Genomic DNA, 115,343 nt, shown 5'->3' on the forward strand with positions numbered 1-115,343 from the left:
AATTGTTGCTAACCACCTATACTACATTGTTATAGTATATACTTTAATTTTACCACAGTAAAATACTATAATTGTAAATACAAGAAAAAAACCTCGTAGTATGCATACGAGGTTTTTACAAAAAGCAGGAGGTTCTTTACGGCTCTATATTTATTCACCCTTAAATTCAGGTTTTCGCTTTTGTGCAAACGCCATCATGCCTTCCATACAATCCTTGGTTGTAAACAATTTTGCAAGTTCTTCACGTTCCATCTTCAAATGCAATTCAGGTGACATTGATGGGCCTGCTGACATTACTTTTAAAATGGCTTTTACTGATAAAGGAGGCCTTGTTGCCAATTCTTCAGCAAATTTCATTACCTCGTCCATAAAATTCTGCTCATCAAAAACTTTATTCACCAGGCCTATTGCCAGAGCTTCCTCTGCTTCCACCTGTGTGCCAAAAAGCATTAGTTCTAAAGCTTTGGCTCTACCAACTAACCGTGGTAGGCGTAGTGTGCCACCATAGCCTGGCATAATTCCCAGATTTGTTTCAGTTAAGCCAATACGTGCACCCTTTTTCATAAGTCTGAAATGACATGCCATTGCCAATTCACACCCACCACCGAGCGCATGTCCATTTATTGCCGCTATTACGGGTTTTGGGTAATCTTCTATTTTATTCCATACATCCTGGCCGCGTTTCAAAAAATCAACTGCACTAAAATCTCCAAATCCCTGCGAAAGGTCTGCTCCAGCACAAAAGATTTTGTCTCCCGAACCGGTGATAACAATTACCCTAATATTTTTATCAATTTCTAACGAATCCAGATACTTCCTCATAGTTTCAAAGACATCATGGCTTAATTGATTTGCCTTAGGTTTGTTAATTGTCAAAACAGCAATAGCTCCTTTTTGTTCCATCAATACTGCATCTGACATGGGATACCTCCTATCTCCCTATTGTTTTGAATGAACCATCAATAATTTCAGGTTCGGGTTTTAAAATATCAAGTTTAAATCGCTGCGATAAATAATTCAAGCAATCCGTCAACTGCTGTGGTTGCACTCCTGATGCAAGGGCAAATGGACCTGCAAATGCATTCATCCCATATTTTACACCATCATCAATATCCTGAACATTCGCTGCTATGCCCTCTTTATACACTTTTACCGCCTCGTTTACCTGCACAGCCATAAGATGCAATGGTGTAATTTCTTCTGTATCTGGCATCTCAGGAATAATAGCTTTCCCATCCTTCCATTCGTATATTCCTTTTCCGCTCTTCATACCAAGATGTCCTTTTTCAAGGCAGCTAAGCAAAAACTTTCCTGGCTTGTATTGTGGCGATAGTGTCTGTGCATAGTATTCCAGTGTATGACAAAAAACATCCAGCCCTACAAAATCTGCTGTTTCAAATGGTGCCATTTTAACACCCATTTTTTTCATTTTTCCGTCTATTTGCGCAGGGTGGATTTTGCCTTCATCCAGGATAGCGCTAAGCAATGCTTGATTGGGAGCACTGATTCGGTTAACAATAAATCCTGGTCTATCTTTTAAAACCTTAACTGGGAATTTATCTATCTTTTTAGTTAAATCAAACAAAATGTTAATAGTGTTTTCTGATGTTTTTGCCCCATAAATTAACTCAACCAGTTTCATTCTTGTTACTGGATTAAAAAAATGCATGCCTGCAAATCGTTCTGGATTTGTAACAGCTGTGGCGATATCGGTTATGCTCATGGTTGATGTATTGGTTGCAATAATAGCATCTTTAGCACATGCTGATGAAGCTTTTCCAAATACATCTTTTTTAAGCTGCATATTTTCAGGGACAGCTTCAATGATAATCTGAGCATCAGATACTCCCTTTTGCAAATCAGTTGTCACGCTAATTTTCCCAAGGACATCATCAACACTGCCCTGTAATTTCCCTTTAGATGCCAAAAAATCAAGGCTTTCTTTTATTTTCTTTAATGCATTATCCAGAAATTCTTGTTTTATATCTATCATTGTAACCATAAAACCGCTCTGTGCACATACTTGTGCTATGCCATGGCCCATTGCTCCAGAACCAATAACTGCAATTTTTTTTACATCATTTATGCTTTGCATAATGACCTCCTTACATTTATTTTTTACTTATTTATTTAATTAATTCTACTTTAATTCTTTACTGGACATTTCCAATACATTGCGTGCAATTATAAGGTGTTGTATTTGTCCAGTGCCTTCAAAAATATCCATAATTTTGCTGTCTCTCATCCATTTTTCTGCCAGAAAATGCGTTGAATACCCCACAGGCCCCAAAAGCTCAGCACAGCGTTGTGTTATAAGAGTTGCATATCGCCCTGCTTTAGCTTTTGCCATGGAGGCTTCTACATTATTAAATTGCCCATTATCTGCCATCCATGCTGCCCTCCATGTTAAAAGGCGCATTGCCTCCACATTTGCTTCCATCATATACCATTCACGCTCAACTGCCGAAGCATTGGTTATATTCTTTTTATAATCAAAGGTATAGCCTTTTTTTTCAAATTGTTCTTTGGTAAATTCTATGGCTGCCCGTGCAATTCCCGTTGCCATTGACGCTACCAGTGGGCGTGTGTTATCAAATGTTTTCATTACTCCCTTGAATCCCTCTGTGGACATTTTTACTTCAGGATCACCTAATATATTGTTATACGGGATTCTGCAGTCGTTCAACACAAATGTCCCAGTGTCCGATGCCCGAATACCTAATTTATGCTCAAGATGTTCTAGAGTAAAACCTGGTGTACCTTTCTCAACCACAAATGATTTTATTCCTGCTTTGCCCGCCTTTTTATCAACAGTAGCCCATACCACTACCACTTCACTTCTGTCCGCACATGTAACAAAGATCTTCTCACCATTCAAAACCCAATAATCGCCATCACGCGTAGCAGTTGTGGTGATAGCTCCTGAATCAGACCCTGCGCCTGGTTCAGTAATTGCCATTGCAGCCCATTTATTACCAAACCTTTCTAACTGTTCATCATTGGCAACTGCAAGAATAGCAGCATTGCCCAAGCCTGCATTAGGGAATGACAGAAGGAGTGCAGCATCACCCCAGCACATTTCTTCAATAGTTACCACCATACCTAAATTGGCACCACGTTTTGGTTTTTTTTCTTCACCTGAGGCTGATGATTCACCATCTTTCTTCTTCTTTGGGCGAGCCATGACCTTAATTCCTCTGAACATATCCAGTTCTTTTGGATATTCATGCTCAGCTTCATCATACTTTCGGGATATTGGGCGCAGAACACCTTCTGCCAATTTATGCATATTATCCTGTAATGTTTTTATATAATCAGGTGTTACTAACTGTATCATTATCGTCCTCCTACACTATTAAATAATTGCCATGGCTTCACAAATTGCAATACTTCGGCCATTTCTGTAATATCTTTCCACCGGATGATCCCTTATATACCCATGCCCACCAAGGATCTGAACTCCATAGTCCGTTAGTTTCATAGTCATCTCTCCAGCATAAATTTTTGCAAGGAATGACTCTCTCTGAGCATTGATACCTAATTCAATAGTTGATGCTGCTTTCCAGGTTAACAAGCGCATAGCATCAACTTCATATGCCATTTCGGCTATCATAAATGCAATGGATTGCCTGCTGGCTATAGGTTCTCCAAATTGCTGTCGCTCTCGAGCATATTTTTTTGAATATTCATATGAAGCTCTTGAAATACCCGTCCCTATTGCAGCCATTGCAGTTCGCGTTCTTTCCAAAAGCCAATTAATCGCAGTGTGGTCTCCTAATTTGTTATTTTCAGGAATAGAGCAATTATCAAAACTGACCTCAAATGTTGGAAGTGCCCACCACCCACAATTTTTTTCCCTTTCTCCTATCACCAAACCTGGAGTATCTTTTTCTAGTATAAATAAATGAGGGCAGTTGTCATAATTTGCCACAACAATCATATATTTTGATTCATCAGCTAATGGCACAAAGCATTTCTTCCCATTAAGAACAAATGTACTCCCTTTTTTTTCTGCCTTTGTTGCACATTCCCAGATATCAAATCCTACTTCTAGTTCATTTGCTGCCAAAGTTGCTGCCACAAATGATTCTGAACAGAATTCTGGAAGGTATTTGCTCTTTTGTTCCTCTGTCCCAAGATGTACTATGGGTAGTACAAACAATGCCGGCAACATCGCATACACGGCAAATGTCATATCCCCATATGCCAGCTCTTCAAGTATAAGCGTGTGAAGTATTGGGGAACTGCCCATACCAAAACCACCATACTCCTCTGGGATCATTGACTGAATGATACCCAGTTCCCAAAATTTTTGTACTACCTGCGAATCCAGCTTTCTATTTTCATCCCATTGATGAATGTTATCGATAACATTAGCCTGAACAAGCTGTCGCACTGTATCCTGCATCATCTGCTGTTCTTCAGATAATGCAAAACTTATTTCTTCTACCATGTTAACCTCCTCACTATCTATATAAGTACTGACATGTCAGTACTTATATAGATATAAAAAATAGTCAACTATTTTTTATTAAAAATCCCTCTCCCAATAATTTTTGCAGCTTTATCAGATATTATATCAATATTGTGAAGCAAAGTATCATCATTTGGCTCTATGGTAAGATAATAATGTGCCACCCGGAAAACTCCACCTGCAACTAAGTTTGCAGTAAAACTAAGATCAGTATCTTTTGAAATATGACCAAATTCTACAGCAATTTTTAAATCCTCTATTATCAAATTAATGAGTTTATTTTCAAAATGTTGAATTTTCTGCTCAAAATGCTCTGGCAACCCTAACCCTACACGTAATATGATGTTTGCCCTATCTCTGTCAGTAAAAAAAAATTGAAATGCCTGATAAATCCTTTTTTTAAGATATACATGGTGCGAAATCACAGATAAATCTTCAAGAATCGATAGCTGTTTTAAATAATCTTCCCAATCCATTAAAAATCTTTCCAGAAGTGAAATAAAAAGGTGCTCTTTATTTGAAAAATACTGATACACCGTTCCTCTGCCAATTTTAGCTGATTCAATAATATCTGAAATCTGAGCCGAATAGTATCCTTTTTCAGAAAATAGCCGTTTTGCATGGTACAGAATTTTTTCCCGGGTATCGTCGGATCTTGTCATCATTCCTCCTTTTTCCTTTAATACATAGTTATCATACAGTGACACTGTAACGTCAACCATTTAATGACCGTGCACACTGCTAAAACTGTTTTTGGGACGTACAATCCATTCCTTAGCTTATTTATAAGTCCTTCATTGTAAAGCCATCTCTAAATAAAAAAAAATTTAAAAATTTTTAAAATAGTCTTGACAAATAATATAAATACTGACATGTCAGTATTGCAAGCAAAATTTTATTTTCCCAAATATTTTTTATACATTTCAAACTAAGGAGGATCCTTATGGTTATTGCACCAAATACTTCTATTGAGCAATTTCTAACTGAATTAATGCCAAAAGCAGCAGCTGAAATGCTCCAAAATTCAAACGCACCAAAAGAATTAGGTGGGACAGAAATCACAATGGTTGTTGAAGTTGATGGCAAGCATTATGGATTCAAAGTTAAAGATGGTAAAGATATCTCAACATGTGGTGATATCCCCAATGCAATGCTACGATTAAAAATTTCAGGGGCCGATTTACAAAAAATGATCGAAACAAATAATCTTGATATGCTTCTGGGAATGCAAAAAGACCTCACCCGCGCTCGCTACAACGCTTTGTCATCACTGAAGGGAAGTTTTATAGCAAAACTTAAAAATGATGATGGTTCAGAATTTACTATTGAAGCTATTTTAAATGGTGCGACAACTCCGCAATCAGTGTTCCGCATGTCAACAAAGGATTCAGCAGCTTTAATGAGAAAGGAAACAAATCCTGTTAATCTTTTTATGTCTGGAGCAATGAAAATTGAAGGCGATATGAGTTTTGCAATGGCAACCCAACCCCTATTCACTTGATAGATTCTTTTTTATCATCTCAACCACATTTTTGAAATGTGGTTGAGATGCCTTTTTAATAATTTTGTTGGAGGATAATGATGGCACCACTACCATGGTACAAAGAATACAAAATCTTAGGAATTCCAAAAACATTTAAACCGTACCCTGATACACCGGTATATGATATTCTTGAAACTGCTGCCAAAAAATATAAAAAAAATGGTCTTTTACAAAATAATTATTTCCTATCATATCCACAGGTCCTTGATTATGTGAATAAATTGGCATCTGCATTACAGTCATTTGGCCTTATTAAAAATGATATTGTTGCAACAATTTTACCCACATCTACTGAATTCATTATAACTGATTATGCAATATCAAAAGCAGGGCTCATACATTTACCATGTAGTTCCCTTGAACCTGCTGAAGCTTTAGAACATAAATTTAAAGAAGGAAAACCTAAGGTTATTGTGTGTACCGATAAAGATATTTCAATTGTTAACAGTTTAATTAAAAAGACACCTGTTAATCATATTATTGTTACCACCATACGTCAAAATCAAGAACCTTCAACAATAGATTTAAAAAAGATCAATATAAAAGGTTCCAGCAAGGTATACGATTTTTACAGTCTTATTAATACATCATCTGGTATAGTGAAAACGATCCCCATAAATGTTGAAACAGATATTGAAACTCTTATTTTCACAGGAGGCACAACAGGCATACCCAAAGGCTGCATGCTGACTCACCGCAATATTTATGCAAATTGCATTCAAAATCTCCATGCATTGGGAGCAGGGGGTTTAACATTCCGAGGAGCTATCTCCGTAATATTAGGACTCCCTTTCTTTCATACCTATGGGCATTGCCTGATGCATACAATGATGCTGTTTGGTTTTAATATCATAATTATCAATGATCCTCGTGATACTAAATCAATGGTAGAAAACATAAAAAAGCATTACCCAGTGATGCAGATTGGGGTCCCTGCACAATTTATGAAATTAGCAAAGGAAGATTTAAGCGGGATTGGGATCATAGGACTTTCTGGTTCAGCACCACTTTCTGAATCCACACAAGAAGAATTTGAAAAACGTTCTAGCAGCGGGATTATGGAAGGATATGGCTTATCAGAAATGTCACCTGTTACCCATCTTAATCCTTCTGTAATATACCGAATTCTTGGTGGGCGTTTTGGAGTAAGGCTTGTTTCACTACTGTCTTCAATACCCGGTAACAGTTATTTGACAAATTCATTTTTCAGATTGCTTGGCCCAAAGCTTTTTGGGAAAATTTTTACCACTATCATTGCATATAGAATGAAAAAAACCAGCCAAAAGCCCAATAAAAAATCTGTGGAAAAAAGAAGAACGATTGGAGTGCCTTTCCCTGATACCGAAGTGAGATTTCTTGATATTGAAACAGGCAGAATATTATCAATTGATGAGATGCTTGCGGGAAAGCGTGCAGAGATGCTATTAAACGGCCCTCAGCGTATGTTAGGATACTGGCCAAATCCTGGAAGCGGATGCGATAGCGATGGATTTATTCATACTGGTGATATAGTTCAGATTGATGAAAATGGCTATTTTTATATTGTTGACCGATCCAAAGATATGATTAATGTTTCAGGATTTAAAGTCTATTCAAAAGAAATTGATGACATCGTTAGCGAACATCCCCATGTTGAAGCTGCTGCAACTGTAGGCATCCCAAATCCTGAAAAAGAAGGAAGCGAATTAGTAGTCCTTTTTGTTCAACTTTATCCACAGTATAAACATAAAACACGTGAGCAGGATATTTTAAAATACCTTCAATCAAAAGTTGCAAAATACGCAGTGCCAAAATTCATTACAATAGTTGATGAACTCCCACGCACTGCTGTAGAAAAAGTGGACAAAAAAGTACTTAGAGAAATGGCTGTTAAACAATTTCTTCAATCAAAATCAAAAAAGAAAACAAAAGTAAAAATCTAATAATAATCTAACATTAAAGAGAGGTACCAATGAGAGAATGTGTATTTATTGATGGTGTTCGTACACCAAATGGAAGAGCTCATCGCGAAAAAGGATGGTTCAGGCATTTAAGGCCTGATGAGTTACTGACACCAGTGTATACTGCTTTATTTGAGCGAAACAGTAAAGTTACTCCAGATATGGTTGATGGGGTTTTTGTAGGCTGTGCAAATCCTTCTGGCATGCAAAATGACATAGGCCGACTTGCATGGCTTGCATCTGGTTTTCCTGATTCAGTTCCTACTAACACATTGACCAATCAATGCCCATCTGGCATGTCAGCAACCATGCATGCTGCCAGAGCAATTATGACTGGTGAAGCAGATATTATGATAGCCGCTGGCGTTGAAGACATGGAAAAAGTGCCAATGGGCTCAAATATGGATTTTCCTCCACGGCTGTTGAAATACTATAATGGTGCTGATCTTTTAATGGGAGCTACAGCTGAGAAAGTGGCAGAACTGTGGAAGATATCTCGCGAAGATATGGAAAACATGGCAGTATGGTCCAACAAAAAGGCATGGGAAGCTACTGTTTCTGGAAAATTTAAAAAGGAGATAGTTCCCATCATGGGATTGGATGACGATGGCAAAGAATTCTTGGTTGATAGGGATCAGTGGGTTCGTGAAAAAGTTGATGTTGAAAAAATGAAAACGATGATGTCACCTTTCAAACCAAACGGCGTGGTTACAGCAGCTACTTCATCTCCTTTAACACAGGGAGCATGTGCTTTACTTCTAATGAGCCGTGAAAAAGCAGATAAACTGGGTTTGCCATACAAGTATAAATATTCTTATGGGGTACTAGCGGGATGTGATCCCACGATTATGGGCATAGGCCCAATACCAGCAATTAAAAAATTAGTTGCTCGTACGGGTCTAAATCTTGATGAGGTAGGTGCAATTGAGCTTAATGAAGCATTTGCAAGCCAATCTTTGGCCTGTATCCGTGAACTTAAGCTGGATAATGATAATGCTCCTTTCAAGCGAGTAAATGTCTGGGGTGGTGCTATCGCATTGGGTCATCCATTAGGTCAATCAGGTGCACGCATCATTATCACACTTCTTAATATTTTGGCTACTGAATTCCCTGATGCAAAATATGGACTAGCATCATTATGTGGTGCATTTGGCAATGCAGGAGCACTGTTAGTTGAGAAAGTTAATTAATTTAATAATGAATATTTTTTATGGAGGTTCGCCATGAAACGTTATTCAATTATTTTAATTTTTGTTGGATTAGTTGCACTTTGTGTTGCAGTCTTTGCACAGAATAATCCATGGAAATTGATTTATGAAGGCGAAGAAGATAAGGCAACAGTAAAAATCTACACTCGTGATATACCAGGCTCACCATATAAAGAATTTAAAGGAGTAAGCTATTCTGATATCCCATTTGATGTAGCATTAAAAGTCATTCAGGATTACAACAACTACCACAAATGGTATGGTATGTGTGATGCGCTGTATGCTATTTCAGTGCGTAATCCTAAAGATATTGATATGTACTTTGTTCTGGATTTGCCAGTTGTAACAGACCGCGATGTTGTAGTAAAAGTTGAAAGCGGTTGGGACCAAGCTAAAGGAGTAGCGTGGGTAAATATGACTTCTGTAAATGATAGTGAGTATAAAAAAGATAGTGGACTTGTAAGAATGACTTCTCTAAAAGGGAGATGGGATATCATTAAAAAAGATGAAAACCATGTAGAAGTTATTTACCAAGTGCATGCAGAACTTGGTGGTTCACTACCAGCCTGGGTAGTCAACATTGCTGCAAAAGATCAGCCTTTAAAGACTTTAAAAGGAGTTTATAAATACTCAAAAAAAATAAGAGACCAAAAATAGCTTAGTAAGTTTAGTATTAAATAATTCAAAATAGAGGCATATTATATGCCTCTATTTTTATATGCTAATCATCTTGACAAAATGCATACAAAATAATTATTTATAAATTACTCTACTGTAAAAATACAATTAATTTTTTATTAGTTAATAAGAGCTATCTATGATTATGCTATTTATATTTGTACTTGGCATTTATTTGGTTATAATTGGTTTTCTTGAACTCATAATGCCCAAACACATGCTAAGGTTATGGATAAAAGTTTCATCAAGTAAAATATATTTTCTCTATGGAATTGTTTTAATATGTGCAGGCTTTCCATTAACTCAGGTACCATCATCAAATCCACTATCAACTCCTCTTTTTATCATTGGTCTTATAGTGGTATTTTCTGGACCATTTGTCTTAATTTACCCTGAAAAAATCAGAAATTTATTTTTCCAGGGCATTGATGAATTGGGCTATGCAGGCAGCCGTTTTGCAATACTTGTTGATGCAATAGCACGTATTACAGTAGCAACATTATGTATATTGGCTTATTTTCTTAGCTAAATTTATACTACTATATTAACTAATTTCCCTGGAACAACTATCACTTTTTTAATTGGTTTTCCTGCAATCATTACTTTTATTCTTTCATCATTAAGTGCTGCTTTTTCCATTTCTTCTTTAGTAATATCAGCTGGAACATTTTGTTTTGACCGTATCTTACCATTTATCTGGAACACAACTTCTATCTCATCTTTAACAGTTAGCTCTTCAATGAAAGATGGCCATGGTTCATCTATAATTAAATTTTTGTGTCCCAACAATTCCCACAATTCCTCAGCAACATGAGGCACAAAGGGACCAAGCATTGGCAGTAATTTATCAAAAAGTTCCGACACAACCATTTTTCCAGCATCTGTCCTAATAATATCCTCACTTACCTGATACAGAGCATTCACAAGTTCCATCATACGCGCAATGGCTGTGTTAAACTGCATCCTGTTTTCAATATCATGAGTCACAGATTTTACAGCCCTATGAATTTCACCTCTAAGATTTTTCAGTACAGGATCTAACTTTACATTATCAAAATTATAGGTTGTGTAACAATCACTATATTTTTGAACTATTCTCCACACACGATTAATAAATCGATAGCACCCTTCAACACCCTTATCCGACCAATCCAAATCCTTTTCAGGAGGTGCAGCAAAGAGCATAAACAGCCTTACAGTATCGGCTCCATATTTATCTACGATGTCATCAGGGTCTACAATATTCCCCTTTGATTTACTCATCTTTGCACCATCTTTAATAACCATACCCTGTGTCAGTAGTCGCGTAAACGGTTCACGATATTGTAGAATACCCAAATCATTCAAAACCATTGTAAAAAAGCGCGCATATAACAAATGCATGCAGGCATGCTCAATACCACCTATGTATTGGTCAACAGGCGTCCAATAATTTACCTCATCAAAATCAAAAATATCATTTGAATGTGGAGAGGTAAACTTAGCAAAATACCATGAGGAATCTACAAAAGTATCCATGGTATCTGTTTCACGTTTTGCTTCACCACCACATTGAGGGCATTCAGTGTTATAAAATTCAGGCATCATAGTCAGTGGAGAGCGAGAATCACCATGGAAATCAACATCAACAGGCAATACAACCGGTAATTTGTCATACGGCACTGGTTGTGCACCACATTTTTTACAATAAATAATTGGTATAGGACAGCCCCAGTACCGTTGTCGTGAAATAAGCCAATCTTTTAGCCTGTAATTTACTTTTCTAAAACCTATTCCTTCCTTTTCAGCATAATCAGATATTGCTTCTATAGCTTGTTTGTTGCTGATACCAGTGAAAGGTCCTGAATTGACGCATACACCATCATCCACATATGCATCACGCATAGTTGCAACATCGATAGGTGCAGAAGGATTATCAATTACCAATTTTATTGGAATTCCATATTTCTTTGCAAAAGCAAAGTCACGAGTATCATGTGCAGGAACTGCCATTATAGCACCGGTACCATATTCCATGAGGACAAAATTTCCAACGTACAGGGGAACAATATCACCATTAAACGGATTTTTAATTTTTATTCCAGTATCTATTCCCTCTTTTTCCTTTTCCTCAGAAAGCCTGTCTACAAGTGATTGCTCTTTAATTCTTTTAATAAAATCCTTAACCTTTTGATTTTTAACTCTATCTAAAAATGGGTGTTCCGGAGCTATCACCATAAATGTTACACCATAGATAGTATCGGGTCGTGTTGTAAATATAGGAAAGTCCTCGCCCGTATCTGCAACCTTAAAATTAACAACCAACCCTGTAGAGCGCCCTATCCAATTCCGCTGCATTACTATAACACGCTCAGGCCAACCTTCTTTTAAGATATCATGACCTGACAAAAGATCCTCAGCATAATCGGTTATTTTAAAAAACCATTGTTCCAGTTCACGCTGTGTTACCTGTGTTTCACATCGCCAGCATACCCCATTTTCAACCTGTTCATTTGCAAGAACTGTATTGCAAGTAGGACACCAGTTAACAGGTGCTTTACGTTTATAGGCTAAACCTTTTTCATACATCTTTATAAATACATATTGATTCCATTTATAATATTCTGGTACATGTGTTGCAATCTCCCTGTCCCAATCATATGAATACCCTAACATTTGGAACTGCTTTTTCATATATGCAATATTTTCATCAGTCCATTTTTTAGGGGGGATATTATGTTTGATAGCTGCATTTTCTGCTGGCAGCCCAAATGCATCCCATCCCATTGGATGAAAAACATTGAAACCCTGCATCCTTTTATAGCGGGCTACAACATCACCAATAGAATAATTCCTTACATGCCCCATATGTATTCTACCTGAAGGATAGGGGAACATCTCTAATATGTAATATTTTTTCTTATTAGGATCACGTTTTGATGAAAAAGCCCGGGCTTTATTCCAGCGTTCCTGCCACTTTTTCTCAATCTGTTTTGGATTGTATTCCACTTCCTGCATGGGTTAGCCTCCTGCATCATTGCCTAACATGGTATGTTGTAATTACATTATTAAAATATCATTTAATTCATAGAAATGCACAATATATACATTTACGTAAGCGTCAAGTATTTTGTTATACATAACTATCATGTAAAATTATACAACATTGCAATCATATAATATGGCACTACTAAATATTATAGAAGATAGGTAGGTTTGTTAGTAAAGTACATTCCTTCAATTAGTGTACTGTTTATACATTGTAGAAAAGCCAGTGAAATACCATTTGTCAAAATATATTTTTTAATATTAGAGCAACAATGCAAAATTTTTTATACTTCTCTTATATACAAAAAAGAAGTGGCATATAACTATTTTAAAATAATTATTTAGCATTACGAAGAATTGCAATAATATCTCTTGTGCTTTTGGCATGTATCATTTCATCCCGAATTGTATCATTTTTCAAAATTGACATTATTTTTGACAATAATTTTAAATATTCTTTATGCTGTCGCTCTCCTGCAGCAACCATTACCACAAGATGGACAGGTTTGCCATCAATAGAATTAAAATCTATCCCTTTTTTTGATATCCCTATAGCAAAAGCTAATTTATGTACTGATTCCAGTTTTGCATGGGGAACAGCTATACCAAACCCAATACCAGTGGTCATAATCTCCTCACGCTCTTTTAATGCATCAATAAAAGCTTTAATATCCGAGCATACTTCAGTTCCCCTGAATACATCAGCAAGCTCTTCAATAGCCTTGTACTTATCTGTTGATTTTAAAAACTTAATAAACTTGCTATTGGTAAATTCTAATAATGAACTCACGTGTTACTCCAGATTGTTTATAATCGATTACCGGCACACATATATGCCACTAATAGTTCTATTATTCCATAATTGATTATCGAATTCATAAATCATCATGATAACCAATTTTTAATTATATAAAGAATTTCATGCTATAATAATCGCTTCTTATAATGAGGATGATTTTATAAATAACAAATGTCAATGACTTAATTTTAAAATATTGTTTATTATCTTAATTTTTTGTATTATTTAAAATAATACAATAACTCAACAACTACTGTTATATCAATTGAATTTATTAATTATGACACATACTTTTTTTATTAAAGTTAAATCATCAAAGTATGTATGAGAGATACTACTCAGAGGTAGCTATCGTTAAAGAACTAGATATTATAATTTTTAAATATTCATGAAAATTTTATTGACTTAATTAATAAACTTTTTGTTAAAATCTAACTGAACAATCATTAATAAAGTATCATAAAATTTTATATATAAAAGGGGTAGTGATATGGGATATACACATTTATCACAGGTTTTTTGGGATCAGGTCAGCAAATATGGGGACCGCGTAGCATTACGATATAAACCAAAAAACGAGTGGGTTGAGTTTACCTGGACACAATTTGGTGATATGGTACACAAAACCAGTAAAGCACTCATTGAATGTGGAATTGGAGAACAGGAAACTGTTGGAATATTTTCACAAAATATGCCGCAATGGTCTGTCGCAGATATTGGATCATTATGTATACGGGCTATTCCCGTTCCCATCTATGCAACAAATACAGCTAAACAGGCGGAATACATCATCAATCATGCTGAAATAAAAGTAATATTTGTTGGCGATGTGGAACAATACTCTAAAATAATGCAGATTTTACCTGAAAACAAATTTTTACAGAAAGTTATAGTATTCAAAGAAACTGTACCCATACAAAAATCTGATAAAATTATGTATTTCAGTGATTTCTTAAAAATTGGGGAAGAGTCAAATAAAGACAACGAAGTGAAAGAACGAATGAATAGAGGAAAACCTGATGATCTTTTAACTTTAATTTACACCTCTGGGACAACCGGTGAACCTAAGGGTGTAATGCTTACCCATTCCAATGCACTGTTTCAGAAAGAGCAGCATGATTTACGTCTCATAGATCCAAATGATAAAGATGTATCGCTGGCATTTTTACCACTCAGCCATGTATTTGAACGAATCTGGACCTACTATGTCTTTGCAACTGGCATGACTAATAATTATCTGGAGGATCCTGCAAAGATTGTTGAATTCATCCAAGAAGTAAAACCAACTATCATGTGTGCTGTTCCACGATTTTATGAAAAGATTTATGCAACTGTATTTAACAGGCTGGAAAGTGCACCACCTGCAAAGCAGAAACTGTTTAAATGGGCTATCAAGGTTGGCGCACAACATAATAACAAAAAGAAAGACCAACTTTTTATTTCACCACTATTGCGTATTAAATATAAAATTGCAGATGCTCTTGTACTCAAAAAAATACGTGATGTTGTGGGTGGCAGAATAAAATTTTTCCCCTGTGCAGGTGCTCCTCTTTCACAAGAAATTGAAGAATTTTTCTACGCTTGCGGTATTTTTATCTGTTACGGCTATGGATTAACTGAAACAACAGCAACCGTAACATGTCATGAACCATATAAGTTTAAATTTGGCGCAGTAGGGAAGCCATTGCCAAATGTTGAGGTTAAAATAGACCCTGCAAACGGCGAAATTTTGGTGCGTGGCGGCAACGTCATGAAAGGTTATTACAAAAAACCTGATGCCACTGCCGAAGTTCTTACACCTGATGGCTGGTTCAGGACAGGTGATGCTGGCTTTTTTGAAGACAATGGTGAGCTTCGTATCACCGAGCGAATAAAAGATTTAATGAAAACATCCGGTGGAAAATATATTGCACCGCAAATGATTGAAAGTACTATTGGTGCTGACCATTTCATTGAGCAAATTGCCGTCATTGGCGACCAGCGTAAATACGTTACTGCTCTTGTTGTTCCATCATTTATTGCACTAGAAGAATATGCAAAAGCCCATTCTATTTCATATACAAGCAGAGAAGACCTTATCTCAAAACCAGAGATTATTGAATTCTACCGGCAGAGAATAGAAGAAGCTCAGAAGGAATTTGCCCGATTTGAAAAGATTAAAAAATTTACACTGCTTCCGCATGAGTTTACTGTTGAATCAGGTGAGATAACGCCAACACTCAAACTTAAACGAAAAGTTATAGCCGAAAAGTATAAAGATATAATTGAAGAAATGTATAAGGATGATAAAGGGGAATAATTAAAAAAAAGGCGCTTACCAGAGCGCCTTTTTTTATCTATTACACTTTTGCCACCTGCTGCAAGTTAGCTATCGCTAAAAATGCTTCATGAATAGCATCATTTATTTTTCCAATTTTTTTACAATCGCCAAGTATGCTGTATGCAATACCTAACTTTTTTAACTCATTTTCAAGTGGATTAACAGGTTTTGATCCAACTGCTATTACTACATTGTCAAATTCTTGATGTATAGTATCATTTTGTTTAGTGTATACAACTGCTTTATCTTTAATCTCAATTACCGTAGCAGAAGTAATAACATTTATGCCATATTTTTCCATTTCCAGATTCAATATCCACCGTGTTGATCTCCCTACATCCTTGCCTATTGTAGGGAGCATTTCAATAATAGTCACTGCACTGGTTCCACGTGTAATTAATTCTTTTAAATGGTCAACTGGCTCAGCATCAAAGAACATTAGAAAATGGAGCACTTCAGGTGATAATGTCCCTTTATTTGCAATAAACAATGCAGTTTCAATTCCAACAGCGCCTCCGCCTATTACCGCAACATTGCGACCTAATTTTGGGTTATTTCGCAATACATCCCAGGCTGAATACACATTCGGCAATTCTACACCTTTAATAGGAGGGGTGAGCGGCTCTGCACCAGTTGCAAGTATCACATGGTCAGGTTGTACCTCTTTTATCAGATCAATAGTCACAGTGGTACTGCAATATACTGGAATTGAATATTCCTCTATCATTGATTTATAATATCGTATAATTTCTAGCAATTCATGTTTATGTGGTGGTGCAGCAGCAATATGTAATTGCCCACCAATTTCTTGTTCTTTTTCATAAATTACAACATCATGGCCAGCCTCTTTTGCACGAACTGCAGCCTCTAGTCCACCAGGCCCTGCCCCCACAACCATAATCTTAAGAGGACTTCGGGTTTTTTCAATTGACCTCTCAAACTCATAGCCCGCACGTGCATTTAGGATACATCCAACAGGCATACCGCTGAACAGTGTATCAGTACATCCTTGATTACATCCCACACATGGTCTGATAAGCTTTGCCTTACCATTTTGTGCTTTAATAGGCCAGTAAGGATCTGCAATTAGTACTCTTCCTAAATTGACCATGTCTGCCATGCTATCTTTCAGTATTTTTTCCGCTTCATCTGGTGAGCTGATTCTATTTGAGGCCATAACCGGCACATTCACCACTCTCTTTATGTTTGCAGCTAAATATGCATATCCTGCTCTAGGCAATTCCATGGGCAGTTGCGGAACTTTTGCCTCATGCCAGCCACCTGTAACATTAATAATATCCACCCCTGCTTCTTCATATACCTTAGCAATTAATGGTGTCTCTCTGCTGGTGTTGCTTCCCGGTACAAAATCATTGCCTGCCATTCTAATGCTTACTGGAAAATCTTTGCCTACAGCCCTGCGCACTTTTTCAATAACTTCTCTTGGGAATCGTACTCTGTTTTCAAATGAGCCTCCATATTGATCTGTTCGTTTATTTGTTATGGGCGATAGAAACTGAGTAATGAGGTACCCTGCTGATGCAATAATCTCAACACCGTCAAACCCTGCTTCCTTTGCACGAAGCGCAGCATCAACATACGCTTTCTGGACAATTTCAATGTCCTCCAGAGTCATTTCTCGTGGAGTTTGTTTTGAGTATTTTGAATATACTGCAGAAGGTGCAATGGGCTGAACCCCATCGGTAAGCATTGAATACGAATACGCTCCTGCATGAAATAGTTGAACAAATGTTCGAGCACCTTCACCTTTTATTATTTTAGTTAATTTTGCAAAATCAGGAATTCTATCATCTGATGCCAACGAGAGAGCAATTCTCCCTGAGCCTGCAATATCTATTCCAACTGGCCCTACTGTCACAAGGCCTGCTCCACCTTTTGCTTTTTCTCTAAAATATTCATAATACCTATCATTTAAGGTTCCATCATACGAATACAGTAATCCTAATGCAGGATATGCAATTCTGTTTTTAATTTCTAAAGTATTAATTTTAATTGGTGTAAAAAGAAGTTGGTACATACTTCCTCCTTAACATAACACTGTTATGTTATGATTCTATCACACACTACAAGTATATTACAACTTTTTTTAACAAATTAATAGTAAAAAATTTTCTCTATCAACTACCAACATATTCAAAATAATGTGCTACTATATATTTTAAATAGATTTTAATAATCATATATGTAAATTTTAGTTTATATTTTTTCATTATATAACAACTAACAATGGAATACACTCAATGATTACACAAAAAACAAAAGGCATATCCCTTATAGTACTTTCAGCAGTAACGTTTTCACTATCAACCGTATTTGCAAAGTATATAACTTCCACATCTTCAATCCATGCAATAGAAATATCTTTTGTTAGATTCCTTATTGGATTTATAATTTCCTCAGGGTATATTTTTATCCATCATATGAGCATTAGGCCCAACAATGTACCACTGGTACTTACCAGGGCAATATCCAATACTGTTGCAGTGATACTCTTTTTTGTTGGTGTTCAGTACACGACTGTTACAAATGCCAACATGCTTAATATGACCTATCTGGTGTTTGTATTTGTACTAGCGCCTTTTTTCAACAAGGAACCTTTAATAAAAACAAATTTTTTTTATTTAATATTAACACTTGCTGGAACCTATTTAGTGATACAACCCCATTATAGTACTATTAATATTGGTGATGTGTACTCATTTCTTTCGGCAATTATATCTGCTATTGCAGTAGTTGCACTCCGCGAATCACGGAAATATGACACTACTCCCATCATATTATTTCACCTTATGAGCATTGGCTTAATTATAAATGGCATTGCTATGATTCCAGTATTTGCTATTCCTGATACCACCACAAGTATATATATGCTGCTTTCAGGATTCAGCGCATATTTAGGTCAGGCATTTTTCACAGCTGGCTTTAAATACATTGATGCAACAAGCGGTTCTATTCTTTCATCAAGCAGAATTTTTATTGCAGCATGGATGGGAATATACCTTTTCAATGATTCATTTGCTGCTAATATTGTGGTGGGAGGATTGTTAATCACTGTAGCCCTTATTGGTGTAAGCCTGCAGGGAACCGGTAGGGTACAGCATTAATCTTCTATAAAACCGCGCATCATCATATCAACACTGCTTGCCAGTGCCTCAAGGTCATATCCACCTTCAAGAAAGGCTATCATCCTGCCCCCACAGAATTCATTTGCCACCTGCTTTAATAAAACAGTAAATTTATAATATGACTCAGATGTAAGCCCTATATAAGATAATGGGTCAGCATTGTGAGCATCAAAACCTGCAGATATAAGAATAATATCCGGCTTAAATTTTGTTAATGCTGGGACTATATGGTTTTTGAAAACATCAAGATATTCCGGTTCACCTGTTCCAGCAGGCATTGGGAAGTTCAACGTATACCCTTCACCTTCGCCCTTACCCCTTTCACTGCGTGCACCTGTACCAGGATAATGGGGATATTGATGTGTGCTTATATACATTACGGTTTTATCACGTTCAAATGTATGTTGAGTACCATTGCCATGGTGAACATCCCAGTCCACTATTGCTATATTTTTTAATCCGTGCTCTACCTGCAAATATCTGGCTGCTATCGCTACATTATTGAATATGCAAAACCCTGCGGCATAATCATATTCAGCATGATGCCCAGGTGGTCGTATTGCACAAAATCCACGAATTGCCTCCCCCGACATGATTGTGTCACACATATTGAGGCAACCCCCAACTGCAAAAAGTGCTACCTCATAAGACCGTTTGCATACCGCTGTGTCCATTGAATCCAGATAGTGGATACCGGATTCTATTTCCTGCTTGACCCTTTCAATATATTCAGTCGAATGAACCAGTTCAATATACCGCTTTGCACCAATCTTTGGCTCAATTTTAATTAATGACTTATAATATGATTGCTGACGCAATCGTTGGTCTATAGCTGCTAGCCGTTCTGGCCTTTCCGGATGTCCCCATCCTGTATCATGGTCCATGTATATAGGATCAAACAGGTATGCAGTAGGTACCATATACACCCCGCATAATCAATAGTAATCTTACAAAACAAAATAAAATGTTCTATAAAAAGTCAAGAACTTTAAAATTATATCGGGAATTATAAAGGGTACCGTACACCTAATCGTATAACCAGGCCAGACATATCTAGCTCTAAATCACCACTTTTTAAAGGCAAACTTCTGTAGCCAGCTTCAGCATAAAAATCAACCTTTGAATCGCTCGCTGGTTTTAGTGATGCTCCAAATAACAATTCCCACGATAATCCTGTAAACAGCTTGGTTATGGATTTTTCATTATATGATTTTCCAGTGTTGGAATCAGTAAAATCAGGCTGCGAGTAATGTAATACCATGAATGAATAGCCAAGACCGATAGTTACAAATGGCGTTACATACAATTTATCTTTTAAATTTGGAAGGCGCACCTGCGCATTAAACATCATTGGAATTACATAAGCATTTGTATCGGCTTTGACATCAACATATACTGATCCTTCTTGTTTAACGCCAATTTTTCTATCCCACTTTATCCAGTAAAATCCAGATTCAAGTCCCGTTACAAAATATGGATCCAGTAGCCAGTTGTAATGCAATGATATATCTAATCCATATTTTGCAGGATCATCAGCATACGATGTTCCCAATGTCCCATTCAATTCTGTATTAGCAGCAAATATAGAAGAACTTGTTAATACCATAATTATTACATAAATACTTACATAACTTTTCTTTTGCATACTATCCTCTTATGTTAAAAATTTTATTTACTTTACTCACAAAATCATCCTCTGTCAACACCAATTTAGTGCTAATAGAAACACCAATCTATTAATTGCATCTTTTGATTACTTTTTATTATTTATTGTTGATTTTGTGGCTTTTCTAAATCTTTTAATTTTACCTAATAACGAGAATTATATACCATTTCTCATTTACGTTTAACTATAATGACATGATTTATCGTGTTGATATAATATAACTATTTATCTATAGACCTGGATAAAATTCTTGATTATTTATCATAATTATTTAACTATTGTTTTCCATAAATTATTTATATCATAATAGTACAACATATTACTAAAATTTAAAATTGAAAAAGGAATAATAGTATGAAAAAATTTATGGTAGCTTTTCTTTTTATTTTCACATTGTCGTGTACTTCCGTTGACAAGTCAGTATATATAAAAGACAAACAGGCATTGCAAAAGCCCATACGTATAGCTGTATTAACTTTTGTTGATGCACCAAAATATCCAGGTTCTGGTGTCCATATTGCTGATGCATTAACCAGTGAACTTGTGCAGATAGCAAACTGGGATTTGGTAGAACGCTCTCAAATAGAAAAAATTCTTAAAGAAAAATCCCTTGATATGACAGGATTAACTGATTCACAGCTTACAGATATAGGCAAATTAGCAAAAACAGATTATATTATTGTTGGCAGCGTTTCAGATTATTATTACGATAGACAATTTTACATTGTGCCAAAAACAAAAATTGCGTTCAATGCAAGAATTATAAACACACAAACAGGTAGCATTGTGGGCACTCTTAGATATAACCGTGAAACCAATAAGAATGCCTGGTGTGGGTGTTGTTTATTGGGATGGTATTATCTTCCAATATTATTACTTACTGACCAGAATATTAACACTGATGTAAGCAAAGCTGCTCGTGATGTGGTAAGAGCTATCGACAGGGATATAAGTGGTAAAAAAGGCTGCTGCATATAATACCTTTTTTACTGATAGCTGTCAATAATGGTTCCCAGTCCTTCTACACTGACACGTGAAGCTACAGTAGTTTTTACCAGTTTTTCGCTTAAGCCTGTTCTTACTGCCGCAAGCCCTTTAAGCAAATTATTGAGCTGCTCTATGCTCTGCTCTATTGCTGTAATATGCTGCGCCATCATGACACCCTCCTTTGTGTCAAACATTAATTTCTATTTGCAATATCGACTAATTCTGCTATAATCTTAATACTATATTTTTTTTAAAAATTTGCGTAACATTTATGAAATACTTCCACAGAATTAGATACTATCAGGACAAAATTTGATCAAAATTAAAAATAAAATCCATATTTCATTACTGCCCAAAGCAATAACACTGGGGAGGGTAAGGCTATATATAGAAAGTAACAATAAGGTTATCTATTACTATATATTGTAATTATTTTAATATATACTAAGTTTTAACAATTAAAGAGTCCCAAGAGGTATGGTTGTGTTATGAATACTCAACAGTTATTAAAGACAATGCTTTTGGTTATAATTATTTTCCCATTATACTATGTTTATGCTGATGTTCCAGTTGTCATATATCCAGATAGGGAAGTTGTACTAGTAAAGCCTCAATCAAAAGCCTGTGCCATCATACATGTACAGTTACCACAAAAAGGCTACATATACGCAAATCCAAAAGGTGAAGGAACTGGAAAAGCAACGATTGCAGTTGCACTTTCATCTCCACCAATTATTCCCAAAAATACGCGATATCTTCCAGGAATTTTTTACATCTCTCCCCTTGATAGAAAACCTGTGTATATCTACAAAAATCAAACTTCACTATGTATTCCTTTTGAAGTGCATACAATAAAGGAAGGTACTTATTTACTATCAATCACAGTTGAAGCATTATTCTGTGATGATGTATCCTGCACTCCGATACGCAAAACTATCGCCCAAACAATTAAAGTTGATACTTCAGCTCCCGAATTTGATACTTCAGTCTGTGAACGTTACATGGAACCACAGCATATCCCCATAAACAAGGATACAACGGCTTCATTGAGCAATTTCAAGGTTATAGAGACAGCAAGTTCATCTTTGAGCATACTGCAAGCTGTTGTTTTTGGTATAATAGCTGGTTTTTTGCTTAACTTCATGCCATGTGTCCTTCCTGTGATCAGCTTAAAAATTATGAGCTTCATATCGCATGGTAATAATAACCCACGCAGTATTCAAACAATGGGCGTGCTCTTTACTGCTGGTATACTTACCTCATTTGTGGTGCTGGCTTCACTTGCCGCTTTTGCCGGATACAACTGGGGTCAACTTTTCCAGCATCAAATGTTTGTTATTATTATGGCTGCAATAATCTTTGCCCTTGCCTTATCATTTTTTGGTGTTTTTACATTTAATATTCCCAACATTCCGCAACTACAAAGTACCAATGTATACCTTGATTCATACTTCAAAGGCATAATAGCTACGCTGCTTGCAACTCCCTGCAGCGGTCCGTTTCTAGGAGCAACGCTGGCATGGTCACTTACACAACACCCAGTAATCATATTTATGGTTTTTATCAACATTGGATTAGGGATGTCACTTCCATACATTGTGTTGTCATTTTATCCTTCACTGGTTAGATTTATTCCAAAGCCCGGCGACTGGATGATAGCGTTTGAACAATTCATGGGATTTTTGCTTGTTGGCACTACTATCTATCTTATTACCTTACTTGATTTCAGTTTACTTACAAAATCACTCTGGTTTATTCTGGTTTTGTCTGTTGCCTTGTGGCAGTGGGGTCGGTATGGTAATATAACTAAACCAGTTATACAAAGGATAATTTCGTTGGTTCTACTTGTTATACTTGTCATCATATCATCATATTTACTATTCTTTTATCAAAAAAAAGGCACTGCAAATGATATTATCTACAAATCATTTAATTGGGAAGCGATAGTATCCAGCAAGAACTCTCAAATATCAATGGTAGTATTCACTGCTGATTGGTGCCCCAACTGCAAATTTGTTGAGGCTACAGCATTAGCATCCTCTGATGTGATTAATTTTATTCACGCCAACAATATTAAGGTATACAAAGCTGATATCACTACAAAGAATGAGCAGGCAGAAAATATTTTGCAAAGTTTGGGATCACGTTCAATACCTTTTGTGGCAATATTCCCACAAGGGGAAAACTTTTTGCGTCCTGTTATTTTACGGGATATATATACAGCAAACGATCTATTGAAAGCTTTACAAAAGGCAGCTGAATTAAGCCAACAATCCACGGTGCCTCATATTATACCCATACCTTAAGGTTTTACAATGCAATCGCTCAGATATTACCAGGAACTTATACAAAAGATTGATGCATTTACTGCTTCGGTTGTTTCAACATATTCTACAATGTTGCACTGTAGAGAGGGTTGCAGCAGTTGCTGTATACTGGAAAGCATAATGCCAGTAGAAGTTGTGCCAATATTAAAATGGTACGTAGTACAACCTGTATCAGTACAAAACTCCATTATGCAGAATAATTCCAACTCTTGTATATTTTTACTTCATGATAGCTGTTTAATCTATCCCCACCGACCAATTATTTGTAGAACCCATGGATATCCGGTTGCAATAAACAATACAGTGGATATCTGTCCACTTAATAGTGGGATAATCTTTGAGCCACAATATATTCTTAATCTTGAAAACTGCAACACAATGCTTGCAGCTATTAATATATTATTCATAAAAGAAATAGCAATTCCTGCACTTCAAAAAGAGCGTATTAATTTACGAACGTTTTTTCAAAGCCCTGAAACCGATATCCCTTCTATAGTGCATGCCCTCAAAGGATATTGAAGGTATGGCATTGTACACTTTTTTATATGCATCTTCAAGAGTATCAGCAACAGCAGTGATATTGAGTACCCGTCCTCCGTTGGTAACAACCTGTCCATTCCGTTTGGTACCTGCATGAAATACAAGAATATCATCAGGCACCTGGTCAAGACCCTTTATTGGAAAACCTGTTTTATATGACCCAGGATAACCTCCAGAAGCAAGTACTACAGTAATAGCATGTTTATTTCTGAATGAGAGATTCATTGTTGAAAGTTTGCCCTCAACTGCAGCCAGTATGTAGTCGCCTAATTTACCATTTATGAGAGGCAACAGCACTTGCGCTTCAGGATCACCAAAACGCACATTGAATTCAAGTACATTAATGGTATTATTGTTAATGATTAATCCTGCATAAAGAATACCAACAAATGGCATTCCCTCATTTTTCATACCCTGAATCACCGGAGTAAGTATTTCCCTATGTACTCGCTCTAAAATCCTGCTGGTCACTACTGGTGCTGGAGCATACGCACCCATGCCACCGGTATTAGGACCTTCATCATTATCAAATACCCGTTTATGATCCTGTGCTGCAATAAAAGGCAATACTGTTGTCCCATCGCTTATGCCAAGAACCGATGCTTCTTCGCCATCACAGAAATCCTCAACAAAAACTCTTGTATCATCTTTCACCATATCACTAATAAACTGTAGTGCTGATTCTCTGTCCTTACACACACCAACTCCTTTGCCTGCAGCAAGACCATCCAGCTTTATTACAACGGGAAATTGTTGTAATGATGCAATGTAGTTTATCAGTGACCCTTTGCCTTTGAATTCTCTATAATGAGCTGTCGGCACATTATATTTTTGCATGATATATTTTGCAAAAAGCTTGCTTCCCTCTAGTTGTGCAGCTTTTGCAGTGGGGCCAAATACTGTAATCCCTTTGTTTTGAAGAAAATCAACAACCCCATCAACAAGCGGGGCTTCAGGCCCAATCACCACTACATCTATATTTTTTTGTCGGCATACTGCATAGAGTGATTCAAAATCATTGACTGCAATATTGATCCTGTATCTATCATCAATACCGCCATTACCGGGTGCTACATAGACTTCACTTGCACTACCATCATGTAGCAATCTCCATGCAATAGCATGTTCACGCCCACCTGATCCTACCACCAGATACCTCATTACTCCCTCCTCATTTGATGTTGGTTGTGTTGTAAATGAGAAATAAAAAATTTCAATCATTTTATCCATATCTGCATTTTGGATACAATATTTTTTAATAGTAAATAAGAATAATTCTTGAACTTACATCATATACAATATAGGAATTAAAAAACCTTACAGTTAAGGAGGTTTGCTATGCGCCTGAGTAATGAAGCAAAGGTAGGTCTTTTGGTTATGATTAGTTTCACTCTTTTTGTCGTACTGGTGGGGCTACTTACCAAGTTTAATATTTCACAAAAAGGATATCGATTACATGTGTACTTTGGATTTTTAAACGATTTACGTGTGGGTGCCCCTGTTAAAATAGGGGGTGGCATCAAAATTGGATATGTTGATGAAATAAGGCAAACAGGTGAAAAAACTGATGTAATATTATGGATAGATAAGGGCTATAGGCTGTCAAAAGCAGCAACATTTTCAATTTTTACTTCCGGGATAATAGGGGAAAAATACATCAATGTTGTTATTCCTCCATTGAGTGAAGATGTAGGCTTTCTCAATGACGGAGATATTAAATATGGGATTGATCCTGCAAGCTTTGACCAGATGATGCAAACATTTCAGAGCTTTATGCAGGATAAAAGTGGTGCCCAGATACTTGCCGAAATTTTCCAAAACTCCAATAAATTTGTTGCAAACCTCAACAAAATGGTTGATGAAAACCGTTACGATGTTCGGCAGTCGGTTGGTACAGCTCGTGCAGCTATTGCGACATTTTCACAACAATTACAGCAATTCATGCAGCAGATGAATGTTATTTCTAAAAATATGGCATATATCTCAGAAAAAAACCGTGAAGATATTACGATAACCTTACAAAACCTTTCTGAGTTAACATCAAGCTTGAATAAAATTGCCTACAGGCTTGAAAAAGGAAGAGGAACTATGGGAAAACTACTGTATGACGAGGAAATTTACACTAATATCCGGGATGCTTCCATCTCAGCAAAAGAGCTTTTTTCGCGGCTGGAAAAAGATCCATCCCTATTACTTTTTAAGCAGAAGAAATAATAATGTCAAAGAAGAACAAAACAATATATGCCTGCAATGAATGCGGCGCTACATTCCAAAAATGGCTTGGACGATGTCCTGAGTGCAATGCTTGGAACTCTATCATTGAAGAGATTCAAGAGACTCCTCGTTCCATACATGATGGTTCTTTTGAACTTTCAATTCATCCTTTATCACAGGTTTTATCAGAATCCTTTACACGCATCTCATCTGGAATTGGAGAATTTGACCTTGTATGCGGCGGGGGAATGGTTCCTGGTTCTATAATACTTCTTGGCGGCGAACCAGGCATTGGCAAATCCACACTTGCATTGCAAGTAGCACAACATTGCCCCACTCTTTACTGTTCAGGCGAAGAAACACTTCAGCAAATTCATCTACGGTCACGTCGGTGTAACATTAAACCGGATTCAATACACCTTTCTTCAGTAACTGATATTGATCATATTGAATCACTAATTAAAATGTCCTCTCCTAAGCTTGTCATCATAGACTCCATACAGACACTATACTCACGTGATATCGCTTCCCCCGTAGGCTCCATAAGTCAGATACGCTACACTGCTTCCCGGCTTGCTGATATTGCAAAGCATACACAAACCTGCGTAATGCTCATTGGGCATATCACTAAGGATGGTTCAATTGCCGGTCCAAAAATATTGGAACATATTGTTGACACAGTGCTGTACTTTGAAGGGGATTTTACGCGTGACTATCGCATACTGCGCTCTTTTAAAAACCGCTTTGGCTCAATTAATGAGATAGCTCTGTTTACTATGACCGCTACTGGACTTGCTGAAGTAAAAGATAAAAACAAACTTTTTGTACAGTCTCAGGATGCACGCACCCCTGGCAGTGTCATCAGTGCCACTTTGGAGGGTACGCGAACCATACTATTTGAAGCACAATCTCTTGTTACTGCAACAAGTTTTACCAATCCCCGCAGAATGGCTGACGGCTTTGATGTCAACAGGCTCAATCTGTTGGTCGCGGTAATTGAAAAGCATGCCAAAATATCACTTAGCTCTTTTGATATATTTATCAATGTTGCAGGTGGATTTGCGATAGATGACACTTCATGTGATCTTGCTGTTGCTTCAGCCATAATATCTAGTTTAAAAAATATAGCTATCCCACATTCAACGGGGATTATTGGCGAGTTATCCCTTTCAGGGCAGATCCGCTCTGCAAGCCATACATTACGCCGGTTAACCGAATTCAATAATTCTGGTATCACTACAATTATTTTACCAAAAAGCAATATCCCTGAAGTATCAAATGCTGGCTTTGGTGGAATTTTAATCCCAATAAGAAATATTGCAGAACTTCCAGAAATTTTGCAGAAACTTTAATGTAACATTATTCAGTATATTCTTACTTTTACAGTGTAAGCAAATAATTGAAATATTATTTACTTCATGCTATAACATATTTATCACCACAACATTCTGTTTTGAAACACTTCACTGTTTATATAGAGGTACATTATGAAACCTAAAGATGGATACTCTGCCCAAGAACTCTTACAATCCACTCAAGGGCTTTCCTACAATGATTTTATTATCCTCCCTGGATACATTGATTTTAATCCTGATGAAGTTGACCTAGAAACGCGATTAACCCGCAACATTAAACTTAAGCGTCCCCTAGTTTCAAGCCCAATGGACACCGTAACTGAATCAAAAATGGCCATTAGCCTGGCATTGTTAGGTGGCATCGGTATAATTCATTATAACAACACCATTGAGGAACAAGTTAACCACGTAAAAAGAGTCAAGCGATTTGAGAATGGCTTCATTACTGATCCTGTTGTACTATCACCCGAGCATACTATAGCCCATATTGATGAGATTAAGGAAAAATATGGCTTTTCGGGAATACCTATCACTATCGACGGTAAACTTGGTTCTAAACTTGTAGGCATCGTTACCAACAGGGATATCGATTTTGAAACTGAAAGGAGCAAAAAACTAAAAGAGGTCATGACTACTGATTTGGTCACTGCGAAGGTTGGCATAACATTAACTCAGGCTAATGAATTGCTTAAAAAATCAAAGAAAGGAAAATTGCCCATAGTTGATGAAGAGGGAAGATTGGTTGCACTGATGAGTCGCAATGACCTTGTCACTAATAGAGAATATCCATTTGCTTCAAAAGATGCAAACAAGCAACTCATGGTTGGAGCAGCTATTTCCACTAAAGACGAATCAAAAGAGCGGTTACAGGAACTTGTCAAAGCCGGTGTCAATGTTGTAGTAATTGATGCAGCACAGGGAAATTCCATATATCAGATAGAGATGATCAAGTATATCAAAAAGATGTATCCTGAACTTGATGTGATCGCTGGCAATGTTGTTACTGTTGACCAATGTGAAAACCTTATCAAAGCAGGTGCCGATGCACTGCGCATTGGCATGGGTCCAGGCTCAATCTGTACCACACAGGTGACTATGGCAGTTGGCCGTGCTCAGGCAACAGCAGTTTACCGGTGCAGTACATTTGCCAGGAAATATGATATCCCCACAATAGCCGACGGAGGCATTGCCACAATAGGGCATATTGCAAAAGCACTGGCACTTGGGGCATCAACTGCAATGATGGGCTCAATGTTTGCCGGCACCGAAGAAGCACCTGGCGAATATTTCTATGAAAATGGCGTGCGTTTAAAGCGATACCGTGGCATGGCATCGCTTGAAGCTATGGAAAAGGGAGGATCAAAGCGCTACTTTGCTGAAGACTCCAAGATTCTTGTGGCCCAGGGAGTATCAGGTGCTGTGGTAGACAAAGGCTCAATGTTTGATTATGTACCTTATCTTGTACAGGGACTTAAGCATGCATTTCAGGATATGGGAGTACGTACTATACGAGAGCTACATGAAAAACTTTATAAAGAAGAACTTCGATTTGAGTTGCGTTCGTTGTCAGCTCAGATTGAAGGTGGCGTACACACAATATATTCATACAAGGAACCAAAATATTTATAAACTATGTAGTGATTTGATTATATCTATAATATCCATGGGACTATGAGCTATCGCCCCTGGATTATACTTTTGTAACAATTCAACGGGCCTGTAGCCCCAGCTCACAGCAATACTATACATTCCACATCTTTGAGCCATTGTAATATCAGTTACAGAGTCACCTATCATAGCAATATGTGTGGGTTCAATAGCCATAGTATGGGCTATTAGTACTGCACCATGAGGATCTGGTTTTCTTGGTATAGAATCCTGCAACCCCAGTATGACATCAAATGCAATATCAGGGAAATAATAATGAACCATTGAAACTGTAAATTCGTGCGCTTTGTTTGAAAATACAGAAATTTTTATTTTTTGATGCGATAGCAGTTGTAAAAGTTCATGAATACCCTGATATGGTTGTGTTGTTCTATTCCAGTTTTTTGCATACTCCGCTTTTAATTCGGCAACTAGCTTTACAACATCACTATGTTCAATGGAATCTCCAATAGCACGTGTTATAAGCATCTCCATACCATCACCAATAAAATGGGTGTATGAGCTCACTGGATGCTCATCATACCCATGACGCGCAAGCACAACGTTAACACTGTATGCAAGATCAGCAATAGTATCTAACAATGTGCCATCAAGATCAAATATTACCCCGTCAATTCCCATGTTGTATACTATTTTTTACCAGAATATGCACACCACTTCCTAAATTTATACTGCTCTATCTTTGCATAACACCAGAGTGCAAAAGGCATAAACCTGTTTACAACCATCATCACTCTGAAGATCTTTGAAGGGAATACATATCGTTTATTTTTCTGTATTCCTTTGATAACCTCTTTTGCTACTTTTTCAGGTGTTTGTGTTGGAAAAGGCACCGGCGTACCTTCACCTGCAGTTGTAAAAAATTCTGTTTTGGTTGCAATAGGATACACCACCATAAGATGTAAGTTTTTGTCTTTTTCAAAATTAAATGAATATGCAAAACCATCAAGTGCAGCCTTTGTTGCAGAATACAATGCATATCCTGGTAACGGCAGTTTTGCCATTGCAGAAGCAGTAAACACCACACAGCTCTCTCGCTTTTTATTTATTTCCATCATTTTTTCTAAAAAATAGATTGGGGCAATATAGTTAACTGCTACTATTTTACGAAGTCGTTCGTAATTGGCTTTTGTTAATTTTTCATAATAGGCAAAACCTGCGTTTGCAATACATATATCAATTTTCCCCATAATCTTTAACGCTTTTGCAAAAAGCATATCAATATCTTTCTTTTTACTCACATCACACCTTATTGCTTTAATTGTTTTTGTTTGTTCGATAGCTCCTGGATTGAGGTCACCAATTACTATTGTAGTATTGTATTTTTTTAACTCATCTAGTAACGCTTTCCCTATCCCTGAAGAAGCTCCGGTCAAAAGTACACATTTATTAGTTAAATCCATCACTCACCTCATTTCGATATAATTAATTTATCCATACCAACAATTCTTTTGTTTACAATATAAAAAAAAAAATTAAAAAATTAACTCTACCCAAATACTTTTATGATGCTTGACAATTTTACATCCTCTATTAGAATATTTTTTTAGGATTTAAATTTTCAAGTAAGTTTTTTATATCGATAATAAAAGAACTGAAATGTGGACGTTGCCAGTATCAGTTTCTACTTTACTTTTACATACTAATTTACCTGTACAACTATTCTTGAATTTTAGTTGATAGAACATAATTACCATTTTACTAGTATAAACTGCTACCATGATCAAACCAGTTAATACGATTGAAAAGCTATTACAAGGAAAATCTGTAACAATTGTAGCACTTGGTGATTCATTAACCTATGGATGGATGGTTGATAAGGGTTATATAGATTATTTTTACGATTTTTTACTATCTCACTATCCTTCTGCAACAATTAAACTTATCAATAAAGGGATACCTGGCGACACTGCAGATGGTGGGTTACACCGTGTTTCCCATGATGTTATTCACTATGACCCCGATTGTGTGCTTATCCAATTTGCTTTAAATGATTATGCATGTGGTTATTCCCCACATGTATTTGGAAATTACATTCGTGCAATTATAAATGCAATAAAAGAAAAATTACCTTCTGACATTGTTTTGGTAACTTCTGTATGGTTTGGCGATTTTCCTGAAGCAAGGAATGCATATAAACTATATGACACAATGATTTCCATAGCAAATGAGTATAAACTTCCAATAGCAAAAACACATGAATACTGGAAAAATGCTGTTAAAGGGGGAACTCCTTTACAGGAACTTGTACAATTTGACGGCGTACACCCAACTGAAGAAGGTTACTTTTTAATGTCACGGGCATTACAGGATTTGTTCAGTTAAATGGATAGACAATTTTACCATTGCAAATTGTATACTCAACCTGACCAAAAAGCTCTCTTCCCATAAATGGGGTATTTTTACATCGCGAAATAATAAAACGCTCATCAACTATAATTTTTTTATCAGGGTTTATAATTGTTATATCAGCAACCACACCTTCTTTAATAGAGCCTCTGTCTATTCCCAATATCTTACAGGGATTAACTGTCACTTTTTCAAAAGCCTGTAAATAACTGAACCCATTCTCTTTAACAAGCACAGTAATGATTAACGGCACTGCTGTTTCAAGGCCTATAATGCCAAAGGGAGCAAATGCTATCTCCTGCATTTTATCATTTGGGAGATGGGGTGCGTGGTCAGTGGCAATTACATCAATTGTTCCATTCCTCAAACCTTCAATAATTGCTTTTCTATCATCTTCTGTCCGCAATGGTGGGTTCATTTTTGCCATAGAAAGATGCTCTGCTATTGCATCATCAGTAAGCGAGAAATAATGGGGAGCTGTCTCACATGTTACTTGAATGCCATTTCGTTTGGCCATTGCAATAATGTCCAGTGAACCTTTAGATGATACATGGGCTACATGCAGCCTACCTTTTGTGAGGCGTGCAAGCAACACATCACGGGCAATCATAATTTCTTCAGCCTCTCGCGGTATACCTTTTAACCCCAAAAAGATAGAATTGTTTCCCTCATTCATGATCCCACCGCTTGATAATGTGATATCCTCAGCGTGGGTTATTATAGGAACATTAAACATGCGCGAATATTCCAGAGCACGCCTCATGGTGGTTGAGTTCATAACCGGCTTTCCATCATCGCTGAAGGCGATAGCTCCACCTTCTACTAGCTCGCCCATTTCAGTAAGTTCCTCGCCCATTGAACCTTTTGTTATTGCAGCAATTGGGAATACATTGATTGGCCCTGATTCAGCCTGCTTTTTTATGTAGCGAACCAATGCCTGATTGTCAATAACAGGATTAGTATTTGGCATAGTACATACACTGGTGTAGCCAGCCTTTGCTGCTACCAGCGACCCACCAATAATAGTTTCAACATCTTCTCGGCCTGGCTCTCTAAAATGGACATGCATATCGACAAGCCCTGGCACAACAATACAATTGTTTGCATTAATAATCTGTATTGTATTTTTTTTTATATTCTTATCAACTCTAACTATTGTGCCATCTGCAATTAGAACATCAAACTCTTCATCTGTACCAGAAGCTGGATCAATTAATCTTCCATGTTTAATTAATAATTCCATTACTCAACCTCTTTCTCATCAAGAGGAGTTCCTCCTGCCAAAAGATAGAAAATTGCCATACGTACCGCTACACCGTTGGTAACCTGTTCATTGATAATAGAGTGAGCGCTATCGGCAACTTCATCATCTATCTCAATCCCTCTATTAATTGGTCCTGGATGCATTACTATAACATCCTTTTTGCAACGTTTAAGCCTTTCATTAGTTAATGCAAACCGCTTATGATATTCCCTTATTGAAGGAAAAAATGATCCCTGCTGACGTTCACGTTGAATACGTAGCATATTAATAACATCAAGCTTTGGCAGTATTTCATCAAATTCATAATAAATATCTACACCATACATTTTAAACTCATCAGGAACAAGTGTAGGAGGGCCAATTAAATACACTTTAGCACCTAACCGTTTAAATATTTCAATATCTGAACGAGCCACACGTGAATGAAGGATATCACCAACTATGCCTATTTGTAGTCCCTTTATATCACCAAGTTTTTCCATCAGTGAATATGCATCAAGTAATGCTTGCGTAGGGTGGGCATGGTTCCCATCTCCAGCATTAATGACAGAAGATTTAATATTACGCGATAAAAAATGCGGCGCTAAAGACGCCGCATGTCGCATTACTATAAAATCAGCCTTATACGCTTCAAGCGTATGCACAGTATCTATAAGAGATTCTCCTTTTACAACACTGGATGTCTGCACTGCAATATTAATTAAATCCGCTGAAAGACGTTTTGCGGCAAGCTCAAAGCTTATTCGTGTACGTGTGGAGGGTTCATAAAATAACAGACATACTGTTTTCCCTCTTAAAATTGGCACAGTTTTAATTGATCGAGTAAAAAGGGCTTTGAAATATTTTGCTGAATTACAAATTAATAAAATTTCTTCAGTAGTTAATGATTGAATATCCAGTAAATCTTTTCTCTGTAAACCACTCATAAATAGTATTACCTTTATTCTTTTCATACAATTTCATATGCTATAAATATTTTCAATAATTTTTTTAATATATTTTTGATTGCACTATTATTATTTAAAGTACACAATTGTTAATTCAACCACACCATCCCATAATGGAGCTTATATGAGTACATACGTAGCCTTTTTTGACCTTGACCACACTATTATAGCATCAAGTTCAGGAACACTAATTGTAAAAGACCTTTATAAAAGGAATTTCATATCATTATTCTCTTTAATCAATGGTACATTTCTATCTTTGTTCTATAAATTAGGCATTATCTCTACACAGTCATTAATACACAAATGGGTTCATAGGCTTAAAGGAATAGAATCATCCGCATTGGAACGATATTCCGAAATTTTTTTTGAAGAAACTATTAAGCATTACATCTATCCTCAAGCGCTTGAATCAATGTACATGCACAAAGTTAATGGAGCATCAATTGTATTGCTATCAGCTTCGCTTGATTTTATATGTAAACCTTTGAAGAAATACTTACACTTTGATGATGTTCTGTGCACTGAGCTTGAAGTGAATAACGGGTACTATACAGGTTTGTTGAAGGGTAATTACTGTTATGGAAAAGAAAAACTTAATAGAGCATTAGCGTACTGCACCTCTCATTCTTTTGATATCAAATCTGCCTATTATTATGCTGACTCAGTTGCTGATATTCCAATGCTAGAAGCTGTGGGATTCCCTCAATGCGTTAATCCACAACCAGCATTGTTACGTCTAGCACGTTCAAAAGGCTGGACAGTACATAATTGGTAGTTTAATGCTTAAACCGCTGTACAACGGGAATCCTCCTACCAACACCAAAAGCTTTGGTGGTTACCTTTAGTCCAATTGGTGCTTGTTTTCGTTTATATTCATTTTTGTCGATAGTTCGTAAAACAAAATGTACTATTTCAGGATCAAACCCATCAGCAATTATCTGTTGGGCACTCATTTTCAATTCAACATACCGTTCAATTATCTGATCCAGAATCTCATATGGTGGCAGTGAATCCTGGTCTTTCTGATTTTCACGCAATTCTGCCGAAGGAGCTTTTTCAAGAATTGACCTTGGAATTATTTCTTTATCTCTGTTTATATAATATGATAATGCATATACCAGAGTTTTTGGTACATCAGATAATACTGCTAGCCCTCCAGCCATATCACCATACAACGTGCAGTATCCCATTGACAGTTCTGATTTATTTCCCGTTGTGAGCAATAACATCCCAAACTTATTGCTAAATGACATTAATATATTTCCACGAATTCTTGCCTGTATATTTTCTTCTGTAATGTCAAACGGCAAATTCCCAAAATAAGGGCTTAATTCCTTAATATATGCATCAAAAAGATATTTAATTGGTATGGAATGTATTTGTATTCCCAGATTATGTGCAAGTTGAACCGAATCATCAACACTCCCCTTTGAAGAAAATTGAGATGGCATGGTGATGCCCAACACATTGTCTGCCCCTAATGCAAAAACAGCCAAACATGCTGTGAGGGCCGAATCAATTCCACCACTTAAACCCAGTACAACCTTTTTAAAACCGGATTTAAACACATAATCGCGTATCCCTAATATAAGCGCTTTTTCAATATCCGCAATAAAATCTTCTTCACAGATAATATGTTGATAGTCTTTTTCAGTATCAAATATAATACAATCTTCTTCAAAATCTCTTGCTTTAAGAATAAAATCCCCTTTTCTATCAATAACAAAACTGTTGCCATCAAATATAAGGCTATCATTGCCCCCAACCTGGTTAACGTATATTACTGGCACTTTATATTTTTTTGCTACATTTTGTATTTTGCTCCATTTTATTGAATTTTTCCCTTTTACATACGGGGATGCAGAAATATTGACCAATATTTCAGCTCCTTTCTTAATACAATTTTCAATTGGATCGACAGCATAGCGCCTGAATTCCATAAAAACATCCTCACTCAGGCTCATATCATTCCATATATCTTCACAGATTGTTATGCCAAACTTTATCCCTTTAAATGTAACTATCTCTTGAGATGTCGCAGGAGAAAAATATCTGAGTTCATCAAATACATCATAGGTAGGCAACAACGTCTTATAATGTTTTGACTGCACTTTACCTTCATACATAAAAGCTGCTGCATTGTATAGCATCGGCGGATTATCATAATTGTAATCAACATACCCGCATATAATTCCGCAATCACTGCTCAAAGGAGCTATCGCTTCTAATGATTTTAGATTATCATCAATAAGTTTTCGGTGTTCCAGAAGATCCATTGGAGGATATCCAATCGTACTCATTTCAGGAAAAATCACTAAATCAGCACCTTTCCCCTTTGCAAGGGCAATATATTTGCAAATTTTATCGTAGTTCCCCTCAATATCGGCAATGATTGGATTAATTTGAGCTATCGCAATTTTCATAACGTATACCCTTATTACTAAGAAATAATTACCTTTTAATATTGTTTAATATTTTTTGTAATTATATACTCAATAGTCTTTTGTAAAATCATTTTTAACACCGCATCCTGCTCCTGGCAGTAAAACATGAACAGCTTTTGTAATGACCCTGCATCACAAATCTTTTTTAAAGCAAAAATTATTGCCGATTTAACGTACTGATCATTTTCTTTTGAATAATATTCCAGTAATGCAACCACAACATGTTTCCCTTTAAAATTTGAAAGAGCAGATGCCGCCTCAGCCCTCACTCGTATATCACTATCTTCCAGTGCGCCAATTAATAATGGTATTGTCCGTTCATCATGTATACTGCCTAATGCATACGCACAGTATATTCGTAAACTTGTATTTTCTTCATTCTGTATAATATGCTGTAATCCTCGTATATCACCTGCGTTCTTTGCCGATATCAAAGCCTTTATAATTTTTCGTTTTATATAGACCTCCCTTTCATACAACAACTGTCGTGATAAATATATAGTACTTTCTTTTGACAGAAATGTTGATAGCGCTTCCACTGCTGCATCACGAACTAAATCGGATTTATCTGTCAGGGCACGAACAAAAATATAATATGCTCCATTATCTCGCAATTGTGTTAACACATTTATGGCTTTGACGCGAACCTCTTCATTCTGATCACCAGAAGCAATTGTGCGCACAAATGGCAATGCTGCTCCTACTTCATTATGTACAACACACTCCAATGCAAAATACCTGACAGACTTATTTTCATCTTGCAGAAGCTTAACTATAATTTCGTAAAACCTGTTATCATATAGATGGTATAAAGCTTCTAAAGCGTATATTCTATAAATCACTTCATCACTTTTGGCAAGACGTATTATATAAGGGTACATTCTGTCATCGCCATTTTTTTTCAGTGCCAGTATTACTGATTCCCTCACTGCAAAAAAAGGTGAAGATAGAAACTCTATAATCACCGGCAAAACTTTTTTGTCACGCATATCAGAAAGTATTTCTATTGTCCTTTGTTGTACAGTAATGGAATTTACAGAATATAAAATCTCCTTAAAAAAATCTATATTGCTTTTCACTCTGCTTTTTTTCAATGCATTTAATGCGTATATTTTTTGTTCATTATCCTTACCTTTAATAATTAAATCTTTCAATTTTACAATACATTCATCAGATAGTTCATGATAAGAATCATCACTGGCTAGGGGTCTAAGACAATCATCTTCTGCAAGACATACTGAATACAAAAGGCACACTATAGCTATACAATATATTGTTCTCATGAGCATAACACCACTATATGTTTTCAAGTTATTATCTACTGTACACTGACACAATTCATTATCAATAAAAAACCCGGCCGCCCAGGGCCGGGATGTGAAGGCTATACTTTGTTAAAACTATTATTTCAATACACCACTGAAATAATGTGTTACCAGTGAATTAATAACTTCTTTGTCGGTAACATCTTTTTTCTCTTTATCAAACTGATAGACAAGAAACATTACTGATCCAATAAGCATTATTGCCGTAATTTCAGAATTAAGTGTCTTCTTATATAGTCCTTTTTTCTTAATTTCTTCAATATCCCGTGAAACAATATTTATTAAATGCTTTAAAAACTGATCAACACGTTCAACAACTTCTTCATCTATCCCAACAATATCCTTGAATATTAATTTAATCACTATTGGCTCACGTAAAATCACTTTAATACATTCTGTAATCCTATCAGTATTAAATTTAATTATATCCTTCTGAGAAGGATTGTCTTTTAATAGATCTCTTAAATCATCAGGATCAAGTATATCATCTATACTTTCTTCAATGGATTCAAGGATTGCATAAAGAATCTCGCGCTTATTCCCAAAATACTGATAGACTGTACCCCTAGCAATATTAAGCTCTTCACACACCTGACCAATATGGGTACTCTGGAAACCTTTTTCTATAAACATCTTTTTAGCAATATCGACAATCTGTTGACGTCGTTTTTGTCCTTTTGCTGGCATTTGTACACCTCTTAACAATAAAATCTATTTAATTTCCCCTTTTACGCGAAGTAATTCTTCTTTTATTGGTTGCAACGCTTCCTGAAGTTCCTTAATCATTCTTTCAGCTTTTTCTTGTAATTCTTTACTCATACCACACACATCCCTTTATAACGTGTAATCACACATACTCAGTATACATATCGTTAACATTTAAATTATTTTATATAAAAAAAGATTTTTTACTATATACGTTATATATTGCATACTTTTTTGCGTCAACAACTTTTTATAATTTTAATATTGTTATAATTCAACATTTTAATCTAATAAGAACATTTTATTCCATTAACCAAATAACCAAACATTACATTTACTTACTGCTTCACTGTAAACATAGTTTGGGCACCATATTTTTTTTATAGAAATCTACTATTTACGGAATATGCAAAAGTGCATTAATATGTTTTCGTATTTCAGAGTCATCAGGTTTAAGCGAAAGGGCCTTTTTCAGAAATTTTTTTGCCATATCATACTGTTTCTTTTTCAAATACACATATCCCAGAGTATCATTGTAAGCTGCATTCTGAGGGTCATACGATACAGCCTTTTTAGCCAGATTTAATGCTCTATTGAGATCCCCATCGGGGAGCATTGCCAAAATATATGCTATAGCGTTGCTTGCATTTATATTTTCTGGATTTTTTCCAAGTATATGCTCATACAGTTGTAAAGCCTGGCGATAGTCACCTGTTTTCTCAAGTGCAAATGCTCTCATCTGGATAAGTACTTCGTCGCTATCGTCATACTTTGATAAAATATCCAGGGCTTCTGAATACTGTCCCATACGCAATAATACAAAGATAAACAATTTACGAACCTGACTAATATCAATAAATGTCATAGGTAATTTCATGCAGCGATTGAGATAATCAATGGCTTTTGCATAATCCTGCAGATGAATATATGCAATTGCCAAATTGTACAAAACTACAGGATTGTCTGCATCTACTGATTCAATTGTATGCAACGCAATGGTAGCCTGCAAAAAATCTTTTTTATTATTAAGTAAATGCATAGCCTGACCAAGCAGGGTATCAATCTGTTTATGTATCTCTAATTCTTCCATATATGATTCTTAATCTCTTGCTTTTGTAACCGCTCTATAAATTTATAATCAGTGCAATCGATTGTTAATGGTGTAACAACCACATACCCATTTCTGAGTTCAGTGACATCACTACCTGCCTTTTCATCATTTTCAATTGTGCCATCCAATTCCATATTGAACACATTTTCATTATTATTTTTAATCCTGTACGAATCACGATAAAATCGTTTTCCCAAATGTGTATAGCGTATTCCTTTAATTGCATGTCTTGGCAAGTCGGGATAATTAATATTAAAAAAAAGTGGGGATTCTTTAGTATGAAGCGGAAAATCCTTTAACAATTCCAGTAAAAAATATGATGCATCATAAAAATAATCCGATTCTTCATAGCTATCAATTGAAATTGCTACACCACTGATACCAAAAATATACGCTGTTCGAGCACCAGCCACTGTCCCAGAAAAATAAATATCATCACCTAAATTGGGTCCATGATTAATACCTGAGATAACAATATCCACCGGAGGAATCAGCCCCCCATTTAGCCCTATATTCACACAATCAGCGGTAAAGCCGTCTACTGCATAGGAAAATTCATCTATCTGTTCAACCTTTATGGATTTTCGTATTTGTATGGCATTGGAACAGCCACTGCGCTCTTTATCAGGAGCTATCGCATATACCGAATACGTATCAGATAACACTTCTTTTAAAACCTGCAACCCTTTTGCATAAATGCCATCATCATTAGTTATCAGAATGTTCATAGTTAACTCTGTATAGATTAAACTTTTTTATTATTGCATGCATAGTTGTGTGCTATTAATTATGCATATATATCATAACAGGTATTGGGTCTATGCCTATATACGAATATAAATGCAATAAGTGCCATCATATTTACAGTGAGCTTAAAAAAATGGGAGATAGCAGCTGCCCTCCCTGCCCACAATGCTACTCTAACGATACTCGAAAGATCATATCCCTTGTCAACACTATTGGAGCACAATCATCATGCTCAGGATGTTCTGGTAAAAATTGCTCACACTGCAAATAAGACGTTACCCTGAAATTATTAGCGCAACGTATCAATTACTCTGAAATATTTTATATTAATAATGGTGAGGACAACAGCCCCACAACATACAGTAAATGCAATTATAGGTATCAAAAGATGTATTGCCCCAGTAAAACTTATACAAAAAAAGAATAACGCAAAAAACTCTTTTTTGGTAAAATATTTCATGCTGAGAGCAAATTTTACAACCACATCATCTTTTGGTAATTTCTGCAAAAACTCCTTATCATAAGCTACAAGCGAACCTGAATCACTATATTTACGCAGATACCACACAATCATACCAATAAACCAGAACAATCCTGCAAAAAGTAATGTAATAATTATACTTGCTGCCATTACAGAGGTATTCTGAAAATATAATACAGACACCGCAATTAAAAATAGCAAAAGCGTTCCATTATCACCAATCGTATCAAGCCACCCCCCAATTTTTGAAACTTTAAATGTAAATTTTGCAACCTCGCCATCAACACCATCAAATACAGATGCTAACTGAAACAATAAACCTCCACATACCATGTTCCAATATGTTCCCTGTACCACATAAAACGCGCTTAAAAAACCAACTATCATATTAATAATAGTTAGTATATTGGGATGTATTCGCGTTTTGGCAAGCTGTTTGCTAATAGGAATAGATATCCGTTTATTTATTTTTTTAGCAATATATCCACCTGTAGTATCTATTATATATTGTACAATCAGTGACTCAGCTTTTTTTACATCTTCATAAGAATTGATTAAAAATTGCCTGTCATTCACAACAGGTTCAAATACTCCCCTTTTTTTTGTAAAGTAATCATTAAAAGTATCAAAATAATGAGGCTGCATGAAAAGGTTTGATGGTATATACAGGACATCTTTTTCAGGGATATCCAAAGAAGAACAGTGTTTTACCGTAATCTTTCTTTTTTTTATATGTGGTAGTATTGCACGGTTATAAAAATCTTGTTCCCTATCATTTAATAATAAATAGATCTCTGTGATCCCAGCTTTTACAAGAGTATAGATAAGCCTTTCAAGAGTATATAATCCACAAATTCTTTTATTGGTATCATAATCTGTAAAACTATAAATATATGCTTTCTGTACCATACCCATATCCTTTGTCATAATCTACCATCAGCTTAATAGTGGCTTTAATTTTAAAGCTATTGTTTCTTAAAACACTTTTTTTACGTAATTTCGTCAACACGTTTTTATATGTTAGTGATATAACATTTTTACTTGACTTTAATACTTTACCTATTGTATACTTCCACTACTATATTAGTATATCATCTCAATGTTTCTATAAAGGAGATATTATTATGAAATATGTAAATTTCTTTTTGTCCATCATTTTTATAGCTTTGTGTGTAGTGCTCTACTCTACTCCTCAAGCACAGGAAAATCAGGAAAAGCAATTTAATCCTCTTTATGATGCTGAGGCAGTTATACAGCGATTGAGTTATGATAATTTTAAAAATATTAAATTGCTCAGAACCGCTATATATAATTTTGGAGGTGGTGAACAGGAATTTAACAGCCTTGTTGATACATATGCTGAGGCAAGTGCATTGTATTTCCGAAATGAGATGATAGCTTCTGCTAATCTTTTTACAAAAAATGAAAAGGATATAAAGGAAGTGGCAATGCGGTTGGCTAAACTTTATAAAGAACAAGCTGAAAAGCTGCATATTCAGGTAATAAAAATGGGTGTCCGCCACTCACTTAAAGCTTCAATAGAACAAACAAAGCCAAATCCCTCTGTAGACCCTCTTATCAGCAATGCAAGTTATGGGATTAAAATTGCTAACGATTATTTTGTCCGCTCAAAGCCAATAGATGCTATTTACTATTTCAGGAGAGCTAAGGAAAATTGTTTTAAGGTTTATCAAGTTTTGGGAGAACAGCTGCCAGAAGAGTACAAGAAAGATATTGTTGATAACCAGAATAAAATATATATTGCAAAAGAAAAGAAAAATTAGTTTTTCTTAGTGAATCTATAATTCTTTTTTATTTTTTAATGTCTGTAATGCTGCTATTCGCACTGTTGCGCTGCTGTGTGTAAGCAGTTCAACAATCTTATCCCTGTCCTTTTCTTTAATTGTATATGCTTGTAAAGCTTTCAGTATTGCAACGATGAGTGATGGTGTGTTATTTTCTGTAGAGAGCATCAGTATAAGTTTATTATACAATGCTGGATGTGTGATAGTGAGATGTGCCAACGCTGCCAATTTAACACTTATAGATGAATCATCCATAGCCTTGATGATACTATCAATATGAATATATTTTGTAGAATAATCATCAATACTGAGTAATCCAACAATAGATGCTTCCCTTACCAGCCAGTCTTCATTAGAAAAATTATATATAAAAACTGCAGCATCTCTGGGATCACGATACCTTGATAATGTTTTTAATGCCTCCCAGCGTATATTATCGTTGTTGCTGTATAATGCAAGATCTTTAACGTACGCATGTGCTCTTTTAATTGGCCTTTTTGATAATATATGCAATGCTTCAACTTTAACAGCAATATGTGAGTCTTCTAAAGCTTTGATAATAAGATTCTCTGCTCTATCGCCTTTAATTGTAGCCACTGCCTGTATTGCTTCCAGGCGTGTCTTCCAGTTGTCACTTTTGTACCCGTTTTCATAATATAACAGAAGAGCATCATATCCTGTCAAAGGTCTAAATGAGGAACATGATACTACTGTTATAAAAATAAACCATATATACAAACCATTAAAAATCTTTTTTCCGCAGGAGCTGGTCAAGTAATCCTTCCTCCTGTTTTACCTTGATAATAACATTTCGCTTCTCATCAATAATATAACTATCAAACCACTTGGGCAAAATATAATCTGGCACCACCACTGGTTCTTCAGGAGGCCTTTGATAAGGGACTCTTGTCTCTTCTCTATCCTTTAATATAAATGATTTTACTATGTTTGTATCTCTGTTTGCAACCTCAACCACCCCTTTAAATACAACAACCTTGGTTTCAAACTGAGTTGCAATAATTCCAAAATCAGTCCCTCTGACTCCAGCAATTGCAGTAGGTGTATATACGATCACGCTATTGCCTCTTATAGTCTTTTCTGCAATAACACGTAATTTCCCGGTAATCATTTGAATTTTAGTTGGTTGATCAGTTTCTTTTAATCTGATATCCTGAACATACAACACCGATATTTCTCTAATAAACAGTTTACATCCATCATTCAAAATTACTGATACAAAGGATTTCCGCCCTGTCCTAATTTTATCTGTATCTTCTATTACTGTTCCTTGATTTGGAATTATTCTTTTGCCCGAAACTGACGTGATATCAACATCTCCGGACAGATCTAGAATTTTGCCTACAGGTTTTGCCATTGCACTGACAGTATAAGCTATCATAATAACCATCATAATTCTGAGATATCGACCCATCACTTTCCTCCTAATAAAATAGATTTTAATTGTTAATCTTACTCTCTTCTTAATGATGTAATAAACTTCACAGGTTCTTTGTTAGAATATCAGGCAAATTTTGTAATTTTCTTTTCAATAAATTATACTTAATAATTAAAATATCATGCAAAAAATTATTGTCTTTTCAAATCATATACTAATTGATATTGATAATAAAACTTTTTAATTCTCTCAATATATCCCTTTGTTTCAGTGAATGGGACCATTAGCGTAAACATATCTTCATTATCATAGTTCCATTTTAATACATTACCGATACCTGCATTATACGCAGCTGAAACTAACGTAATATTATTGTTTAAATTTTTCAACAGCCATGAAATATAATAAGTGCCTAATTCAATTGATATACAGGGATTTTTTAAACTTTCCTTATTTACCTGTTCTATACCTGTTTTTCTAGCGATTTCTTTTGCAGTTGGTATCAAAAGCTGCATTAGTCCAATAGCTCCTGCTGAAGATTCCGCATAAGGATTGAAAAGCGATTCTGCCTTCATCACAGCTAAAATTAAAGGCTGTTGTACATTGTATTTTTTAGAAGCCTGCGATACACATTCCAAAAAGGGCTGCGGTAATAGGCTTTCTATTGCATCATCATGCATCAAGAAAATATTTTCTGTCATTTCTAAACGTTTCAAAAGCTGAATGAGCCCCTGAGCCGAAACTAAATAATTTTTATATTTCAACCCAAAAAGGTATTGTAGTAAAAAAACATCATTTGTGTCAGCATTACTGTACAGAAGCAGCTCCCTGTTTATTCCCTCCAAGTATCCAATGGAAAAGTAATGTTCTATTCGGGTAACTATCTCTTTAGGAATGCTCAACGCTACCTTTTCTTTGCGTGTGGGAATAACATCATAATGTATCTCACGTATATTTTGGAAAGCTTTTTTTATTATTCCTATACGCTGCAGACGTTTGTTATCATCTCTTTCCTTATATGTTAACATTGCATGAGTGAAGAGTGTGGATAGTAGGTTATTTGTTTGGACAGCCATTGAAAAATCAGATGAAAGCTTTTCTACAGTAAAGTGCGGTGATAATCGTTCAAGTAAAATCCAGGTGTATGAAGAATGAGGCAGATATGCAACTAATGCACTTGCTATTGCCTCCGCTTCTTGTGGATTATCATCCTTTTTTAGATTATATAACCAAAAACATACTTCATCAGCGTATTTTCCTTTTGTACCAAAGGCATTATAATATTTTTCAAGATAATACAATGCACTTTTTTTATTGGTAATGCTATTCTTAGAAAATAACCATAATAATTCCTGAGCAGCTACATCATTAGGATATTGAGCTACATATTCATCTAAATATAATGAACCTGTTTGCTTTCGTTGAGCATCGTACAATGCTTTATAATATAATATTTTCTTTTTATATACTGGATTATCAGTGTCTTCTAATTTTTTCAGCCATTGTAGTGCCTCACCTTTTTTATTACTATTCCATAATGTATCCACTATTATAGCAGTAATATCATATTTGTACTGGGTTGCCTGGTATTCATCATATATTATTTTTAAGGAATCCCACTTGTTTAACTGGCAAAATGTTTTGGCTCTTACTATATCAAGCATATATTTTTTTGTACTATCGCTCACTAATTTTAAAAGATCGTCTTCAATTTGAGCAAGATCATTATAATTCTTTGTGTTATACAATGCCTCAACACTTAACAGAATCTCATCATTCACTAACGCTATCTCAGGGTTTTTACTTACAATTTGCAATATTCGTTTTGCAGCAATGTGTGATTGCCAGCTTGTTGTGCTTACCTGTAAAAGGTTGTAGTAGCTATGCACTGCATCACTATATTTATCCTGCTTTTCATACAGTGATGCTAATTTTATATATAACCATGCCAGCGAATCAACATCAGTAAATTTTGAAATTACTTTATTCAAAACATTTTCAGCTTGGTGATATTGTTTTATCTGTATCAATGCTTCAGCTTTCAGTAGCTGTGCATCCCTGTACACGCCACTTGTTTCACTTTTCATCAAATCAATAAACTTTATTACATATTCATACTCCTGATAATACATGAACCCTTTTGCAATTTCAAAGACTGCATCATTATAAAGATATGATTTCATTGAAAATCTACTTACAAAACGATACACTGGCTGAGGGTAAATAGTTAATTTTTTTATTCTTCGCTCAGTGAAACAGCTGTTTGCAAAATGGTATATTGCTTTTTTATATTCATTACTGTTTTTATATGCTACACCCAGCATAAAATGTTCTGTGTACGATAGCTCATTTTTGTTCTCCAACGTCTGAATAATAGTATACGTATTACTGTAAAACCCTAATTCTGATAACCCTTGCGGCAATACAACATCAGAACAAGCTGTAGTTAAAAATATTGTTGCAGTGAGTAGTGCCACTATATATACATATTTTTTGAAAATCATACTATTCTTCCTCTTTCTCATATTCTGCATACTCCGGTAATTCACGCAATGAACTATTACTCCACACATCATCATAAAAAGAATAATTATCGATAAGACGGTAGTAACTATCAGCAAGAACTTTTAAAAGATAGTTTTTTTCATTTTGATCCTGAACTGATTCTAACTTTGCTTTCATATACGAATAAATATATGGCTCATTTTCAACTTTGATCTTTTCATCCAACTTCGTTTCAATATCTTTATTATTAAACGCAATATATGCCAGTACTGCATAGCGTTTAGCCTGTTTGGCTTTTTTTAATGCCTGAATATATTTATATAAACGCATTGAAAAAAGTGTCGTGCGATAGCTATCGGCCATTACCATATACATACGGGCTTGTTCATTATTCCTGTAACCTAAATTACAATAGTGTTTTGACAGATACTCATTTTTCATTATGGGCCCAGGGGAAACTGCATCTAAAAGTTTTTTACCCTCTTCAATTTCCCGATTCAATACCATTCTGTATAATGATATCAACAATTCCTGAGCTTTGCGAATGTTTTCATAGGAATCTTTAAACCTAAATTTCATATATAAAAATTTTGCAAACATATCATATACTATTGCTTTCCTGCAAATTGTCCTTTCTTCATCCTTTGCCACATTTGATACAGAAAAATTTATATAATAAAAGAAACGTTCATTATCTTTAAGTCCCTTTTCAGCCTTGCGCTGTTCACCTGCACTCTGGCTACTCTTTGTTCTTTGGGCAAAAACATCACTGCTGTTCATTGAAAAAAACATTAGCAATAATACAAAAAATATTGTTCTTGAGATACTATTCTTCATATTATAAAAACCTTACCATTTTTTTATACTATCCCTTCAAGGATGAAATAATTACATACTATCATACTTACAAATATACATTGATACTATCAATTGTTAGACTAAACATCCCTGTTATTTTATGATTGACTACAACAAGGTGTCTGATGTAGTACTTATATAAATGTTATGCATTGTATCATTATACCAGGGGATGTTATTATGAAAACTAGTAAAATTCTATTATCAGTATCGATTATTTCATTAATATTTTACACTACCTGCACCACATTTGATCCTTCAATGCTTCAAAAAAAACCTACTGTTACATATAAAAATTTTCAATTTAAGGAAATTACACTCAATGATATGACAGTGCTCTTGTCTCTGGAAGTCGAAAACCCTTATCCTGTAACATTATATGCAGAATCTATACAAAGTCAAATATATATTGATACTTTCTCTTTATTTTCCATCCAATCGAAAGATACACTTAAATTGCCAAAAAATTCTAAAACCGATAAAACATTTGCTGTTACCATTACCTATGAACAGCTTTTAAAAGCAGTAAAAGAATATCACACCAAAGATTCAATTACAATGACTGTCAAAGGCACCATTTCGTTTTCTTTACCGCCATCAATTCAAATTGTACAATCGATATCAGTTCCTTTCACAATAAAACAGGAAATACCAACAATTAAACCATCAATAGACATTGTTAATTTTAAAATCATACCACCAACACTTTCTGACTTAAAAAATATAGTAAAAAATGTTAATCCTTTAGAAATCCCAACTTTGTATACAGAAATCCAGAATTTCTGTCAGGGAAAGAGCATGCCCGAAAGTATATCAAAATTTGATATCCCATTATCCATTGCATTTGATATCATTATTAAAAATAAAACAAAGGCTATTCTTTCTGGAAAATCTATTAATTATAATTTCATACTACATGATAGCGAAATTGCTAAAGGACAGCCCACCATACAGAATACCGATGGGGTTTCAAAGATTAACTGCATGACTACCTTAAGTACTAAACATATAAGCAAAGGCTTTATGCAAGCTATAACACAGAAGAATATACAGTATTCAATGAAAGGTGATATGCTCTTCAATGCTACATTAAAAGGAACACAGATGCCGGTACCATTTGCCATTGAGCAGCAAGGCAATATAAAGTGGTAATACAGCATACAAGAAAAAGTGCACCAAAACACTTAAGACAGTTGTATATTGTTCATCATACATAAATAATAATTGACTCATTATTGGTGTGAATAAGTATTGTTTTACAAGTTTGTGATGTATAATAAGTTTTAATTAAGTTTTAATAAAGGAGTATCCCATGAACGTTATTCCTGTAATACTTGCTGGTGGTTCAGGTACACGACTCTGGCCACTGAGCAATGAAGCAAAACCAAAACAATTCCACAATATTACAGGCGAAGGCACTCTGCTTGAATTGACGATTAACAGACTGAAGCCACTAAATCCTGATTTTTGCCTTATAGTTACCTCTCGTATGTATGAAGATATGTCGTATGATGAGTTAAAGAAGACTGGGCTCAAAGGCAGCATAATTTCAGAGCCTATGCCACGAAATACAGCACCTGCGATTCTATATGCTGCAACCTATCTTTCTAAATTATACGATGATGCCATTATGCTCATATTGCCTGCTGATCACTACATTAAAAAAACAGATATATTCATAAGTATATTGAAAAAAGCTATTGCACATGCACATAACAATCATCTGGTAACTATTGGTATTACACCTACCTATCCTGAAACAGGCTATGGATACATTAAAGCCTATGATGACACTTCAGAAGTAAAACCAGTTGAAATGTTTGTGGAAAAGCCAAATCTGGAAACAGCAAAAAAATATCTACGTGAAGGGAATTATTTCTGGAACAGCGGCATATTTGTTTGGAAAATATCCGTTATTTTGGAATATTTCCAAAAACTCATGCCAAAATTATACCAGGCCTTTCAACCATTACGTGATTTGACTATAGAACAGCTTACCCAGAATGATGAACTCCCATGGGAAATCAAACGGAATGTATTTTCACAAATAGATCCAATCTCTATTGATTATGGAATAATGGAAAAGGCTGATCACCGTTATGTAATCCCTGGCGAATTTGGATGGGCCGACCTTGGAAGCTGGGCATCCATTGATGATGTCCTTGTGCCTGATAGCGATATGAACCGTTCGCCCTATCCCGAAAAGGTTATTTTTCATCTTTCTAAAAATTGCACGGCATTTCCACAACAACGTCTCATTGCAGTTGTTGGCCTCCACGATGTTGTAGTAGTTGATTCTGGTAAAGAAATTCTTGTTATGGACAAAAATGCATCTCAGGACTTAAGAGAGGTTGTTAGCCGCATTACAAATAACAACCGTTAATACGGGTTTGTATTTTCTTTAAAATTGCATCTCTTACAGAGTGATTGATGGACGAATTTTTATCAAGCGACAGTGCTCGCATGTGCATATAATATTCGGGCTCGCTGTAATAAAATACCGTGACATTACAATGATTGAAAAAATCAGCAATCATCATTAGTGACTCATTCACAACTGTTGCAATATTTTTATCAGGATCACTATATACCGAAGCTATCTTTTGACCCATAAATTCTTCAATTTGTTGAATAATCCATTTGAAGCTTACTGGATCAATGATTCCAATTGAATACGTATACCAATCGTAGGTATATGCAATTAATATTTTTTTTAAACGCTCATCCAATATTCGGTATGCTGAGCAGAAATAATTGTTACATATTTCATTACCAAATAAACTCAATTCTCTACTATCGTTTCCTTGATTAATTGCCGGATGCACCAGGCATCCTGGAATATTCTCCCCAATATATCCCATATAAGGGCACACATAGGTAGTATTGTCCCTGAATGTATATCGTATTTGCACCTCTTTAAAATCTTCAAAGCCATTGCAATGATTTGTTGGTTGCCTTTTTAATTTAGTTGTCAAGTATGATAAAAAGTGCGATAGCTCCTTAAAGGAGATATTTTTCAAATTAAAAAGACCGCAACATACACAACATCCCTTCCCATTACCAGGCTGGCATAGTGATATTTTATTGTTGTCATTCATATTAATCGCTTGCACATTGCTATTCATTTCAGTATTTTACTATCAAACATACACTACATTTATCATTATAGCAGCTGGGGATATGAAATATCGGGATAATCTCTATGAGATTTTAGAAATCTCTCCTCAATCAACAAAGGAAGAGATACGCAAAGCTTTTTGTACTAAAGTCAAAACCCTTCACCCAGATAGTACCGGGTTTAGTTCAGAACGATTTACTATAGAATTGCAAAAGATAATTGAAGCTTACCGAATCCTCATGGATGACAGGGAACGAGCACACTATGATGCCACATTTCTGAAATATGCATCAAAACCAGATAAGCATTACATACCCCAAAAACGCATCAGGTATTCTATTTCGCTTAAGGACTTATTGAAAAAAGAGTTTTTACCAAAAAAGATGCGCCGTAAGGACATTGTGCATGAATTTGACCACGATATTGAGATAGTCTGCACACAACAGGAAATAGCAAAAGGAGCAATTGCGTTGGTGCAGTTGCCTTCCAGAATACTGTGCCCCCTATGTAACGGGCAACACCGCGATTGCTACGTGTGTAACGGGATTGGACGGATATCAAGCGCTTCAACATTTGAAATTGCCCTGCCTGAAGATATTATTCATACAACAATACTCACCGTTGACTTACGGAAATACCGCCCTGACACTTTTACCGATTTAACCATTAAGTATTTACGGATAAAAGTAACAATTATATAATATTACTTAAACCTAATTCTCAATGAATCTCCATGCTTATCATCAAATCCTTCAACACTAGACATACGCGATACATGGTCCACTGCTTCTTTTAGTGCTGAAGGCGTCAGATACTGAAATGAGGTGCGGCGCATAAATGTTTCAACACCCAGCCCTGACGAAAATCGTGCAGCACCACCTGTAGGAAGCACATGATTGGTCCCTGAAAAATAATCACCTACTGCAACAGGTGCATATCCACCTAAAAATAGTGAGCCTACATTTTTAATTTTAGTTAAATATTGCAATGGGTTTTCCACCATAAGTTCCATATGTTCAGGCCCATAGTTATTTGAAAACTCTATTGCCTCTTCAATTGAAGATACAATAATAATGTGTGCATTGTGTAATGCCTTTTTCTTTATTTCATGCCTTCCTCTTCCTGAGTTTATATCTTCTTCGATATACTCATTCACTTTTTTCGCAAGCTTTTGTGATGTTGTTACTAAAATGGCTATTGCCATCTCCTCATGCTCTGCTTGTGATAACAAATCCCATGCTACCCAGTGAGGATGTGCACTGTCATCAGCAATAATTAATACCTCACTTGGTCCCGCAAGTGAATCAATCTGTATAATCCCCTGACTGAAAAGATATGCTTTTGCAGCAGTTACATAAATATTGCCTGGCCCAACAATAATCTCTGCTTTTGGAACGGATTGAGTACCATATGCAGCAGCAGCAATACCATGTGCCCCACCGGATTTGATTATTGTGGTAATACCAAGAATATGAGCCATTGCACCAATATACGGAGCTATCGAACCATCTTTTGATGGAGGTGTAATAATTGAAATATGTTTGCACCCTGCAATCTGTGCCGGGATTACACCCATTAACACCGACGAAGGATATGATGCTTTCCCCCCAGGCACATACACTGCAGCGCTTTCAATTGGCTGATACAGCATCCCCAGAGTAGTACCATCTTCCCGTGTATAAATGAACGAATCTCTTCTCTGGTGTAAATGGAATTCGTATATATTTTCTATAGCTTTTTCAAATGATTTAATCACAACCTTATCAGTATTGTTATATGCATTTACAATTTCCTTTTCTGTTGCACACACCTGGGTCAATTCAACCTTGTCAAATTGTCGTGTATATTCAATAACAGCAGCATCACCTTCATCTCTCACCTTTTGTATAATCGGGATAACCTTATTAACCATTATGCCCGTAAAATCCTGGCCAAAACGCTGAAACAACTTAGTACGGTCTTTTGCAGTCAAATCAGATAAATTCCTTATAGCTATCATATCCACCCCTTATAACAAAGTAATTACTATATTATTTCTTGACTTTATTATACTTTATTATTAATATTCATTAAAATATCACACACTGTACAGTAAAAAAATATTTCTGGAGGCACTATGTTCAGGTATATAGTAACAATAATGGTAGCGATAGCTCTTATTATAACTGGTTGCAAAAAAACTACAATAACACCAAAACTTTTTGTGACAATACAAAATGAGATTCTTGACAGTGATATGCAGCAATCAACCAAAGAATCCATCGTTGCAAAATATGGAATCACTTTGCAACAGTATGAAGAATATGAAAAAAAAGTTGAAAGCGACCCCGAATTAAAGGCACAAGTTGGAAAAGAACGCCTCAATATTATGAAAAAATAGCATTACTGTATACCAAGCAGTTGTATCACATTCTTATACAAAATATGATCTGCACTGTTGCCAAGATTTTCAAAATGTTGTGCATAGCGTGAATATCCAAGAAGCGGGTAGTCACTTCCAAAAATAATTTTTTCTTTACCACATACCTGTATGCTTATACTATATATATCCGGATGGTATAGAAACGGAGTAGCGGCAGTATCGTAATAAACATGTCGTAACGATTGTTTAACTTCAGGCATTAGTTCATAAAATAAAAGCCCACCCCCCCAATGTGAGCAGATAATCGGTATTTTAGAATATTGTGCAAGTAGCGCAAAAAGCTTTCGCATATCAGTATAATATTTTCCCGCATAGAAATGGCCAACTGGTTCATTTACATGTAGGCACACCGGTAATTTAACCTTCTCTGCTATTGCAAGAATTTGGCCACATAACAATTCCTCCTCTTCATTAAAGCCACTTACATAAAAAGCAACCTCACCAATGCCATACAATCCCATTTCCTTGATTAATGTTATCTGTTCATATATATCGCTCTCAAGAGCTATCGCTCCAAATGCATATACTTTTCCTTTATATTTCTGTTGCATCTTTACAAGGTACTCATTATGCTCAATTGCATATTCCTTTTTTTGCCAGGTAAAGCCCAGAGTCACTGATGCATCAACTGCATTATTATTCATTGATTCTAACAGCATTTCAGCATTAGCAATCTTTGCTTTGCCATAATACAGCAAAGAAAATTGCCTGTCATCGCAATACTTTTCCTTGTTGTGTACCATCTCATCGTTAAAAATATGTGTATGTGCATCAATTATCATAGTATATTCCTAATATGTTTGACATTATCATAATCTTTTTTACTATTCTATTACCTTTATTTGATATATGAATACTATGAATTCAATAGAATATTATTTAGAACCCTCAAAAGAGGGCTATCATACACTTCGAGTTAAAAGTGAAGACAACTCATTTAGATATATTCACAGCAAATATTACCCCAGCAAAGAATCATCATATTTACAGGATATTGTCAATCCTGAAAAATATGATGTGTGCATTATTTTAGGAATTGGTCTAGGGTATCATCTTGCATATTTACATCAGGTTATACATTTATTTAAGCAGATTATCTGTATAGATATTCATAATTATTTACCTAATGCCACTATATCACCTGAAATACAATCAATCATTGAAAACCCTTCTATACAATTGGTGTATGTTAATCATGACACCATTAGTATGTTACATGATGTAATAAAATTTAATTTTACTAAAGGCATCCAAGTCATTGAACATCCTGCTTCAATCAATGCGTTCCCATCACTATTTTCCTCTATAAAAAGGTCTTTACAGCAAATTATAGAAAAATCCGTCACAAACCATCTCACTTCATCCATGTTTGCCTATCGGTATATCAAAAATGCTTTAATAAACCTTTCACGTTTGCCAGAATGCTTTTCGGTACAGCAATGCAAAGATGTACATAAAGATAAGCCCTGCATCATCGTTGCTCCCGGTCCATCATTTGATGCAATTGCAGAGCATCTTGCCACGATGCAACATCATGTTATTATCATAGCAGTTGACTCTGCACTTAAAGCTTTGCATGCATATTCTATCATACCTGATTATATTGTTTCCATTGACCCACAGCCCGTTGTGTTTGCTCATTTTTTTTCCACACACACTAACTCATATATTATCTCAACGCCTACTGCACATCCGATGATTTTTTCTTCACCTGTTATTCTCTCACTAAACACACACCCTCTATGCCAGTTGATAGATGAACTATACCCTGACCATATTGGTTCTGTCGATAGCCGAACTGGAACAGTCCTTGGCGATGCAATTTCATTTGCACTCTTTGCAGGATGCAATCCTTTAGCTATAACTGGAGCCGACTTTTCATTTCCACGCTTTATCACTTATGCCCGTACAACAGAATACCAGTATCGTTATCAGTGCATGCATAGCCGTATAACCCCATTAGAAACAAAAAATATGGACTATATCATATATGCATCCCGACGTACTCTTACTCACAGCACATATTCAAGAAAAGTATTCATCCAGTACCGTAATGCTATAAATAACCTTCTGCCTAAAAATGTGCATATATTCCATTTACATCCACAATTACCCCTTGAAAACGCAAGGCCTCTTACAATCAAAAACTTTTTATCACTACCACAAGTCATACACCACAAAAAAGAAATTCCACTTCCACTACAAAAGCTATCTGGCACCATTAACATTCACACAGTATATGCAATGCTACAGGATGAAACTATCTTTTCATCTATTTTAGAAGCATCACATATTCGGTCTTTAATTGACATTCAGAAAATACATCATCTTTTACTCAAGGGGGCAAATCTATGAGAATAGGTGTAACCGGCATTTATGCATCTGGAAAAGGCACGGTGTGCTCCATGTTTGAACAATTAGGGGCGATAGTTATTGATACAGACATTATTGCCCGCCAAATTGTCACCCCTCCAAGTCCTGTGCTTGATACACTAGTAAAAACATTTGGAGATGATATACTCAATCAAGATGGGACACTAAACAGAAGGTATCTAGCTCAAAAGGTATTTACTTGTAAAAAAAATGTGGATATGCTCAATTCGATAACCCATCCTGCAATATTCCATGAAGTTATGCAAAGATCTAATAACAGCAATAGTATCTATATGATTAACACCCCTTTGCTGTTCGAAACAGAATTTTATAAATACATGGACAAAAATATCGTCGTAATTGCAAATACCGATCAGGTCATAAAAAGAGGTGTTATTCGTGATGGAATAAGTGAAGACGAAATAAAGGCACGTCTTAATTATCAAATTTCTCTTAAAGAAAAGATGCAATTAGCCGATTATATCATAGATAATTCTGGATCATTAGAAAATACTAAAAAGCAGGTTGAAGAATTATGGAAAACTTTGATTTCAATGAAAGACCAGTAACCAGGGAAAAAAATGTTTTTTTACTTCATCTTGATGTTCCCCGCATTATACTGATCTGTGCGGTATTAATCGGTATAATAGTAACAACCTTTCTTTTAGGAATGAATTTCAGCGAAAATAAAGTTGTTTCCCATAACGCTCTGGTAATGCCTGAAATCCCAGGTGATACACTGGCTCAGCTTGATAAGGGCATTGATATAACTAACAGTACCCAAAATCCAGATCTTCCATTAATAGACAATACTACTAAGATGGATATGACACCTAAAGTTGATGAACCAACCAAACTTGATATAAATCCCAAACAGGATATAGCAGATGCTACTATGTCTAAAAATAACCAATCTCAAACAGAGCAGGTTATTCATGATACTGTGCACAAAGAAAACATTGTAAAAAATGTCCCAAAAAAGAATGTTAAAGCCAAAGCAACTATAAAAAAGAATAAAGTAGTTGAAGTAGCAAAAACCGATGAAACACATTTAAAGCATATATCCCAGCGATCATGGTCTATACAGATAGCATCATATAATACATTAACAAAAGCTCAAAAAGAGGCAAAAAGCCTTCAGACAATGAAATATGATGCGTATGTCGATAAGGCGGATGTATCAGGAAAAACGTACTATCGTGTTAAAGTAGGTCCTATTTTGAAAGAAGACAAAGCTATTAGTATGCTACAGGAAATACAATCAATTGATAAATATAAAGAAAGCTATATTGTAAAAGAGTAAAAGCATAATAAAAAACCCGCTTTTAAGAAGCGGGTTTTTTTATTATGTTACTATTTACTCTTTATCTTCATATAAAACTGCAAAATCGGTTACCTCATCATCTTTATCAAGTTGCAACAACAGAACCCCGCCTGCTGTTCTTCCCTGATATGATATCTCTTTTGCTTTTAGCCTAATTGTCATTCCTTTTTTTGATGCAATAATGACTTCATCTTCAGGATGTACGGACCTGACACCTACTGCATACCCATTCTTTTCACTTATCTTAAGATATGCCATTCCTTTCCCACCTCTGCCCTTTGTAGCAAAGTGTGAATATTGTGTCTTCTTACCATACCCACGCGATGTTACCACACAAAGGTCAGAATCTGGTTTTACAACATCCATTGCAATTATCTGATCATCTGATGAAACTCTCATTCCAATTATACCAGAAGAATTTCTTCCCATAGCCCTCATCTTGGCAATATTTGTCCTAAGTAGCAGTCCATTTTTGGTTGCTATCACCACATCATCCTGTGATTTCACTACCTTCACATCAACGAGTTCATCATCTTTATGCAGATTAATTGCAATTATGCCACCTTTTTTTACATTGCTGAATTCTTCCAGCGCAGTCTTTTTCATTATACCATTACGCGTAACCATGCATAAAAAGTTTTCACTAAAATCATTTACTGAACAGATTGCTGTTATGGTTTCACCCGATGCAAGGTTGATGATGCCTTTTAATGATTTTCCTCGTGTATTCTTTGAAGCAATAGGTATCTCATATACCTTCATGCCAAATATTTTACCTTTATTTGACAACAATAACAGCGTATCATGAGTTGAGGCGATAGTCATCATGGTAATAAAATCTTCTTTTTTGGATGAAAGCCCAATGACACCCTTGCCACCACGGCGCTGTTTTTTGAATGTATCAGCAGATAGACGACGTATAAATCCATCATTAGTAATTGTAATGACCATGTCCTCTTCAGCAATCAAATCCTCAGCTTCAAAGCTTACTGATGTATCTTCATATACAATCTCTGTTCTTCTTTTATCTTGATATTTTTCTTTAATGGCAATAAGTTCATCTTTAACTAACGCATATATTCTTTTCTCGCTTTTTAAGATCGCTGTCAGTTCATCAATCAGTTTCAACAATTCTTTTAACTCATCAATAACTTTCTTCACTTCAAGACTTGTTAACCGTTGCAATCTCATATCAAGGATTGCTTTGGATTGAATTTCAGAGAGCTTAAAACGCTTGATAAGCCTTTCATTAGCCTCTTCAACGGTCTTTGAACCTCTGATTATTGCTATCACCTCATCAATATTATCAAGTGCTATTTTTAACCCTTCAAGGATATGTGCCCTTTCTTTTGCTTTTGCTAATTCATACTGAGTTCTGCGAGTAACAACTATTTTCCTGTGGCTAATATAGTGAGCTATAAGCCCCTTTAAATCTAAAAGCTTAGGTTGATTATTGACCAGGGCTAATAAATTTATGCCAAAGGATGTTTGCAACTGTGTATGCTTATAAAGCTGATTAATAATAATGTTTGTGACTGCATCTTTTCTACATCCAATAACTATTCTTAACCCATTTCGGTCTGATTCATCACGTAACTCATTAATACCTTCAATTACCTTATTGTTGACCAGCTCTGCAATTTTGGCTATTAATGCAGCTTTATTGACTTGATAGGGCAATTCGGTCACTACTATGAGTGATTTGTTCTTTTGCTCTTCAATATGGAGCTTGCCTCTGACAACAATACTGCCTTTTCCTTTTGCATAGGCCTTTATCATTTCTTCTGAGGCAACAATAATGCCACCTGTTGGGAAATCCGGCCCTTTTACAAATTTCATCAACTGCTTCACAGTGGCATCAGGATTATCAATCATGTATACTATTGCATCAATCACCTCAGAAAGATTGTGAGGGGGAATATTTGTGGCCATGCCAACTGCAATACCTGATGAGCCATTAACCAGAAGGTTTGGAAACGCAGCTGGAAGAACAACCGGCTCTTTTCTTGTTTCATCAAAGTTAGAAACAAAATCTACCGTATCTTTATCAATATCTTTGAGCAGTTCCTGCGCAAGTGCCGAAAGGCGTGCTTCGGTATATCGGTATGCAGCAGGTGGATCACCATCAATTGAACCAAAGTTTCCCTGCCCATCAATTAATGGCAGTCGCATAGAAAAGTCCTGAGCCATTCTGACTAGTGTATCATACACCGCCGCATCACCATGCGGGTGATAGTTACCTATAACCTCACCAACTATCTTTGCTGACTTTACATAGGGCCTATCACTTCGCCATGCACGCTCATTCATTGCATGAAGAATTCGTCTGTGTACAGGCTTTAATCCATCACGTACATCCGGAAGTGCTCGCCCTACAATGACGCTCATCGCATAATCCAGGTATGAGCGTTTCATCGATTCTTCAATTTCAATATTATAAACTCTTTTTTCTTTTGGGTTATCCTGTTTCTTAGTCACTGCCTGTTACCTTTTTTCAAAAAAATTAAATTATATACAATCTGTATTTTATAAATCTAGGTTCTCTACCATATGAGCATTCTCTTCTATAAATTTTCTTCTGGGTTCCACTGCATCACCCATCAATATAGAAAACACCTCATCTGCCTCAACCTCATCTTCCAGTGTCACCTGTAATAAGGTTCTTTTCTCTGGATCCATCGTTGTTTCCCACAACTGTTCGGGATTCATCTCACCTAAACCCTTATATCTTTGAATGGTTACTTTAGACTTATCTAATGTTTTAAGAATTGCATCCCGTTCTTCGTCACTATATGCATAATACTGTTCCTTGCCCAACTTAATATTATATAATGGTGGTTGAGCAATATACAGATAACCATTGGTAATAATCTCAGGCATATATCTAAAAAAGAAAGTTAACAGCAACGTTCTAATATGCGAACCATCAACATCTGCATCTGTCATGATAATAATTTTGTGGTACCTACACTTTGTGATATCAAATTCATTTTCGCCAATTCCTGTTCCCAGTGCAGTGATGATGGTTTTAATTTCATCATTGGAAAGAATTTTGTCCAAGCGAGATTTTTCCACATTAAGTATTTTACCTTTTAAAGGCAAAATAGCCTGGAATCTTCTGTCCCTGCCCTGCTTTGCTGAACCTCCTGCAGAATCGCCCTCAACAAGATACAGCTCGCATAGTGCTGGATCACGCTCGCTACAATCTGCAAGTTTACCTGGTAGCGAATCATTTTCAAGTGCATTTTTCCTTCGTGTCAGGTCACGTGCTTTTTTGGCTGCAATACGAGCACGAGCAGTATCTATACATTTTTCTAAAATTTTCCGTACTATCTGAGGATTCTCTTCAAAAAACTGCGTCAGGTGTTCGTTGGTAATTGATTCAACAATTCCTTTAACCTCACTGTTCCCCAATTTCATTTTAGTCTGGCCCTCAAACTGAGGATTTGGAATCTTAACACTTACTATGGCTACTAGACCTTCCCTAACATCATCTCCAGAAAGCTGGGAAATTTTTTTATCATACCCTTCCCGTTTTAAAAAATCATTCAATACTCGAGTCAATGCAGATTTAAATCCTATTAGATGAGTTCCGCCTTCTTTTGTATGAATATTATTGGCATAGCAAAATACTGTTTCTGTATATGCATCGATATAATCTAGAGCTATTTCTACATCAACATTATTGCGGCTATCATGAAAATATATAACTTTTTTAGTGATGGAAGTTTTATTTTCAGTTAAGCTCTGAACAAAAGAAACAATTCCACCTTTATAATAAAATGTGTGTTCTTTACCTTTACCTCTTAAATCTTTTAAAGTGATTTTTATACCACTATTAAGAAATGCAAGTTCCCTCATACGTTTTGACAGGGTTTCAAAGTGAAATTCAGTTTCCTCAAATATTTCACCATCCGGCTTAAAAAGCACTCGTGTTCCTGTTTTCTTTGTTTCACCTATATCCTTAACCTTATCTGTAGGGACACCTCGCTTGTAGCTTTGAAAATAACGCCTGCCATCCCTGTACACTTCCACTTCCATATATTCAGAGAGAGCATTCACAACAGAAATACCCACACCATGTAAACCACCCGATACTTTGTATGCTTGATTATCAAATTTTCCTCCAGAATGTAATTTGGTAAGAACTATCTCCAATGCTGATGTCTTGTACACAGGATGAATATCAACAGGAATGCCACGTCCATTATCTATAACTTCAATTGAGTTATCTTTGTTAATTGTAACATTGATAGTATCGCAAAACCCTGCAAGTGCTTCATCAATTGAGTTATCAACTACCTCATATACTAGATGATGAAGCCCATTAATATCAGTTGAACCTATATACATTGCCGGCCGCTTTCGAACGGCATCCAATCCTTCCAAAACCTGAATTTTATCAGCTCTGTAACTTGTCATACCTTTTTACTCCATATTACATCATTTATATATCCATAACGTTTAATTACAGTGTATGAACTTACCTTTGTCGTTATTATACTATGCATACATACTGCCATTGTTTTATCTTCTTTTCCTATTTTTTCTATAAAGCATGCATTAATTTCAGGTGACTTTTTCACAGTCTCACAATTTAAAATTGCAATAAGGTACTTGTCAGAAATACTCTTTCTATCACCGATGTGAATAAACATCGCTGCTTTTCCTTGATGGATTTTTTTTGACAGTGCACTTTAAAGAATGTATTGCAATTGAACTAGATAATTCAGATAACCGTTTAATAATCATAGATTGCGATAAAGTAATTTCATTTGCATATATAGGATGATCTACAATAATATACAATATGTGATTAGCTATTTTCAAAGGAAAACTATGAGTTGCAATAATATCTCCAACTACATTTTTCCATAAATCCCGTATATGCTCCAGAACAAATCCCTGGGATAATCCAATCTCTGAAGCAACATCCTTCATAATCTGACCACATGCAATAATTCGGGAATACCTTTTTTCATTATATCTAAACTTCATTATCCACACACTCTATTATCTACAACCTTTATATGCTTATAATTTTCTATAAAATTTATATCATTACTGCTTGCGCACGTAATGATAATCTGATTATTTCCCTCTAAAAGTTTGTGTACTAATTTTTTCCGTCTGCCATCATCCAATTCTGATAATACATCATCAAGAAGTATGACGGATTTTGTTTTTTTAACATCATATATTACATTAACTTCAGCAAGCCTCATTGCAATTGATGCTAACCTCCTTTGGCCAGTTGATGTATAATACTTAAAAATTAAATTTTCTCTTCCATATATTACGTAAGAATCCCGATGTGGACCGGCGGTTGTGGTTCCAACCTTCATATCAATATCTCTTCTTTTAATTAATTCATTCTTAATATTTAAAGGGTCTTTGTTACTCAATGATGAAAAATATCTTACTTCTAAATTGTCATTTAATCCTGAAAGCTCTTTATACAACTCATTAAAATAGTTATTAAATTGCTCAATATACTGCTTCCTTTTCACTATTAAAACACTGGCACAATCAGAATACATTGAATCCCAAATGTCAAGCTGTTTAATTATGTCTCTTTTAAATGAACTTTCTTTTAATAGATGATTGCGATTTCTTAATATTTTTTTGAATGAAGTGAGTAATTCAATATATTCCTTATCAACATTTGATATAAGCCTATCAAAATACCTGCGAATAACATCTGGAGGACCACTTATTATTGCTGTATCATCAGGGAAAAAAGCAACTATATTAAATTTACCATAAAAATCAGATAATTTCTTTATTTCTTTTCCATCTATCTTTACTTTTTTTTCAGATTGCTCCTCTGTAATACTAGCACCTACCTCAATATTTGAAATATCAGCATTATTGACATTTACTGATATATAGTATTCTTTTTTGCCCCACTGAACAATATCCTTATCAGTACAATTTCTGAAAGATTTTATATTTGAAGCTATATATATGGCTTCAAGTATATTAGTCTTACCCGAGCCATTATCACCTGAAACTACATTTATTCCAGGTGAAAAGATAATAGCTTCATTTGTATAATTTCTAAATGTCTTTAGAACTAATTTATGTATATACATTATGGGCAGTATATATTTTACATTGAGCGTATCTGTATTGGCATTATAACTGAGCGGAAATTGATATCATCTTCGGGATATATTAATACTGGACTCATAACTCCTGTTATACACATTACAACTGAAAAAGAATCTATCTCCTTTAATAAATCCAGTAAAAACTGTACATTAATCCCTATTGTTATTGATTCTTTACTATCCGATTCAATAGACACTTCCTCCTGCCCTTCACCCTGATCGGGGTAACTTGCTTCAATGTTTAGTGAATTCTGTGAAAATTTCAGCAATATCCTCCACGAAGGTTCATTTGTAAAAATTTTGATTCTATTGAGCGCTTCTCTTAATTTTTTTACTTCAATTACTGATTTTAATAAATAATCTTTAGGAATTACCTGTTTATAATCCGGAAACTGACCATCAATGAGTCTGGATACTAACACTGTTGGTCCTATTTTTACAAAACACCTACTATCATCAAAAGCTAAAAGACATACACCCTTATCATCTAAAAGCCGTAAAAGCTCGTTAACTGTTTTAAGAGGTAATATAAAACCTTTTTTCATCAAATCATTACCAGCAATATCTCTTTTGATCATAGATAAGCGTCGTGAATCGGTTGCAACAACAGTAATCGACTTTTCATCTTCTGATACAATATATACACCATTAAATATAGGTTTTACTGTATCGTGAGCAGCAGCATGTACAGTTTTGCTTATCATTTCTTTGAATATTTTTTGTTCTATTTCTATTGCATTTTTAAAATCACATTCTGTGATAGAAGGGTACTCTTCTGCAGAAGATCCAACCAGTACATATTGCCCTTTTACCAATCCTGATTTTGATGAAATTGATATATTTGTGTTATTTACTTCAAGTATTATCACCCCATCAGGAAACTCTTTTAATAAACCCACCAGACGTTTCCCATTTATTGTAAAGGAACATGTACCATCCGAAATAACATCCAACTGTGTTTTAATACCTATCTCATTATCTGTTCCAGTAATTGTAAGATTATCACCATTCACATTAAAAAGACATTGCGTGAGTATTGTATTAATACTTTTTGCACTCACAACAGAATCCGCTATTGTTGTTGCTTTGATCATTTGAATTTTGTCTACTTCAATTCTCATTGTTCACACCACCATTTCTTTTATTACTATTTATATTTTAAACTTATTTTAAATAAGTGTTAGTAATAGTGATAGTATTTTTGTTGATAACTGTAAAAAATCCTGAACTTTTCAGCATTTGGAAAAAATTTACTTTGTTAATAATAATCAAAACAATCATTGTAAATTATTTAAAACCCATCTCTGCAACGTATAGATGTTAGATATAATAAAAAAAATTTATAACTATACATACTTTTAAACAATTTACTAACACAATATTAACTTCGCAATTCGGAGATTAGTTCATCTATGACTTCTTTAAAATCCATATCTTCTTCTATGGATTTTTCTATGTTATTAATAGCATTGAGTACAGTTGAGTGATCTCTGTCACCAAACTCTTTTCCTATCTCGATTGTTGTTAGTTCTGTTAATCTACGAGAAAGATACATTGCAATAAAACGTGGCTGCACTACTTTACTTTGTCTGTTTTTTGAAATGATATCTTCAACAGTAACTCCAAATTTAGAAGCCACTTTTACCATAATATCGTGTACGGTAATCTTTTTGTTACTGTCAACATCAAATAGATCTTTGCAATGATCTTTTGCTAATTGAACAGTTATAGGCTGATTATATATACTTGACACCATGCTAAGCCTGACCAATGCAGCTTCAAGCGCACGTATACTTGATTTTATCCTACGAGCTATATAGTTGCATACTTCATCGGAGAGCTCAATGTTTATTTTCTCTGCTTTATTTCGCAGAATTGCCTCTCGGGTTTCTAAGTTTGGAAGCTGGATATCAACAATCATTCCCCACTCAAATCGGGTTCTAAGCCTCTCTTCAAGTGTTGAAAGCTCTTTTGGAGGCCTATCACTGGAAATTACAATTTGTTTTTTATTATTATGTAGTGTATTAAAAGTATGGAAAAACTCTTCTTGAGTTTGCTCTTTCTTTTCAATAAACTGAATATCATCTATCAACAGGATATCCACATTCCTGTATTTAATCTTAAAGCTTGATAAGGTATTAGCTCTTATTGCCTGTATAAATTCGTTAATGAATTGCTCGCAAGGAACATACAATACGTTAAGGTATGGCCGTTCTTGAATAATCCTATGACCTATGGCCTGCATAAGGTGAGTTTTACCTAGTCCAGTGCCCCCATAAATAAACAAAGGATTATATTGTGTTGCAGGAGCTTTTGAAACAGATATTGCAGCTGCATGTGCCAACTGGTTGTTAGGACCAATGACAAAATTTTCAAAAGTATAGTTTGGATTTAATATAGTAGGAAATTGTAATGTCTCTTTTTGATCTTCATTTGGAACTAGTATAGGAGAATTTTTTGGCTGTTCCTTAAAGCCATTACCAGTAACAAACTCACACATTATTTCTTTGCCTGTTTGTTCCTTAATGATGGAGTGAATTAGTGAGGCATAATGGTCAGAAATATGCCGTTTTGCTACATCATCTGGAACTTTAACAACTAGGATATTTTCATTATATGCCACTGGTTCCGTATTTTTGAACCACATATTGAAAGATTGTTTATTAATATATGTTTCAACCGAATTTAATACCTTATTCCAGATAGTTACTGTTTGATCTGTCATATTAATAACCCACCTAGTTATCAACAATTGTTAATAACTTTGTTGATATCGTAATATACGTTTAGCATGTAATGAAAAGGTTAGTAGCTCAAATCTTTTGGTGTTGATAGTATGTTGAATTGGCTCTAATAAAGCATGATTACTTTTTTTTGCAACCAATTAATACATAAAAATTATCGGGACAATAAAAAATTTTTTAATTATGGATAATATGAGTATAAATGATTAAAATCTGTGAATATTATGTGGATAAATAGAAATATATAGTTGAAAAATATGATTTTATGTGTATTATTTGTTAATAATCTATACTAAAAGGTGTAAGCCATGGGTGTAATAATTAAAGACATAAAGAAAAATAATAATGAAATTATAAGGGTTGAAATTTCTGAATTCCAGGGAAAAGAACTAATTAATTTAAGAATATGGTATCAGACAATCGATGGTGGAGAAGTTGTGTATAAGCCAACACAAAAAGGTGTTGCACTTTCGGTTGAAAAATTTGATGAATTACAGGAAGCGGTCACAAAAATAGCTGAGTATTTACATGATAAAAAACATGGAACTACTCCACATGATGTATAGTTTCGTGATAATACAACTTAATAATTGATTGTATTAGTAAGTATTGTGATTTTTTTATCTGCATCTCATCATGTAGTAAATTGGGGTTTAGTACACCATTAATCATATCCATAATGCAATATTGTGCTCCTATGGGTAGCTTCTGAGTACAATTGTGAACAAGCTTTTTTGGTAGTTGTTTAAATGCTGTTGCAAGGGTAAACCATCCAAGTTCAAATAGTAAATAATATATACTATCAGAATTAATGTATTTAGGATATAATTTGTGAAATGGCATAGAATATAATTTATTTATTTGTGACATGTGTGAAAGATAAAGTTGTATTAGAGAATATTGTGCTTCCATTGTGTCCATATAATTAAATTTATTTTTAAAATATGAATGTATACTTTGTAATCTTCTTGAAGAGATGTACAGCGATAGTTTTTGTAATAGGAATGTGTGGTTGGAAAAAGCTGAAGCGATAGTACTATCAGTACAATGTGATAATATAGTGTACAACAATCCTGAATTTTCTATTTCATTAAACCAGGTTTCAAAATTTTTTTTCTGAAATGTGGACAGTATTGTTATAAAGTGCAGAATCTTATTAATTTTGTCTATAAAATTGCCATACTTAAAGTATTGTTTACTTCTCAGTTTTAAATAGAGAATCTCTTCAAAAGCATATATCCCTTCAATCAAATCCCGGGTCTTGATATTTTTAACTACTTGTCCAACATGCATTATATCTGATATAAGATTGCTGGAAATGTTATATTTGATTTTTAATGCATGTTGAGGAAAAGCACGTGTTAATAGATACAGATGATAAGGAGTGAGTACATTTTCGTTCAATAAGAAATAAATTAGTTTTTGTAACTCATTGTCTTCCATTCTTTCAAGAATAATTTCAAGAGAAGGGAAAAGGTTATAGGGATCTCTAAAAAACTGCAAAAATTGTAATTCAATATCATTGATCAAACCTTGCTTTGTTAAGTCATTAGCTTTTATTCTAAAAAGCTTAAAAAATTCTAAAGGGACATAGATTGTGAAAGAATGTACATCATTATTTGTAGGATCATCATGAAAAGAAGCGGTAATGGAAACATGTGGAATTTTCAAAGATGCGTTTTCAGATGGTACTTCATCAGAAAAAGTTACTTTTAATATTTTTTTTGTAACCATGCTTACTCGTAATGCTATGCTAAAGGTGTTGTTATGAATATATTCCTTTATTGCTAGGAAAATATTGTTATTATCAGTGGTGATAGTTATTGGATAATGTTTTGAAGACACTTTATGAAATGAAATACTGATATTATATTTTTGTAATTGTATGTATTCTTCCTGCCATGGGGTTAAAGCAAATATATTACAGTTGCATACCCTTGCTATTGAAACATCGATATCCTGAAACAGAATCAAGAAAAGTAGATGCGAAGCTGTGTTATAAAACATTTCGTGTTTTAGCTTATTGTAAAATTTATGAAAAATCTATATACACAAAAGCGATATCATCATTCCTCTCCTCCAGTGGGGAGAAGTTTTCAAGAGTTTGTAAAAGATGTTCACAAAATTCTTCCGGGTTTTCATTGTGTTGTTTTAAGAATTTTGCTAATCTATTTTCTCCAAATTCTTCTTTATTGGCATTTTTAATTTCAGTTATGCCATCTGTATAAAGTATGCACCTGTCACCCTGTTCAAAGTGGATGGTCTTTTGCTCATAGAGTGAATCATCCTGAATACCTAAAAATAACCCGTTTGTGTCAAGGGCAATAACTTTGTCTGAATTTTTTCTATAGTACAATGGTCGTGTATGTCCAGCATTTGTGAAAGAAATGGTTTTTTTATCAACATCAATAAGCATGTAAAATGCAGTAATATATTGCATATCTAACAATAATCCACGCATTTCTTCATTGATTTTTGCCATTAGTTGCTGAGTGTTTGTTATCTCATACGCATAGATATTGAATGTCATCTTTGCCATACTCATGACAAGAGCTGCAGGGATCCCGTGTCCAGTAACATCGGCAATGAGAATACCAACTTTTGAATCAGAGATTTTATAGCAATCAAAAAGATCTCCACCAATATCAGCAATAGGGAGGTATCGTCCGCTGATAGATGGATATGATATGAATGAAAAATCTTTAGGAATGATGAATTGTTGGAGTCGTTTTGCATATTCAAGTTCTTTTTGAATTAATTGATTCTTTTCATAGAGTTCATCATGAGCATTTTTTAATCTCAGTAAAGACTGTACCCGTGCTATCAATTCTTTTGGGTTAAGTGGTTTTAACAAAAAATCATCAGCGCCAATCGTTAATCCTTTAATCTTTGAATTAAGATCATCAAGGCCCGTCATAAGAATGACAGGAATAAATTCGTTCCCTATATATTTTTTGAATTGTTCAAGAAAACCAAAACCATCTAAATTTGGCATCACAATATCAACCAGTATTAAATCAAAGTGTCTCAATTTTAAGGCATTAAGACCTTCTATGCCATCTGATGCTTCAAAAACATTAATGTTGTAGGTTGATAAAGTATTTTTTACAATTGCCCTGTTTAATTTACTATCATCAATAACCAATATATTTTTTGGTGTTTCTGATGAATGAAATGATTGTAATATCATAATCATTAATCCTTCATACTGTTTTTGATGCCGCAGAGAAAAGTGAAAATTGTTGTTCAATATATGGACCAGAGGAATACGCTATATAAATATCTTTGATTATGCGATATTCTTCATCCTTTAGAATATTTGGAGCATATAACGGAAGATTAATTTGATCACAGAATAATCGCAACCCGTTTATAATTTTTATTCTATCTTTAAAATAATGGATGTTTCGGATCATATGTTCGGAAAGTATCACCATAGAGAATTCAATTGTAGAAAGGTATTGCAACAAGTTGCTTCCAATATAGCAATTTGAAACTGCAAATTCAATACATGAATTGTTTTTTAAAGATAATCTCTCAAATTGGGTACTAAATGAATTCAAGTCTATTTCATCAATAGCTAAGATAACTTTTTTGAGTGAAAGTTTGGTGCAAATAGTATGCAGTGTTTCAATTTGTAATGATAGATCAATTGCAGAAATCCAGTTAATAATGACAGGTAATTGTATATGATGTGCTATCATAATTTCAGACAATGACGAAATAAATTGCATATAATGGTTAGCGGCTGTTATCGCATTTTTTGTCATAATATCAAAAAAGTTTTTTGCTGAAACAAGTTGCTTGCTTAATACATGATACATCGTTTTTTTAAAGCTTGTTGTATACACCGGCATAAAAAAGAGATAATCGCTGATTTCTTTTTTGGAATGAATTGCGTGTAAAAATGAAGTCACTATGTTTGCTTCATTTGGAAGTGATAATAGTGGGGCAAAATATGATTTAATTGACTTAATTTCTTGTAGTATTTTTCTGGCACGGTTTTTGTGAAATGGGACAACTCCATGAGCATAGTGAATATCAATATGATGATGTATGGATTGCAATGAAATATCCAGAACAATTTCTTTACATAATTTATTAAATTCAGAAATGTTGGTTTTTAATGTTGAAGGAAATGGAAAAAGAATTGCTATTTCATAATCATAAAGATCCGCAACGGTTACATATCGTTCATAGGGAAAATGTATTTCACAAATCTTAGGGATCAGTAGAGCAATATTCTCTATATCGTATTCAAAATTTTTGTATCCCCTGTATTGGTAAAAATCAATAAGTGGCATAATTTTTATAATTAACACGCCAATCGCGTCTATTGATGTTTCAAAAGATAGCAGATTTTCAAGGACAACTGGAAGATAATGGTAGCCTGTCACAGGTTCATGAAGGAATGGGTCAATGAATATATTTTTAATTGCTTTATTTGTTTTAATGTATTCCCAGAATTTATCATTTCTGGACATGATAGGGCTGAAAGTGTATACACGATTCCTTCCATCAGTTTTTGCTGAATATAAAGCTTGGTCAGCACGTGATAGCAATTCTGACAGATTGGTACCCATAGAGGGATACTCTGAAATGCCTGCAGAAAAGCTTACTGAAAATGTTTTATCGGGAGTGTTGGTTTTGAAGCTGATACTTGAAAATTGAAGCCTGATGCGGTCTATAATTTTTTTTGCTTCATTTGACTGAAGCCCTGGGAATATGACTACAAATTCTTCACCGCCAAAGCGGGCAGGAGTAAAGTTATTTGATTGCAGTGATTTTAGCATATTAGCTAACTGAATCAGCACAATATCTCCAATTGGATGACCATAAGTATCGTTGATATTTTTAAAATGGTCAATATCAATAATAGCTATACAGACACAGCTATGGATGTGACTTTCAATCTCAAATGAAAAGCGACGAAAAAATTCTTTTCTAGTAAAAAGGCCAGTGAGGTCATCAGTGACTGACAGCAGATAAAGCTCATCATGCTGTACTAATTTTGCATGGACTAAAGAGTGTAACTCTTCATTTTTAAAGGGTACAGCTAGATACCCATCTGCTCCTGCATCAATTGCTGAGATTCTGTCATGTATCTCGTTATTTTGGCCAAAGACAATACAGGGAACATAACGGGTTATTGAATTTTTCTTAATTAGGCTCACAAGTTCAAATGCATTAATGTCGGCAATGTCAGTACCAATTAATATGATATGGGGCAATTTATATGATATAAGGCTCAGTACTTCCATGCCGCTTTTTGTAATTGTTATCGTATATAGCGAATCTGAAAAAACCCTTGTGATGGTGCTAATAGAATCTTCATCTTTAGATACGATAAAAATCTGATAATTTTTTTCAATGCCCGGTGTCATTATTCGTTAATATCCCAACGTTTCATTTAATATTTTTAAAGACTCTACTGCTGCACTGGCATAATCCAGCAAGCTATACTGCGGCTCCTTATATGCATAATTTATACTGCTAGAAGCATTTACACGATGAAGGCTTTTAGTACGGGTATTATTTAATAATGCACTAACTGCTTCAATATCTCCTCCCTGTGTACCAATACCGGGTATGAGCAATGGGATGTCTTTCCCTGATTCATCAAACAATTGTATAATGTCGTTGAGTTGTCGTGGGAATGTTGCGCCAACAACAGCTCCAATACCGGGAGAATGCCACTCAATAATTTTTTTTGCAATTATAAAATATAATGGTGTATCATTAACAGTAATATCCTGTATTTCTACCGAACTTTTGTTGGATGTTTTAACAAGAACATAACAACCCTTATCCGGGTAAGTGCTTGTAAATGGTTGAATTGCGTCATATCCAAGGTAGGGCGAAAGTGTGACAGCGTCAGCATCAAAGAATTCAAATGCTTCTTTTGCATACGCTGTTGCGGTTTTGCCAATGTCTCCTCGTTTTACATCCAGTATAACAGGAATCCCTTCATTTTTAAAAAGCTTTATGACATCACATAATGCAAAAATTCCTTCAATGCCATACTGTGCATAAAAAGCATAATTTGGTTTTACACAGGCAGGGAAAACCCCAAGCTGCAAACATTTGTTAAGTATTCCTTCATAAAATGCAACTATCGTTGTACGTGGAGATTCTTTTTTAAAAGGTATATCTTCAATAACAGGGTCAAGGCCCATACATACAATGCTTTTAAATTTGTTGGAAAAAAATTGTAACGATTCGCAATAGTTCATTTAAGAGAGCTCCTGTAAATATTTTTGGTATAATCCATAGTTCTCATCATCAAAAAGGACAAAGTACACATCTATAAGAAAATTTTCTTTTTCCATGAATTCAATCACTGTTGAAAGAGCTATCCTGCATGCTTCATCTTTTGGATAGCCATATACACCTGTAGAAATAGCTGGAAATGCAATTGATTTGCATTCTTTTTCTTTTGCTAATTTCATACTGTTATAATAGGAATTCTTTAATATACTAGACTCATTGTGCTTTCCTCCTCTGTATACTGGGCCAGGCGTATGGATCACATATTTTGCCGGGAGTCTGTAGCCTTTAGTGATCTTGGCTTCGCCAGGCTGTGCGCCACCTAAAGCCCTGCATTCCTCCAAAAGCTGTGGACCTGCGGCACGGTGTATTGCACCATCAACACCCCCGCCGCCAAGCAAAGAGGGGTTTGCCGCATTGACTATCGCATCAACCTCTATTTTAGTTATATCCCCTTTCTGTATGTGTATGTGTTTCACAATAGCGCTTCTGTCTATTGCCATAGGTGCCTCCCGACTATGCTATAGAGTAAAAAATTTTTTTTCACAGAAAAAAAGGTATTATTAATTGATAATAGTATGCACACTATGTGTTTAATTCAAGCATAATTAAAGAAAATGTTGTAAGAGATAGTTAAATACTATGATACGATATTTTGACATTATAGTCATAGGTGCAGGACATGCTGGGGCCGAAGCAGCACTGGCATCTGCACGGCGGGGTTTTGCAACACTACTTTTGACTGGCAATCTTGATACTATATGCCAGATGAGTTGTAATCCTGCTATAGGTGGGTTGGCAAAAGGGCATCTAGTGAAAGAGATTGATGCATTAGGTGGACAAATGGGATTGACAATAGATGAAACGGGTATTCACTATAAGATGCTCAACAAAAGTAAAGGGCCAGCAGTGTGGGCACCACGTGCACAAGCCGATAAAAAGCAATATCAACTCAGGATGAAGGAAGTTATTGAAAAACAGAAGAATTTAACATTGATACAGGATATTGTGGACGAAATTATTGTTGAAGGTGATACGGTAAAAGGAGTTCAAACCATACGAGGACAGCAACATGTCGCACAAGCAGTTATAGTGTGTACAGGAACATTTTTAAAGGGACTTATCCATATTGGCAATTATAATGAGAGAGCAGGGAGACTGGGTGATTTTTCATCTGAGAAGCTTTCGGATTCATTGCGCGCATTGGGCTTTCCAGTAAGACGGTTAAAAACAGGGACCCCTCCACGGGTTAATGGTAATTCAATAGATTTTAGTAAATGTGAAGTGCAACATCCTGACCCTGTTCCCACACCATTTTCGTACAGGACACAATCCATTAATAGACCACAGGTGCCCTGTTATATTACCTATACAACTGACAAGACTCATACAATTATAATGAATAACCTGCATCTATCCCCATTGTATTCAGGCAAGATTAAAGGTATAGGGCCACGATATTGTCCATCAATTGAGGATAAGGTTGTCCGTTTTTCTTCACGAAATCGCCACCAACTGTTCCTAGAACCAGAGGGATTACACACAAATGAATACTACATAAATGGATTTTCTAGCTCATTACCTGAGGATGTACAATTAGAAATGATTAAAACTATCCCTGGCTTAGAGGAAGTGCAAGTAATGCGTCCTGCGTATGCTGTGGAATATGACTATGTGCCACCGGTAGAGTTATATCATACATTGGAAACCAAAAGGGTCAAAGGATTATATCATGCAGGGCAAATTAATGGGACATCAGGGTATGAGGAAGCAGCTGCACAGGGAATTATTGCTGCAATAAATGCAGGTAATAAGCTATTGGGATTGCCACCTCTGGTGCTTAAACGTTCTGAAGCATATATCGGAGTGCTCATTGATGATCTGGTTACCAAAGGTGCTGATGAACCTTACAGGATGTTCACATCCCGGGCCGAGTACAGGCTGTTACTAAGGCAGGATAACGCTGATGAACGGTTAATGAAGTATGGTTATCAGATAGGCCTAATTGATAAGGAACTATATGAAAGAACCGTTGAAAAGTATAAAAGAATACAGGAACTTACCGCTAAAATAAATAGCATGACCATTGTAATTAATGAAAAAATGAAGGATATTCTCAGAGATAAGAATATAGAGATAGAAGAACAACACCAGATCCTAGCAGGAAAACTGTTAAAGCGCCCTGAAATAACCATGCATGATGTCATGTCTTTTATTGTTGAAAGCGATAGTACCCTTATAATGAATGAGCAGGAAGCTAAGATTGTTGAGATGAATATCAAGTATGAAGGATATATCAGGAAAGATATGGAACGAGTAAAAAAGTTGGAGCAGATGGAAAACAAAAAGATTCCAGAAACTATTGATTACGATAGTATCATTGGGCTTAAAAATGAAGCACGCGAAAAACTGAAAAAAATAAAGCCTCAAACAATAGGGCAAGCGTTGCGCATTTCAGGAGTTGATCCTTCAGATATATCGATAGTCTTAGTACATATAGAATCGTTAAGCAGAAAAAAAAGTAATTAAATAAACTGAAATTAGTTAAATATTTTACAAAAAATGATGTTCCACGTGGAACATTATGTCGCATTATCATATTCAATTATACACTATACCAACTAAATTATTGAATATAATTATTTTATTTATGCTTGAAGATATGGAAATTTTCAAATAATATCGTTTGGTATAATATTATCTTCATGAATGGACTGGCTTGATTAGTGGCTATAAATATTGGCGATTAAAATATATAAGTGATCCTTATAGCTTGATAATGAAAGTATTAAAGTGTGCAATTTAGTAAGGATTTATATACTGCATTCTGAAAGAATGTAATAGATGAGTAAATATATTTATAAATTACATTAAAACAACATCTTATTGTTGCAATTTATTTGTGATGTGAATATGATCATTACTTTATTACAAATTAAGATATAATTTATTTAATTTAAATATATGAAAGGTACCGTTATGCTGGCATTATCAGTAGAAATAGAAGAAAAACTAAAAAACTTTGCCTATTTGATATTTGAATATAATAAAATAATAAATATTACCGGGTTAAAAGATGTCGATTCAATTTATAATCAGCTTATTGTTGAAAGTATTTTGCCACTTAAAAATATCAATGTTCCACGTGGAACATCCTTTATTGACATAGGCACAGGAGCGGGAATTCCAGGCATTCCATTGTTATTATATTTTGGCACGAACATCAATGGTGTATTGGTTGATTCAAATAATAAAAAGATTAAATTTATTGAGAAAGCAATAGGTGTTCTTGGTCTTGCCCACAGTACTATGGTTATACAGGGCAGAGTAGAGGAAATGGCACATGAAAATCAATATAGGGACAAGTTTGATTTTGCAGTAGCCAGGGCTTTTGCGCATCCGTATATGGCACTTGAATATGGATTGCCCTTTGTCAAAATAGCAGGTTGGTTGTATATATATTACGCTTCAAAGTTATATTCTACAAATTATAAAGAAAATGCAATAATAAGCAAAAACAATAGCAGAATGACGAATAATATTAATACATTGCACGATCATAAAGTAGCTAATTTATCACAAAGAAATGTAAAAGCACTTGTAGAGTATTTGGAAAAGCATTCCCATGCTCTATGTGGACATGTGGCAACTTTTGAAGAAGCTATGAATAAGGGCATTGATGAAGGTTTTCTTTTTATCAAGGATGGGCCAACACCGTTACAATATCCAAGAAAGTATGCTATAGTCAAAAGGGAGGTTGATAAGATAAGAGGGTAAATGAATGTATGAAGAAGATAAAACGTCTATCAATGTATATTATTTGGTATGTACTTGCTCTGTATTTGAGTGCGGTGTATGCAGAAAACCAGAGTAGCCTGCATAGTATAGTACTAAAAGATGAAACATTGATTGTACCTGGCACAGGTGCTTCAGGCATAGTAATCGGTATGCCTGAACGTGAGGTCGTATTGATAAAGGGCAAGCCTTTTGAAAAAACAAAAAGTGTTGTCCATGAATTTTTTAAAGATGTATTAAAAATAAATTCTCCATCACAGCTTCACTTTAATTATCTATATATATACAAGAGCCCATCAGCATTTATTGGAATATATAAAGAAAAAGTATCATTTATTGTAGTATGGAATTCCACTGGCATATTGATTGAAGGAATACCACTATCTAAGGGTTTACAGGCAATAGTATATCATTATGGGAATGAGGGCATGTTGAGTATTTCTGGGGCAGATGGGAAGATATGCATATATTCTTCAAAAGGAATAGCCTTTATTGATGATAAGAATGATAATAGCATTGATGGCATTATAATTTTTAAAGGTAATATGTAATTACTTTATTTATGCAATTGAATTGAAATGTTCCATTGTATCGTTAATATGATGAGCAACAATATCACTGATATGGTATTCATGATAAATAATATCATCAATTGAGTCCATTAATAGTTTCCTTTTATGCTCATTTGTTTCTTCCCTTAGTGTTAGGGATAAATTTTTTAACATGTTTTTATTAGATGAATTAATTATTTTTATAGGTAATTTTTCAAGATTCCCGCGTAACACTTTTACAGTAAAAAATTGAGTATCATAGATATATTGAAGAAGGCGTGAGTTTAAGATTGCAGTAAGAATATCCGGATCCAAATCTGGGCTAAGAGGGATAAATCCATTAACATTATTCAAAGTATAAAATCCATGAGGGTCTACAGCAAACGTAAGATGCTTGCCAATAAATTTGTATACTATTTTATTGGGAGTTAGGTAACAACTCTTTTCGGCAACCTGTTGTAATGTAGCCACATTGTACTTGAAATAATGACCACTAAAAGTAATTCGAAATTTTTCGACATCTTTGCCTACAATTATTGGGTCTGGATGCAAACTATCTCTGGTATTGCTTATGTGGTGTTCATTGTTTCCAGTAACAATTCCAAGAAAAAATTTTACTCTGTCTTTTAGTGTAATGTATGAAAGGGACTGAATATGTTCTAATAAGGCAACAGCTTTTCGTGAATAATTAATTGAAAATATATTTTGATATGATTCACTATACATATGTTGTGGTATTAGGTGAGCGGTATTTTTAGCAAGATTTATTAAAGATTTCCCGTGTTTTATATGTACAATATTTTTCTTACGAACATCTTTGCACGGCTCTTTTTGAATTGTTAATGATATCGCCGGTGCATATACTCCTTTAAAACAATCTCCCCATTGTACTATTTCCTTAATCACCGAAAGCGATAGTACTAGTTCTCTTGATTTCTGATGCGCTTTGATATTGAGATATGCTTCTGGAATAAGAAATGATAATATCCCATGATTTCGTAATAAAGACAATGACTTTTCAATAAATAGTGTAAAACTGTTAATACCACTTAAAGCTGAAATATAATGCTGTTTGAAATATTGTTTTTGCTCTTTAGTAAAATATGCACCCCATGGTGGATTACCAATAATAACATCAAATAGCATAGAATTGTATTGTCTATTAAAAAGATCGCCGGATGTAAGGGTGTCTTTATGAAATATGTTAGTTTTTCTTCCTGATATCTTTTGTATATTCCACTGAGCAATCATACAGGCTATAGGGTCTATATCATAACCATACAGATTGGTATGACAAATAATATTGGTAGATTCATTTTCAGGTATGCCAAGGTGTTTGTATAATGTTAATAAATATTGAAAGATATATATTAAAAACTGGCCTGAACCACATGCAGGATCTAAAATCCTCATAGTATATGGATTATCATAGTGCTGAAGTGCATTGTGTACCATATACTGAACAATTGCAGGTGGTGTAAAATACTGTCCTCTCTTTTTTTTGTCATCTGTATCTTTTAGCTGTTGATAAATATAGCCAGCAATATCGCCATATTGTATTATGTCCCATTTTTGGATTACCTTTAAAAGATCATTGCATGCTAATTTTCCTTGTTCAGATAATGGTAATGGAATTTCTCTATTAAAAAGTAAATATTCAAGTATTGTTTGAATGAAATTGGATGACTCTTGGTTTGCAATAATATCTTTTTTTAGTTGCCCTATGCAGTAATCGATATAATGAATGTTATGAGTAATATAAGAATCAAATTTGTTTTTCATGGTTACTATCGGTTATCAAGAATGTAAATACGATGTGTCCATATTTACATATCGATAGTTTCCAGAAAAACGATTAGCATTTGTGAGGAAACAATGCATGAATTATCAATTATGTCTAATGTTCTTGATATCGTAATACAGCATGCATCACGAAATGGTGCAACGAAGGTAACAAAAATTCATCTTCTGGTAGGGGAACTATCTGATTATATTCCAGAGTGGATGCAAACATATTTTGATTTTGTCAGTAAAGATACTATTGCAGAAAAAGCAGAACTTGTTGTTGAAACGGTGAAGGCATCGCTTGCATGTGATGATTGTGGGAATACATTCAATTTCAATAAAAATGATTGGCAATTCAGTTGCCCACAATGTTCTTCACCAAATGTGACCATTATTTCAGGGAGGGAACTTACAGTAAAAAGCATAGAAATAGAGGGATAATATGATTACTATAGCAATAGTTGTTGTAAGTGATAGGTCGTACAATAAAGAGCGTGAGGATCTTTCAGGGAAGGCTATTGAGAAGTGGGCACATAGCAGAGGGTATGATGTTGTAGAATATATCATTGTGCCAGATGAGCGCGAGATGATCGCACGCACCTTGCGAGACCTGTGTGCAAAAAATATTAATTGTATTCTCACTACAGGAGGAACAGGATTTGCTCATCGAGACGTTACACCTGAGGCAACTTCAGATGTTATTGAACGATATGCTCCAGGCTTTACTGAAGCAATGCGACAGGAATCACTTAAAATCACAAAACATGCAATGTTGTCACGGGCAATTGCAGGGATTAGAGGCTCATCAATTATTATTAATTTACCGGGTAGTCCAAAAGCTGTTGTAGAAAATCTTGAAGTTATCCAGGATGCGCTGCCTCATGCTGTGAAACTTTTGCAGGGGCAGGTTAAAGATTGCGCTCATGAATAAAATTTGATTGCATTCACAATTAGGTCATACCGATAGTATAAACAGAGTAGTAAATTTCAAGTCATAAAAATTGTAAATATCTCATAAATTTTTTTAAAACAAGTAGTAGTACTGAAATAAAGATTAAATGAAAGTATTTGTTATTAAATGATGAAATAACGAAAAAACAATGAATACAAAACAAAAGGATATTTTAGCTATTTTTTGTTTGTTTTTAATTTTGCCTGTTATTGTGACTGCAAAGCCAATTATTACGATTGATAGCATCGATGTAACTTCATTTCCAGCGATTAATATAAAAGGTATTATCAACAAACCAGAAAGCACTGATATTGGTGCAGTAACAAAAGAACATTTTACAGTTCTAGAGGATGGCACAAAAGTTAAGAATTTTGAATTAAAAACTTCTATAGCAGATAGTTATATTGCTGTTTGTGTAGATTCAAGTAAAAGTATATCCAAGAAAAATTTTTTAAAACTTAAAAAAATAGCATTGAACGTAATCAGTAAAAGCCCTGAACACTATAAGTTTATTCTGTATAAATTTAATGATGAGGTTGTAAAATTAGGTTCTTTTTTAGAAAATAGATACTATTATCATGAAACTATTGAAACAATACAGCAGCATGGTAAGCGCACAAAATTGTTCAACTGCTTGTTTACAGCTACAGAGGAACTAGCGCGTTATGAGGGGAAAAGATCCATTATACTGCTGACCGATGGGAGGGATGAAGGCAGTTTTATGTTACCAGATGACATTATCAGCAATGCCCGTGAACATTCTATCCCTATATATACAATTGTACCAGAGCGCTGTTCAAAGGCTGCGGTTGTTAGCCGGTTAAGCAAAATTACAAAAGGGAAGCTTCTTGTTGCTGATGCAGGGATAGAACATACTGTACTTAATTTGCTTCAGGGAGGAAAGTCATCCGTTATCCCATTTGAGATTATTTTCACATCCAAAAAACATGATAGTGCAATACATTCCATTGAAGTACAATTCAAATATAAAACTATTCAGGATAATGATACTGTACACGTAAAGTACGCAATAGCACGTAATACCTATTCACTTACTGATGAGCTTCCCTTTGTGGTACTTGCTGGGATTGTAGTGCTATTGATCATGGCGCTTGTTATAGTTATATTGATATTTATAAATAAATGGAGAGAGATAGTTGAGCTCATCACCATGCATAGGATACCAAAACCAATTCAGCGTTATTATTCCGTACTGTATGAAAAAGATGAAATGACAAAAAAAGAAGCAGATACATTACTTTTGGCAACATCTCCTGAATACAGTTATACAAATGCTTGGCTTGTTGAAAAAAGTGGCCCTGAAACAGGGAAAAAATTTCCTCTAATATGGGATGAAGTAACAATTGGGCGCGATAAGGAGAATACTATAGTAATTAATGATGATGCAGTATCCCTGAAACATGCAAAAATAAAAAAAATTGGAAATACATATTATCTTTTTGACTGTGCAAGCGATAATGGTACCTTTTTGAATAACAAGAAGTTATTGCGTCCCAAACCTCTCTCAGACTGGGATGAAATACAGATAGGAAGAACAACGATATTGTTCCGTGGAACAAAGATAAAACATTAAGTATATGTCCCTAAAAGTACTTCTGGTATCACCTCCGGTATTTGATTTTTATTATAGCTTTCACCGTTCTGAACCCCTTGGGCTTTTGTATATTAGGGAAGCTTTGTTGAGGTATGATTGGCTTACGGTAGATATGTTTGATGCACGGTGTAACAGCACCACAAAAATGATACCTACCCCACACATATTTGATTATCTGAAACATATCTATGTTAAGGATACTTCATGGTTTAGTCTTCTTTATGGCTTTAAACGATATGGTTATTCATTTGAAACAATATCAAAATTTGTTAAGGAACATGCGTATGATGTAGTATGCATTTCTTCTCTTTTCTCGGCATATCACCATGATGTTGAGTTACTGGTTAAAAAAATTAAAGAAGAAACCGGGGCGATAGTTATTGTGGGAGGATGGGCTGTATGGGCAGAAAAAACGGTAATTGAAAATGGCAGTGCTGATTTTTATATAAGTGGAGATGGAGATGTGATACTGCCTGAGATACTGCGTGAGATAGATAGCAATAATACATCTAGGTTGCCTAAACTGATTACTACTAAGAATTCAGAATATAACGAATTCTTTGTAAATAGCTTCCCCTCTCGTAGGCACTGGTATACCTACTATGGTGCACGAATAGCAAATATCATCTGTAGCAAAGGGTGTGTGTATCGTTGTGATTTTTGTTCAATACATTGTCGGTATCGTTACTATCAGCGGAATTTTGAATCAATAGAAAAAGAATTAGAATATCTGTATGCACACGGAGTGAAAATAGTCAATTTTGAGGATGACAATTTTTTATTCCACAAAGGATTTGCATTACAGTTGCTATCGCTTTTGAAATATTACCATAAAAAAGGAATGCATTTTTTATGTATGAATGGCGTAACCGCTTTCAATCTTCATTCAGTTTTGGATGATGCTCTTAATGCTGGATTTTTAGAATTTAACCTTTCCCTGGTTTCTTCGCAAAATACAGTAGTTGCTCAACATCACAGGCCTGATGTAAAAGAAATAATCAAAACTATTGCAAAACATTCTGCGGGGAAAGTAAAAGTGGTTGTGTATCTCATAGCGGGGCTACCGGGTTCTACTGTTGAAACCTGTGTTGAGGATATCCTTTTTTTAGCAAAGCTACCTGTTTTAATAGGATTTTCGCCTTTATATATGCTTCCCGGGCTTGAATTATTTGATGCTATTGGTTTACCCAAAGACCGAAGATTATGCAGAGGCAGTGCCCTGTATTATTTTGGAGATAATTTTAGTCGTGAGGATATTGCGGCATTGTGGAAACTATGCCGTTTTATAAATAGGGTGAAGAATCCAGCAACAATTGATGCAGGTGAGATGAAAGAGCATAGTGATTTTTATAAAAAATCCTGTAGAGAAAAGGTATGGTATTTTCGAGATAGCCAAGGTATGTGGCATGAAGGCTTTCAATTTAATGTAACCTTACCCCAAAGTTTTAAGGTATATGATATACAGGGTAATGAAATGCTTATTTTATAAAATTTTACTTTTTATACATTATAAAAAGATAATTAAATCCTCTTAAGAAGAAATTACCTTCTTGGGCAGCTTTGTGGTACTTGCCCATCTGCAATGTTTTGTTATGGCGCACTACTGCAATAATATCAATGGCAGAAAAATATTTAAGCAGTAGTAAAAACAGATGGAAACCAATGGGAACAAACCCGTCTTTTTTATTAAAGTAATCGCACACATACAATCCCATATACCGCTTTGGTTTTAATATTCTATGAATCTCCTTAATTACTTCCTCCATGGCTATGAAATAATCTTGTTCTGTGGCCTTTAATTTGCCTATACATAATGCTTCATTGGAGTAGGTGATGTTGTCGCCGTAGGGAGGGTCAATAAAGACAAAGTCTGCTTTGTTATTTTCAAGGGGCAATTTCCGTGCATCTGCTTTTATTATATCTTTTCGGTAGGGATGAATATCATAGCCCAGACATTTTCTGCCAATATCTTTGCAGACGTCAATGGTGGTGCCGCTGCCACACATAGGATCGACTACAAGATCGCCTTTATTGGTATAGCGCATAAGTAAATTCCAGATAACATATGATGGTGTAGCGCCAGGGTAGTTCTGATCCCCCTGCTGTGTATTACCATAATGCTGTGAAGGGTAATTCCATAGCGTTGTGGTTTGAATAGATAAAGGTGGCTTGAGCATATTTTTACATCCTAATAAAAAAAAGTTTATTTTAATATATCAAAAATTTTTCTCAATTTCAGATATATCATAAAATGAGAAGAAAATAAATAATATTTATGTTATAGCACTTAAAAAATAGGTATAAATTATGGAATACTTTGGAGGAGATATGGGTAACAGAAGTTCAGATTGTATTGCACAATGTTATGTTCTATACGGAAGTTATGTTCGAAGTATCATTAAAAGGTTTTACACAGATAAAGACGATATTGAGGATATTTTTCATGATGTTTTTCTTAAATTGCTTAACGTTGGGTTTTCCGCAGATCCACATTCATATAAAACCAAAAACTATATTGGGAAGGCAACACGACATTGTTGCATTTCACATATGCGTAAAAAGATTGCACGCCAAAAGAATTGCAAAGAAGTCTATACAAGTACTCTATGTGATAGTGATATAGTTGTTGATATATGCAACAAAAATATTGAAGACACAATAATTGAGGGGATGGTTGTCAGTACTCTTTACGATGTTATACATGAGCTTGAATATCATGAGCAAAATCTGGTGTTTGACAAATATTTTCACAATAAAAAATATGTACAGCTTGCTGCAGAGCAGGGAGTTCCATATTATAGCGTTAAAAGGAAGATTAAAGAAATTAATATTAAAATAAAACAAAAGTTAATGAATAAAGGTATTGTATAATAATAAAGGCGATAGCTATTGTAGTATTTAGCTTGAAATTTATCGATATCTATTGTACAAGTAGCTTGTTTTTACTAGCAAACAATACAACAATAGATATCGGAAGGTTTAACTTTGAAATATATTGTTACCCTGATATGTAGTTTCACAATTGTGTATGCGTTTTATGTGGTACTGGTTAATGTACTGAAACGGTTTTCCTATGCAGTAAACAGGTTATTTTCATTTATAGCTTTGCTTACTGCAGGGATGATCTTATGTTTACTTATACCTATTTATGTACCAGGTATTGATGTTACAGTAGTAACACGCTTATATTTTGCACTCATTATAATTATTAATCAATCCTTCTTCCATTATACACAGATATTCCCACGCTGGGAAAAAAGGAGCCCTTTACTCGTTATTATACTATCAGCAATTCCTGGCATTATTACTTTTCTAGTTACTATAGCAACCAATGGAATTATTCTTTCTGCTTCTTTGGTTGATGTTCATCTACAGTTTACCTATGGTCAATTTGTACTACTGTACCTGATTGTGTTTGTTCTTTATATATTGGGCACTTTCTTAACCCTATTCTACAAAGTGCGCCGGTTGGAAAATACCTCATTCAGATATCAGCTTTTTTATGTGTTTATGGGAAATCATGTAGGTGCGTTAATTATACTTGTGTCGTTTATTATTATGCCCTATGTTTTTCACCGCTATGAATATCACAGTTTGGGGATTTCTTCAGCAGCGTTGCTATTGTTATATATCAATAATTATGCTATATCTGATGAGCGGTATCTCAACTTTAAAGAGTTTTATCTTAAAATATTTTTTTATGCAATTGTATTGTTGTTCACTGTTTTTCCAACCTACTTGATTCTTATCAATAGTTACCGTTATTTTTTGGCAGGGGGACAGATACCTGCAGTTGCTGTTGCATTTTTAAATTTTATATATTTAATATTTTTTACCAGGGTTGTACAACCGTACTTAGAAAAATTTATTAAACAAGAATATGCCCATTTAGAAAAACGTTTTAACGATTTTATTCAGGCATTATCGCAAACTGAAGAATTTGAAGGCGATCCAACCTACTGGGACAGGTTCTTTACAACTACTATGGAATCGCTTGAATATTTATTTAATGTTGTTTTTGCAAGCTTTTTAATGTACAATGAATCAGAAAAAGCATATATATTAAGCCACACTGTAGGTCAACAGCCTCAATTGAAGAGGATATCCTTGGATGATTCATTAGTTCAATTATGCCAGACTGTTAAAACAACCATACATAAATCATTGTTCTATACTGATGCAATGATAAGACCATTTGATGATGTACTTACATTGATAAAAAATAATTCAATTGAAGTTATTCTTCCATGTTTTGACCAGTCAGGCAAGCTTATTGGGATTCTTTTTTTAGGGCCTCATAGAAAGGGGCGGCCATATACGTTTAATGAAATTGAGTTTATGGAATTGTACCGCGTGAAATTTAATAATGCACTCATTAATTCACTTCAGATTGAAGAGGTAAAGGTAAAACAGATAGGTGAACATGATAATTTAGTAGTAAGTGCCATAAAAAATTCAATTATACCAAGACAGTTGCCCTCTATTGAACATATACGAATGAGTTCGTTGTTTATGAACAATTCAAATTTAGGGGGTGAATTCTTTAGTGCAAAAGTTTTACATAAGAATGCGCTTGCTTTTTTAATTTCGGATTGCTCATACAGTGGAGTAGATGCTGCGGTACTGGCATTGGAGCTTTATGCTGCTTTTGAATCATTATCCTCAACCTATGATACACCAGAAAAAATAATGCAGTTATTAAACTGGGTAGTATGTACATCAAAATTTACTGAACGATATGCGACAACTTTTTGTTTTACCTTTAACTCTGAGACGTTATCATTAAAGTATATCAATGCTGCATTTAATCCTCTGATAATGTATGAAATTAATAATGACAGTTTTGTAGAATTAGATACAAAAGGTATACCAATAGGAATTGAAAAAGAATTTATTTATGAGTCAAAAGAATATATTGTTAAAGGACCATGTGTTGGATGTATTTACTCTAATGGAATCACTGGTGCTGTGAATCAGATGGGGCAGCCATATGCTGTTGGAAGAATTAAAGATTTGATAAGGCTCCATAATAACGAAAGCCCTGCTCTTTTAATCCGTCGTATCACTGCAGATATAGAGACATACACAAGTAATACAGCAGTTAAAGAAGATATAAGTATTATTATTTTTAGAATTGATTGAGGAAAAATTCCCTTTTTAATATATTTATGATGATGAATATTGATTTTGAAGGATTGGCAAAAAATATTATAGCACTATTGCAGGGACAGGAAAATGTTGCAATTATAATCAAAGGCTCACCTGATCCGGATGCTATAGCTTCTTCATATTTTTTCTGGAAAATTTGTACCATAATGCATGTCAATGCTTCAATATTTTGTTTCATGCCTGCATCTTTACCATCTAATAGAGCTTTAATTTCAATGTTTAACATACCGGTGAAAATTGTTGCAAGTATAAATGAAATAAAATTGAAACGATATTCGGGATATATAGTATGTGATTATCAAACAGCAAGGCTTGAAGATGAATTTTCTTCCACTCCCTGCATTATTCATCTAGATCATCACACTCCTGCAGAACATGATGTTCCTGCAAGTATTAGAATTTTAACAGATGAAGTATCGTCAACCAGTACGCTTTGTGTGCTGTTAATGCAGCATATATCCTTTTTATCGATGGACGATATTTCGGAGCTTTCTACTATATTGTATGTTGGCATAAAAACAGATTCAGATGGTTTTAGCCACATGAATGAATATGATACAGTGGCTATTGAATATATAAAACCATATTGTGATATAGCATCAATTCAAAAAATTGAAAATACACCATTAACTCCTTATACAGTTGCCCTGCTACAAAAAGCAATGAATAATGCTGTCAATTATAAAGATTGGCTTATTGCAGGTGTTGGATTTGTTGAAGAAAAGTATCGAGATACTATCGCCATAATAGCTGATTATCTTTTGCAAAACAACGATGTTGAGCTTGTTGTAGTATATGGAGCAGTCTACCATAATAACCACACTAAATTGGACATAGATGCATCATTTAGAACAAAAAATGAAGACTTTGATTTAAATGAGCTTATTAAAAATATTACTCCTGATGGGGGTGGACGTAAATATAAGGGAGCATTTCAGGTTCATATTGATTATTTTGTCCATTGTCCTGATCAGGATAAATTGTGGGAAGTGATAGAAATTACAACAAATGCTATTTTGCAGAATCAAAGAGACCATAGTTTTGCAATAGCTTTGCAGAGTAAATTTAAAAAACTAAAAAATATATTAAAGCAGCTATTTGGCTTTAAATAAAAATTAAAACCGGGGTTTTAAAATAACAAGCTAAACTGGAAACCCAGTTCGTATGATATGATCTCACGGTTAATACCATTTGTTTCCCTATTTCTGAATCGTTCCAGAATCCCACGCGCTATGCATTGTCCTTGTACATTTTTATGCATGTTTATTGTCAGGCTGGATGAGATACTGTAGAGATCATAGGGTTCAGGTGAAGTAAAATAGGTATAGTTATACCGGTTTAGCGTCATAAGATATTCTAACCTGAATATAGGCAGCGCTGTCAATGTGTACCAGATACTGAAAAAATCATATATAAAAGGGACATCCGTTTCATATATAGTTGAAAACGTATACCCTTTATCAATGTTGGTATATGGTGGTTGCATAGTCATATTATAGTAATAGATATCATCCTTTGCTGATCGCTTGTCTTCTTCAATTGGTATGAATTCATACCATTGCTGTGAGCGGTAGCTTATACCAAATTTTGTAGCTATGCTTGACCTATCCCACTTGAATGTTGTTCCAATACTTGGTGTGTGCTCATTTATCAGTATATTAGATGTGATTCGTAAATATTTATTAAACTGGTATTCAAATAGTGCTGTTGCTGAATGATATGGGAGGTTGGGCCTGTTTGGCCTGAAAAAGCCAAATGAAAATATCTTCATTAAATCGCAAGACAATGATGAGACTAGTGTATAGGTTACTACCTGCTGGGATGGTGAGTTAACACCATTGCGGTCTGATACTGAGTGGAGGCTGCTATTTACAAAAATTATAAATGGAGATAGCTCCCAGCTGATTGCAAATGATACATTGTCTAAAAGCCTGAAGTAGTTATTGTATTCTGAAAATGTGGTCTGGTTAACTACTGGTTGAGAAGATAACGTATATGTTACAAAATCACGCCCTCTGGCATAATTTGATCTTCCCTTAAAGAAATACCATGGAGGATATTGTAGTAAATTATATATTGAATTGGCAGATGCATTGCAGTAACGACCAGCACCAAATTTTTCTTCATAAAAGTTGATGGATTCACCTTCATAAGGGACGTTAATTTCATTGAGTGTACTACTCCTGGTATAATTAATTGAACAATTTTTTATGCTGGGAAAGTATGATTGGAGATTGATGGGCAATGAAAGTGTATTGGATAAAAATCCTTGTGTGGATCGGGTACGTTTGAAACCGTAGTGTAGCCAGTTATCATAAGGCAGTAGGTCTTTAAATTGATTTTCAAAATACGAAAATTCATACGTTATTGTAGGGTTTATAAATTTATAGCGCTGCAGTCCCAAGGCAAGTGAGTATTTTTTTAACCGCTCAATGAACCGGATTGTGTCATTATAAAGAAAGGGGATATGGAAGCCAGAGCTTATCTCATTTGATAAAACTGGATTAATATCAGTAACTGTACCTGAGTAGGTAAGGAATTCTTCAGATACATGTTGAATTCTGGGAGAAATAAAAAAATGGGTGAATTGATAATTGATATTTATTGAACATGATTGGCGCTGTTTTTTTTGTGTATTGTATCCTGATGTTAATGATTGGCTGTATTCTTTAAATATGTCTTCCTTAAATGAAGCATCCAGAAATATCCTGTACGATAAATCTCCCCCTACTATATCATGCAATGATTGTTGTAATCCTACTGTTGCTTGATGTGTTGTTTTACTTGTATCATTATCAAATGTATTAATGTCCTGATAATACGCCTGTCTGTTAGTGAAGTTTTCATAATTGTACAGTACATTAAGCTGTGGAATAGCTGTATCTGGTGGTGACAGAGTTGATGAAAAGTGGAATTGTTGTATATTGGTTGTTCCCCGTTTTGTAGGGCTAACCTGTTCATTGAGACTATCAGTCCTTGATTGCTCCTGTATGTAATCAAATGATGTGTGCCAGTATGGAAGAACACTGCAAGTTAATGTTGCCTGATTGTAGTCTTCGGATATATCATTATATGGCTGCCCTATCGTATAAAAATTATTTCCGTGTTTTTTCTTTACATATGATACGGTAATATCGGATAATACAGGTGTACCTGATTCAGTGCGGGTAATAGGTTTTGTTATTTTTACTGTACCTTCATACCATGATGCAGTGTCTTCAAGTGTCATAGGGTCACTGGTGTAAATATCATTAAGCCAGAATTCACCATTTGTGGGAGTGGTATTTTCAACTGAAACTGTGATGGCAGTTATCCGTTTGAGATCAGGTTCTCCTTCCTTTTTTTTAAACTGTACGTTTGTATTCTTGCATTGGAGTGATAATACAATATCTTCCCAGGTATGCAGCAGTTGAGGGGTGTAGGAATATTCCAGGTAATCACTGTCAGATGAATGTATACGAAATGTAAGAATATCCCCTGGTGTAAAACTTCGCATGTTAATCCAGCTATGTATGTTGCGATAAAAACGCAAATCCATGGGTTTATGAAATTTTCGCTTGATAGTAGCTGAACTAATCGCACTATATGTTACTTTGAGAGCAGATTCCATAGTTTGGGTGAGTTCTTTTTTGGATTTATCGCCATAGAGACTTGTATACACGTCGCTTTTTATGCGCGCAAATGATTCCTGTGCATAGTCTGTATCATTAAATGAATCAATGAGTGTGAGTTTGACTTTATCTGTGTTACTGCCACTTATCCCATCAATGCTATCAACCTGCCAGTGCATGGTAACAAAACGTATTGTATCAATAAGGATTGTACCTGAAGTTGCTGTTGCTTTGTGTAATATCAATCGAATTGAATATATTTTTTTCAATATATCATAAAACGCATCTGGATTTGTAGCATATAATGAGGGGTTGTTTTTATTCACATAGATACGGATGCTTTTCCATGAGGTATCTGCCAAATTTACTGAGAGAGGAGATGGTAGCCCAGGGATTCGTATGTACTGTTCTCCAGTATCAAGCATACCGTTGTCATTTAAGTCTTCGGTATTGAGTACTCCATCGCCAATGGTGGTGGATGATAAACCTGGGCCTGACCCTACTGTAGTTGGGAAAGATGGATTATTAAAAATATAACCTGTATCTTCGGATATATTCCGGTTAGTATCATAATCTAAGAATCCATTACGGTTGCTATCTTCACTGTCAAGGATCCCATCCCCGTCGCTATCTTCGTTTATACTGCCAATATCGCAATAAAGGTCAATGGTTCCTGTGCCACCAGTACTGCGATACCATATCTCTACATATTCAATTGTAGAAAGATCAACTGGTTTGGGCGATAATGTACGGGTAACAATGGAGATATACTCACCTGTGCTGAAGTCAAAATTTAACCCTAAAGACCGCTGGGATTGTTCTGTTTGTATGGATTCCGCTATATGCCCTGTGGCAACATTGTACGGACCAGGCTTTTTTGAATAGGGAACATTAATAGGGGTAAAGTTTAATCCGTACAGTGTTTGGGGATTATTAATATCACGGTAGAATTTATAATAAATTCGCGCACGATCGTTCTGTGTAATACCGGCTGGCAATGAACCAAGTATCCAGTCTTTCTCGGACATTGACAGCGTAAGACCTGAATAGATTGATTCAAAATCATCAATAAGGCCTTTGCCAAAAGTGTTGATGCTGTGATAGCTTTTTGCAAATTCTGCATACCCTTTGAACATTGCAGGCACTGATATATCAGAATTGGTTATGTTTGATGCTAAGGCTGATATATCATGAGGGCTGAACTCTACTGTGCTATCGGCTTCAATAACAGTTGTTTGCGTTGGTTCGTTCCCTAACAATGGAACAGTGGATGCCATGCCCTGTGTGGTATACAGGATTGTACCACCTACATTAATGTTTTTGTTGAGAGCATAATCAGCACGCATGCCACCGATAAACTGCTGTGCCTGCCCTTCAAAGGGAAGATACTGGTAGCTTACTTCAATATCGGTTTCAGGTGTTATGACTGGATTGCCAGAATTGGTGAACTGGAAAAAACCTGATGTAGGGTCAACGCTGTATAGACTTTCTGCAATCTGTATGCCATTAATTTTTACACGTACTGTGTCAGGGATTATGTTGACGTGTTTAAGCTGAAACCCACGTGACTGGCTGTATCCTGCAATGCCAATTTTATACTGTGAAACTGTAAACGCCTGCTGATTTTGTGATTCAGTATAGATAATTTTTTGTGATTGTGCAGGCAATAGACCTTTAAAGGGTTCGCGCAGCTTAAAAGTGATAGTACCAGAATTATAATCCACATTAAAATTGCCTAATTTTTGTATATCAGATTGAGACATTGGGAAAAGGTTATTGAAAAAAGATATTTTTACATCTTCAGCACGTATATTTTGTAAGCCTGTAGAGTATATCCCGCGAATTTCATAGATGTCTAAATTTAGTGTACCGTCATTATTAGTGTCCTCACCGGGATCAAGGGTACCATTAAAATTGACATCTTCGTGAATTGACGGGCCATATTTAATAAACACGCATATTTTGCCTGGAAATTGTGGGTGTGTAGTGATTGCAGAAGGGTCAGAGGTTTGAGTGCTTCCACCATTACGCGTATATACTGCAAATATTTTTGCTTGAGGTTTAAAAGATTTTAATAGGGCGATAGTACCTGTGGAAAAGTTTATGGTGTAATCAGAACCCTGTTGCAATCTTCTGAAATATCCCAAAATAATAGAAGGATCATCCCATTTGCGAAGTTCCAGCAATCCACTTTTACTTTGTGTGATAGCTTCATCAGCATACAGTTCAAAACCAGAGCTATCGATACCCACAGGATACGGTGTGTAGGTAGAAGGGATAGCAGGTGTTGAAGTCCAGGTAATGGTTGTATAATAATTTGTTGGTGGAGTATCACTATTATCATAACGCTTGAAAGGTTCCAACTGATAGTAGGTGGCTTTGGTATACTGGTATTCCTGCAATGTAATGCTTGCGCTTGAGAAGTTTCCCTTAAATCGTTCTATTTCGCTGACTCCCTTTGCAACGGAGCCAAATGCTTTTAATTGCAAGTTACCCTTTTTAATAGTAAAATCAATTCCCATACCTTTTGATGAGGTATCATCGTATACGGCATATTTTGATTTGTTCACTTTAATGGTTATATCACCAGCATTGATTTCACGCAACACTTCATCATCTTCTACAGCTTTATATTGCATAATATAGGTGTTGGTACGCTGCTGGCTGTCATGGTCTATGTAAAGTGTGAGTCGTCGCCCTGCTTTCCCTTCGATATGCAACTGCATAGTCTGTTCGGGACTAAATCCTTGTTGAATTAATGTTGAAGTGGGTTTATCCTCATCAAATCGCTTATACTTATTGTTAGTAAAAAAAGATTTTCCATATTTAAGGTTAAGGTTCATTGATCCATAGGAGAGGATATCATAAGGCTCTTCTTGTGATAAGGTTTCAGTGCCGGGAATGGTATATTTGTAATGAGGATCAATGATATATTTAGTCCAATCACCCTGATTATATTCAAAGGGTGATTGTGTGTCATCTCCAACTGCTGGCACTGTTTCAACAGGGACATCTGTTTTTTTTTCTATTACTTTGTATGTTGAAATGTATTCATCTATTAATTGTCTAAAAGAGGAAGTTGGTTGTTGGGAAATGACTATGGCAGTTGCTGATGTCAGCAGTACACCAATAACGATGATATTGGATAGTGATTTCATGTGTTATAATAAAAAGCATGTATGGCACTGGGAAATAATACTATTACCACATCTTGCTCATATAAGGGTAAGGATTAATTGGCACCCCTCCCAAACGTATTTCATAATGGCAGTGACTGCCTGTGGCCGAACCGGTTTGGCCAACATAGGCAATAACCTGCCCTTTCTGGATATTCTGCCCTGGATACACTATTATCTTGGAACAGTGTCCATATATTGTTTCATAGCCATATTTGTGTTTAATCCTGACCATGTAGCCGTAACCGCCACCCCATGATGATGATACCACTACACCAGGAGCTGTCGCACGAATTTCTGTGCCCTGAGGCGCTGCTATGTCAATGCCAGAGTGGAAATCTCTTCCAAAACCAAATGGCGAACGCCTCCATCCAAAAAGTGAGGTAATGTGGCCAGGATTAGGTATTATTGATGGTGTGTCGTATATTACTTTATTACGGACATCAATGAAATTCTTAATTGTTTTAACGGTATTTGTGGTGCAAATTAAATCTTTTTGAAGAGCGCGCAGTGTTTTTACTTCAGAGGGCAGAATTGCTGAGTATTGTCGCATTGCAGGATCTTCAACCGGAATCATTGATGATTCCCATATTGATTGTGTGTTGTTATTATTGGTTGCTAATTCATACAAATCTTCGATGTCGGGTTTTATGTCATCTAATTCTTTTTCCAGTTCATTTGTCAATTGTTCAAAACGTATGAGTTGTGACCGAATATCTTTGTAATTTGACATTAATCGCTCTTCTTCCCGTTTTACTGCAGCATTTTTTATTATGGCATAGGCAGATGTAACAATAACTATAACCATTAATGAACTAAAAAAAAGTATTGTAAAACGAGAAATCTGAAAATTAAATATCTTCTGTTCATTATGCGGAATGAACATTATTGTCATTTTTTCATGGCCATGTTCAAGGAATTTGTCCCATTTTTTGGCCCATTGCTTTTTTTTAAGATAATATTTTTCTTTGAGCTGTCGCTCAATTTCACTCTTTATTATTTTAAGCTTTACCTTCATAGTTCCTTTACAAATACTATCAGTGTATAATGATTTAGGGCAATGGTTAAAAATGTAGAATAAATTGCAATAAAAATTAAATATGCTATTATTGTATTATATCGTATGAAAAGCGTAATTTATGCAAGTTTTTTTTGTTGCTTGAATGATGTCAAAAAGATTTGCTAACGAATATGGAATGTAAACGATGCGGAACATGCTGCAATGATGTACGACTTGCCGAATCACCAGAAATGCTTAAAAAAGCCTATGAATATTGGCGAAAACTCCCTTCAGTTGACCCAAAATTTTCAGAAATATACCTCATTTACCCCATGCTAACATTTAAATATGAAAATCCCTCTGAGGATTTACCTTACCATTATGTATGCAAGCATTTTACACGTGACAGCAATGGACTTGGTGTATGCAGTATATACCAAATAAGGCCTCGCATGTGTAGAGATTTCCCTTATTATGAGGGAATTGAACTGGCACATGAAGAAAAGATAAGCCCTTATGAAGGATGTGGGTATAATGAATAACTATGCTTAAGATTATAGAACATCCAGCTTTTTTGATTAGATATTTCTATTTCAGGGGGCAATCTGGCAATTGTGTGAACCGTATTGCAGGCTTGAAAAGTATGTTCTATATGCTATGCTCTTTTTTTCATATCTAAATTATTGTAAAAAACGCTTGTATTAATAGCAAGGGCAATGTATAGTTTTTCAAGGATTAAAAAATGGTGTGTAAATGAAATCTGAAAATAAAGACAAGCTTTTAGCTGTATTGTTTTATACACTGGTAGCTGCCTATTCTTACCTGGTATTGACAGTGGGTTCTGGAAACGATATTTTATTCTGGTCGTATGAAGAATTAATTTTTGGGATTGTAATTAGTATCATTTTGGCATCTGTCACCTACTGGCTTATACCAATAAAAATTACCGGAAAATTACTGAATCCGTTTTTTTATGTGGGGATAGTATTATATTTCATTGGCCCTTTTTTTGTAGCGCTTTTGATAGCTAATCTGGAAGTACTTTACAGAATTATTACTGGGAAAATTAAACCCGCTATTGTAAAAGTTGATCCGGAAATTAACGATGAGATGGGTGTGTATCTACTGGCAAATTCAATAACGCTATCGCCTGGAACACTCACAATAGGTGTTGATCCCGAAAAACGAAAATTATTCATTCACTGTTTGTACTGGGATAAAGCAAAGGAATATTCTGCTGTGCCAAAAGATGTTGCAGGTTTTCTGCACTATTTTTTAAAAAAGCTTTTTACATGAAACAGGCGTATATATGTATGATTATAACTCTATATTTTTGATATCTGCATTTCTCTGTATACTATATGTATGCATTATCGTTATACGGATTGCATTCAGCCATAACGTCCCTGAACGGATTGTAGCGCTTGATACAATTAATACATTAATTATCGTTATCATGATTGTTTTAGGTGCTGCTCAAAAGAAGGCCTTGTATATTGATATTGGTATAGTCTATGGGATTATCTCTTTTATTGGTACATTATATATTGCCCGATATCTCATAGATGAGAGGAAATGAATGGACGCTTTGATTTTGGTTTGTATGGCAATTGGTTTATTTGTTAATGGTATGAGCATTATTGGGCTAATGCGCTTTCCTGATATATATACCCGCCTGCACGCAGCTACAAAAACTACAACATTTGGAAGTATTTTTGTGGTTTTAGCGATAGTTATTAAAAATATATTTTATTATGACCCCACCAGTCTCACAATTATTATTCATAGTATTGTTGCATTGCTGGTTATTATATTTACTAATCCAATCAGCGCTCATGCAATTGCACGAGCATCATTACTGTCGGGCATTAAGCCTGTGGGCGTTATAATTAATGAGTTTGACTATAAATCCCAGATGAAAACCGCTGATGAGCTTGAATTGGAAAAGGTGAGTGAAGGAATCCCGGATGAAGGTGGTATGGTATGATGTATTATTTTTTTCTGGTTATTTCAATAGCACTAGTAATAACTGCACTGCTTTCAATATATTTTCGTGATCTTCTTGCAGCAATAGTGAGCTATTCGGTCTTTTCATTAGTACTCACTGTACTGTATTTTCTCCTTGATGCGCCTGATGTAGCTATTGCTGAAGCTGGAATTGGTGCAGCACTGACCACCTGTATTTTTGTTATCGCAATTAGGATGACACGGAGAAGGGAAGAATGAGGCTTTTAAGTGTTGTAGCTATTGTCATTATATTTGGGTTTTTATTTGTTGGGATACTTAACCTTCATCCAGTGGGGCAGGCTATTGGGAATCCGGATGTATTAAAGGAAAGGCCAGAGTATGGCATTGATGTCCAGGGCGTTACCACTATGGATGATTATTTTTTACGAAACGGACAGGTAGAAACAAAATCAAACAATATTGTGGCAAGTGTAGTATTTGATTATAGAGGATTTGATACATTGGGGGAAGCAACAGTATTATTCGTTGTGGTAAGCAGCATTTCAATGCTATTCTTTACATTCCTTAAGAGCAAAAGTATTGTATCAGCGGGTGTACCTCCCGCAGGGCAGTTCCCTAAAATTGAATCACGGATAATAACATTTGGAGCTTTTATCATGTATATCATGATATTAAGTTTTGGTGTGTATCTAGTGGTACATGGACATCTTTCCCCTGGGGGTGGTTTCCAGGGTGGCTCGGTTATGGCTTCTGCTACTGCGCTTCTGCTTATAAGTTTTTTAATTACCAGGCATATGCAACGCACTCGTAAAATATTTTCATTCTTTGAATCATTTGGATTAACAATTTTTATTGGTATCGGTTTTACTGGAATTGGAATATCATTTTTATATAATTTTCTAGCGCACAGTGGCGCTGCATTTGGAAGGCTTATCCCATTTGGGCCCAATCAGGGTTATCTTATTTCCGCTGGAATATTGCCATGGCTGTCACTGGCTGTGGGTATTGAAGTATTTTTTGGATTAAGTCTTATACTTGTGACGTTATTCCATGCATCGGGAGTGAAAAATAATTCTTTGCAACGGTAATGCTATGGCAGCTATTGTACTTTATGTAACATTTATTTTACTGCTGATTATAGGGATAATTGCTCTACTGTTTAAACGAAACCTTATAAAGATTGTGCTTGCATTTAACATTCTAGACTCAGGCATAAACCTTTTTTTTATTACACTTGGCTATCGTGAAAATGCTATGGCGCCCATTTTCACTTTAGCGCCATTTGATTATGTCTTCACCATGGTATTGCCAACGCCTCAGGCTTTGATATTAACCAATATTGTTATTGGATTTGCCACTACTGCACTGATGTTGGGTGTTGCTGTACTTACCTATAGAAACAACAATACAATGGATACACGAAAATTACGTGGAGTTGAAGAGTATGATTAAACACGTGCCGGTATTACTGGTAACTATACCGCTTCTGGTTGCATTTATGGTGCCAATGATTGGTATGGTTAATCGTACTGCACGTACAATTATTGGGGCGATAGCTCTTGTTATTATAATGGCAGCATCTTATTATATTGCTGGTGATGTTTTGCTTCATGGAAGGATTTTTTATTATATGGTAGGTTCTTCTAATCCGGAAGTTGTTACAGAACATGGTTTAACGTTCCCAATACGTATAGGGTTGAAAATTGACCAATTTTCGCTCTTTTTTATTATCATGGCAACAACTCTTGTATTTATTTTTTATGTATTCTCAACGCAATATATTGAGGAAAATGATAGGAAAAATTATTTTGTTGTGCTTTTTATAAGCATGGTAGCGGGTATGATGGGTTTGCTTGTTGCAAATGACCTGTTTACATTCTTTGTATTTTTAGAAATTCTTTCAATTTCATCGGCTGCTCTGGTGGCTTTCAGAACTGAACGAAGGCATCCGCCGTATGCTGGGTATAAATACATGTTTGTGAGTGCAGTGGCAACTAGTTTCTTTTTGTTAGGAATTGCTTTTTTATATGCTCAGTATGGATCATTCAATATTGACTATCTCAAAGAAGCTTTACGGGGAACATTCTTAGATAAAATTGCTATTATACTTCTCATTATTCCACTTGCAATGAAATCAGGCGTTGTTCCTATGCATATGTGGATACCTGATACCTATTCTGAAGCTCCTGCCCCAATAAGTGCAATGGTAAAATTAGCAAGTTTAATTTGTCTTTATGGTTTATTCAGGATTTCCTTTTCTTTTGGATTAAGCCATGCTCATGTTAGTTATCCTCTTGGAATATTATTTATTGTGTTTGGAATATTATCAATGTTTGTAGGGGTAACTCAAGCGCTGGTACAAAGGGATGTGAAACGCCTTATGGCTTTTCACGCCGTTTCGCAAGTTGGATATATGCTGTTAGGTATGGGTGTTGGATTATCAGTGATTAAATCAGGTGATGCTTCTTTTGCTCTTTTTGGAAAAGTAGCTATGATAGGGGGACTGCTTCATGTAGTTAATAATGCATTATATAAGGGATTGCTGTTTTTAACATCAGGTATTTTGGTACGACATTTTAAAACACGTAATCTGGATGAAATGCATGGCTTAGCACATTATGATATTTTTACTACAGTAGTGTTTATGATTGCTGCCCTTGCAATATCAGGGATTCCACCGTTCAATGGATTTATATCAAAAATTATCATTTATGAATCTGTTTTCCAGTACAATCCAGTGTTGACATTGATTGCAATATTTGTTTCAATTTTAACGCTGGCTTCATTTATGAAAGTTTTTTACAGTGCTTTTCTTGGTATGCCCTGTGACAGAATCCCAAAAGAACAGCCTATTTTGATTAAATGCAGTATGCTTTTGATTTCAATATTTATTATAGTAATTGGTATATTCCCCCAAGGTATATTAAAGATATTGATTGAACCAGCTATTAATGCCTTAATCAATTTTCAGGGGTAAGGTAATGAATATATTTCAAGTAGAATATCTTCACTGGACACCACTGTTATGGTTGGGGATTTTTTTTGTGTTGTTTATTGTAATGATTATTGTTGGAAAACTTTTTTTCAGAAATGATTATAATACAGTTGATCAGCAAAGCTTGCCTTTTTACTCGGGGACAAGTAATAAAATGCTCCAAATGATTACCGCAAGCAATTTATACTGGGGTTTTAAGCATGCTCTGGATGTGTATTTTACTGCTATCAAGAAATTATTCATAAGTGATGTTGAAGATTTTATTCAATGGTTTATTATAATAATAGCGTGTATGCTTCTTTTAGTAACAGGAGTATTATAGTGAAGATAAATTACCGCCATTTGAAACGTTCCTTATGGGCTTATCATTTGAATACAGGGTCATGCAATGCATGTGATATTGAGATTTTGGCAACACTTATGCCTCGGTATGATATTGAACGCTTTGGTATAAAACTGGTTGGTACCCCACGTCATGCTGATGTTTTACTTGTTACTGGAACTGTAACCGAAAAGATTAAAGAAAGCGTCATTCAAGTATATCAGCAGGTACCAGAACCCAAGTTGGTGATTGTCATTGGAGGGTGTGGTTCAACTAAAGGTGTGTTTCAGGAGTCCTATGCAATGGCTGGACCGGTTGATGAAATAATTCCTGTTGATGTGTACATACCCGGGTGTCCACCAAGACCTGAAGCTATAATTTATGGAATAGCAAAAGCCTGGGAAAAATTGGAAAAATTCCAAAAATGAAGTTACTATATATATGCCATGGGTACTGAATCTATTATAACAGCTTTACAGGAAAAATTAGGAAGTCATATTGTGGCATCTAGGGAAAAGATTAAAGAATATGCAAGTGGTGTTTCCCGCATTACACTATGGATAAGTATTGATAGAGAGTCATTTCATCACGCTGTGGGGATTTTAAAAACCCTTGGAAGGTTACATATATCTACACCAATGCCCTACAAGGAGTATGAAGACCGCATAGAACTTATATATCCTTTTGCTTTGAAGATGAAAGATGCCAGGTTCTCTGAGGTAATGGTCATTCTATCAGTAGATGTCCCCAAAGAAGATTTAATGGTACGCACAATTACCGATATTGTCCCTGGGGCTCTATTTATGGAACGAGAGGCTATGGAAATGATAGGAGTTGCAATTGAAGATATACCTGACCCACGTAGGCTTTTTACAGGTAATTATTTGCCAGATGGTTTTTATCCACTAAGGGAATCAGGTAAGAAGGAAATATTACCATGAAATCAGATATATACTATCCGTTAAATATTGGTCCTGTACATCCTGCATTTAAGGAACCTATTAAATTTACTTTCAGAATAGAAGGTGAAAAGGTTATTGGAGCTGATATAGAATTTGGGTACACGCACAGAGCCATAGAAAGAGTTGCTCAGGAAAGAAATTACATCCAGATTATCTATCTTTTAGAAAGAGTCTGTGGTATTTGTTCTTTCTCACATCCAATGGCATATTGCCTGGCTATTGAGGATGTAGCTGGTATTGAGGTTCCACCACGTGCAAGGTATATCCGGACTATCATTGGGGAGCTTGAACGCCTTCACTCTCACTTATTGTGGACGGGGGTTGCAGCTCATGAAATAGGATTTGATACGCTGTTTATGTATACATGGAATATACGAGAAAAAGTCCTGGATTGTTTAGAGGAACTTACAGGGAACAGAATTAATTATGCAATGCTTACTATAGGAGGTGTACGCCGTGATATAACTGCAGAAAATGCAGTAACTATCAATCAGATTCTAGAATACTATGAGGAATTATATAATAGAACTTCCGAAATATTACTTGATGATTTAACGCTGAGAGCAAGAACTGAAAACATTGGAATTCTGACTCTGGAGCAGGCAGAGCGTTTATGTGCAGTAGGTCCAACAGCTCGGGGTTCGGGACTTTTGAAAGATGTTCGATTTGATTATCCTGTGAATGCATATTATGAAATACCTTGGTTAAAACCTGTATCACCTAAAGATATTGGGAAAGAACCTATTGGTGATGTGTATGACAGGATGGCTGTTCGCGTATTAGAGATAAAACAATCAATCCAAATCATCCAATTTTGTATGGAAAACCTTCCTCAAGGGAATATTAATACCGGTGAAAATGCTGTAAAGATGATAAACACTCTAAAGAAGCTTGAAGGGGAAGGAATAGGCCGGTATGAAGCACCACGTGGGGAAGTGTGCCATTATGTTATACTGGATAATCAAGAACATCCTGTTCAGATTAAAGTAAAAGCTCCAACATACTCTAATGGTTTTACCTGGGCACCAATGCTTACTAATATTGAGATAGCTGATATTCCAATAGTTATTGCTTCAATAGACCCATGTGTTGCATGTGCTGATAGGATGACATATATTCAATCGAATGGCAAATTGATCACAATGTCGTGGGAAGAATTGCACAAAAAGAGTATACAGAAGTTCAAAGAGGCACGCAGAAAATGTTTGAGGTAATGTATATAGCGATAGCTATCACTATCGCAGGTGTGATTGTGGGGCTTTTTCTTAAAGGTATAGATAGGAAACTTGCAGCGTATTTGCAGTCAAGGATTGGTCCACCTATCGCACAACCCCTGTACGATGTAATGAAATTAATGCATAAACAGACAATTGTACCATCGACATCTGTACGATGGTTATTTAATGGAGCACCATTTGTTGCGCTTGTTTCATGTATAGTATTATTCTTATATATTACCCTACCCTATATGTTTTATATTATGGGAATGCACAGTCCCCTTCACGGTGACCTTATTGTTGTCATCTACCTTGTTCTTATTCCATCCATTGCAGTTATCAGCGGTGCATTTGCATCAGGATCTCCATATGCTTCAATTGGTGCGCAGCGTGAAATGGTTCTTTTGATGAGTACAGAGTTGCCAATTGCAGTTGTAGTGGTGAGCATTGCATGGCATGTAGCTGATAGCTTGTATAATCCGTTTGCATTACAATCTTTTCTTGAATATACAGTATGGCATAAAGCGGGGGCATTTGGAATTCTGGGCAGTATTTTACTGTTGCTTGCAATGATGCTTGTTTTACCTGCTGAAATGTCTAAAGTACCATTTGATCAGGCCGAAGCTGAAACTGAGATAGCTGAGGGAGTGCTTGTAGAGTATTCTGGTAAGCTGCTGGCATTTTTGCTTTTAACAGATGCATTTAAAGCATTATCTTTATCAATTCTGATAATTATATTGTTTTTCCCCTATACAATTTCAAGTTTGTTTGGAATATCGTTTACAATTGGTAATTATACTATCACCCCATTAGTTGAAATACTTTTTCTTGTATTCAAAATTATCATTGTCTATAGCTTTGGGGTTACTATTATTAGAGTAATTATGGCTCGATTAAAGATTTCGCAAGTTGCAAAAGTATTTCTTTTTGCAATTTCAGCAATAAGTATTATCGGAATGGTCTTGATTATGTTAGACCCTAAGATGAAAATGATGTGACAGGTGTACTATGTTGGGAATGATATATAAAGTAGTTGAGCAGCTATTTTCAAAAAAGTCTACAAATTTTTTCCCTTCAAAATATATACTGGAAAATACAGAGTATGCTCTGAAAAGCGGTTTACTACATCCGACTGTTGAAGTCAAAGATGGCTTCAGGGGCAGGTTGAAATATGATTTTGAAAGCTGTACAGGCTGTGGATTATGTAACAAAGTATGCCCTGCTAATGCTATTGAATTATATCCTGCTCAAGTAAATGCCAAAAAAACAAAAAGGATCGTGATTTATTTATCACGGTGTACATATTGTCAGGAGTGTGTTAATATATGCCCTAAAAATTCAATTCAGATTACCAAAGATTTTTTTATGGCTGGTTATAAAAAATATGGAAATTCAATGGTTGTTGGTTTTGAGCACAGAGAAAATTATGAGATAAAACAAGAGGAAAGCTCAGATGTTCAAAAAGAAGGAAATTGAGATAAAAGTAAAACTATATAGCGGGCTTCACAAGGAAGCTAAAATTGATCATTATAACCCCGATTTAGGATATGTGCTTAAAATTCCAAAGGGTGCTCGGGTGAGGCATGTTGCAAAACTGTTAGGATTACCTGATATTTATTCACTGGCATATTTTTGCAATGGGCAGCGCATAGGTGTTTTCAAAAAGTTGCATGAAGGTGATGAGCTTTCCTGTTTTAGGCCTTCGGGCGGTGGCTGATATTATAGTAAATATTCGTCCTCTCTATGGCTCAATGATCTGAAAATACTAGATTGAGCACCTTTAACTGATTTGTTAATTATTTTTAAAAGTTCTTTTGTATGATTTCGTTTTGTAAGATCCTTGTAAGGACATTCATTTTCAACAGGTGATAACATACATGCACTGCAATATCCTTTTACTTCAGCCTCTGTGAGAAATGCTAGAGGACGTATAATCTCCAATGTGCCATTAAACATTTTTAATTTAGGCGGCATGGTAGATAGTTTGCCATGATATAACATATTCATAAAAAAAGTAATTATAATATCATCCTGATTGTGACCAAATGCTATTTTTTTACATCCCAGCTCGGCTGCGGTCTCAAATAAAATTTTTCTTCTAAACCATGAACAAACAAAGCAAGGAGAGGAATTTTTTCTTGAAAGATCTAGCGTTATTTCTTTAATATAAAGAGGTATATCGTAGTTGCAACAGTACTGTTTGAGTCTGTCAATGCTTTTACTATTGTGAAAGTTTTTTACTATTACATGGCAGCAAAACAAATTATAATGTATTGGTATATGCTTTAAACGTCGGTGTAATGCATCCATCAAAACAAGTGAATCTTTCCCTCCTGAAAGAGCTATAAGAATATTATCATTTGCTTCTATCATGTTATAGGTATTAATAGCTTTTCCTACAATCTTCAGTAATTTCCCAATCTGTTTATCCTTATGGTTCATATAATAAAGCCTTGACGGAAAGGGTATTGTATGATTTACTAGTGTTTAGTACATTATATGGTGTCAATACAAATTATAACTAAATAATAATGAATACAGAGGTTTTACTGATGGCTCGTTGTATGATAGTTGATGATTCAAGTTTTATGCGCCGAATTATTAAACAGACATTGGAAGAAGGAGGTCATGAGGTTGTTGCGGAAGTAGATAATGGCCTTGAAGCTTTGGAAAAATATAAAGAAAAGAAGCCTGATATTGTTACCATGGATATTACTATGTGGGGGAAAGATGGACTGGAGGCTATTTCTGAAATAACCAATAGTTATCCAGATGCCAAAATTATTGTGATATCAGCGTTAAATGAAAGAACTTTGAAAATAAATGAAAAAGACATCAAAGCCAAAATATTTTTAACCAAGCCTTTTGAAAAGAAAGAACTTCTGGAAGCAATAAATAAAGTCCTTTAAATTGCTATGGAAGAACAATTTTTACAATTATATAAAAAAAATTCATCTGCAGATAGTGCGTATTTAATTGCTGATGGGAAGGTGTTTTTGTTTGTAACTGAAGCAGATAAGTATATATTACAGGGCAAAAACCTTATTGTTGGTGCTACTGAACTAGTATTAGAGTCAAAGAATGGTGAATCTATACAGAGACTAGAAACTGCGTTAGCAGTTAAAGGTACAACTATAAAAAAGATCCCTACTACAACACTTTTGCAAGGATTAGAAAACAATGCATTTGCCATGAACCTTGCAATTGTTGAAGCTAAAAGTGTAGTTTTGACCAATGAGATTCTGAAAAGAGATTTGCAACTTGATGCTCAGCTAACTAAAGAAAAAAGCATTTGTATGGAATATTATATAATTATCCAATCTTTACAAAAAGAATATGATAAAAGAAGACTGCCATGGTTAAAAGAGCTCATTGATAAATACAAAACTAGTATAATATTTAAGAAAGGTGAGGCTTTTACACGATCTACAGAAGCTATAAGAGTTGAAACTCCCAAAGAACTATCTTCAAACACCATTGAATTTCCACCTGGATCAATGTTATGCCAAGAAGGCAGTGTTGGAGATTTTATGTATATACTTGAATCTGGCAACCTGGAAGTTTTTATACAGAATGTAAAGGTTGCAACAATTTCTGAAAAAGGTACAGTTATAGGTGAGATAGCTATGCTTCTATCAATGCCTCGTACTGCTACACTTAAAGCTCAGAATACAGTGATTGTTACTAAAGTAACACGTGAAGATTTGAAAAATACCTCCTCACCAAAATTAATTCAGATGCTGTTAGTTTCCCTAGCAAAAAAGCACCATGCAAATATTGTGCATATTGAAGATATTAACCAGAAAAAGGCTCTTGCTTATGCAGAAAAAAAAGAACAAGAGCCACATAAAACAGATGTACATCGTTATTATAATGAACTATCTCAGCTAAAAAGCTCCTTAGAAAAAATCATCCACAACAAACAAGCTGATTATCTAGAGTACATACTTAAAAGATAGATAACATTATTCAAATTCAGCTAATACTTCGCCTTTCTTTAATGATTTCAACCAGTTCAGCTCTGCCTTTAAGTGGTTTTCAAGATATGTATACACGTGCAATTGAGAAGCAGGGGATGTGTTTTTTGATTCAGCGTCAATCTTTTCGCGCAGCGCGTTCATCTTTTCTTTAATATGTTCTACACGATCTTCAATAAACTGTTCTCGCTGTTCTGGTGAAAGTGAATTTAAGAACATAAGTACGATGTCGATATCAAAATGAATAAAATTATGATCAAAGTATTGTTTTAACATCTTTTTATAGTATTTTCTTCCTTCTGGAAGTATCTGGTAAATATAGCGCTCTGGATTCCCACCTTCTTTTTCAGTTCCTATTTTTTTAACCCAGCCATTATCAAGGGCTTTCTTGATAGCATAGTAAATAGAACCAAATTTTATATCCACATAGTCTTCCAAACGTTCAACTATCCTTTTTTTGATTTCATAGCCATATAAATTTTCTTCCATTAAAAGCCCCAATATGGTAATTTCAATTTTCATACTACACCTCTTTATAAAAATTTAATTATTTATTTTATAATACTAATAATAGTGTTAAAAAGCAATAATAATATTGTATGTGTATATAAATATTTTAAAAATAATTTAAATTAAATTATATAAATATGAGTTTATATATAATATTATTTAATATAGTTTAATTTTACTATTTTAATAAAACATATAATTTTTGTTTTATCTTGATAATTGTTTTAATGCCAATCGTATAATAGTTTCAATATTTGTTATTTCAGGATTTTCTTTAATTATTGATGTAACAGTTGAAGTTGCAATTTTTTCTTCAAAGCCCAATGAAATTAAAGCTTCAATTGCATCACTCATATAAGGAATTGTAGCAGATTTATTTGAAAGAATGGAATCTAATTTTTTTAATTTTCGTTTTAATTCAAATACTATTTTTTCACTTTTACTTTGCCCAATACCTGGTATTGATTTAAATGCTACAATTTGTTCATTTTTCACTGCTGATACTATCTGTTGTGGGGTCATTGAGGATAAAATGGAAATTGCGATTGAAGGTCCAATCCCTGATATTGTTAGTAACAGAGAAAACATCTGCTTTTCCTCTTCAGTGTTGAATCCATAAAGAGAGATAGCATTTTCTCTTACGACCATGTGAATATATAATTGTACGTTTGTTGCAGTATTGATTTGTTCATACGTTGATAAAGGGATATGTATCTCATAGCCAACACCATTTACATTAAGAACTACAACTGTTGGTTTACACGAAAGTATAGTGCCTTCAAGGAATGATATCATAGTATGTCACTTTTCTTTTTTAACTAATAAAGTGTTATTACGTGATGAATATCTGGGTAATGCAAGACAATGGCATAAAGCTATGGCAAGAGCGTCAAAGGCATCATCATGATTTATATGAGAAGATGGCTTCAGTATTTTTTTTATCATATTAGCAAGTTGTTCTTTTGATGCACGTCCGTAACCGGTTATTGATTGTTTTACCTGTAAGGGAGTATATTCAACATAAGGTATGCTTTGCTGAATTAACAATAATTTTATCACTCCAATAACTTGGGAAACGGGTATGGCTGTTGAAATGTTTTTATTAAAAAACAATTTTTCTATTCCGCATGACACAGGAGTATATTGAATAATCACATCGCTGAGAAGATTATACACCCGTAATAAACGATTTTCGTCATTTGATTTTGTTTCTATCACGCCACAATCAATATATGAAAATGTGTCATCGATGACGGCCCATCCACAACGGCCGTAGCCTGGATCAATTCCTAGTAATTTTGCCACAAATAATTAACTCATAGTGTTGATGATATCGTCAGGAATATCAAAATTAGAGTGAACATTTTGTACATCATCATGATCTTCCAATGCTTCGATAAGACGAAGGCATTGGGATGCTTTTTGTCCTTCTAAATGTACTGTTGTTTGAGGGATGTACGTTATTTCACTATTCAATGTTGGCAAGTTGTGTGAGCGGATTACTTCCAGAATATCGTTAAATTTTTCTGGAGCTGTGTAGACGACAATTGTATTATCTTCGGTTTTTATGTCCTCAACATCATAATCAAGTAAAATTTCCATAACTTTATCTTCGGTAGTTGCTTGTGCATCTATGTTGATAACACCTTTTTTGTCAAAAAGGAATGATACACATCCGGTTTCACCTAGATTACCGCCGTTTTTTGAAAATATTGTCCTGATTTCAGGAGTTGTGCGGTTTTTATTATCGGTCATGCAATCGACCATGATTGCCACTCCACCAGGTCCATATCCTTCATAACGAACTTCTTCATAGGTTGATCCTTCTAGGGCGCCGGTACCTTTTTTAATAGCTCTTTCAATATTTTCCATGGGCATATTATTTTCACGTGCTTTCAACACTGCGGTGCGTAAACGTGGATTACTGTTTATATCATCCCCGCCAACACGAGCAGCAACTGTAATTTCGCGTATCAATTTTGTAAATATTTTTCCTTTTTTGGCGTCCTGTGCTGCTTTTCTGTGTTTGATATTTGCCCATTTAGAATGTCCTGACATACGCTATCTCCTCATCATGCTATTTTTTGGAAATTTTTATGCAGAGCGCAAACGAATAGTAAAACCATACAAGTTTTTGTCATTAATAAAATAATCACAAAATTGAGACAAAAATAATTTTTTCAATAACCTTTTGAAATTTTCAACTGTATTTTTTCAATTTTTTTTGTGGATTCACGGATCTTTGTACCAGTAGCGATAGCTTTTGTATACCAGTCAATTGCAAGCTGATATTGTGAAATAACTTCATATATTGAAGCGATTTTAAAATATAATTCTCCGGTATTAAGTTTACTATATTCATGATCAAGACGGCGTAATTCGAGCTCATTGTTACCCAATTCATCCATAAGAGATTGATATTCAGGGTATAGGGACACATCCTTTTTATCGAGCAGTGTTGATTTGATTGTATTAATTTTTGTTTTAATACTTTCAATGTTATTTTTTTTATCATCTATGGACTGTTTCATGATATCTGATATTGCTATTGCCTGTAAATAATGATCAATGCTTTCTTTATAGTTCAAATCCATACTAGATATATCGCCCAATATGGAATGAGACATGCCTTTGCGGAAAAGATCATTGGAGTTATATAATGATAGACCTTTATTCAATGAAGTATATGCCAATTTCATGTCTGATATTTTTGTGTATGCTAGGTAGCCCAGTGCAAACAATACTGCAGAATCATCAGAATTCCTGTTAAGATACAATTGATAAAAACGCGAAGCGCTTATGAAATCATTAATTGATTCATAGCAGTTTGCGGCAGTAAGGTATAATTCTGGAGGTGTCTGATCCCCTTTTGCCTGTATGTAGCGATTGAGATGATATAATGCTTTTTTTTTATTTTTTCCAGAAGCAAGACTTAGCGCTAATTCCAGAGAGTAGTCATAGTTATCAGGATTTATTTCATATGCTTCTTCTAAAAAATTTAGATAGGCATCAGTTTTGTTAAGACGTTTAAACAGCTGTGCAAGGGAATAAAAAATGATATGGTCTTTTTGGCTTATGGTAGTAAATCGCAAAGCTTGGAAATAATGCTGTATAGCTTCATTGTATTTAAAAATGCTCTGGTAACATAAAGCTGCATCAATATGTAGAGTATAAAGGGTGTCATTGTTTTCAATAAAATATGGTTGCAGTTTTCTCTCAGTAAAAAGTTTTTTAAGATCTATACCTTCTTCAATTTTTTCAATTGCAATATATGAGGTAGGTATTTTTTTATCAAAACTTCGGCTGGTATAGATTTTGTTCAATTGAGATTGTATCAAGGGAAGGGCATCTGTGAATTTTTTTTGCTCAATAAGATTACGATAATCCTGCCCGTTGCTATTGTTATAAAATAACAGGATTAAAAATGTATAAACAATAAAGGTATATATATTATATCTCATGTTCATTGTAGTAGCTGTTTTGTAACATTATCGGTTGGTTAAAAAGGTATGTTAAAATAAAAAGAGCTATCGTCTAATCCGTATTTTTGGTAGCTGTCGTTTTTTAATTTTTGGTGCACCTTCAGGATTATATTTATTCTGCACTTCTTCAATGCTATGTGTTATAAGCATTCTGACCACTTCTTCTGATTTGTTAAGTACGTCTATCAATATCAAATTTTCATCTTCAGAAAAATCATTCAGGAGATATTCCTCCATTGTCATGCCTTTTTTAGGATATCCAATCCCTATGCGTACCTTGGCAAATCTGTCTGATTTTAACGCACGGGTTATCGATTCAATGCCGGGATGCTTAAGCTTTGACATAATTGAGTCAATTCTTATTTCACCAAGAGGGAGGGTGGGATCCTCCAATACACATATAATATCGCGTACATTTATGCGAAGAAAGGAGGCAATATATAACACTGATTCGCCTAGTAAATTGACAAAGGTTTGTGGTTTGAGCAGTACAACATCCTCACCGCAAATTTTTCCACGTCCAATAATAGATTTTTTCTTTTTTATACGGATGTCGATATTCTCGTTGTTTCCAAGAATATCGACAACCTTAAATCCAATATTTTGTCTGTTATTGAAATATTCTTCGCCTGGATTTCCAAATCCTACGATTAGTTTCAATTACATACTCCTTGTGATTGACTGTTACTGCTGTTCTTCAGCAGGTTTAACTTCTTCAGCAACTGGCTGTGCAACCTCTTCTGCTGCCTTGTGTGGTGCAAGGACAGCCAGAACTACAGAATCGGGTGTACTGAGAATTTTAACGCCTTTTGGAGCAATTATATCCTTTACATGTATAGATTGCCCAATTGCCAGATTTGTTACATCAATTGTAATTTTTTCCGGTAAATCTGCAGGGAGACATTCGACCTCAATTTCACGTTCTATAAATTCAAGTATACCACCCTGCTTCACACCCACAGGAGTTCCAACAACTTCAACAGGCACCTTGGTAGAAATAGCTTCGGTCATTGTTACTCTGAAGAAGTCTACATGCAATATTTCATCTGTTATTGGATGACGCTGATAATCTTTGACAAAGGCTTTTACTGGTGAATCAGGGTTGTCCTTGATATCAAGGTCTATCAGCACATTTTCGGAAATATGCCCTTTGAAAATTTTAAAGAAGTTTTTCTTCTGAAACATTATGCTTTGTGATTCGCCATGTGCATAGAGCACTGCAGGAATGTACCCTTGAGCTCTGAGTCTATGATTGGCATTTTTTCCGGTTTGGGTCCTTATTTCAACTGGTAAAACGTGTGCTTCCATATCAACCTCTTTCAGATTATTTAATATACATTATAGTAAAAATGTTATAAAATTCAACAATAAATTCCTGTAACTATCGGATAAACAATGAGCTAACAGATTCACCGTTATGAATGCGACGTATAGCTTCACCAAATAACGGTGCCATCGATAATATTTTCATATTTGGCAAAAGTTTCTTTTCTGGGATATCGATTGTATTAGTTAAAATAATCTCCTTAAAATCTGCTTTTTTAAGCTTTTCAGCTGCATTTTCAGATAAAACAGCATGAGTGGCAATACAGTATATATCCTTTGCACCGTTTTCGCGTAGGGCATGAGCTGCCTGTGTTATGGAGCCTCCGGTGTCGATCATGTCATCGATTAATATACAGTTGTGGTTTTTGACACTTTCTTCACCTATGATATTCATTACCTCAGATTTGTTAGGTTCCGGCCTTCTTTTATCTACTATCGCCAATTCTGCCCCAATATTTCTTGCTAAAAATCGTGCGCGCTCTGTTCCACCCGCGTCTGGTGATACTACAGTTGGGTTTTGGATGTTAAGTTCCTTCACGTATTCGATGACCAGAGGTGAAGCAAAAAGATTATCTACGGGGATATCAAAGAAGCCTTGTATTTGGTCAGAATGTAGTTCCATGGTGAGTATACGGTCAACCCCGGCTGCCTGTAACATGTTTGCAACTAATTTTGCAGAAATAGGTACACGTGGCTCAACCTTTCTGTCCTGACGGGCATAGCCATAATATGGTATTACGGCGGTAATTCGCTGTGCTGAAGCACGCATGGCTGCATCCACCATTAGCAGCAATTCCATGATGTTGTCATTTGCAGGGTTGCTGGTGGATTGAATTAAAAAAACATCTACGCTACGTACATTTTCAAGAATCTTGACGGATATTTCACCATCCTTGAATTTTTTAATTTCAATTTCGGAAAGCTCAATTCCTAAATAATGAGCTATCTCCTGAGCTAAGGGATAGTTTGATGTTCCAGAAAACAATTTTATTGGATATATCATAACAAACCTTTTTTAAAATACTATTTTTGTGAGAGTATAGCTTCTAGTTTTGATAGCTCTTCTTTTGAATTAATACCACTTCCTTCAAGTGGGTCAGAAAGTTTAATAATTTTGACATTGCTACCAGTATTGTGGATGTAGGTCAATGCATCAGGAAGATAATATTCGCGCTGTGCATTTTCAGTGGTTACGGTTTTCAACCCCTGAAAAAGCAGCTGCGACTTGAATGCATATGTACCAGTATTGACCTCATGCAGTGCTTTTTGTTCGGGGTCTGCATCTTTTTCTTCAACAATTTTCAACAAATTTCCCTTTTTATCACGCACAATCCGACCATACCCAAAAGGATTATCAAGTTCCATTGTAAGAACCACAGCACCAGTGTTTGGTTCATTGGCTGATTCAAAAAGTAATGAAAAAGTTTTGGGCTTTATTAAGGGGACATCTCCGCATGCTACAATGACAATCCCATCATAGTTGCGCAATACATCTTCTGTTTGCATTACGGCGTGTCCAGTTCCCAGTTGCTCTTTCTGCCAAACAAAATGAACCCTGTTCCCTATTGCTTTTATAACATCATCACCTTTATAGCCAACAACCACTATAATATCCTCTTCTTTTAAGCCTGCCTTAGTAAGATTATCAATTACATGTAGAACAAGTGGTTTGCCCCCTAAAAGGTGGAGTACTTTGGGCATTTCTGATTGCATTCTTACTCCTTTTCCGGCAGCAAGAACAATAGCTTTACACTTACTGTCCATAAATAGTTCCAAAAATAAAAATCTGAGGTGCCAGGATTCGAACCTGGGAATGCCGGGACCAAAACCCGGTGCCGTACCGCTTGGCTACACCTCAATTATTAAATAATATAGTAAAAATTTATATTATATCATTAATAATTTGGCAAAAAAAACTTGAGAAAACCGTGATTGAATCTGTCCAAATACATTTTCAGCTCTGACTTTATCAAAAAATAGTGCAAAAATTGCAGATCCGCTCCCAGTTAACTGAACAAACTCAGGCTGATAGTGTTTTAAAGTATTATACACATTTACAAGCTCAGGATAATTGGTAAATATTGTATCTTGAAAGTCGTTTTTAAATACATTCAGCAACGATATTACATCTCCATTATACCACAATGACAGAATATCTTCCTTTAAAGAAGGCAATTTGTCCGGTCCTCTTTTAAGTGAAGTATATGCTTCTTTAGTATTACAGTAAATTTCATCATATACAATAATTGCATACGCTGGAAGTTTAATAGGATGCAGTGGTGTTACTATCTGGCCAATTCCTTCGCACAATGCAACATTACCGTTTAAGCAGAAAGGGACATCTGCCCCTATTGTATGAGCTATCGCTGAAAGTTGCTGTATATTAAAGCAATTCAAAGAATTGTTAAGAAGCAACAATGTTGCTGCAGCATCTGCACTCCCGCCTCCTAACCCTGCCTGTGCGGGAATATTTTTTTGTATGGCGATAGCAACTTGCAATCCAATACCAGCATGGCGACAATACACATCAACAGCCCTTGCAATGAGATTTTGCTCATGTGGGATATTTTCAACGACAGATGCGTTGCGTCCACCTACACATTTAAGTGTACATATAACAGAATCAGGATTGCACAATGTGCAATGTTCAAGTTGTAAAAGATCAAAAATATCTACTTTTGCCATGATGCTACAGATATTGTGGTAGCCATCAGGCCTTTTATTCAAAACTTCAAGATGAAGATTTATTTTTGCGTAGGCTTTTATGCTATCAATCATTACTACCGCTAAATCATAACAGAATGGCAAATCTATATTTTAGCTATTTTTCTGTCAAGCAATTAATAATTCCAGGATAATTGCCCGCACTAATTATTTTCTAGATAGCTTTTTATGGCCTCTTCAGAAGTAAATCGGGGGCAAAACCCCAGAACTTTCTTAATTTTTTCTGCATTCATAGATAAGGGATATTGAATATATGTCAATTGACCTGGTCCAAAAGGCAGGAGGTGGAGAGTATACAATGCTGAAACAATTGGTTTTATAATGCTAGCAGGAATTTGTACCAAGTGTTTCCCGGAAATCTTTGCCATTTCATCATAACGCAATCCTTTGTCTGCAGCAAGATTAAATGCTCCCCGTACATTTTTTGTTAAAGCTAGATAAAATGCTTCTGCAGCATCATCTTCATGGATAAATTGCATGATTGGGTTACAACCTTTAAATCCTAGTATAAATGGTTGCTTCAGTGATTTTGCTACTGCGCTATTACAGTGAGGACCCATAATAATGCAGGGACGCATGATAACAACTTTTACTTTGGGGTTTTCTTTAGCAAACTGCTCAACTTTATGTTCAATTTCAACTTTGTTTATGGCATAGGTAAAACCAGGGGTTGGACGCAATGGTGCTGTTTCATCAAGAAAATCCGGAGTATAAGATATGCCAAATGCAAAACATCGGTCACTTTGTGGTTAACAAAAATATCAGTAAGTTTTTTGCTATCCCGTATGTCACAATGTTCGAAAACAAATGGGGATGGAAGTGGATGTGATGGTGTGATAATATCCGTGCAGATAATTTTATGATAAAATCTGGATTTTTTAAGATGCTCAATAACTCTTGAGCCAACATACCCAAAAGCTCCAGTGATAATTAGAATTCTTTTTTTATTTTTCATAGTAGGGTTTCACCAATCATGATTTTTACAGATTGTACTATAGCATTATGACTATTATCAATTACTTTTTTTTATTTTTTATTGTGATTTGTTAAATGATGAATACTATTCTGTATATCCAATAGCTATACAGGGTAGTATCATTTACTATAATTTATATATTGATATGTGACGGGATACGAAGTATATTAATATAATTAAGTATTTAAGAGGAAACTTAATATGTTAAAAACAATTGTAGTAAATGTAAAAAATTCATCCCACCATAAAATAGAAGATATTGTACCTAACATTAATGGTATTATTAATATAGAACAAACAAACAAAAACTACACTATACTGTACGATAGCTCCGTTACCAATCCATCCCAGATATTAAACCAACTGGAAAAAGCTGGATTGTATGTGGAAAAAGATATGCTGCAGGCTTCTGTTGGTGGTATGAGTTGCGTAATGTGCTCAAAAGCTGTTACGCACTCAATAGAGACTTTACCAGGCGTTCTGGATGTTACAGTAAATTATGCTACCGGGAAGGCTACTCTTATTGTCACTCCAAACACTATCAGCGTAAACGATATTAAAACAAAAGTTGAGGAAGCCGGATATCAGTTTCTTGGGTCCGATACAGTTGATCAGAAGAGTTCAGGCATTCGATTGATACAGATAATTACTGGTATGGTAGCAGGCATTGCATATATGGTGATGATGTATTTCCCAACTGATGTTAATTATTGGATTATGGCACTACTATCTACACCAGTATTTATTTTTATAAGCTATCATATTTTTATTCACGCATACACTGCACTACGACAAGGGCTTTTAACAATGGATGTTATGTATGCGTTAGGAATTGGGGTGTCTTTTAGTGCTAGTATATTAGCAACGGTACATGTATTGCCTCATGAGTTTTTTGTTTATGAGACAGCGATATTCCTTGCAACATTTCTTACTATTGGGAAATATCTTGAGGATAGGGCTAAATCCAAAACGTCTGCGACCATTAAAAAGTTGCTATCGCTCAAACCTGATACTGCTGTCGTAATACGCGATAACGA

The 115,343-nt window shown here is 35.1% G+C and carries 110 protein-coding genes and 1 tRNA gene (1 of these 111 running past the window's edge); 53 read left to right on the forward strand and 58 right to left on the reverse strand.

Annotation, left to right across the window (positions count from 1 at the left end; all coding sequences use genetic code 11):
• Positions 1–150: 150 nt before the first annotated feature.
• The 5 genes from N3F66_00005 to N3F66_00025 form a co-directional block, all read right to left on the reverse strand.
• On the reverse strand, positions 151–921 hold the full coding sequence (locus N3F66_00005) for an enoyl-CoA hydratase-related protein (protein ID MCX8122528.1): 771 nt from the start codon (positions 919–921) through the stop codon (positions 151–153).
• A gap of 10 nt (positions 922–931) precedes the next feature.
• Positions 932–2,095, reverse strand: coding sequence for a 3-hydroxyacyl-CoA dehydrogenase family protein (locus N3F66_00010; protein MCX8122529.1), 1,164 nt, complete (start codon positions 2,093–2,095; stop codon positions 932–934).
• Between the two features lie 45 nt (positions 2,096–2,140).
• Positions 2,141–3,337: an acyl-CoA dehydrogenase family protein gene (locus N3F66_00015; GenBank protein ID MCX8122530.1), complete on the reverse strand. Its 1,197-nt coding sequence runs from the start codon at positions 3,335–3,337 to the stop codon at positions 2,141–2,143.
• An 18-nt stretch (positions 3,338–3,355) separates the two neighbouring features.
• Positions 3,356–4,453 (reverse strand): acyl-CoA dehydrogenase family protein, encoded by a 1,098-nt coding sequence (locus N3F66_00020; GenBank protein ID MCX8122531.1) that lies wholly within the window; start codon positions 4,451–4,453, stop codon positions 3,356–3,358.
• A gap of 68 nt (positions 4,454–4,521) precedes the next feature.
• Entirely contained in the window at positions 4,522–5,196 is a 675-nt protein-coding gene (locus N3F66_00025) for a TetR/AcrR family transcriptional regulator (GenBank protein ID MCX8122532.1), read from the reverse strand.
• 221 nt (positions 5,197–5,417) lie between these two features.
• On the opposite strand from N3F66_00025, the gene N3F66_00030 reads away from it, so the two are divergent.
• The 5 genes from N3F66_00030 (at position 5,418) to N3F66_00050 (ending at position 10,372) form a co-directional block, all read left to right on the forward strand.
• Positions 5,418–5,975, forward strand: coding sequence for an SCP2 sterol-binding domain-containing protein (locus N3F66_00030; protein ID MCX8122533.1), 558 nt, complete (start codon positions 5,418–5,420; stop codon positions 5,973–5,975).
• 80 nt (positions 5,976–6,055) lie between these two features.
• Positions 6,056–7,939, forward strand: coding sequence for an AMP-binding protein (locus N3F66_00035; GenBank protein ID MCX8122534.1), 1,884 nt, complete (start codon positions 6,056–6,058; stop codon positions 7,937–7,939).
• A 29-nt stretch (positions 7,940–7,968) separates the two neighbouring features.
• A complete protein-coding gene (locus N3F66_00040; protein ID MCX8122535.1) occupies positions 7,969–9,147 on the forward strand; it encodes a thiolase family protein in 1,179 nt (392 codons plus the stop codon).
• Positions 9,148–9,180: 33 nt separating this feature from the next.
• A complete protein-coding gene (locus tag N3F66_00045) occupies positions 9,181–9,822 on the forward strand; it encodes an START domain-containing protein (protein ID MCX8122536.1) in 642 nt (213 codons plus the stop codon).
• Positions 9,823–9,982: 160 nt separating this feature from the next.
• On the forward strand, positions 9,983–10,372 hold the full coding sequence (locus N3F66_00050) for a hypothetical protein (GenBank protein ID MCX8122537.1): 390 nt from the start codon (positions 9,983–9,985) through the stop codon (positions 10,370–10,372).
• 2 nt (positions 10,373–10,374) lie between these two features.
• On the opposite strand, the gene leuS is transcribed toward N3F66_00050, so the two are convergent.
• Both leuS and N3F66_00060 read right to left on the reverse strand, forming a co-directional pair.
• On the reverse strand, positions 10,375–12,840 hold the full coding sequence (leuS, locus tag N3F66_00055; protein ID MCX8122538.1) for a leucine--tRNA ligase: 2,466 nt from the start codon (positions 12,838–12,840) through the stop codon (positions 10,375–10,377).
• 367 nt (positions 12,841–13,207) lie between these two features.
• A complete protein-coding gene (locus N3F66_00060; protein ID MCX8122539.1) occupies positions 13,208–13,660 on the reverse strand; it encodes a PTS sugar transporter subunit IIA in 453 nt (150 codons plus the stop codon).
• Between the two features lie 499 nt (positions 13,661–14,159).
• Here N3F66_00060 and N3F66_00065 point away from each other — a divergent pair, with 499 nt between their 5' ends.
• Positions 14,160–15,968, forward strand: a complete 1,809-nt coding sequence (locus N3F66_00065) for a long-chain fatty acid--CoA ligase (protein ID MCX8122540.1) — start codon at positions 14,160–14,162, stop codon at positions 15,966–15,968.
• Positions 15,969–16,008: 40 nt separating this feature from the next.
• Here N3F66_00065 and N3F66_00070 read toward each other — a convergent pair whose 3' ends face one another.
• On the reverse strand, positions 16,009–18,027 hold the full coding sequence (locus tag N3F66_00070) for an FAD-dependent oxidoreductase (GenBank protein MCX8122541.1): 2,019 nt from the start codon (positions 18,025–18,027) through the stop codon (positions 16,009–16,011).
• A gap of 223 nt (positions 18,028–18,250) precedes the next feature.
• Between N3F66_00070 and N3F66_00075 the strand changes: the two genes are divergently transcribed.
• On the forward strand, positions 18,251–19,114 hold the full coding sequence (locus tag N3F66_00075; protein MCX8122542.1) for a DMT family transporter: 864 nt from the start codon (positions 18,251–18,253) through the stop codon (positions 19,112–19,114).
• On the opposite strand, the gene N3F66_00080 is transcribed toward N3F66_00075, so the two are convergent.
• Both N3F66_00080 and N3F66_00085 read right to left on the reverse strand, forming a co-directional pair.
• Entirely contained in the window at positions 19,111–20,055 is a 945-nt protein-coding gene (locus tag N3F66_00080) for a histone deacetylase (protein ID MCX8122543.1), read from the reverse strand. The two genes, N3F66_00075 and N3F66_00080, sit on opposite strands and share 4 nt — an antisense overlap.
• 86 nt (positions 20,056–20,141) lie before the next feature.
• Positions 20,142–20,780: an outer membrane beta-barrel protein gene (locus N3F66_00085; GenBank protein ID MCX8122544.1), complete on the reverse strand. Its 639-nt coding sequence runs from the start codon at positions 20,778–20,780 to the stop codon at positions 20,142–20,144.
• A 375-nt stretch (positions 20,781–21,155) separates the two neighbouring features.
• Between N3F66_00085 and N3F66_00090 the strand changes: the two genes are divergently transcribed.
• Positions 21,156–21,779: a CsgG/HfaB family protein gene (locus N3F66_00090; GenBank protein ID MCX8122545.1), complete on the forward strand. Its 624-nt coding sequence runs from the start codon at positions 21,156–21,158 to the stop codon at positions 21,777–21,779.
• Positions 21,780–21,787: 8 nt separating this feature from the next.
• Here N3F66_00090 and N3F66_00095 read toward each other — a convergent pair whose 3' ends face one another.
• Complete coding sequence (locus N3F66_00095; protein MCX8122546.1) at positions 21,788–21,958, reverse strand: hypothetical protein; 171 nt, start codon at positions 21,956–21,958, stop codon at positions 21,788–21,790.
• 318 nt (positions 21,959–22,276) lie between these two features.
• On the opposite strand from N3F66_00095, the gene N3F66_00100 reads away from it, so the two are divergent.
• Together N3F66_00100 and N3F66_00105 are read left to right on the forward strand one after the other, a co-directional pair.
• Positions 22,277–24,094, forward strand: a complete 1,818-nt coding sequence (locus N3F66_00100) for a thioredoxin family protein (GenBank protein ID MCX8122547.1) — start codon at positions 22,277–22,279, stop codon at positions 24,092–24,094.
• 9 nt (positions 24,095–24,103) lie between these two features.
• Positions 24,104–24,634, forward strand: a complete 531-nt coding sequence (locus N3F66_00105; GenBank protein ID MCX8122548.1) for a YkgJ family cysteine cluster protein — start codon at positions 24,104–24,106, stop codon at positions 24,632–24,634.
• On the opposite strand, the gene purD is transcribed toward N3F66_00105, so the two are convergent.
• On the reverse strand, positions 24,566–25,816 hold the full coding sequence (gene purD, locus N3F66_00110) for a phosphoribosylamine--glycine ligase (GenBank protein ID MCX8122549.1): 1,251 nt from the start codon (positions 25,814–25,816) through the stop codon (positions 24,566–24,568). The two genes, N3F66_00105 and purD, sit on opposite strands and share 69 nt — an antisense overlap.
• Before the next feature lie 177 nt (positions 25,817–25,993).
• Here purD and N3F66_00115 point away from each other — a divergent pair, with 177 nt between their 5' ends.
• From N3F66_00115 to guaB, 3 genes are all read left to right on the forward strand, one after another.
• Positions 25,994–26,869 (forward strand): MlaD family protein, encoded by an 876-nt coding sequence (locus N3F66_00115; GenBank protein MCX8122550.1) that lies wholly within the window; start codon positions 25,994–25,996, stop codon positions 26,867–26,869.
• A gap of 2 nt (positions 26,870–26,871) precedes the next feature.
• A complete protein-coding gene (gene radA, locus N3F66_00120; protein ID MCX8122551.1) occupies positions 26,872–28,221 on the forward strand; it encodes a DNA repair protein RadA in 1,350 nt (449 codons plus the stop codon).
• 135 nt (positions 28,222–28,356) lie between these two features.
• The gene (guaB, locus tag N3F66_00125) at positions 28,357–29,853 is read left to right on the forward strand and encodes an IMP dehydrogenase (GenBank protein MCX8122552.1); all 1,497 of its coding nucleotides are present in this window, start codon (positions 28,357–28,359) and stop codon (positions 29,851–29,853) included.
• Here guaB and N3F66_00130 read toward each other — a convergent pair.
• Entirely contained in the window at positions 29,848–30,513 is a 666-nt protein-coding gene (locus N3F66_00130) for an HAD family hydrolase (protein MCX8122553.1), read from the reverse strand. The two genes, guaB and N3F66_00130, sit on opposite strands and share 6 nt — an antisense overlap.
• 8 nt (positions 30,514–30,521) lie before the next feature.
• On the reverse strand, positions 30,522–31,295 hold the full coding sequence (locus N3F66_00135) for an SDR family oxidoreductase (protein ID MCX8122554.1): 774 nt from the start codon (positions 31,293–31,295) through the stop codon (positions 30,522–30,524).
• Positions 31,296–31,611: 316 nt separating this feature from the next.
• On the opposite strand from N3F66_00135, the gene N3F66_00140 reads away from it, so the two are divergent.
• Positions 31,612–32,217 carry an SGNH/GDSL hydrolase family protein gene (locus N3F66_00140; GenBank protein ID MCX8122555.1) on the forward strand — a complete coding sequence of 202 codons (606 nt, stop codon included), beginning with the start codon at positions 31,612–31,614 and terminating at the stop codon, positions 32,215–32,217.
• On the opposite strand, the gene N3F66_00145 is transcribed toward N3F66_00140, so the two are convergent.
• Positions 32,210–33,484, reverse strand: coding sequence for a dihydroorotase (locus tag N3F66_00145; GenBank protein ID MCX8122556.1), 1,275 nt, complete (start codon positions 33,482–33,484; stop codon positions 32,210–32,212). The two genes, N3F66_00140 and N3F66_00145, sit on opposite strands and share 8 nt — an antisense overlap.
• Positions 33,484–34,458 (reverse strand): aspartate carbamoyltransferase catalytic subunit, encoded by a 975-nt coding sequence (locus N3F66_00150; GenBank protein MCX8122557.1) that lies wholly within the window; start codon positions 34,456–34,458, stop codon positions 33,484–33,486. The genes N3F66_00145 and N3F66_00150 overlap by 1 nt, the downstream gene beginning before the upstream one ends.
• 118 nt (positions 34,459–34,576) lie before the next feature.
• Here N3F66_00150 and N3F66_00155 point away from each other — a divergent pair, with 118 nt between their 5' ends.
• Positions 34,577–35,230 carry an HAD-IB family hydrolase gene (locus N3F66_00155; protein ID MCX8122558.1) on the forward strand — a complete coding sequence of 218 codons (654 nt, stop codon included), beginning with the start codon at positions 34,577–34,579 and terminating at the stop codon, positions 35,228–35,230.
• Between the two features lies 1 nt (position 35,231).
• Here the strand turns inward: N3F66_00155 and N3F66_00160 are convergent, their stop codons facing one another.
• The 5 genes from N3F66_00160 to surE all read right to left on the reverse strand — a co-directional run bounded on the left by N3F66_00160 (position 35,232) and on the right by surE (position 40,768).
• The gene (locus N3F66_00160; GenBank protein ID MCX8122559.1) at positions 35,232–36,878 is read right to left on the reverse strand and encodes an NAD+ synthase; all 1,647 of its coding nucleotides are present in this window, start codon (positions 36,876–36,878) and stop codon (positions 35,232–35,234) included.
• 35 nt (positions 36,879–36,913) lie between these two features.
• The gene (locus N3F66_00165; protein ID MCX8122560.1) at positions 36,914–38,182 is read right to left on the reverse strand and encodes a HEAT repeat domain-containing protein; all 1,269 of its coding nucleotides are present in this window, start codon (positions 38,180–38,182) and stop codon (positions 36,914–36,916) included.
• A 120-nt stretch (positions 38,183–38,302) separates the two neighbouring features.
• The gene (locus N3F66_00170) at positions 38,303–38,911 is read right to left on the reverse strand and encodes a TetR/AcrR family transcriptional regulator (protein ID MCX8122561.1); all 609 of its coding nucleotides are present in this window, start codon (positions 38,909–38,911) and stop codon (positions 38,303–38,305) included.
• A gap of 415 nt (positions 38,912–39,326) precedes the next feature.
• The gene (locus tag N3F66_00175; protein ID MCX8122562.1) at positions 39,327–40,019 is read right to left on the reverse strand and encodes a tetratricopeptide repeat protein; all 693 of its coding nucleotides are present in this window, start codon (positions 40,017–40,019) and stop codon (positions 39,327–39,329) included.
• A complete protein-coding gene (gene surE / locus N3F66_00180; GenBank protein ID MCX8122563.1) occupies positions 40,007–40,768 on the reverse strand; it encodes a 5'/3'-nucleotidase SurE in 762 nt (253 codons plus the stop codon). The genes N3F66_00175 and surE overlap by 13 nt, the downstream gene beginning before the upstream one ends.
• Before the next feature lie 92 nt (positions 40,769–40,860).
• Between surE and N3F66_00185 the strand changes: the two genes are divergently transcribed.
• Positions 40,861–41,058, forward strand: a complete 198-nt coding sequence (locus N3F66_00185; protein MCX8122564.1) for a zinc ribbon domain-containing protein — start codon at positions 40,861–40,863, stop codon at positions 41,056–41,058.
• An 18-nt stretch (positions 41,059–41,076) separates the two neighbouring features.
• Here the strand turns inward: N3F66_00185 and N3F66_00190 are convergent, their stop codons facing one another.
• Positions 41,077–42,195: a CDP-alcohol phosphatidyltransferase family protein gene (locus N3F66_00190; GenBank protein MCX8122565.1), complete on the reverse strand. Its 1,119-nt coding sequence runs from the start codon at positions 42,193–42,195 to the stop codon at positions 41,077–41,079.
• A 197-nt stretch (positions 42,196–42,392) separates the two neighbouring features.
• Here N3F66_00190 and N3F66_00195 point away from each other — a divergent pair, with 197 nt between their 5' ends.
• Positions 42,393–43,052, forward strand: a complete 660-nt coding sequence (locus N3F66_00195; GenBank protein MCX8122566.1) for a hypothetical protein — start codon at positions 42,393–42,395, stop codon at positions 43,050–43,052.
• Between the two features lie 15 nt (positions 43,053–43,067).
• On the opposite strand, the gene N3F66_00200 is transcribed toward N3F66_00195, so the two are convergent.
• The 4 genes from N3F66_00200 to N3F66_00215 form a co-directional block, all read right to left on the reverse strand.
• A complete protein-coding gene (locus tag N3F66_00200; GenBank protein MCX8122567.1) occupies positions 43,068–43,847 on the reverse strand; it encodes a HEAT repeat domain-containing protein in 780 nt (259 codons plus the stop codon).
• Positions 43,816–44,505 (reverse strand): FecR family protein, encoded by a 690-nt coding sequence (locus N3F66_00205; GenBank protein MCX8122568.1) that lies wholly within the window; start codon positions 44,503–44,505, stop codon positions 43,816–43,818. The genes N3F66_00200 and N3F66_00205 overlap by 32 nt, the downstream gene beginning before the upstream one ends.
• A gap of 155 nt (positions 44,506–44,660) precedes the next feature.
• Positions 44,661–46,973: a lytic transglycosylase domain-containing protein gene (locus N3F66_00210; protein MCX8122569.1), complete on the reverse strand. Its 2,313-nt coding sequence runs from the start codon at positions 46,971–46,973 to the stop codon at positions 44,661–44,663.
• Between the two features lies 1 nt (position 46,974).
• On the reverse strand, positions 46,975–47,811 hold the full coding sequence (locus N3F66_00215) for a hypothetical protein (protein MCX8122570.1): 837 nt from the start codon (positions 47,809–47,811) through the stop codon (positions 46,975–46,977).
• A gap of 201 nt (positions 47,812–48,012) precedes the next feature.
• On the opposite strand from N3F66_00215, the gene N3F66_00220 reads away from it, so the two are divergent.
• On the forward strand, positions 48,013–48,984 hold the full coding sequence (locus tag N3F66_00220; protein ID MCX8122571.1) for an LEA type 2 family protein: 972 nt from the start codon (positions 48,013–48,015) through the stop codon (positions 48,982–48,984).
• Between the two features lie 160 nt (positions 48,985–49,144).
• Positions 49,145–50,215 (forward strand): mannose-1-phosphate guanylyltransferase, encoded by a 1,071-nt coding sequence (locus N3F66_00225; GenBank protein ID MCX8122572.1) that lies wholly within the window; start codon positions 49,145–49,147, stop codon positions 50,213–50,215.
• Here N3F66_00225 and N3F66_00230 read toward each other — a convergent pair.
• A complete protein-coding gene (locus N3F66_00230) occupies positions 50,196–50,930 on the reverse strand; it encodes a hypothetical protein (protein MCX8122573.1) in 735 nt (244 codons plus the stop codon). The two genes, N3F66_00225 and N3F66_00230, sit on opposite strands and share 20 nt — an antisense overlap.
• An 82-nt stretch (positions 50,931–51,012) precedes the next feature.
• Here N3F66_00230 and N3F66_00235 point away from each other — a divergent pair, with 82 nt between their 5' ends.
• Positions 51,013–51,651, forward strand: a complete 639-nt coding sequence (locus tag N3F66_00235; protein MCX8122574.1) for a DnaJ domain-containing protein — start codon at positions 51,013–51,015, stop codon at positions 51,649–51,651.
• 2 nt (positions 51,652–51,653) lie between these two features.
• Here the strand turns inward: N3F66_00235 and hisD are convergent, their stop codons facing one another.
• Positions 51,654–52,949, reverse strand: coding sequence for a histidinol dehydrogenase (gene hisD, locus N3F66_00240; GenBank protein MCX8122575.1), 1,296 nt, complete (start codon positions 52,947–52,949; stop codon positions 51,654–51,656).
• A 117-nt stretch (positions 52,950–53,066) separates the two neighbouring features.
• Between hisD and N3F66_00245 the strand changes: the two genes are divergently transcribed.
• Complete coding sequence (locus N3F66_00245) at positions 53,067–53,330, forward strand: DUF4168 domain-containing protein (protein MCX8122576.1); 264 nt, start codon at positions 53,067–53,069, stop codon at positions 53,328–53,330.
• Between the two features lie 2 nt (positions 53,331–53,332).
• Here N3F66_00245 and N3F66_00250 read toward each other — a convergent pair whose 3' ends face one another.
• The gene (locus tag N3F66_00250; GenBank protein ID MCX8122577.1) at positions 53,333–54,154 is read right to left on the reverse strand and encodes an amidohydrolase family protein; all 822 of its coding nucleotides are present in this window, start codon (positions 54,152–54,154) and stop codon (positions 53,333–53,335) included.
• 76 nt (positions 54,155–54,230) lie between these two features.
• On the opposite strand from N3F66_00250, the gene N3F66_00255 reads away from it, so the two are divergent.
• The 3 genes from N3F66_00255 to N3F66_00265 are packed head-to-tail and all read left to right on the forward strand — an operon-like array spanning position 54,231 to position 57,048.
• Positions 54,231–55,727 carry a DUF115 domain-containing protein gene (locus N3F66_00255; protein ID MCX8122578.1) on the forward strand — a complete coding sequence of 499 codons (1,497 nt, stop codon included), beginning with the start codon at positions 54,231–54,233 and terminating at the stop codon, positions 55,725–55,727.
• Positions 55,724–56,314, forward strand: a complete 591-nt coding sequence (gene coaE / locus N3F66_00260) for a dephospho-CoA kinase (protein MCX8122579.1) — start codon at positions 55,724–55,726, stop codon at positions 56,312–56,314. Before N3F66_00255 ends, coaE begins: the two co-directional genes overlap by 4 nt.
• Entirely contained in the window at positions 56,281–57,048 is a 768-nt protein-coding gene (locus N3F66_00265) for an SPOR domain-containing protein (GenBank protein MCX8122580.1), read from the forward strand. Before coaE ends, N3F66_00265 begins: the two co-directional genes overlap by 34 nt.
• 54 nt (positions 57,049–57,102) lie before the next feature.
• Here N3F66_00265 and gyrA read toward each other — a convergent pair whose 3' ends face one another.
• The 6 genes from gyrA to dnaA form a co-directional block, all read right to left on the reverse strand.
• Positions 57,103–59,547 (reverse strand): DNA gyrase subunit A, encoded by a 2,445-nt coding sequence (gene gyrA / locus N3F66_00270; protein ID MCX8122581.1) that lies wholly within the window; start codon positions 59,545–59,547, stop codon positions 57,103–57,105.
• Between the two features lie 48 nt (positions 59,548–59,595).
• Positions 59,596–61,491: a DNA topoisomerase (ATP-hydrolyzing) subunit B gene (gene gyrB / locus N3F66_00275; protein ID MCX8122582.1), complete on the reverse strand. Its 1,896-nt coding sequence runs from the start codon at positions 61,489–61,491 to the stop codon at positions 59,596–59,598.
• Between the two features lie 216 nt (positions 61,492–61,707).
• Complete coding sequence (locus N3F66_00280; protein MCX8122583.1) at positions 61,708–62,067, reverse strand: DUF721 domain-containing protein; 360 nt, start codon at positions 62,065–62,067, stop codon at positions 61,708–61,710.
• A complete protein-coding gene (gene recF, locus N3F66_00285; protein MCX8122584.1) occupies positions 62,067–63,164 on the reverse strand; it encodes a DNA replication and repair protein RecF in 1,098 nt (365 codons plus the stop codon). Before recF ends, N3F66_00280 begins: the two co-directional genes overlap by 1 nt.
• A 17-nt stretch (positions 63,165–63,181) precedes the next feature.
• Complete coding sequence (gene dnaN / locus N3F66_00290; GenBank protein ID MCX8122585.1) at positions 63,182–64,303, reverse strand: DNA polymerase III subunit beta; 1,122 nt, start codon at positions 64,301–64,303, stop codon at positions 63,182–63,184.
• A 260-nt stretch (positions 64,304–64,563) separates the two neighbouring features.
• Entirely contained in the window at positions 64,564–65,907 is a 1,344-nt protein-coding gene (dnaA, locus tag N3F66_00295) for a chromosomal replication initiator protein DnaA (GenBank protein ID MCX8122586.1), read from the reverse strand.
• A 327-nt stretch (positions 65,908–66,234) separates the two neighbouring features.
• On the opposite strand from dnaA, the gene N3F66_00300 reads away from it, so the two are divergent.
• The gene (locus N3F66_00300) at positions 66,235–66,492 is read left to right on the forward strand and encodes a transcriptional coactivator p15/PC4 family protein (GenBank protein MCX8122587.1); all 258 of its coding nucleotides are present in this window, start codon (positions 66,235–66,237) and stop codon (positions 66,490–66,492) included.
• On the opposite strand, the gene N3F66_00305 is transcribed toward N3F66_00300, so the two are convergent.
• The 5 genes from N3F66_00305 to N3F66_00325 are packed head-to-tail and all read right to left on the reverse strand — an operon-like array spanning position 66,473 to position 72,696.
• Entirely contained in the window at positions 66,473–67,933 is a 1,461-nt protein-coding gene (locus N3F66_00305) for a hypothetical protein (GenBank protein ID MCX8122588.1), read from the reverse strand. The genes N3F66_00300 and N3F66_00305 overlap by 20 nt on opposite strands.
• Positions 67,934–67,958: 25 nt before the next feature.
• The gene (locus N3F66_00310; GenBank protein MCX8122589.1) at positions 67,959–69,122 is read right to left on the reverse strand and encodes a fused response regulator/phosphatase; all 1,164 of its coding nucleotides are present in this window, start codon (positions 69,120–69,122) and stop codon (positions 67,959–67,961) included.
• Positions 69,123–69,129: 7 nt separating this feature from the next.
• Positions 69,130–71,310: a diguanylate cyclase gene (locus N3F66_00315; protein ID MCX8122590.1), complete on the reverse strand. Its 2,181-nt coding sequence runs from the start codon at positions 71,308–71,310 to the stop codon at positions 69,130–69,132.
• A gap of 6 nt (positions 71,311–71,316) precedes the next feature.
• Positions 71,317–72,159 carry an orotidine-5'-phosphate decarboxylase gene (gene pyrF / locus N3F66_00320; protein MCX8122591.1) on the reverse strand — a complete coding sequence of 281 codons (843 nt, stop codon included), beginning with the start codon at positions 72,157–72,159 and terminating at the stop codon, positions 71,317–71,319.
• Positions 72,160–72,696, reverse strand: coding sequence for an O-acetyl-ADP-ribose deacetylase (locus N3F66_00325; GenBank protein ID MCX8122592.1), 537 nt, complete (start codon positions 72,694–72,696; stop codon positions 72,160–72,162).
• Between the two features lie 139 nt (positions 72,697–72,835).
• Here N3F66_00325 and mnmG point away from each other — a divergent pair, with 139 nt between their 5' ends.
• The 3 genes from mnmG to N3F66_00340 all read left to right on the forward strand — a co-directional run bounded on the left by mnmG (position 72,836) and on the right by N3F66_00340 (position 76,539).
• Positions 72,836–74,722, forward strand: a complete 1,887-nt coding sequence (mnmG, locus tag N3F66_00330) for a tRNA uridine-5-carboxymethylaminomethyl(34) synthesis enzyme MnmG (protein ID MCX8122593.1) — start codon at positions 72,836–72,838, stop codon at positions 74,720–74,722.
• Between the two features lie 450 nt (positions 74,723–75,172).
• A complete protein-coding gene (gene rsmG / locus N3F66_00335) occupies positions 75,173–75,970 on the forward strand; it encodes a 16S rRNA (guanine(527)-N(7))-methyltransferase RsmG (GenBank protein MCX8122594.1) in 798 nt (265 codons plus the stop codon).
• A gap of 8 nt (positions 75,971–75,978) precedes the next feature.
• Positions 75,979–76,539: a hypothetical protein gene (locus N3F66_00340; protein ID MCX8122595.1), complete on the forward strand. Its 561-nt coding sequence runs from the start codon at positions 75,979–75,981 to the stop codon at positions 76,537–76,539.
• Between the two features lie 9 nt (positions 76,540–76,548).
• On the opposite strand, the gene N3F66_00345 is transcribed toward N3F66_00340, so the two are convergent.
• Entirely contained in the window at positions 76,549–78,321 is a 1,773-nt protein-coding gene (locus N3F66_00345) for an N-6 DNA methylase (protein ID MCX8122596.1), read from the reverse strand.
• Between the two features lie 93 nt (positions 78,322–78,414).
• On the opposite strand from N3F66_00345, the gene hypA reads away from it, so the two are divergent.
• From hypA to N3F66_00365, 4 genes are all read left to right on the forward strand, one after another.
• Positions 78,415–78,765 carry a hydrogenase maturation nickel metallochaperone HypA gene (gene hypA / locus N3F66_00350; protein MCX8122597.1) on the forward strand — a complete coding sequence of 117 codons (351 nt, stop codon included), beginning with the start codon at positions 78,415–78,417 and terminating at the stop codon, positions 78,763–78,765.
• A gap of 1 nt (position 78,766) precedes the next feature.
• Positions 78,767–79,255, forward strand: a complete 489-nt coding sequence (locus N3F66_00355; protein MCX8122598.1) for a MogA/MoaB family molybdenum cofactor biosynthesis protein — start codon at positions 78,767–78,769, stop codon at positions 79,253–79,255.
• Between the two features lie 169 nt (positions 79,256–79,424).
• Positions 79,425–80,870 (forward strand): FHA domain-containing protein, encoded by a 1,446-nt coding sequence (locus N3F66_00360; protein MCX8122599.1) that lies wholly within the window; start codon positions 79,425–79,427, stop codon positions 80,868–80,870.
• A 4-nt stretch (positions 80,871–80,874) separates the two neighbouring features.
• The gene (locus tag N3F66_00365; GenBank protein MCX8122600.1) at positions 80,875–82,380 is read left to right on the forward strand and encodes a radical SAM protein; all 1,506 of its coding nucleotides are present in this window, start codon (positions 80,875–80,877) and stop codon (positions 82,378–82,380) included.
• A 4-nt stretch (positions 82,381–82,384) separates the two neighbouring features.
• Here N3F66_00365 and N3F66_00370 read toward each other — a convergent pair whose 3' ends face one another.
• Complete coding sequence (locus N3F66_00370; protein MCX8122601.1) at positions 82,385–83,068, reverse strand: DNA methyltransferase; 684 nt, start codon at positions 83,066–83,068, stop codon at positions 82,385–82,387.
• Positions 83,069–83,219: 151 nt separating this feature from the next.
• Here N3F66_00370 and N3F66_00375 point away from each other — a divergent pair, with 151 nt between their 5' ends.
• The 3 genes from N3F66_00375 (at position 83,220) to N3F66_00385 (ending at position 87,172) form a co-directional block, all read left to right on the forward strand.
• The gene (locus tag N3F66_00375) at positions 83,220–83,762 is read left to right on the forward strand and encodes a sigma-70 family RNA polymerase sigma factor (GenBank protein ID MCX8122602.1); all 543 of its coding nucleotides are present in this window, start codon (positions 83,220–83,222) and stop codon (positions 83,760–83,762) included.
• A gap of 114 nt (positions 83,763–83,876) precedes the next feature.
• Positions 83,877–86,033, forward strand: coding sequence for a serine/threonine-protein phosphatase (locus N3F66_00380; GenBank protein ID MCX8122603.1), 2,157 nt, complete (start codon positions 83,877–83,879; stop codon positions 86,031–86,033).
• A gap of 32 nt (positions 86,034–86,065) precedes the next feature.
• Entirely contained in the window at positions 86,066–87,172 is a 1,107-nt protein-coding gene (locus tag N3F66_00385) for a DHH family phosphoesterase (GenBank protein MCX8122604.1), read from the forward strand.
• Positions 87,173–87,189: 17 nt separating this feature from the next.
• On the opposite strand, the gene N3F66_00390 is transcribed toward N3F66_00385, so the two are convergent.
• Both N3F66_00390 and N3F66_00395 read right to left on the reverse strand, forming a co-directional pair.
• Positions 87,190–92,829: a hypothetical protein gene (locus tag N3F66_00390; GenBank protein MCX8122605.1), complete on the reverse strand. Its 5,640-nt coding sequence runs from the start codon at positions 92,827–92,829 to the stop codon at positions 87,190–87,192.
• A gap of 43 nt (positions 92,830–92,872) precedes the next feature.
• Positions 92,873–93,865 (reverse strand): M23 family metallopeptidase, encoded by a 993-nt coding sequence (locus N3F66_00395; protein MCX8122606.1) that lies wholly within the window; start codon positions 93,863–93,865, stop codon positions 92,873–92,875.
• 173 nt (positions 93,866–94,038) lie between these two features.
• Here N3F66_00395 and N3F66_00400 point away from each other — a divergent pair, with 173 nt between their 5' ends.
• The 15 genes from N3F66_00400 to N3F66_00470 all read left to right on the forward strand — a co-directional run bounded on the left by N3F66_00400 (position 94,039) and on the right by N3F66_00470 (position 103,028).
• A complete protein-coding gene (locus tag N3F66_00400) occupies positions 94,039–94,389 on the forward strand; it encodes a YkgJ family cysteine cluster protein (protein ID MCX8122607.1) in 351 nt (116 codons plus the stop codon).
• A gap of 211 nt (positions 94,390–94,600) precedes the next feature.
• Positions 94,601–95,143 carry a Na+/H+ antiporter subunit E gene (locus N3F66_00405; GenBank protein ID MCX8122608.1) on the forward strand — a complete coding sequence of 181 codons (543 nt, stop codon included), beginning with the start codon at positions 94,601–94,603 and terminating at the stop codon, positions 95,141–95,143.
• A 13-nt stretch (positions 95,144–95,156) separates the two neighbouring features.
• The gene (locus N3F66_00410; GenBank protein ID MCX8122609.1) at positions 95,157–95,426 is read left to right on the forward strand and encodes a monovalent cation/H+ antiporter complex subunit F; all 270 of its coding nucleotides are present in this window, start codon (positions 95,157–95,159) and stop codon (positions 95,424–95,426) included.
• Positions 95,427–95,834: a monovalent cation/H(+) antiporter subunit G gene (gene mnhG, locus N3F66_00415; GenBank protein ID MCX8122610.1), complete on the forward strand. Its 408-nt coding sequence runs from the start codon at positions 95,427–95,429 to the stop codon at positions 95,832–95,834.
• Entirely contained in the window at positions 95,831–96,073 is a 243-nt protein-coding gene (locus N3F66_00420; protein MCX8122611.1) for a DUF4040 domain-containing protein, read from the forward strand. The genes mnhG and N3F66_00420 overlap by 4 nt, the downstream gene beginning before the upstream one ends.
• On the forward strand, positions 96,070–96,903 hold the full coding sequence (locus N3F66_00425; protein ID MCX8122612.1) for a hypothetical protein: 834 nt from the start codon (positions 96,070–96,072) through the stop codon (positions 96,901–96,903). Before N3F66_00420 ends, N3F66_00425 begins: the two co-directional genes overlap by 4 nt.
• A gap of 4 nt (positions 96,904–96,907) precedes the next feature.
• Positions 96,908–97,267 (forward strand): cation:proton antiporter subunit C, encoded by a 360-nt coding sequence (locus N3F66_00430; GenBank protein MCX8122613.1) that lies wholly within the window; start codon positions 96,908–96,910, stop codon positions 97,265–97,267.
• Entirely contained in the window at positions 97,260–98,792 is a 1,533-nt protein-coding gene (locus N3F66_00435) for a proton-conducting transporter membrane subunit (GenBank protein MCX8122614.1), read from the forward strand. Before N3F66_00430 ends, N3F66_00435 begins: the two co-directional genes overlap by 8 nt.
• Before the next feature lie 4 nt (positions 98,793–98,796).
• Positions 98,797–99,132: a hypothetical protein gene (locus N3F66_00440; protein MCX8122615.1), complete on the forward strand. Its 336-nt coding sequence runs from the start codon at positions 98,797–98,799 to the stop codon at positions 99,130–99,132.
• The gene (locus tag N3F66_00445; GenBank protein ID MCX8122616.1) at positions 99,132–99,560 is read left to right on the forward strand and encodes an NADH-quinone oxidoreductase subunit B family protein; all 429 of its coding nucleotides are present in this window, start codon (positions 99,132–99,134) and stop codon (positions 99,558–99,560) included. The genes N3F66_00440 and N3F66_00445 overlap by 1 nt, the downstream gene beginning before the upstream one ends.
• A gap of 72 nt (positions 99,561–99,632) precedes the next feature.
• Positions 99,633–100,073 (forward strand): NADH-quinone oxidoreductase subunit C, encoded by a 441-nt coding sequence (locus N3F66_00450; protein MCX8122617.1) that lies wholly within the window; start codon positions 99,633–99,635, stop codon positions 100,071–100,073.
• The gene (locus N3F66_00455; protein ID MCX8122618.1) at positions 100,070–101,308 is read left to right on the forward strand and encodes a nickel-dependent hydrogenase large subunit; all 1,239 of its coding nucleotides are present in this window, start codon (positions 100,070–100,072) and stop codon (positions 101,306–101,308) included. Before N3F66_00450 ends, N3F66_00455 begins: the two co-directional genes overlap by 4 nt.
• Complete coding sequence (locus N3F66_00460) at positions 101,296–102,309, forward strand: NADH-quinone oxidoreductase subunit H (GenBank protein ID MCX8122619.1); 1,014 nt, start codon at positions 101,296–101,298, stop codon at positions 102,307–102,309. Before N3F66_00455 ends, N3F66_00460 begins: the two co-directional genes overlap by 13 nt.
• A 10-nt stretch (positions 102,310–102,319) precedes the next feature.
• A complete protein-coding gene (locus tag N3F66_00465) occupies positions 102,320–102,787 on the forward strand; it encodes a 4Fe-4S binding protein (protein ID MCX8122620.1) in 468 nt (155 codons plus the stop codon).
• Positions 102,765–103,028 carry a hypothetical protein gene (locus N3F66_00470; protein ID MCX8122621.1) on the forward strand — a complete coding sequence of 88 codons (264 nt, stop codon included), beginning with the start codon at positions 102,765–102,767 and terminating at the stop codon, positions 103,026–103,028. Before N3F66_00465 ends, N3F66_00470 begins: the two co-directional genes overlap by 23 nt.
• Positions 103,029–103,030: 2 nt before the next feature.
• Here the strand turns inward: N3F66_00470 and N3F66_00475 are convergent, their stop codons facing one another.
• Entirely contained in the window at positions 103,031–103,753 is a 723-nt protein-coding gene (locus tag N3F66_00475) for a tRNA 2-thiocytidine(32) synthetase TtcA (GenBank protein ID MCX8122622.1), read from the reverse strand.
• Positions 103,754–103,860: 107 nt separating this feature from the next.
• On the opposite strand from N3F66_00475, the gene N3F66_00480 reads away from it, so the two are divergent.
• Positions 103,861–104,220, forward strand: a complete 360-nt coding sequence (locus tag N3F66_00480) for a response regulator (GenBank protein MCX8122623.1) — start codon at positions 103,861–103,863, stop codon at positions 104,218–104,220.
• Between the two features lie 6 nt (positions 104,221–104,226).
• Complete coding sequence (locus N3F66_00485) at positions 104,227–105,270, forward strand: cyclic nucleotide-binding domain-containing protein (GenBank protein ID MCX8122624.1); 1,044 nt, start codon at positions 104,227–104,229, stop codon at positions 105,268–105,270.
• A 6-nt stretch (positions 105,271–105,276) separates the two neighbouring features.
• Here N3F66_00485 and N3F66_00490 read toward each other — a convergent pair whose 3' ends face one another.
• The 13 genes from N3F66_00490 to N3F66_00550 form a co-directional block, all read right to left on the reverse strand.
• Positions 105,277–105,810: a PadR family transcriptional regulator gene (locus N3F66_00490; protein ID MCX8122625.1), complete on the reverse strand. Its 534-nt coding sequence runs from the start codon at positions 105,808–105,810 to the stop codon at positions 105,277–105,279.
• Between the two features lie 195 nt (positions 105,811–106,005).
• A complete protein-coding gene (gene ruvA / locus N3F66_00495) occupies positions 106,006–106,593 on the reverse strand; it encodes a Holliday junction branch migration protein RuvA (protein MCX8122626.1) in 588 nt (195 codons plus the stop codon).
• Between the two features lie 6 nt (positions 106,594–106,599).
• A complete protein-coding gene (gene ruvC, locus N3F66_00500) occupies positions 106,600–107,103 on the reverse strand; it encodes a crossover junction endodeoxyribonuclease RuvC (protein MCX8122627.1) in 504 nt (167 codons plus the stop codon).
• Between the two features lie 6 nt (positions 107,104–107,109).
• Positions 107,110–107,856, reverse strand: a complete 747-nt coding sequence (locus tag N3F66_00505) for a YebC/PmpR family DNA-binding transcriptional regulator (protein MCX8122628.1) — start codon at positions 107,854–107,856, stop codon at positions 107,110–107,112.
• 122 nt (positions 107,857–107,978) lie between these two features.
• Complete coding sequence (locus N3F66_00510; GenBank protein MCX8122629.1) at positions 107,979–109,121, reverse strand: hypothetical protein; 1,143 nt, start codon at positions 109,119–109,121, stop codon at positions 107,979–107,981.
• 204 nt (positions 109,122–109,325) lie between these two features.
• Complete coding sequence (gene pth / locus N3F66_00515; GenBank protein ID MCX8122630.1) at positions 109,326–109,940, reverse strand: aminoacyl-tRNA hydrolase; 615 nt, start codon at positions 109,938–109,940, stop codon at positions 109,326–109,328.
• A gap of 24 nt (positions 109,941–109,964) precedes the next feature.
• Positions 109,965–110,588: a 50S ribosomal protein L25/general stress protein Ctc gene (locus N3F66_00520; GenBank protein ID MCX8122631.1), complete on the reverse strand. Its 624-nt coding sequence runs from the start codon at positions 110,586–110,588 to the stop codon at positions 109,965–109,967.
• Positions 110,589–110,661: 73 nt separating this feature from the next.
• The gene (locus tag N3F66_00525) at positions 110,662–111,609 is read right to left on the reverse strand and encodes a ribose-phosphate pyrophosphokinase (protein ID MCX8122632.1); all 948 of its coding nucleotides are present in this window, start codon (positions 111,607–111,609) and stop codon (positions 110,662–110,664) included.
• Between the two features lie 20 nt (positions 111,610–111,629).
• On the reverse strand, positions 111,630–112,370 hold the full coding sequence (locus N3F66_00530; GenBank protein ID MCX8122633.1) for an NTP transferase domain-containing protein: 741 nt from the start codon (positions 112,368–112,370) through the stop codon (positions 111,630–111,632).
• A gap of 22 nt (positions 112,371–112,392) precedes the next feature.
• Positions 112,393–112,464 (reverse strand) — tRNA-Gln (locus N3F66_00535).
• Positions 112,465–112,493: 29 nt separating this feature from the next.
• The gene (gene ispE, locus N3F66_00540) at positions 112,494–113,384 is read right to left on the reverse strand and encodes a 4-(cytidine 5'-diphospho)-2-C-methyl-D-erythritol kinase (protein MCX8122634.1); all 891 of its coding nucleotides are present in this window, start codon (positions 113,382–113,384) and stop codon (positions 112,494–112,496) included.
• Between the two features lie 89 nt (positions 113,385–113,473).
• Positions 113,474–114,010, reverse strand: coding sequence for an NAD-dependent epimerase/dehydratase family protein (locus tag N3F66_00545; protein ID MCX8122635.1), 537 nt, complete (start codon positions 114,008–114,010; stop codon positions 113,474–113,476).
• A complete protein-coding gene (locus tag N3F66_00550; GenBank protein ID MCX8122636.1) occupies positions 113,977–114,285 on the reverse strand; it encodes an NAD-dependent epimerase/dehydratase family protein in 309 nt (102 codons plus the stop codon). The genes N3F66_00545 and N3F66_00550 overlap by 34 nt, the downstream gene beginning before the upstream one ends.
• 222 nt (positions 114,286–114,507) lie before the next feature.
• Between N3F66_00550 and N3F66_00555 the strand changes: the two genes are divergently transcribed.
• A protein-coding gene (locus N3F66_00555; GenBank protein MCX8122637.1) for a heavy metal translocating P-type ATPase crosses the window boundary here: on the forward strand, positions 114,508–115,343 show its start. It continues 1,510 nt past the right edge of the window; the window shows 836 of its 2,346 coding nt (coding positions 1–836); the start codon lies at positions 114,508–114,510; its stop codon lies beyond the right edge, outside the window.

The organism is Spirochaetota bacterium, assembly GCA_026414805.1.
In the GTDB taxonomy this organism is placed as follows: domain Bacteria; phylum Spirochaetota; class UBA4802; order UBA4802; family UB4802; genus UBA4802.

Coding starts and splice junctions, on each gene's coding strand:
- N3F66_00005 (MCX8122528.1), bottom strand. CDS start 921: ATGTCAGATGCAGTATTGATGGAACAAAAAGGAGCTATTGCTGTTTTG.
- N3F66_00010 (MCX8122529.1), bottom strand. CDS start 2,095: ATGCAAAGCATAAATGATGTAAAAAAAATTGCAGTTATTGGTTCTGGA.
- N3F66_00015 (MCX8122530.1), bottom strand. CDS start 3,337: ATGATACAGTTAGTAACACCTGATTATATAAAAACATTACAGGATAAT.
- N3F66_00020 (MCX8122531.1), bottom strand. CDS start 4,453: ATGGTAGAAGAAATAAGTTTTGCATTATCTGAAGAACAGCAGATGATG.
- N3F66_00025 (MCX8122532.1), bottom strand. CDS start 5,196: ATGGTTGACGTTACAGTGTCACTGTATGATAACTATGTATTAAAGGAA.
- N3F66_00030 (MCX8122533.1), top strand. CDS start 5,418: ATGGTTATTGCACCAAATACTTCTATTGAGCAATTTCTAACTGAATTA.
- N3F66_00035 (MCX8122534.1), top strand. CDS start 6,056: ATGGCACCACTACCATGGTACAAAGAATACAAAATCTTAGGAATTCCA.
- N3F66_00040 (MCX8122535.1), top strand. CDS start 7,969: ATGAGAGAATGTGTATTTATTGATGGTGTTCGTACACCAAATGGAAGA.
- N3F66_00045 (MCX8122536.1), top strand. CDS start 9,181: ATGAAACGTTATTCAATTATTTTAATTTTTGTTGGATTAGTTGCACTT.
- N3F66_00050 (MCX8122537.1), top strand. CDS start 9,983: ATGATTATGCTATTTATATTTGTACTTGGCATTTATTTGGTTATAATT.
- leuS (MCX8122538.1), bottom strand. CDS start 12,840: ATGCAGGAAGTGGAATACAATCCAAAACAGATTGAGAAAAAGTGGCAG.
- N3F66_00065 (MCX8122540.1), top strand. CDS start 14,160: ATGGGATATACACATTTATCACAGGTTTTTTGGGATCAGGTCAGCAAA.
- N3F66_00070 (MCX8122541.1), bottom strand. CDS start 18,027: ATGTACCAACTTCTTTTTACACCAATTAAAATTAATACTTTAGAAATT.
- N3F66_00075 (MCX8122542.1), top strand. CDS start 18,251: ATGATTACACAAAAAACAAAAGGCATATCCCTTATAGTACTTTCAGCA.
- N3F66_00080 (MCX8122543.1), bottom strand. CDS start 20,055: ATGGTACCTACTGCATACCTGTTTGATCCTATATACATGGACCATGAT.
- N3F66_00085 (MCX8122544.1), bottom strand. CDS start 20,780: ATGCAAAAGAAAAGTTATGTAAGTATTTATGTAATAATTATGGTATTA.
- N3F66_00090 (MCX8122545.1), top strand. CDS start 21,156: ATGAAAAAATTTATGGTAGCTTTTCTTTTTATTTTCACATTGTCGTGT.
- N3F66_00095 (MCX8122546.1), bottom strand. CDS start 21,958: ATGATGGCGCAGCATATTACAGCAATAGAGCAGAGCATAGAGCAGCTC.
- N3F66_00100 (MCX8122547.1), top strand. CDS start 22,277: ATGAATACTCAACAGTTATTAAAGACAATGCTTTTGGTTATAATTATT.
- N3F66_00105 (MCX8122548.1), top strand. CDS start 24,104: ATGCAATCGCTCAGATATTACCAGGAACTTATACAAAAGATTGATGCA.
- purD (MCX8122549.1), bottom strand. CDS start 25,816: ATGAGGTATCTGGTGGTAGGATCAGGTGGGCGTGAACATGCTATTGCA.
- N3F66_00115 (MCX8122550.1), top strand. CDS start 25,994: ATGCGCCTGAGTAATGAAGCAAAGGTAGGTCTTTTGGTTATGATTAGT.
- radA (MCX8122551.1), top strand. CDS start 26,872: ATGTCAAAGAAGAACAAAACAATATATGCCTGCAATGAATGCGGCGCT.
- guaB (MCX8122552.1), top strand. CDS start 28,357: ATGAAACCTAAAGATGGATACTCTGCCCAAGAACTCTTACAATCCACT.
- N3F66_00130 (MCX8122553.1), bottom strand. CDS start 30,513: ATGGGAATTGACGGGGTAATATTTGATCTTGATGGCACATTGTTAGAT.
- N3F66_00135 (MCX8122554.1), bottom strand. CDS start 31,295: ATGGATTTAACTAATAAATGTGTACTTTTGACCGGAGCTTCTTCAGGG.
- N3F66_00140 (MCX8122555.1), top strand. CDS start 31,612: ATGATCAAACCAGTTAATACGATTGAAAAGCTATTACAAGGAAAATCT.
- N3F66_00145 (MCX8122556.1), bottom strand. CDS start 33,484: ATGGAATTATTAATTAAACATGGAAGATTAATTGATCCAGCTTCTGGT.
- N3F66_00150 (MCX8122557.1), bottom strand. CDS start 34,458: ATGAAAAGAATAAAGGTAATACTATTTATGAGTGGTTTACAGAGAAAA.
- N3F66_00155 (MCX8122558.1), top strand. CDS start 34,577: ATGAGTACATACGTAGCCTTTTTTGACCTTGACCACACTATTATAGCA.
- N3F66_00160 (MCX8122559.1), bottom strand. CDS start 36,878: ATGAAAATTGCGATAGCTCAAATTAATCCAATCATTGCCGATATTGAG.
- N3F66_00165 (MCX8122560.1), bottom strand. CDS start 38,182: ATGAGAACAATATATTGTATAGCTATAGTGTGCCTTTTGTATTCAGTA.
- N3F66_00170 (MCX8122561.1), bottom strand. CDS start 38,911: ATGCCAGCAAAAGGACAAAAACGACGTCAACAGATTGTCGATATTGCT.
- N3F66_00175 (MCX8122562.1), bottom strand. CDS start 40,019: ATGGAAGAATTAGAGATACATAAACAGATTGATACCCTGCTTGGTCAG.
- surE (MCX8122563.1), bottom strand. CDS start 40,768: ATGAACATTCTGATAACTAATGATGATGGCATTTATGCAAAAGGGTTG.
- N3F66_00185 (MCX8122564.1), top strand. CDS start 40,861: ATGCCTATATACGAATATAAATGCAATAAGTGCCATCATATTTACAGT.
- N3F66_00190 (MCX8122565.1), bottom strand. CDS start 42,195: ATGACAAAGGATATGGGTATGGTACAGAAAGCATATATTTATAGTTTT.
- N3F66_00195 (MCX8122566.1), top strand. CDS start 42,393: ATGAAATATGTAAATTTCTTTTTGTCCATCATTTTTATAGCTTTGTGT.
- N3F66_00205 (MCX8122568.1), bottom strand. CDS start 44,505: ATGGGTCGATATCTCAGAATTATGATGGTTATTATGATAGCTTATACT.
- N3F66_00210 (MCX8122569.1), bottom strand. CDS start 46,973: ATGATTTTCAAAAAATATGTATATATAGTGGCACTACTCACTGCAACA.
- N3F66_00215 (MCX8122570.1), bottom strand. CDS start 47,811: ATGAAGAATAGTATCTCAAGAACAATATTTTTTGTATTATTGCTAATG.
- N3F66_00220 (MCX8122571.1), top strand. CDS start 48,013: ATGAAAACTAGTAAAATTCTATTATCAGTATCGATTATTTCATTAATA.
- N3F66_00225 (MCX8122572.1), top strand. CDS start 49,145: ATGAACGTTATTCCTGTAATACTTGCTGGTGGTTCAGGTACACGACTC.
- N3F66_00230 (MCX8122573.1), bottom strand. CDS start 50,930: ATGAATGACAACAATAAAATATCACTATGCCAGCCTGGTAATGGGAAG.
- N3F66_00235 (MCX8122574.1), top strand. CDS start 51,013: ATGAAATATCGGGATAATCTCTATGAGATTTTAGAAATCTCTCCTCAA.
- hisD (MCX8122575.1), bottom strand. CDS start 52,949: ATGATAGCTATAAGGAATTTATCTGATTTGACTGCAAAAGACCGTACT.
- N3F66_00245 (MCX8122576.1), top strand. CDS start 53,067: ATGTTCAGGTATATAGTAACAATAATGGTAGCGATAGCTCTTATTATA.
- N3F66_00250 (MCX8122577.1), bottom strand. CDS start 54,154: ATGATAATTGATGCACATACACATATTTTTAACGATGAGATGGTACAC.
- N3F66_00255 (MCX8122578.1), top strand. CDS start 54,231: ATGAATTCAATAGAATATTATTTAGAACCCTCAAAAGAGGGCTATCAT.
- coaE (MCX8122579.1), top strand. CDS start 55,724: ATGAGAATAGGTGTAACCGGCATTTATGCATCTGGAAAAGGCACGGTG.
- N3F66_00265 (MCX8122580.1), top strand. CDS start 56,281: ATGGAAAACTTTGATTTCAATGAAAGACCAGTAACCAGGGAAAAAAAT.
- gyrB (MCX8122582.1), bottom strand. CDS start 61,491: ATGACAAGTTACAGAGCTGATAAAATTCAGGTTTTGGAAGGATTGGAT.
- N3F66_00280 (MCX8122583.1), bottom strand. CDS start 62,067: ATGAAGTTTAGATATAATGAAAAAAGGTATTCCCGAATTATTGCATGT.
- recF (MCX8122584.1), bottom strand. CDS start 63,164: ATGTATATACATAAATTAGTTCTAAAGACATTTAGAAATTATACAAAT.
- dnaN (MCX8122585.1), bottom strand. CDS start 64,303: ATGAGAATTGAAGTAGACAAAATTCAAATGATCAAAGCAACAACAATA.
- dnaA (MCX8122586.1), bottom strand. CDS start 65,907: ATGACAGATCAAACAGTAACTATCTGGAATAAGGTATTAAATTCGGTT.
- N3F66_00300 (MCX8122587.1), top strand. CDS start 66,235: ATGGGTGTAATAATTAAAGACATAAAGAAAAATAATAATGAAATTATA.
- N3F66_00305 (MCX8122588.1), bottom strand. CDS start 67,933: ATGTTTTATAACACAGCTTCGCATCTACTTTTCTTGATTCTGTTTCAG.
- N3F66_00310 (MCX8122589.1), bottom strand. CDS start 69,122: ATGATTATGATATTACAATCATTTCATTCATCAGAAACACCAAAAAAT.
- N3F66_00315 (MCX8122590.1), bottom strand. CDS start 71,310: ATGACACCGGGCATTGAAAAAAATTATCAGATTTTTATCGTATCTAAA.
- pyrF (MCX8122591.1), bottom strand. CDS start 72,159: ATGAACTATTGCGAATCGTTACAATTTTTTTCCAACAAATTTAAAAGC.
- N3F66_00325 (MCX8122592.1), bottom strand. CDS start 72,696: ATGGCAATAGACAGAAGCGCTATTGTGAAACACATACACATACAGAAA.
- mnmG (MCX8122593.1), top strand. CDS start 72,836: ATGATACGATATTTTGACATTATAGTCATAGGTGCAGGACATGCTGGG.
- rsmG (MCX8122594.1), top strand. CDS start 75,173: ATGCTGGCATTATCAGTAGAAATAGAAGAAAAACTAAAAAACTTTGCC.
- N3F66_00340 (MCX8122595.1), top strand. CDS start 75,979: ATGAAGAAGATAAAACGTCTATCAATGTATATTATTTGGTATGTACTT.
- N3F66_00345 (MCX8122596.1), bottom strand. CDS start 78,321: ATGAAAAACAAATTTGATTCTTATATTACTCATAACATTCATTATATC.
- hypA (MCX8122597.1), top strand. CDS start 78,415: ATGCATGAATTATCAATTATGTCTAATGTTCTTGATATCGTAATACAG.
- N3F66_00355 (MCX8122598.1), top strand. CDS start 78,767: ATGATTACTATAGCAATAGTTGTTGTAAGTGATAGGTCGTACAATAAA.
- N3F66_00360 (MCX8122599.1), top strand. CDS start 79,425: ATGAATACAAAACAAAAGGATATTTTAGCTATTTTTTGTTTGTTTTTA.
- N3F66_00365 (MCX8122600.1), top strand. CDS start 80,875: ATGTCCCTAAAAGTACTTCTGGTATCACCTCCGGTATTTGATTTTTAT.
- N3F66_00370 (MCX8122601.1), bottom strand. CDS start 83,068: ATGCTCAAGCCACCTTTATCTATTCAAACCACAACGCTATGGAATTAC.
- N3F66_00375 (MCX8122602.1), top strand. CDS start 83,220: ATGGGTAACAGAAGTTCAGATTGTATTGCACAATGTTATGTTCTATAC.
- N3F66_00385 (MCX8122604.1), top strand. CDS start 86,066: ATGAATATTGATTTTGAAGGATTGGCAAAAAATATTATAGCACTATTG.
- N3F66_00390 (MCX8122605.1), bottom strand. CDS start 92,829: ATGAAATCACTATCCAATATCATCGTTATTGGTGTACTGCTGACATCA.
- N3F66_00395 (MCX8122606.1), bottom strand. CDS start 93,865: ATGAAGGTAAAGCTTAAAATAATAAAGAGTGAAATTGAGCGACAGCTC.
- N3F66_00400 (MCX8122607.1), top strand. CDS start 94,039: ATGGAATGTAAACGATGCGGAACATGCTGCAATGATGTACGACTTGCC.
- N3F66_00405 (MCX8122608.1), top strand. CDS start 94,601: ATGAAATCTGAAAATAAAGACAAGCTTTTAGCTGTATTGTTTTATACA.
- N3F66_00410 (MCX8122609.1), top strand. CDS start 95,157: ATGTATGATTATAACTCTATATTTTTGATATCTGCATTTCTCTGTATA.
- mnhG (MCX8122610.1), top strand. CDS start 95,427: ATGGACGCTTTGATTTTGGTTTGTATGGCAATTGGTTTATTTGTTAAT.
- N3F66_00420 (MCX8122611.1), top strand. CDS start 95,831: ATGATGTATTATTTTTTTCTGGTTATTTCAATAGCACTAGTAATAACT.
- N3F66_00425 (MCX8122612.1), top strand. CDS start 96,070: ATGAGGCTTTTAAGTGTTGTAGCTATTGTCATTATATTTGGGTTTTTA.
- N3F66_00430 (MCX8122613.1), top strand. CDS start 96,908: ATGGCAGCTATTGTACTTTATGTAACATTTATTTTACTGCTGATTATA.
- N3F66_00435 (MCX8122614.1), top strand. CDS start 97,260: ATGATTAAACACGTGCCGGTATTACTGGTAACTATACCGCTTCTGGTT.
- N3F66_00440 (MCX8122615.1), top strand. CDS start 98,797: ATGAATATATTTCAAGTAGAATATCTTCACTGGACACCACTGTTATGG.
- N3F66_00455 (MCX8122618.1), top strand. CDS start 100,070: ATGAAATCAGATATATACTATCCGTTAAATATTGGTCCTGTACATCCT.
- N3F66_00460 (MCX8122619.1), top strand. CDS start 101,296: ATGTTTGAGGTAATGTATATAGCGATAGCTATCACTATCGCAGGTGTG.
- N3F66_00465 (MCX8122620.1), top strand. CDS start 102,320: ATGTTGGGAATGATATATAAAGTAGTTGAGCAGCTATTTTCAAAAAAG.
- N3F66_00470 (MCX8122621.1), top strand. CDS start 102,765: ATGTTCAAAAAGAAGGAAATTGAGATAAAAGTAAAACTATATAGCGGG.
- N3F66_00475 (MCX8122622.1), bottom strand. CDS start 103,753: ATGAACCATAAGGATAAACAGATTGGGAAATTACTGAAGATTGTAGGA.
- N3F66_00485 (MCX8122624.1), top strand. CDS start 104,227: ATGGAAGAACAATTTTTACAATTATATAAAAAAAATTCATCTGCAGAT.
- N3F66_00490 (MCX8122625.1), bottom strand. CDS start 105,810: ATGAAAATTGAAATTACCATATTGGGGCTTTTAATGGAAGAAAATTTA.
- ruvA (MCX8122626.1), bottom strand. CDS start 106,593: ATGATATCATTCCTTGAAGGCACTATACTTTCGTGTAAACCAACAGTT.
- N3F66_00505 (MCX8122628.1), bottom strand. CDS start 107,856: ATGTCAGGACATTCTAAATGGGCAAATATCAAACACAGAAAAGCAGCA.
- N3F66_00520 (MCX8122631.1), bottom strand. CDS start 110,588: ATGGAAGCACACGTTTTACCAGTTGAAATAAGGACCCAAACCGGAAAA.
- N3F66_00525 (MCX8122632.1), bottom strand. CDS start 111,609: ATGATATATCCAATAAAATTGTTTTCTGGAACATCAAACTATCCCTTA.
- N3F66_00530 (MCX8122633.1), bottom strand. CDS start 112,370: ATGGACAGTAAGTGTAAAGCTATTGTTCTTGCTGCCGGAAAAGGAGTA.
- ispE (MCX8122634.1), bottom strand. CDS start 113,384: ATGATTGATAGCATAAAAGCCTACGCAAAAATAAATCTTCATCTTGAA.
- N3F66_00550 (MCX8122636.1), bottom strand. CDS start 114,285: ATGAAAAATAAAAAAAGAATTCTAATTATCACTGGAGCTTTTGGGTAT.